108 protein-coding genes and 2 riboswitches (1 of these 110 cut by a window edge) are annotated in these 110,053 nt (G+C 67.5%); of the genes, 57 read left to right on the top strand and 51 right to left on the bottom strand.

From position 1 onward, the window contains the following. Together flgH and XINFAN_RS02255 are read left to right on the top strand one after the other, a co-directional pair. On the top strand, positions 1-391 hold the 3' portion of the coding sequence (gene flgH, locus XINFAN_RS02260) for a flagellar basal body L-ring protein FlgH (protein WP_124084866.1). The gene continues 335 nt to the left of window position 1, outside the view; only the last 391 of its 726 coding nucleotides appear in the window; the start codon falls outside the window, past its left edge; it ends in the stop codon at positions 389-391. A gap of 2 nt (positions 392-393) precedes the next feature. Continuing rightward, positions 394-855, top strand: a complete 462-nt coding sequence (locus tag XINFAN_RS02255) for a flagellar basal body-associated FliL family protein (RefSeq protein ID WP_124084865.1) — start codon at positions 394-396, stop codon at positions 853-855. Here the strand turns inward: XINFAN_RS02255 and XINFAN_RS02250 are convergent, their stop codons facing one another. From XINFAN_RS02250 to XINFAN_RS02205, 10 genes are all read right to left on the bottom strand, one after another. Further along, on the bottom strand, positions 856-1,173 hold the full coding sequence (locus XINFAN_RS02250) for a hypothetical protein (RefSeq protein WP_124084864.1): 318 nt from the start codon (positions 1,171-1,173) through the stop codon (positions 856-858). After that, a complete protein-coding gene (locus XINFAN_RS02245; protein WP_124084863.1) occupies positions 1,170-2,240 on the bottom strand; it encodes an EscU/YscU/HrcU family type III secretion system export apparatus switch protein in 1,071 nt (356 codons plus the stop codon). The genes XINFAN_RS02250 and XINFAN_RS02245 overlap by 4 nt, the downstream gene beginning before the upstream one ends. Then, complete coding sequence (locus XINFAN_RS02240) at positions 2,241-3,017, bottom strand: flagellar biosynthetic protein FliR (RefSeq protein ID WP_124084862.1); 777 nt, start codon at positions 3,015-3,017, stop codon at positions 2,241-2,243. Next, on the bottom strand, positions 3,014-5,083 hold the full coding sequence (flhA, locus tag XINFAN_RS02235) for a flagellar biosynthesis protein FlhA (RefSeq protein WP_124084861.1): 2,070 nt from the start codon (positions 5,081-5,083) through the stop codon (positions 3,014-3,016). Before flhA ends, XINFAN_RS02240 begins: the two co-directional genes overlap by 4 nt. Before the next feature lie 11 nt (positions 5,084-5,094). Then, on the bottom strand, positions 5,095-5,742 hold the full coding sequence (locus tag XINFAN_RS02230) for a transglycosylase SLT domain-containing protein (RefSeq protein ID WP_124084949.1): 648 nt from the start codon (positions 5,740-5,742) through the stop codon (positions 5,095-5,097). A gap of 104 nt (positions 5,743-5,846) precedes the next feature. Further along, positions 5,847-7,985 (bottom strand): hypothetical protein, encoded by a 2,139-nt coding sequence (locus tag XINFAN_RS02225; protein ID WP_124084860.1) that lies wholly within the window; start codon positions 7,983-7,985, stop codon positions 5,847-5,849. Beyond that, positions 7,982-8,851: a flagellar motor stator protein MotA gene (gene motA / locus XINFAN_RS02220; protein WP_124084859.1), complete on the bottom strand. Its 870-nt coding sequence runs from the start codon at positions 8,849-8,851 to the stop codon at positions 7,982-7,984. Before motA ends, XINFAN_RS02225 begins: the two co-directional genes overlap by 4 nt. Positions 8,852-8,900: 49 nt before the next feature. Continuing rightward, positions 8,901-9,461, bottom strand: coding sequence for a MotE family protein (locus XINFAN_RS02215; RefSeq protein ID WP_124084858.1), 561 nt, complete (start codon positions 9,459-9,461; stop codon positions 8,901-8,903). After that, entirely contained in the window at positions 9,458-9,835 is a 378-nt protein-coding gene (locus tag XINFAN_RS02210) for a DUF6468 domain-containing protein (RefSeq protein ID WP_124084857.1), read from the bottom strand. Before XINFAN_RS02210 ends, XINFAN_RS02215 begins: the two co-directional genes overlap by 4 nt. Positions 9,836-9,846: 11 nt before the next feature. Then, positions 9,847-10,344: a flagellar basal body-associated FliL family protein gene (locus XINFAN_RS02205; RefSeq protein WP_124084856.1), complete on the bottom strand. Its 498-nt coding sequence runs from the start codon at positions 10,342-10,344 to the stop codon at positions 9,847-9,849. Positions 10,345-10,458: 114 nt separating this feature from the next. Between XINFAN_RS02205 and fliF the strand changes: the two genes are divergently transcribed. Genes fliF through speB form a run of 5 tightly spaced genes read left to right on the top strand, consistent with a single transcriptional unit; the run spans position 10,459 to position 14,618 of the window. Then, positions 10,459-12,042 (top strand): flagellar basal-body MS-ring/collar protein FliF, encoded by a 1,584-nt coding sequence (gene fliF / locus XINFAN_RS02200; protein ID WP_124084855.1) that lies wholly within the window; start codon positions 10,459-10,461, stop codon positions 12,040-12,042. Next, positions 12,042-12,638 carry a FliH/SctL family protein gene (locus tag XINFAN_RS02195; protein ID WP_124084854.1) on the top strand — a complete coding sequence of 199 codons (597 nt, stop codon included), beginning with the start codon at positions 12,042-12,044 and terminating at the stop codon, positions 12,636-12,638. The genes fliF and XINFAN_RS02195 overlap by 1 nt, the downstream gene beginning before the upstream one ends. After that, the gene (locus XINFAN_RS02190) at positions 12,631-12,900 is read left to right on the top strand and encodes a FliM/FliN family flagellar motor switch protein (RefSeq protein ID WP_124084853.1); all 270 of its coding nucleotides are present in this window, start codon (positions 12,631-12,633) and stop codon (positions 12,898-12,900) included. Before XINFAN_RS02195 ends, XINFAN_RS02190 begins: the two co-directional genes overlap by 8 nt. Positions 12,901-12,944: 44 nt before the next feature. Then, on the top strand, positions 12,945-13,619 hold the full coding sequence (fliP, locus tag XINFAN_RS02185; protein WP_124084948.1) for a flagellar type III secretion system pore protein FliP: 675 nt from the start codon (positions 12,945-12,947) through the stop codon (positions 13,617-13,619). 54 nt (positions 13,620-13,673) lie between these two features. Then, the gene (gene speB / locus XINFAN_RS02180) at positions 13,674-14,618 is read left to right on the top strand and encodes an agmatinase (RefSeq protein WP_124084852.1); all 945 of its coding nucleotides are present in this window, start codon (positions 13,674-13,676) and stop codon (positions 14,616-14,618) included. 72 nt (positions 14,619-14,690) lie between these two features. Here speB and XINFAN_RS02175 read toward each other — a convergent pair whose 3' ends face one another. From XINFAN_RS02175 to XINFAN_RS02160, 4 genes are all read right to left on the bottom strand, one after another. After that, on the bottom strand, positions 14,691-15,869 hold the full coding sequence (locus XINFAN_RS02175; RefSeq protein WP_124084851.1) for a beta-barrel domain-containing protein: 1,179 nt from the start codon (positions 15,867-15,869) through the stop codon (positions 14,691-14,693). Then, on the bottom strand, positions 15,866-18,055 hold the full coding sequence (locus tag XINFAN_RS02170) for an ATP-binding cassette domain-containing protein (RefSeq protein ID WP_124084947.1): 2,190 nt from the start codon (positions 18,053-18,055) through the stop codon (positions 15,866-15,868). Before XINFAN_RS02170 ends, XINFAN_RS02175 begins: the two co-directional genes overlap by 4 nt. 26 nt (positions 18,056-18,081) lie before the next feature. After that, complete coding sequence (locus tag XINFAN_RS02165; protein WP_160144517.1) at positions 18,082-19,395, bottom strand: TolC family protein; 1,314 nt, start codon at positions 19,393-19,395, stop codon at positions 18,082-18,084. Positions 19,396-19,457: 62 nt separating this feature from the next. Continuing rightward, positions 19,458-22,823 (bottom strand): Ig-like domain-containing protein, encoded by a 3,366-nt coding sequence (locus XINFAN_RS02160; protein ID WP_124084849.1) that lies wholly within the window; start codon positions 22,821-22,823, stop codon positions 19,458-19,460. Positions 22,824-23,136: 313 nt separating this feature from the next. On the opposite strand from XINFAN_RS02160, the gene nagA reads away from it, so the two are divergent. After that, a complete protein-coding gene (nagA, locus tag XINFAN_RS02155) occupies positions 23,137-24,237 on the top strand; it encodes an N-acetylglucosamine-6-phosphate deacetylase (protein WP_124084848.1) in 1,101 nt (366 codons plus the stop codon). Between the two features lie 87 nt (positions 24,238-24,324). Further along, entirely contained in the window at positions 24,325-24,591 is a 267-nt protein-coding gene (locus XINFAN_RS02150) for a hypothetical protein (protein ID WP_124084847.1), read from the top strand. Here XINFAN_RS02150 and XINFAN_RS02145 read toward each other — a convergent pair. The 16 genes from XINFAN_RS02145 to XINFAN_RS02070 form a co-directional block, all read right to left on the bottom strand. Beyond that, the gene (locus tag XINFAN_RS02145) at positions 24,588-25,865 is read right to left on the bottom strand and encodes a hypothetical protein (protein ID WP_124084846.1); all 1,278 of its coding nucleotides are present in this window, start codon (positions 25,863-25,865) and stop codon (positions 24,588-24,590) included. The genes XINFAN_RS02150 and XINFAN_RS02145 overlap by 4 nt on opposite strands. Then, a complete protein-coding gene (locus XINFAN_RS02140; RefSeq protein ID WP_124084845.1) occupies positions 25,862-26,848 on the bottom strand; it encodes a zinc-dependent alcohol dehydrogenase in 987 nt (328 codons plus the stop codon). The genes XINFAN_RS02145 and XINFAN_RS02140 overlap by 4 nt, the downstream gene beginning before the upstream one ends. A 3-nt stretch (positions 26,849-26,851) precedes the next feature. Then, complete coding sequence (hisD, locus tag XINFAN_RS02135; protein ID WP_124084844.1) at positions 26,852-28,177, bottom strand: histidinol dehydrogenase; 1,326 nt, start codon at positions 28,175-28,177, stop codon at positions 26,852-26,854. Positions 28,178-28,188: 11 nt separating this feature from the next. Continuing rightward, positions 28,189-28,986: an ABC transporter permease gene (locus tag XINFAN_RS02130; protein WP_124084843.1), complete on the bottom strand. Its 798-nt coding sequence runs from the start codon at positions 28,984-28,986 to the stop codon at positions 28,189-28,191. Beyond that, positions 28,983-29,930, bottom strand: a complete 948-nt coding sequence (locus tag XINFAN_RS02125) for an ABC transporter permease (RefSeq protein WP_124084842.1) — start codon at positions 29,928-29,930, stop codon at positions 28,983-28,985. The genes XINFAN_RS02130 and XINFAN_RS02125 overlap by 4 nt, the downstream gene beginning before the upstream one ends. Positions 29,931-30,060: 130 nt before the next feature. Further along, on the bottom strand, positions 30,061-31,170 hold the full coding sequence (locus tag XINFAN_RS02120; protein WP_124084841.1) for an ABC transporter substrate-binding protein: 1,110 nt from the start codon (positions 31,168-31,170) through the stop codon (positions 30,061-30,063). A gap of 37 nt (positions 31,171-31,207) precedes the next feature. Further along, a complete protein-coding gene (locus XINFAN_RS02115) occupies positions 31,208-32,299 on the bottom strand; it encodes an ABC transporter ATP-binding protein (protein WP_233352097.1) in 1,092 nt (363 codons plus the stop codon). A 24-nt stretch (positions 32,300-32,323) separates the two neighbouring features. Beyond that, positions 32,324-33,106, bottom strand: a complete 783-nt coding sequence (locus XINFAN_RS02110) for an SDR family NAD(P)-dependent oxidoreductase (RefSeq protein ID WP_233352096.1) — start codon at positions 33,104-33,106, stop codon at positions 32,324-32,326. Positions 33,107-33,199: 93 nt separating this feature from the next. After that, on the bottom strand, positions 33,200-34,213 hold the full coding sequence (locus XINFAN_RS02105) for an NAD-dependent epimerase/dehydratase family protein (protein ID WP_124084839.1): 1,014 nt from the start codon (positions 34,211-34,213) through the stop codon (positions 33,200-33,202). 531 nt (positions 34,214-34,744) lie between these two features. Then, the gene (locus tag XINFAN_RS02100) at positions 34,745-35,521 is read right to left on the bottom strand and encodes an alpha/beta fold hydrolase (protein ID WP_124084838.1); all 777 of its coding nucleotides are present in this window, start codon (positions 35,519-35,521) and stop codon (positions 34,745-34,747) included. Between the two features lie 72 nt (positions 35,522-35,593). Beyond that, positions 35,594-36,598 carry a glycine betaine ABC transporter substrate-binding protein gene (locus XINFAN_RS02095; protein WP_124084837.1) on the bottom strand — a complete coding sequence of 335 codons (1,005 nt, stop codon included), beginning with the start codon at positions 36,596-36,598 and terminating at the stop codon, positions 35,594-35,596. 52 nt (positions 36,599-36,650) lie between these two features. Beyond that, positions 36,651-37,850, bottom strand: coding sequence for an ABC transporter permease (locus XINFAN_RS02090; RefSeq protein WP_124084836.1), 1,200 nt, complete (start codon positions 37,848-37,850; stop codon positions 36,651-36,653). Further along, a complete protein-coding gene (locus XINFAN_RS02085; RefSeq protein ID WP_124084835.1) occupies positions 37,847-38,878 on the bottom strand; it encodes a quaternary amine ABC transporter ATP-binding protein in 1,032 nt (343 codons plus the stop codon). The genes XINFAN_RS02090 and XINFAN_RS02085 overlap by 4 nt, the downstream gene beginning before the upstream one ends. Beyond that, the gene (locus XINFAN_RS02080) at positions 38,875-39,399 is read right to left on the bottom strand and encodes a flavin reductase family protein (protein ID WP_124084834.1); all 525 of its coding nucleotides are present in this window, start codon (positions 39,397-39,399) and stop codon (positions 38,875-38,877) included. Before XINFAN_RS02080 ends, XINFAN_RS02085 begins: the two co-directional genes overlap by 4 nt. Positions 39,400-39,419: 20 nt before the next feature. Then, positions 39,420-39,626, bottom strand: coding sequence for a tautomerase family protein (locus tag XINFAN_RS02075; RefSeq protein ID WP_267898344.1), 207 nt, complete (start codon positions 39,624-39,626; stop codon positions 39,420-39,422). A 15-nt stretch (positions 39,627-39,641) separates the two neighbouring features. Beyond that, positions 39,642-40,676 carry an LLM class flavin-dependent oxidoreductase gene (locus XINFAN_RS02070; RefSeq protein ID WP_124084832.1) on the bottom strand — a complete coding sequence of 345 codons (1,035 nt, stop codon included), beginning with the start codon at positions 40,674-40,676 and terminating at the stop codon, positions 39,642-39,644. Between the two features lie 104 nt (positions 40,677-40,780). On the opposite strand from XINFAN_RS02070, the gene XINFAN_RS02065 reads away from it, so the two are divergent. Beyond that, the gene (locus XINFAN_RS02065; RefSeq protein ID WP_124084831.1) at positions 40,781-41,623 is read left to right on the top strand and encodes a LysR family transcriptional regulator; all 843 of its coding nucleotides are present in this window, start codon (positions 40,781-40,783) and stop codon (positions 41,621-41,623) included. A 153-nt stretch (positions 41,624-41,776) separates the two neighbouring features. Here the strand turns inward: XINFAN_RS02065 and XINFAN_RS02060 are convergent, their stop codons facing one another. Continuing rightward, positions 41,777-42,820 (bottom strand): NAD(P)H-dependent flavin oxidoreductase, encoded by a 1,044-nt coding sequence (locus XINFAN_RS02060; protein WP_124084830.1) that lies wholly within the window; start codon positions 42,818-42,820, stop codon positions 41,777-41,779. A 198-nt stretch (positions 42,821-43,018) separates the two neighbouring features. On the opposite strand from XINFAN_RS02060, the gene XINFAN_RS02055 reads away from it, so the two are divergent. The 14 genes from XINFAN_RS02055 (at position 43,019) to XINFAN_RS01990 (ending at position 57,084) form a co-directional block, all read left to right on the top strand. Further along, positions 43,019-45,172, top strand: coding sequence for a TonB-dependent receptor family protein (locus XINFAN_RS02055; RefSeq protein ID WP_233352095.1), 2,154 nt, complete (start codon positions 43,019-43,021; stop codon positions 45,170-45,172). Between the two features lie 78 nt (positions 45,173-45,250). Beyond that, entirely contained in the window at positions 45,251-45,685 is a 435-nt protein-coding gene (locus XINFAN_RS02050; RefSeq protein WP_124084828.1) for an RrF2 family transcriptional regulator, read from the top strand. Then, on the top strand, positions 45,682-46,293 hold the full coding sequence (locus XINFAN_RS02045) for a hypothetical protein (RefSeq protein WP_124084827.1): 612 nt from the start codon (positions 45,682-45,684) through the stop codon (positions 46,291-46,293). The genes XINFAN_RS02050 and XINFAN_RS02045 overlap by 4 nt, the downstream gene beginning before the upstream one ends. 3 nt (positions 46,294-46,296) lie before the next feature. Beyond that, positions 46,297-46,596, top strand: coding sequence for a TehB family protein (locus tag XINFAN_RS02040; RefSeq protein ID WP_124084826.1), 300 nt, complete (start codon positions 46,297-46,299; stop codon positions 46,594-46,596). Between the two features lie 117 nt (positions 46,597-46,713). Continuing rightward, positions 46,714-47,679 carry an ABC transporter substrate-binding protein gene (locus XINFAN_RS02035; protein ID WP_124084825.1) on the top strand — a complete coding sequence of 322 codons (966 nt, stop codon included), beginning with the start codon at positions 46,714-46,716 and terminating at the stop codon, positions 47,677-47,679. 4 nt (positions 47,680-47,683) lie between these two features. Then, complete coding sequence (locus XINFAN_RS02030; RefSeq protein WP_233352094.1) at positions 47,684-48,496, top strand: ABC transporter permease; 813 nt, start codon at positions 47,684-47,686, stop codon at positions 48,494-48,496. Beyond that, complete coding sequence (locus tag XINFAN_RS02025; protein WP_124084823.1) at positions 48,493-49,242, top strand: ABC transporter ATP-binding protein; 750 nt, start codon at positions 48,493-48,495, stop codon at positions 49,240-49,242. Before XINFAN_RS02030 ends, XINFAN_RS02025 begins: the two co-directional genes overlap by 4 nt. Continuing rightward, complete coding sequence (locus XINFAN_RS02020) at positions 49,239-50,429, top strand: NnrS family protein (RefSeq protein WP_124084822.1); 1,191 nt, start codon at positions 49,239-49,241, stop codon at positions 50,427-50,429. The genes XINFAN_RS02025 and XINFAN_RS02020 overlap by 4 nt, the downstream gene beginning before the upstream one ends. Before the next feature lie 13 nt (positions 50,430-50,442). Next, on the top strand, positions 50,443-51,648 hold the full coding sequence (locus tag XINFAN_RS02015) for a M24 family metallopeptidase (protein WP_124084821.1): 1,206 nt from the start codon (positions 50,443-50,445) through the stop codon (positions 51,646-51,648). 177 nt (positions 51,649-51,825) lie between these two features. Continuing rightward, the gene (locus XINFAN_RS02010) at positions 51,826-53,430 is read left to right on the top strand and encodes an ABC transporter substrate-binding protein (RefSeq protein WP_124084820.1); all 1,605 of its coding nucleotides are present in this window, start codon (positions 51,826-51,828) and stop codon (positions 53,428-53,430) included. A 61-nt stretch (positions 53,431-53,491) separates the two neighbouring features. Then, a complete protein-coding gene (locus XINFAN_RS02005; protein WP_124084819.1) occupies positions 53,492-54,499 on the top strand; it encodes an ABC transporter permease subunit in 1,008 nt (335 codons plus the stop codon). Continuing rightward, on the top strand, positions 54,496-55,398 hold the full coding sequence (locus XINFAN_RS02000) for an ABC transporter permease subunit (protein WP_124084818.1): 903 nt from the start codon (positions 54,496-54,498) through the stop codon (positions 55,396-55,398). Before XINFAN_RS02005 ends, XINFAN_RS02000 begins: the two co-directional genes overlap by 4 nt. Positions 55,399-55,402: 4 nt before the next feature. Further along, on the top strand, positions 55,403-56,242 hold the full coding sequence (locus XINFAN_RS01995) for an ABC transporter ATP-binding protein (protein WP_124084817.1): 840 nt from the start codon (positions 55,403-55,405) through the stop codon (positions 56,240-56,242). Next, positions 56,239-57,084 (top strand): ATP-binding cassette domain-containing protein, encoded by an 846-nt coding sequence (locus tag XINFAN_RS01990; protein WP_124084816.1) that lies wholly within the window; start codon positions 56,239-56,241, stop codon positions 57,082-57,084. Before XINFAN_RS01995 ends, XINFAN_RS01990 begins: the two co-directional genes overlap by 4 nt. Positions 57,085-57,295: 211 nt before the next feature. Here the strand turns inward: XINFAN_RS01990 and XINFAN_RS01985 are convergent, their stop codons facing one another. Next, positions 57,296-59,254 (bottom strand): oxidoreductase, encoded by a 1,959-nt coding sequence (locus tag XINFAN_RS01985; RefSeq protein ID WP_124084815.1) that lies wholly within the window; start codon positions 59,252-59,254, stop codon positions 57,296-57,298. Positions 59,255-59,364: 110 nt separating this feature from the next. On the opposite strand from XINFAN_RS01985, the gene XINFAN_RS01980 reads away from it, so the two are divergent. From XINFAN_RS01980 to XINFAN_RS01955, 6 genes are all read left to right on the top strand, one after another. Beyond that, positions 59,365-59,928, top strand: coding sequence for a helix-turn-helix domain-containing protein (locus XINFAN_RS01980; protein WP_124084814.1), 564 nt, complete (start codon positions 59,365-59,367; stop codon positions 59,926-59,928). 63 nt (positions 59,929-59,991) lie between these two features. Beyond that, positions 59,992-60,603 (top strand): dimethylsulfonioproprionate lyase family protein, encoded by a 612-nt coding sequence (locus tag XINFAN_RS01975; protein ID WP_124084813.1) that lies wholly within the window; start codon positions 59,992-59,994, stop codon positions 60,601-60,603. Between the two features lie 28 nt (positions 60,604-60,631). Further along, positions 60,632-60,738: riboswitch (TPP riboswitch) on the top strand. Next, entirely contained in the window at positions 60,729-61,340 is a 612-nt protein-coding gene (locus XINFAN_RS01970; protein ID WP_124084812.1) for a YkoF family thiamine/hydroxymethylpyrimidine-binding protein, read from the top strand. (Overlaps the previous riboswitch by 10 nt.) Before the next feature lie 18 nt (positions 61,341-61,358). Beyond that, positions 61,359-62,105 carry an ABC transporter permease gene (locus XINFAN_RS01965; protein WP_124084811.1) on the top strand — a complete coding sequence of 249 codons (747 nt, stop codon included), beginning with the start codon at positions 61,359-61,361 and terminating at the stop codon, positions 62,103-62,105. After that, the gene (locus XINFAN_RS01960; protein WP_124084810.1) at positions 62,098-62,832 is read left to right on the top strand and encodes an ABC transporter ATP-binding protein; all 735 of its coding nucleotides are present in this window, start codon (positions 62,098-62,100) and stop codon (positions 62,830-62,832) included. The genes XINFAN_RS01965 and XINFAN_RS01960 overlap by 8 nt, the downstream gene beginning before the upstream one ends. After that, positions 62,829-63,806, top strand: a complete 978-nt coding sequence (locus XINFAN_RS01955) for an ABC transporter substrate-binding protein (protein WP_124084809.1) — start codon at positions 62,829-62,831, stop codon at positions 63,804-63,806. The genes XINFAN_RS01960 and XINFAN_RS01955 overlap by 4 nt, the downstream gene beginning before the upstream one ends. 7 nt (positions 63,807-63,813) lie before the next feature. Here XINFAN_RS01955 and XINFAN_RS01950 read toward each other — a convergent pair whose 3' ends face one another. Both XINFAN_RS01950 and XINFAN_RS01945 read right to left on the bottom strand, forming a co-directional pair. After that, positions 63,814-65,115 (bottom strand): MFS transporter, encoded by a 1,302-nt coding sequence (locus XINFAN_RS01950; protein ID WP_124084808.1) that lies wholly within the window; start codon positions 65,113-65,115, stop codon positions 63,814-63,816. A gap of 58 nt (positions 65,116-65,173) precedes the next feature. After that, entirely contained in the window at positions 65,174-66,064 is an 891-nt protein-coding gene (locus XINFAN_RS01945) for an NUDIX hydrolase (RefSeq protein ID WP_124084807.1), read from the bottom strand. 188 nt (positions 66,065-66,252) lie between these two features. After that, a riboswitch (cobalamin riboswitch) is annotated at positions 66,253-66,477 on the top strand. A 117-nt stretch (positions 66,478-66,594) separates the two neighbouring features. Here XINFAN_RS01945 and XINFAN_RS01940 point away from each other — a divergent pair. Beyond that, a complete protein-coding gene (locus XINFAN_RS01940; protein WP_124084806.1) occupies positions 66,595-67,314 on the top strand; it encodes an ATP-binding cassette domain-containing protein in 720 nt (239 codons plus the stop codon). 99 nt (positions 67,315-67,413) lie between these two features. Here XINFAN_RS01940 and XINFAN_RS01935 read toward each other — a convergent pair whose 3' ends face one another. Beyond that, complete coding sequence (locus XINFAN_RS01935; protein WP_124084805.1) at positions 67,414-67,830, bottom strand: GtrA family protein; 417 nt, start codon at positions 67,828-67,830, stop codon at positions 67,414-67,416. Further along, positions 67,827-69,641, bottom strand: coding sequence for a hypothetical protein (locus XINFAN_RS01930; RefSeq protein ID WP_124084804.1), 1,815 nt, complete (start codon positions 69,639-69,641; stop codon positions 67,827-67,829). The genes XINFAN_RS01935 and XINFAN_RS01930 overlap by 4 nt, the downstream gene beginning before the upstream one ends. A gap of 197 nt (positions 69,642-69,838) precedes the next feature. On the opposite strand from XINFAN_RS01930, the gene XINFAN_RS01925 reads away from it, so the two are divergent. Beyond that, on the top strand, positions 69,839-71,017 hold the full coding sequence (locus tag XINFAN_RS01925) for a glycosyltransferase family 2 protein (RefSeq protein ID WP_124084803.1): 1,179 nt from the start codon (positions 69,839-69,841) through the stop codon (positions 71,015-71,017). A gap of 342 nt (positions 71,018-71,359) precedes the next feature. Next, positions 71,360-71,767 (top strand): sugar transferase, encoded by a 408-nt coding sequence (locus tag XINFAN_RS01920; protein WP_160144516.1) that lies wholly within the window; start codon positions 71,360-71,362, stop codon positions 71,765-71,767. 13 nt (positions 71,768-71,780) lie between these two features. Here the strand turns inward: XINFAN_RS01920 and XINFAN_RS01915 are convergent, their stop codons facing one another. Next, complete coding sequence (locus XINFAN_RS01915; protein WP_124084801.1) at positions 71,781-72,086, bottom strand: FAD-binding protein; 306 nt, start codon at positions 72,084-72,086, stop codon at positions 71,781-71,783. A 380-nt stretch (positions 72,087-72,466) separates the two neighbouring features. Between XINFAN_RS01915 and XINFAN_RS01910 the strand changes: the two genes are divergently transcribed. Continuing rightward, positions 72,467-73,090: a sugar transferase gene (locus tag XINFAN_RS01910; protein WP_124084800.1), complete on the top strand. Its 624-nt coding sequence runs from the start codon at positions 72,467-72,469 to the stop codon at positions 73,088-73,090. A 4-nt stretch (positions 73,091-73,094) separates the two neighbouring features. On the opposite strand, the gene XINFAN_RS01905 is transcribed toward XINFAN_RS01910, so the two are convergent. From XINFAN_RS01905 to XINFAN_RS01885, 5 genes are all read right to left on the bottom strand, one after another. Continuing rightward, complete coding sequence (locus XINFAN_RS01905; RefSeq protein ID WP_124084799.1) at positions 73,095-73,439, bottom strand: hypothetical protein; 345 nt, start codon at positions 73,437-73,439, stop codon at positions 73,095-73,097. Positions 73,440-73,472: 33 nt separating this feature from the next. Beyond that, positions 73,473-73,799 carry a hypothetical protein gene (locus tag XINFAN_RS01900; protein WP_124084798.1) on the bottom strand — a complete coding sequence of 109 codons (327 nt, stop codon included), beginning with the start codon at positions 73,797-73,799 and terminating at the stop codon, positions 73,473-73,475. Between the two features lie 66 nt (positions 73,800-73,865). Beyond that, entirely contained in the window at positions 73,866-74,633 is a 768-nt protein-coding gene (locus XINFAN_RS01895) for an acyl-homoserine-lactone synthase (RefSeq protein ID WP_124084797.1), read from the bottom strand. 168 nt (positions 74,634-74,801) lie between these two features. Continuing rightward, complete coding sequence (locus XINFAN_RS01890) at positions 74,802-75,503, bottom strand: LuxR family transcriptional regulator (RefSeq protein WP_124084945.1); 702 nt, start codon at positions 75,501-75,503, stop codon at positions 74,802-74,804. 299 nt (positions 75,504-75,802) lie between these two features. After that, positions 75,803-76,567 carry a DeoR/GlpR family DNA-binding transcription regulator gene (locus XINFAN_RS01885; protein ID WP_124084796.1) on the bottom strand — a complete coding sequence of 255 codons (765 nt, stop codon included), beginning with the start codon at positions 76,565-76,567 and terminating at the stop codon, positions 75,803-75,805. Positions 76,568-76,824: 257 nt separating this feature from the next. On the opposite strand from XINFAN_RS01885, the gene hisN reads away from it, so the two are divergent. The 8 genes from hisN to XINFAN_RS01845 all read left to right on the top strand — a co-directional run bounded on the left by hisN (position 76,825) and on the right by XINFAN_RS01845 (position 86,221). Beyond that, positions 76,825-77,628 (top strand): histidinol-phosphatase, encoded by an 804-nt coding sequence (gene hisN, locus XINFAN_RS01880; RefSeq protein ID WP_233352093.1) that lies wholly within the window; start codon positions 76,825-76,827, stop codon positions 77,626-77,628. A gap of 95 nt (positions 77,629-77,723) precedes the next feature. Further along, on the top strand, positions 77,724-79,301 hold the full coding sequence (locus XINFAN_RS01875) for an ABC transporter substrate-binding protein (RefSeq protein ID WP_199286343.1): 1,578 nt from the start codon (positions 77,724-77,726) through the stop codon (positions 79,299-79,301). A 65-nt stretch (positions 79,302-79,366) separates the two neighbouring features. Then, positions 79,367-80,347: an ABC transporter permease gene (locus tag XINFAN_RS01870; RefSeq protein WP_124084795.1), complete on the top strand. Its 981-nt coding sequence runs from the start codon at positions 79,367-79,369 to the stop codon at positions 80,345-80,347. Continuing rightward, entirely contained in the window at positions 80,347-81,258 is a 912-nt protein-coding gene (locus tag XINFAN_RS01865) for an ABC transporter permease (RefSeq protein ID WP_124084794.1), read from the top strand. The genes XINFAN_RS01870 and XINFAN_RS01865 overlap by 1 nt, the downstream gene beginning before the upstream one ends. 2 nt (positions 81,259-81,260) lie before the next feature. Then, positions 81,261-83,090, top strand: coding sequence for an ABC transporter ATP-binding protein (locus tag XINFAN_RS01860; protein WP_124084793.1), 1,830 nt, complete (start codon positions 81,261-81,263; stop codon positions 83,088-83,090). Next, a complete protein-coding gene (locus tag XINFAN_RS01855) occupies positions 83,083-84,369 on the top strand; it encodes a Zn-dependent hydrolase (RefSeq protein WP_124084792.1) in 1,287 nt (428 codons plus the stop codon). Before XINFAN_RS01860 ends, XINFAN_RS01855 begins: the two co-directional genes overlap by 8 nt. After that, positions 84,366-85,310 carry a phosphotransferase family protein gene (locus tag XINFAN_RS01850; RefSeq protein WP_124084791.1) on the top strand — a complete coding sequence of 315 codons (945 nt, stop codon included), beginning with the start codon at positions 84,366-84,368 and terminating at the stop codon, positions 85,308-85,310. The genes XINFAN_RS01855 and XINFAN_RS01850 overlap by 4 nt, the downstream gene beginning before the upstream one ends. After that, positions 85,307-86,221: a choline/ethanolamine kinase family protein gene (locus XINFAN_RS01845; protein WP_124084790.1), complete on the top strand. Its 915-nt coding sequence runs from the start codon at positions 85,307-85,309 to the stop codon at positions 86,219-86,221. Before XINFAN_RS01850 ends, XINFAN_RS01845 begins: the two co-directional genes overlap by 4 nt. Positions 86,222-86,305: 84 nt before the next feature. Here XINFAN_RS01845 and XINFAN_RS01840 read toward each other — a convergent pair whose 3' ends face one another. Continuing rightward, positions 86,306-87,145: a fumarylacetoacetate hydrolase family protein gene (locus XINFAN_RS01840; RefSeq protein ID WP_124084789.1), complete on the bottom strand. Its 840-nt coding sequence runs from the start codon at positions 87,143-87,145 to the stop codon at positions 86,306-86,308. A 141-nt stretch (positions 87,146-87,286) separates the two neighbouring features. Between XINFAN_RS01840 and XINFAN_RS01835 the strand changes: the two genes are divergently transcribed. After that, the gene (locus XINFAN_RS01835) at positions 87,287-87,550 is read left to right on the top strand and encodes a DUF6525 family protein (protein ID WP_199286342.1); all 264 of its coding nucleotides are present in this window, start codon (positions 87,287-87,289) and stop codon (positions 87,548-87,550) included. A 50-nt stretch (positions 87,551-87,600) separates the two neighbouring features. Next, a complete protein-coding gene (locus XINFAN_RS01830) occupies positions 87,601-88,635 on the top strand; it encodes a tyrosine-type recombinase/integrase (RefSeq protein ID WP_124084788.1) in 1,035 nt (344 codons plus the stop codon). Between the two features lie 9 nt (positions 88,636-88,644). Here the strand turns inward: XINFAN_RS01830 and scpB are convergent, their stop codons facing one another. Together scpB and XINFAN_RS01820 are read right to left on the bottom strand one after the other, a co-directional pair. Continuing rightward, complete coding sequence (gene scpB, locus XINFAN_RS01825; protein WP_124084787.1) at positions 88,645-89,271, bottom strand: SMC-Scp complex subunit ScpB; 627 nt, start codon at positions 89,269-89,271, stop codon at positions 88,645-88,647. A 2-nt stretch (positions 89,272-89,273) separates the two neighbouring features. Then, a complete protein-coding gene (locus tag XINFAN_RS01820; protein WP_199286341.1) occupies positions 89,274-90,140 on the bottom strand; it encodes a DUF1403 family protein in 867 nt (288 codons plus the stop codon). 237 nt (positions 90,141-90,377) lie between these two features. On the opposite strand from XINFAN_RS01820, the gene XINFAN_RS01815 reads away from it, so the two are divergent. Both XINFAN_RS01815 and XINFAN_RS01810 read left to right on the top strand, forming a co-directional pair. Beyond that, entirely contained in the window at positions 90,378-92,672 is a 2,295-nt protein-coding gene (locus XINFAN_RS01815; protein WP_124084785.1) for an FdhF/YdeP family oxidoreductase, read from the top strand. Beyond that, complete coding sequence (locus tag XINFAN_RS01810; RefSeq protein ID WP_124084784.1) at positions 92,669-92,974, top strand: hypothetical protein; 306 nt, start codon at positions 92,669-92,671, stop codon at positions 92,972-92,974. The genes XINFAN_RS01815 and XINFAN_RS01810 overlap by 4 nt, the downstream gene beginning before the upstream one ends. On the opposite strand, the gene XINFAN_RS01805 is transcribed toward XINFAN_RS01810, so the two are convergent. Both XINFAN_RS01805 and XINFAN_RS01800 read right to left on the bottom strand, forming a co-directional pair. Next, positions 92,949-93,962: a ParB/RepB/Spo0J family partition protein gene (locus XINFAN_RS01805; protein WP_233352092.1), complete on the bottom strand. Its 1,014-nt coding sequence runs from the start codon at positions 93,960-93,962 to the stop codon at positions 92,949-92,951. The genes XINFAN_RS01810 and XINFAN_RS01805 overlap by 26 nt on opposite strands. Then, the gene (locus XINFAN_RS01800) at positions 93,920-95,320 is read right to left on the bottom strand and encodes an AAA family ATPase (protein ID WP_124084783.1); all 1,401 of its coding nucleotides are present in this window, start codon (positions 95,318-95,320) and stop codon (positions 93,920-93,922) included. Before XINFAN_RS01800 ends, XINFAN_RS01805 begins: the two co-directional genes overlap by 43 nt. Positions 95,321-95,639: 319 nt before the next feature. Between XINFAN_RS01800 and XINFAN_RS01795 the strand changes: the two genes are divergently transcribed. Together XINFAN_RS01795 and XINFAN_RS01790 are read left to right on the top strand one after the other, a co-directional pair. Then, positions 95,640-96,794 carry a replication initiation protein gene (locus XINFAN_RS01795; protein ID WP_124084782.1) on the top strand — a complete coding sequence of 385 codons (1,155 nt, stop codon included), beginning with the start codon at positions 95,640-95,642 and terminating at the stop codon, positions 96,792-96,794. An 11-nt stretch (positions 96,795-96,805) separates the two neighbouring features. Then, a complete protein-coding gene (locus XINFAN_RS01790; protein ID WP_124084781.1) occupies positions 96,806-97,837 on the top strand; it encodes a GlxA family transcriptional regulator in 1,032 nt (343 codons plus the stop codon). Here XINFAN_RS01790 and XINFAN_RS01785 read toward each other — a convergent pair. From XINFAN_RS01785 to XINFAN_RS01775, 3 genes are read right to left on the bottom strand one after another with little or no spacing between them, the layout of a single operon-like run. Next, positions 97,816-98,589, bottom strand: a complete 774-nt coding sequence (locus XINFAN_RS01785) for a YdcF family protein (protein WP_160144515.1) — start codon at positions 98,587-98,589, stop codon at positions 97,816-97,818. The two genes, XINFAN_RS01790 and XINFAN_RS01785, sit on opposite strands and share 22 nt — an antisense overlap. Positions 98,590-98,626: 37 nt before the next feature. Then, positions 98,627-99,805, bottom strand: a complete 1,179-nt coding sequence (locus XINFAN_RS01780; RefSeq protein WP_124084779.1) for an ABC transporter substrate-binding protein — start codon at positions 99,803-99,805, stop codon at positions 98,627-98,629. Beyond that, positions 99,805-100,782 (bottom strand): GntR family transcriptional regulator, encoded by a 978-nt coding sequence (locus XINFAN_RS01775; protein ID WP_160144514.1) that lies wholly within the window; start codon positions 100,780-100,782, stop codon positions 99,805-99,807. Before XINFAN_RS01775 ends, XINFAN_RS01780 begins: the two co-directional genes overlap by 1 nt. A gap of 228 nt (positions 100,783-101,010) precedes the next feature. Between XINFAN_RS01775 and XINFAN_RS01770 the strand changes: the two genes are divergently transcribed. The 7 genes from XINFAN_RS01770 to XINFAN_RS01740 are packed head-to-tail and all read left to right on the top strand — an operon-like array spanning position 101,011 to position 107,345. Next, complete coding sequence (locus XINFAN_RS01770) at positions 101,011-102,306, top strand: ABC transporter substrate-binding protein (protein ID WP_124084777.1); 1,296 nt, start codon at positions 101,011-101,013, stop codon at positions 102,304-102,306. Positions 102,307-102,360: 54 nt separating this feature from the next. After that, positions 102,361-103,233, top strand: a complete 873-nt coding sequence (locus tag XINFAN_RS01765) for an ABC transporter permease (RefSeq protein WP_124084776.1) — start codon at positions 102,361-102,363, stop codon at positions 103,231-103,233. A gap of 9 nt (positions 103,234-103,242) precedes the next feature. Further along, complete coding sequence (locus tag XINFAN_RS01760; RefSeq protein WP_124084775.1) at positions 103,243-104,079, top strand: ABC transporter permease; 837 nt, start codon at positions 103,243-103,245, stop codon at positions 104,077-104,079. Positions 104,080-104,083: 4 nt separating this feature from the next. Beyond that, complete coding sequence (locus tag XINFAN_RS01755) at positions 104,084-105,196, top strand: ABC transporter ATP-binding protein (RefSeq protein WP_124084774.1); 1,113 nt, start codon at positions 104,084-104,086, stop codon at positions 105,194-105,196. Between the two features lie 29 nt (positions 105,197-105,225). Then, a complete protein-coding gene (locus tag XINFAN_RS01750; protein ID WP_124084773.1) occupies positions 105,226-106,128 on the top strand; it encodes a polysaccharide deacetylase family protein in 903 nt (300 codons plus the stop codon). A 4-nt stretch (positions 106,129-106,132) separates the two neighbouring features. After that, positions 106,133-106,423 (top strand): hypothetical protein, encoded by a 291-nt coding sequence (locus XINFAN_RS01745; RefSeq protein ID WP_124084772.1) that lies wholly within the window; start codon positions 106,133-106,135, stop codon positions 106,421-106,423. Next, positions 106,416-107,345: a CobW family GTP-binding protein gene (locus XINFAN_RS01740; protein ID WP_124084771.1), complete on the top strand. Its 930-nt coding sequence runs from the start codon at positions 106,416-106,418 to the stop codon at positions 107,343-107,345. Before XINFAN_RS01745 ends, XINFAN_RS01740 begins: the two co-directional genes overlap by 8 nt. On the opposite strand, the gene hydA is transcribed toward XINFAN_RS01740, so the two are convergent. Then, positions 107,346-108,779 carry a dihydropyrimidinase gene (gene hydA / locus XINFAN_RS01735; RefSeq protein WP_124084770.1) on the bottom strand — a complete coding sequence of 478 codons (1,434 nt, stop codon included), beginning with the start codon at positions 108,777-108,779 and terminating at the stop codon, positions 107,346-107,348. Positions 108,780-109,013: 234 nt separating this feature from the next. Here hydA and XINFAN_RS01730 point away from each other — a divergent pair, with 234 nt between their 5' ends. Then, a complete protein-coding gene (locus XINFAN_RS01730) occupies positions 109,014-109,550 on the top strand; it encodes a cysteine hydrolase family protein (RefSeq protein ID WP_124084769.1) in 537 nt (178 codons plus the stop codon). 1 nt (position 109,551) lies between these two features. Beyond that, positions 109,552-110,053: phosphorylase family protein (locus XINFAN_RS01725; RefSeq protein WP_199286340.1), on the top strand; the 502-nt coding region annotated here is incomplete at its 3' end.

The following is a 110,053-nucleotide window of genomic DNA, read 5'->3' as shown; positions in this document are numbered from 1 at the left end:
GCTGGGCATTCCGCAGCGGCTCGACGAGAAACTGCCAGACGGCGCCAGCATGGCGACGGCGGTCGACAGCAAATCCTCCTCCACCTTCTCCGGCAATGGCAAGGTCGCGCGCTCGGAAGAGCTGACTCTGCGCATCGCCGCCACCGTGGTCGAGGAACTGCCGAACGGCGTGCTCAGGATCGAGGGCCAACAGGAGGTGCGGGTGAATTACGAACTGCGCGAGTTGCTCATCACCGGCTATGTCCGGCCCAACGACATCTCGCGCCAGAACGAAATCACCTATGACAAGATCGCCGGAGCCCGGATATCCTATGGCGGGCGCGGCCAGCTTTCCGAAGTGCAGCAGCCGCGCTACGGGCAGCAGATCAGCGACATCCTGCTGCCGTTCTGACCATGATGCGCAAGATCCTCCCTCTCCTGATCGCGATCATCGGGCTGGCCGCCGGCGCGGGCGCCGGTCTGATGTTGCGCAAGCCCGCTGAGGAGCCCGATCCGGCGGCCGGGGCCGCCCCGGCGGTGCCCGATCCCGCTTTGGTCGAATATGTCAAACTGAACAATCAGTTCATCGTGCCGGTGCTGGAGGGCGGAAGAGTGGCCTCGCTGGTTGCGATGTCGCTCAGCCTGGAAATCGCCACCGGCAATTCCGAACAGGTGTTCGCCCGCGAGCCCAAACTGCGCGACGCCTTCCTTCAGGTCATGTTCGATCACGCCAATACCGGCGGTTTCCGCGGCTCCTTCACCGATGCCGCCAATCTGGTGGTGCTGCGCCGTGCGCTGATGGAACAGGCGAAACTGATCATGGGCAATGTGGTCAGCGACGTGCTGATCACCGAGATTGCCCGGCAGGACAGCTGATCAGACCTTCTTCAGCCTGCCCAGAACCTGGCTGCGCCCGAAGGCGCGCCGGGTTTCCTGCAATTGCCCAAGCCGTTCGGCCTCGCGTGCCGCGAGATTCAGGTTGATCTCCGCCCGCCGGGCCGAGGCCCATTGCTCGAATGCAAACCAGCTTTGCGAGGCCGCCAGATCCGCGCCTGCGGGCGGCAGGCGGTCCAGCGCCGTCAGCTGCTCGCGCAAGGCATCGCGCCGGGCGGTGGCACGGGCGAGTTCGGCGGAGCGGGTTTCCAGCACCATCTCCGCCATCTGCCGCAGCCGGGCAAGTCGTTCGTCCTTCATCGCCAGCCCTTCCGTGCCTTGAGCCGCATGGCCGAGGCGAAGCGGATCGCGGCGGCCACGGCAGCGTAATGTTCGGGCCGGATCTCCTCGCCCAGATCCACCACCGCCCAGAGTGCCCGCGCCGTCGGCGGGTCACGGCGGATCGGCACCCCGGCCTCCTGTGCCGCCTCGCGGATCCGGGCGGCGATCTCGTCGACACCCTTCGCCACGCAGACCGGCGCCCGGCCCTTCGCACGGTCCCATTTCAGCGCCACCGCGTAATGGGTGGGGTTCACGATCACCACGTCGGCGCCAGGCACATCTGCCAGCATCCGGCGGTTTGCGATCTCCTGCGCGCGGCGGCGACGGTCCGCCTTCATATGCGGATCGCCCTCGCTGTCCTTCATCTCGTCGGTCATTTCCTTGCGCGTCATCCGGTTGCGGCGCAGGAATTCCAACCGCTGCCAGAGGAAATCCAGCGCCCCGATCACCGCATTCAGCGCCATCACCACCAGCATGAACCCGAACACCATCCGCCCGAGCAAGAGCACGATCTGCCGGGGCTCCAGCCGCAGGCTCTGAAACAGGCTGTCGGCCCGGCTTTGCAGAAACAGCGTCAGTGCCGCGGCGATCAGCAGCAGCTTCGCGGTCTTCTTCAAAAAATCGACCAGGCCGGCGCGGCCGAATTTCTGTTTGAAATTGCCGATCAGCGACAGGCGAGAGGGCTTCAGCGCCAGTTTCGACGGCGCAAACACCAGCCCGCGCGAGGCGATCAGCCACAGGACGATCAGCACCGCGGGCGCCATCAGCAAAAGAACCACCGGCCCCGCCATCGCCACCGCCGCCCGCAGCACCGGCCCGCCCGCGGAAAGCGAGAGCCGGTCGGCACCGCCGAGGAACAGCATCGCCGCCTCGCCCGACCGACGCAACGCCCAGGATCCCATGACCCCCGCCGCAAGCAGCAGACCAAGGATCGCCAGCGCAGCCTGGATGTCCTCGGACCGGATCGCGTCGCCCTCTTCGCGCGCTTTCTCCAGCCGGCGGGGCGTGGGGTCGAACTGCTTGCTGTCCTCTTCTTCGCCCGACATCTACCTGATTCCGAACGGATCGGCGAAACTACCGAGAACCGCATCCTGCCAGCTTTGCAACAGGAACGGCGACAACAGCGCCAGCAGGATCAGCCCGCCAAGCGTCAGCGCCGGGGCGCCGATGAAAGTCACCATCAGCCCCGGCATGGCACGGTTGATCGCGCCCAGCGCCAGATTGTAAAGCAGCGCCGCAATCACGAAAGGCGCGGCCAAAGTGAAGGCCAGCGCGAAGATCCGGCTGATCCGCGCAAGGCCCCATTGGCTGAGCGCACCGGAATCGGGCAGCTTGCCGGACGGCAGCAGATCATAGGACAGGACCAGCAGCTCGACCGAGCGCGCCAGCCCGCCAAGCGTGCAGAACAGCACGATCCCCGCCAGCACCAGCAGGTTCGAGACGATCGGCTGCGGCTCGGGCCCGGTGCCGCTGAACATCTGCGCCAGCGAGACCGATTGCGCGATCAGCGTCCCGGCGGTCTGCAACCCGAGGATCAGCAGCCGCATCACGACGCCAAGACACAGCCCGGCCAGCACTTCGGTCAGGATCGCGGCGCCGTCGAACCCCACCGCCGCAAGCGTCGCGCCCGGCACCGCGGGCGCAACGATCAGCGTCAGCATCACCACCGCCGCCAGCTTCACCCTCTGCGGCAGGAAATGCTCGCCGAGCGCGGGCAGCAGCGCGACCGCGGCGCCCACGCGGAAAAACACCAGCGCCGCCTGCCAGATCGCGGCCTCGGTCAGTTGCGCCAGTTCGGTAAGCTGGGCGATCAGCGGGGTCATGCCGCGACCTGGCCCATCAGCGCCGGGCGGCTCTCCATCCCGATTTCCTCGTAAGACAGCACCGGCGTCTGCAAGCCGCGGGCCTGAACCACGGTGCGCAGAAAGCGCCGCCGGCTGGCCGAGGTGACGATGGCCGGCAGCGTGCCGTTCTCGCCGACCTGGGCGATGCGTTCGGCGATGCCGTTGGCGAGTTTCGCGAACAGATCCGGCGGCAGCGCCACGTCGCGCGGGCCGCGTTCACCGTCGATCTGATGGCTCTGGAATGTGCGCTCCCATTCCGGGGCCAGTTGGATCAGGGGCACAGTGCCGTCCTCGCGCCGGTGTTCGGCGACGATCTGGAAGCCGAGCCGCTGGCGCACATGTTCGCAGACCGCCTCGGGCGGGCCGAGACCGCGCGCCTCGGCCACCGCTTCAAGGATCAGCGGCAGATTGCGGATCGAGACCCGCTCTTCCAGCAGAAGCCGCATCACCGCATGCAACAGGTCCGGCGCCACCTTTTCGGGGATCATATCGTCGAGCAGACGCCGGTTGGCCTCGGCCCGGGCGCGGTCCGAGAGATCAGTGAACTCATCGAGCAAGCGCCGCATCCCGCGCAGGGACAAGAGCCGCGCAAGGTTCGACTTCAACACTTCCAGCAGATGCGTTGCCAGCACCTCGGCGGGCGAGACCACCGTAAGGCCGGACAGCACCGCATCCTCCTGCATTCCGGGGCGGATCCAACGGGCGGGCGCGCCGTAGACAGGCTCGCGCACATCCTCGCCCTCGGGCGCGGTGACGCCCTCGCTCAACAGCACCAGCACCCGGTCGGGGCGCAACTGGTCGGCCACCCTTTCGACCCCCTGGATGCGGATGCGGTAATGGCCTGGGAGCAGCGCCGCTTCATCGGTCAGCCGGATCTCGGGCAGGATCAACCCATAGCCCGAGGCGATGTGATTGCGCATATTGGCGATCCGCCCGTCAAGGCCGGTCGCGGGATCGAGCGCCATATCGACCAGATCTGGGGCGAATTCGATGTGGATTTCGTCGAAGTCCAGCACATCACCGATATGACGCCGGGCGGGCGCCGCTTCCGGCTCGCGCGGGGCGGGAGGATCCGTTGGCGGTTTGCGGACCCCCATCCACGCCACGCCGCCGAGAATCGCAGCCCCGGCGATGAAGGGCAGGAACGGCATCCCCGGAAGCAGCGCGAGCAGCGCCATCAGCCCCGCCACCGTGGCCAGGGCGGCGGGATAACGGCCAAGCTGCTGGAAAAAGCTGACGTTGACCGCACCTTTCGAGCCGCCCCGCGCCAGCAGAAGCGCTGCCGCGACCGAGATGATCACCGCCGGTATTTGACTGACGAGCCCGTCGCCCACCGTCAGGATCGCATAGGTCGAAAACGCGCGGCTCACGTCCATGTCATGCAGGCCGATCCCGACCGCAAGACCGACCACCAGGTTCAGCGCGGTGATCAGAAGCCCCGCGATCGCATCGCCCTTGACGAATTTCGACGCCCCGTCGAGCGAGCCGAAGAAGGTGGTCTCGGCCAGTTCCGACTCGCGGCGCTTCTTCGCCTCGTCATGGGTGATCGCCCCCGCCGAGAGATCGGCATCGATGGCGAGCTGGCGGCCGGGCATCCCGTCCAGCGCGAAACGCGCCCCAACCTCGGCCATCCGGCCGGCGCCCTTGGTGATCACGATGAAATTCACGATCAGGATGACGACGAAGATCACCAGACCGATGACGATATTGCCGCCCATGATGAAGCTGGCAAAGCCCTCGATCACATGGCCGGCGGCCGAGGTGCCGGTATGACCCTGGCTGATGATCAGCCGCGTCGAAGATACGTTCATCGCCAGCCGCAAAAGCAGCGAGGCCAGCAGGATCGTCGGGAAGGCCGAGAAATCCAGTGGCCGCTCGACGAAAAGCGTGACCGTCAGCATCAGGATCGCCAGCGCGAAAGAGGCGGCGAGGCCGATGTCGAGCAGCATCGGCGGCACCGGCAGGATCATCATGCCGATCACCGCCATCAGGGCGAGCGCCAGCAGCACCGTGGGCTGAAACAGATTGGCAACCGAGAGCTTCATCATCCGGTGTCCTATGGTGCGCCGAACAGCGGGCGCAGCCCGGCGGCGGCGGGGACCAGCGAGCCTGCCGATGCCATGGCGCCGGCCTGAAGCAGCGGATAGCTGTTCACCCGCGGCCCGGCCGGGACGAGAGGTGTTGCGGGCGCCGAACCGCCATCCAGCACGGCGGCATAGATCGGCATGAACCGTGCCATGTAGCGCTCGGCCAGGTCCGGCGTGGCCGAGTGATAGGCGGAGACGGCCTTTTCCCAGGATCCGGTCTGTCGGCGAAGACGCAACAGGTGGCGCGCCGCATATTCCGCGTTTTGCCCCGGGTCGATCATTGCCTCGACCGAGGCGAAAGCCTCACCATGCCAGCGCCAGTTGAGCTGAAAACAGCCGATGTCGATATTGCTGACCCCCTGGGCCAGCATCGCGTTCAGATGGTCGAGCGCATCGGCCTTGCTGGCGAACCAGAACCCCTCACCACCCTGGTTCAGCGCCCAGGGCCATGGTTGATGGCCCTGGGCCGTTGCGCGGCCGCTTTCGGTCAGCGCTACCGCAAGCAGGATTTCCCGCGGCACCTCCGTCTGTCCGGCCGCAAGTGTGATTGCCTGATGGCACTGTTCGGCCGGGCTGGCCGCCTGCACGTTCTGCGCAAGCACAGGCCAGCATATCATAAGGACAAGGAAGCGCGATTTTGACATTCTGTCTCGCCTGAGGCCGGGCTTCGCCCGAATCTGATGGTCACGCCCCAGTTTCGCCGCCGCTGGTTGCCAAAGGGTTACGGTGCGGGCGATTCCACCGCAGCCAGCAGCGATCCGATCGCCGCCCGTGCCGCGCCGGCCTCGCTCACCAGCCGGGTACCTTCGGCAAGCGGCCCCTCGTCCGGTGCCGACGCAGCAGACGGCAGGGTGAGCGCGGCGGCCTCGCTCCAGGCAGGCACTTCGGCCACCGCCAGATCGCTCCAGCGGCCCGCCCGGATTTCGGCACGCTGCACTGCGGCTTCATCCCCCACCCCTGCGAGAATCTCTGCCGCACCCGCCGCATCGCCGAGTTGCAGCGCCGCCCGCGCCATCAGATCCCTGGCCGCGGGATCGGTCATCCCCGCCAGCAGCCACAACACACCGCGCGCATCGCGCAGGATGAGCGCCGCCTCTGCCGCCAGCAGTCTCCGTTCGGGGTCATCCCCGGCAGAAACCGGGCCAAGCCAGGCCAGGGCTTCCGCCGCAAAACCGGCCCGATGCAGCCTTTCCGCGATGGCGAAAGCAGTATCCGGTCTGACCTGCGGCAGCTCCACTGCGGCATTCAGCGCTTCGGTCAGGAACAAATCGTCAGGCGCATCCCCCGCCGCCAGCAGCCAGAGATCCGGCGCCGTCTGCGGCGATGCGCTCAGCAAAGAAAAGGCACGGGCGAAATCCCCGCTCATGGCGGCGGCGAGAATCTCGGCGCGCAGAATCGCGGCCTCCTGCCCCGTTCCCCTGAATTCGCCTGCAAGTGCCGCAAGCTGGTCGGCAAGAGCGGGCGACACCACGCGCGCGCCTGCGAAGGCGGTCTCTGCGGTCAGCACCGCGGCCTCGGCCGCACGCCCGCCCGGATCCTCAAGCACCTCCTGCGCCAGTGCGGCCGCGCGCGCCGGATCGCCGGTGGCCAGTTGCAGACCGGCGTCCATCAGGGTGACCTCCTGTCCCGCCTCCCCCGGTGCGCGCAGGATCGCGTCCCGCAGACGGCGCGCGGTGGTCTCGTCGCCGAGGGACAGGTAGAAACCGACCAGCGGGGGGCCGAGATGACGGCGCAACCCGGACGGCAGCGCCGAAAAACTGCGCGAAACCGCAGCATTGTTGAAGAGATGCGCTATGGCCGGATCGGCGGGCCCCGCCGCCACCTGCGCGACCACGGCCCAGAGCGCCGCCGCCGTGTCGCAGCTTTCCATCCCGGCAAAGGCGTTTTGCGCCGGCGGATCGAGATCGGCCAGATAGCTGAGACTGCGCAGAATGGGCTGCTCTTCCTCCAGCAGATCGAGAAGTTGCCGCGCCTCGGCACCGAGGCCCGCAGCGAGATGGAGCCGCACCGCATTCAACACCTGATCCTGGTCGGGTCGGTCGAATTCCGCCAGCAGCGCTTTGCGCGAATCGGCGATCTGTCCGGTGATCGGCGCATCCGTCAGCCATGCCGCCAGATCCAGCGCCGGATCCGCCAGGCAGGGCTTGCCTCCGGCGGTCAGATTGGGGCTGGGCACGGCGGGAGTGGCAACGCTCATTCCCGGCATCTCGCCGTTCGAGATCCGCACCCCCCCCTTCTCGGCCAGCGAGGAAAGCGCGGGATCCGGCATCGGATGCAGCCCGTCGATTCCGATAATCCCCTCGGCCACGCCGCGGCTGATCTGACGCACAAGCGCATCGAGCAGCGGATCCGTGGTGGCCTCCGGCGCCACGATGACCGGAAGGGCGGGCACCTCCGGCTTTTCCCGCCGGATCGCCAGCCAGTCATATGCCGGCTGCGGTGTCACCGCCTTTGTCGGAGCGGGCGGCTCATCCAGCGCCAGTTCAAAGGAAGACCCTTCCGGCGCCGGGCCAGGCGTCACGTCGATCGCCACCGCGCCGGGGCGCACCTCGAAGGCGATGGCATGGCAGGTGCAGGGCATCTTCAGCCGCAGGCGGCCGCTGTCCGGGTCGCGCCAGAGCGCCGAGACCCTGCTCCTGGGGATCTTGTCGAATGCCTGGCTCAGATCGAAGCCGGTGACCGCTTCATCCGCCTGGAATTCATAGCCATCGGGCGTGCGGCCGAAGCGCCAGTCCGACAGGGCGCCGGCCTCGATCACGATGCGGGTGAAACCGCGATGCTCGCCGCCGCGGACCCGGGCGGTTTCAGCTGCGGCCCCCCCGGCCAGCAAGACCCATATGATCAGCGCAAGGGCTCTCATGCCGCCTCCTGCTTGAGGGCACGCAGCGCTTCCTCCAGATCGCCGAAATCGGGGCGCATGTGATGGGGCGTATTCTGCCGCCCGACCTCGATGCAGATATTCGCCGGATGGCGGTGCAGATTGGCGACCAGCACCTCACGGATCAGCATGTAGAAATGACCGTCCTCTTCGACCACGGTCTTCACCCGCGCCGCGAACGGCCCCATCAGCCCATAGGCGAGGAACACGCCGAGAAAGGTGCCGACCAGCGCACCGCCGATCATCTTTCCCAGCACCTCGGGCGGCTGATCGATCGAGGACATGGTCTTGATCACCCCCAGCACCGCCGCGACGATCCCCAGCGCGGGCAGGCCGTCGGCCACGTTCTGAAGCGCATGGCTGGAGTGCAGCGCGTGGGTCATCTGCACCTCCATCCGTTTGTCGAGCACCTCTTCCACCTGATGCGGATCGTCGTAATTCATCGAGGCCGCGCGAAGCGTGTCGCAGATCAGTTCCACCGCATCATGATCGGCCTGGATCCGGGGATATTTTCCGAAAATGGCCGAGCCGGAGGGGTTTTCGACATGTTCCTCCAGCGCGACCGGGTTGGAGCGCGCCAGCCGGACCAGCTCGAACAACAGACACAGCAGATCGCGGTAATCCCCGGGCTTCCAGCGCGGGCCTTTGAACACCTTGCCGATGTCGCGGAGCGCCTGTTTGACCTCGGCCAGACCGTTCGAGATCAGGAAGGCGCCGACCGCCGCGCCGCCGATCATGGCCAGTTCGAACGGCAGCGACTTGAGGATGATCCCCAGTTTGCCGCCGGCAGCCACATAACCGCCGAACACCATGACGAAGATGATGCCGATCCCGATGAATCCGAACATAAATCACATCTCCTGGCCCGGCGGGATCCGTCCCGGCGGGTGCTGAAATCTATTCCTGCGGGGCGAGTGCATTGCGCCCGGCAAGGATCGCGCTGATCTCATAGGCCTTGTCGGGGCTCATGCCTGACAGCACCGCCGCCGCCGCATCGGGCCGCATCCGGCCGAGGAACCCGGCCGCGAACCGCGCATCCATCGCATCGAACAACGTGGCGGCGTCGCGTGGCTTCATCGTCTCGTAGACCGCGGTCAGCCGCGCCAGATCCGCCTCGGCCGCGCCATCGGCGATGGCAAGCGTCTGGCGCAGCCTGGCCTCGGCCTGTTCCAGCGCCTCAAGCCGCCCGTCGAGCGCGGCATTTGCCAGATCCAGCGCCGCGGAACGGTCGGCCAGCGCCGTCTCCTGCGCCAGCACCCGCGCCTCGCGCGCGGAAAGCGCCGCCGCCAGCGCGGCCGGGGTCGGCGCGCAGCCCCCCTCTTCGGCTTTCGGCGCCAGCGCATTGTCCGCCGCCCGCGCCAGCGACAGCCCGAACCCGTCGCCCAGCCTGATCGCCCCAGACGAGGCGAAGAGCAGCGCGATCAGGATCAGCGTCCCGCGCCCGGCCCGCCGCTTCATTCCGCGGCCTCAAGCGGCTCGCGCGGCGAACGGCGGCGGATGAACCGCAACCGGCGCGCCTCATCCGCGGCGGCGGGCGGCGGCGCCTCGTCCGGCAGATCATGCAGCGAGGCCACCATCAGCTCCAGCCGCGAGGACAGGGCCTCGGCGCGTTCGGTCAGTTCGGCCAGCCGGCGCTCGGAATGGCCGGCGATTCCCTGCGCCTTTTCCAACGCGCGGGTCATCTCGTCGACCTGGGCCGAGAGCACCGCGATCGCGCCGCCCATCCCGGTTTCCAGCGTGGTAAAGCGCCGCAGCCGCGCCGCGAGCACGTAACAATAGAGCGCCGCCCCCAGAGTCGCGGCCAGCAGGAGCGAATCGGCGATCAGATCCATCTGTGCCTCCCTCAGTTCAGGACGAATTCGGTGATGAGAAGGTCGCGCGCGCGCCCCTCGCCGGTGACGATCTGGATGCGGCGCAGCATCTGCGCGCGCAGCCGGGTGATGGCGCCGGGATCCTCAAGCTGCGCCGGATCTACCGCGCGCAGATAGCTGTTCAGCACGTCGAGGATGCGCGGCATCAGCAATGTCACCTCGGCGGCATGGGGCTTCGCCACCTCGATCTGGGCGACGAATTTCAGATGCCGGCTGGCCGCCCCCGGCCCCAGCGAGATGATGATCGGATCAATCGGCACGAAAGCGATGTCGGGCAGCGCGCCCGGCGCCGGATGGGCGCTGTCATGCCCCCCCGGCGCGAGGACCAGCCCCGACCAGGTGGCATAGAACCCGCCCCCGCCCAACAGGAGCGCCAGAAAAAGGCCGATGATCAGCGGCAGTTTCGACTTTTTTCGCCCGCCCGCATCGGTGGCGTCGGGCGGATCTGCTGCAAGCGCGGTGTCGGACAAGGTGACCTCCGTTCCGGGATGGGAACGAAAATAGATCGAATGTCACTAACCGATTGTTAATACAGACCCTTCAAATCTGGCCCGGTCAGGAAAGAAATTCCGCCGGAGCAAGAAGTGCAGAATGTGATCTCGATCTGGAACGGGCTTGAACTGCGGCGCAAGGCCGTGGTCGTCGGCGCGACGATCGCCGTTTTTCTGGCGGTTTTGCTGCTGGCGCGCATGTCCGGCGGCGGGCAGATGGTGCTGCTTTACGCCGGGCTGGACGGGCGGGCGGCGGGCGAGGTGATCACCGCGCTCGACCAGCGCGCCGTGACCTATGAGGTGCGCGGCGATTCGATTTGGGTCGATGCGTCCAGCCGGGATTCGCTGCGCATGTCGCTTGCGGGCGAGGGGCTGCCCGCGGCCGGGGGCACGGGCTATGAACTGCTCGATTCGCTCTCGGGCTTCGGCACCACGGCGCAGATGTTCGACGCGGCCTACTGGCGCGCGAAAGAGGGGGAACTCGCGCGCACAATCCTTGCGGTGCCCGAGGTACGCGCCGCCAGGGTTCATATCGCGCAGGGGCCCTCGGATCCGTTCCGCCGCGACAGCGCGCCCACGGCCAGCGTGGCGGTCACCACCGCCTCGGGCCAGGTTCCGCCGGAACTGGCAAAGGCGCTGAAACATCTGGTCGCCTCGGCGGTGGCGGGGATGCGGCCCGCGGATGTGCAGATCATCGACACCGCGGGCGGACTGGTGTCTTCGGAAGACGAAGGCACCGTCGGCCCGCGCAGCCGCGCGGATGAGATCCGCCGCAGCGTCGAGCGGTTGCTCGCCGCCCGCGTCGGAGCGGGCAAGGCGGTGGTCGAAGTCGCGCTGGAACTGATCACCGAGAGCGAACAGATCACCGAGCGTCGCTTCGACCCCGAGGGCCGGGTGGCGATCTCTTCAGACACCGAGGAGCGCAGCAAGCAGGATGCACAGCCCGGCGGCGACGTGACCGTCGCCTCGAATCTGCCCGAGGGCGATGCCAGCGGCCAGAACGGCGGCAAGTCGAGCTCAAGCGAGACGCGCGAGCGGGTGAATTACGAGGTCTCCGAGACGCAGCGCGAGCTTCTGCGCGGCCCCGGCGGCATCCGCCGCATGACGGTGGCGGTGCTGATCGACGGCCAGATGGTCACCGGCACCGACGGCAGCCAGACCTGGCAGCCACGCAGCGAGGAAGAGCTTTCCGCCCTGCGCGACCTGGTGGCGGCCGCCGCCGGGATCGACGAGGCGCGCGGCGATACGCTCACCCTGAAGTCGCTGGAATTCCAGCCGGTTCCGCTCCAGGGCAGCGAGGCCAGCGGCGGGTTGCTGCCCGCCTTCGGCCCGGTCGATACGATGTCAGCGATCCGCATCGCCGCCCTCAGCCTGGTTGCGCTGATCCTCGGGCTCTTCGTGCTGCGCCCGATCCTCGCCTCGGGCAGGGCCGCGCGGCTGCCGCCGCCCTCCGCGCAACTGGCGCTTCCCATGGCAGCAAGCGACGTGCCCGAAGCGCTGACCGGCGAGATCGACGGCGACTTCCGCCTGCCCGAACTGCCGATGGTCGATTTCGCCGCCGAATCCGGGCCGGCCGAGGATCCCGCAACCCGCCTGCGCCGTCTGATCGAGGAGCGTCAGGCCGAATCGATCGAGATCCTGCGCGGCTGGCTCGAACCCGAGGAGGGCCAGGCCTGATGCCCTTGCCGCAACTTGAAGTGTTTGAGACCGCGACGCCCGATACCGCCCCCGAAGTGGTGGTGACCGACCGCGCCTCGGTCGAAGAGGCCCGGCTGGCCGCCTGGGAACAGGGCTACCGCGCCGGCTGGGACGATGCCGTCTCGGCCGAGGCCGGTGAGAAGGAGAAGATCGCCGCCGACCTCGCGCGCAACCTTCAGGCCCTGGCCTTCACCTGGCAGGAGGCCCGCGCGCATATCCTCTCGGCGGTGGAGCCGCTGCTGACCGGCATGGTCGAGCGGATCCTGCCGGAACTGGCGCGCGAGAGCCTCGCGCCAATGGTGCTGGAACAGCTGATGCCGCTGGCGGCCGAGGCCGCCGACCAGCCCGCCACCCTGGTGCTGAACCCCGCGGTGCGCACCCGGGTGGAAACCATGCTGACCGCCGCCACCGGCCTGCCGCTGGTCATCGAAGAGGAACCGAGCCTCGGCGAGGGGCAGGTCTACATCCGGCTCGGCCTGCGCGAGGTGAAGGTCGATCTGAGCCGCGCCACCGCCGAGATCACCGCCGCTGTCCGCAATTTCTTTACCCTGTCGCAGGAGAACCCCGATGGATGACCTGTCCTCCAGCAGCCCCTTCGCCCAGGTGCCGATCGAGATCACCGTCTCGGTCGGCCGCGCACGGCCAAAGGTGCAGGATCTGCTGCGCATGGGGCGCGACGCGGTGCTGCAACTCGACCGCCGGGTCGACGATCCGGTCGAGCTTTACGTCGGCGACCGGCTGATCGCGCGCGGCGAGCTGACCGAGCTGGAGGGCGAGATGGCCGGCCAGCTCGCGGTGCGTCTGACCGAGGTCGCCAGCCTGAAGGGTGGATTGTGAAGCGCATCCTCCCGCTTGCGGCGCTGCTTCTGCTGGCCGGCCTCATGCCCGCCGCGGCGCAGGAACTGACGCTGGACCTCGGCGAAGGCGGCAGCCTCGCGGCGCGGTCGGTGCAGCTTCTGCTGCTGATCACCGTGTTGTCGGTGGTGCCGGGCCTTGCGATCATGGTGACCTGTTTCCCCTTCATCGTCACCGTGCTGTCGATCCTGCGCCAGGGCATCGGGTTGCAGCAGGCACCGCCGAACATGCTGATCATCACGCTGGCGATGTTTCTGACCTGGTTCGTGATGGATCCGGTGTTCACCGAAGCCTGGACGCGCGGCATCGGCCCCTTCACCGAGGGCGCGCTCGACATCCCCACCGCCTTTCACGAGGCGGCCGAGCCATTCCGCCGGTTCATGTCGGCCCGGATGGACCCCGACACTTTCGCCCGGCTCGACGCTTTGCGTCCGCGCGAACCTACACCGATCCCCGAGGCGCCGCTGTCGGTTCTGGTGCCCTCGTTCCTCCTGTCGGAAATCCAGCGCGCCTTCGAGATCGGCTTTCTGGTCTATCTGCCCTTCCTGATCATCGACCTGGTGGTCTCGGCGATCCTGATGTCGATGGGGATGATGATGGTGCCGCCCGCCGTGGTCTCGCTGCCGTTCAAACTGGCGTTCTTCGTGGTCGCCGATGGCTGGAGCCTGCTCGCCGCAGCGCTGGTGCGCAGCTATACCTGAGGCTTGCGCATCGCCCCCGCCTGTGGCCTGCTCTGCCGAAAGACGGAGGCAAGAATGGCGTTCAATCAACCGCTCGGCGGCAATGAGATGCCGCGTTTCGGCGGGCCAGTCACCTTCATGCGCCTGCCCACGGCCGCCTCGGCCGAGGGGCTGGATGTCGCCTTCTGCGGCATCCCGATGGACATCGGCACCTCGAACCGGCCGGGCACGCGGCTCGGGCCCCGCCAGATCCGGGATGAGAGCCGGATGCTGCGCCCCTTCAACATGGCCACCGGCGCCGCGCCCTTCGATCACCTGCAATGCGCCGATATCGGCGACGTGCCGATCAACACATTCGATCTGAAGAAATCGGTCGCCATCATCGAAGACCATTACGACCGCATCCTGGCTCATGGCGCGCTGCCGCTGACCATGGGCGGCGACCATACCCTGACCTGGCCGATCCTGCGCGCGATCAGAAAGAAACACGGGCCGGTGGCGCTGATCCATGTCGATGCCCATGCCGACATCAACGACACGATGTTCGGCGAAAAGGTCGCGCATGGCTGCCCGTTCCGCCGCGCCTTCGAGGACGGCTGCCTGATCAATGACAAGGTATTCCAGATCGGGCTGCGCGGCACCGGCTATGCGCCCGAAGATTTCGACTGGGGCCGCGCGAACGGCTGGACGGTGATCCAGGCCGAAGACTGCTGGCACAAATCGCTGAAACCGCTGATGGCAGAGATCCGCGCCAGGATCGGCGATGCCCCGGTCTATCTGAGCTACGACATCGACAGCCTCGACCCGGCTTTCGCGCCGGGCACCGGCACGGTGGAGCCCGGCGGGCTGACCATCTGGCAGGGGCTGGAGATCGTGCGCGGCTGCGCGGGGCTGAACCTCGTTGGCGGCGATCTGGTCGAGGTTTCGCCGCCCTACGATCCTTCTGGCAACACCGCGCTGATCGGGGCCAACCTGCTCTATGAAATGCTCTGCGTGCTGCCCGGTGTGCCGCAGCGCTGACCTGCCGCTTTTCGGCCCTCACGGGCCTCATCGCTCAGCGATGACCGCCCGCAAGGGAGGGAAGAGCGGATCTCAGCGCTCGCGCAAAGCCTCGTTCGATTTGTAAAGCGGTTTCAGCAGATAGGTCAGCACGGTCTTGGCTCCGGTCTCCAGCTCGACGCTGGCCTGCATCCCGGGCCGGATCTCCAGGTTCTTCTGCCGTTCGCTCAGCTCCGACAGATCCACCTTCAGCGTCACGATGTAATGCGGATCGCCGTCTGCCGCCCGCGAGCGTTCGTCGATGAAAGTATCCGCCGAAACGAAAGTAACCTCGCCCTTCAGCGAGCCATAGATCGTATAGTCGTAAGCCGACAGCTTGATCACCGCCGTCTGCCCCTCACGCACCGAGGCGATGTCGCGCGGCTTCACCTTCGCGTCGATATACAGCTCCTCATCCAGCGGGATGATTTGCAGGATCTCCTCACCCGGCCGCACCACCCCCCCGATGGTGGTGATGCCGATCTTGTTCACCACGCCCTTCATCGGCGCGACCAGCATGGTGCGCGCCAGCTGATCCTGGGCGATCTTCAGCTTCTGCTCCAGCGACGAGATTTCGGCCAGAGTGTCGGAATATTCCCGTGCGCGTTCCAGCTCGGTCTGGGTGATCGTGTCGGAAAGCTTGTTCTCGGCGTCGCGATGCGCCTTGCGGGCGCGGGTCACTTCGATGGCCGGGGCGACCTCCTGTTTGAACATCCGCTCCATGATATCGAGCTCGCGTGCCGCCTGGTCCAGCACGGCCTGGGCCCCCTCTTTGCGGGCGGTGAAATCCGCCGCGCGCGCTTTCAGCAGCGACGCTTCCGAGGCCACGATGTCGGGCACCCGCTCCGCCAGGTTCTCGGGCACCAGAAAACGGCTCTCGCCCCGCATTTCGGCCTCTATCCGCAGCCGGCGGATCTCCAGCCCGGCAAGCTGGTCGGAATAATCGTCCACCGCGGCGTGATATTGCGTCGATTGCAGCCGGCCCAGCACCTGGCCCGGCTCGACCACATTGCCCTCGGCCACGTTCAGCTCGGCGAGGATCCCGCCCTCCAGATTCTGGATGATCTGCGGCCGCGAGGACGACACCACCGTGCCCTGGCCGCTGACGATCTCGTCCAGCCAGGCGAAGCTCGCCCAGATCAGGAACACCGCCACCGCCGCGCCCACCGCCCAGATCACCGCCGAGGGGCGGCGCGAGCGGAACCCGAATTCGTCCGACCAGACTGCCGTCATGCCCCCGCTCCTGCCGTTTGTGCCCTGGCGAGATGCGCCAGCACCGCCTCTTTCGGCCCGTCCACCGCCAGCTTGCCGTTTTGCAGAATAAGCGTGCGCGTGGTCAGTTGCAGGATCGGCACCCGATGGGTGGCGATCACCGCGGTGCGGCCCTTCAGCCAGCTTTGCAGCCGGCTGACGAGGGTCGCCTCCAGCGTCTGGTCCAGCGCCGCCGTGGGCTCATCCAGAAGCACCACCTGCGGATCCTGAAGCCAGAGCCGCGCCCAGCCGATCGACTGGCGCTGCCCGACCGACAACCCCTCGCCCAGTTCGCGCACTTCCAGATCCAGCCCGCGCGGATGGTTGCGCACGAAAGGCCCCAGGCCCGCGAAATCCAGCGCCTGGAGCAGCCGGTCGTCGTCGCGCTCCAGCTGGTTCATGTTCAGGTTTTCGCGAATGGTGCCCGCGATCAGCCGCACCTCCTGACCGAGATAGCCGATGCCGCGGCGGATGTCGCGCGGATGGACCTGACCCAGATCCACCCCGTCGATCAGCACCCGGCCCTGGCTCGGCTCGTAAAGCCCGGCCAGCATCCGCAGAAGCGTCGATTTCCCGGACCCGTTCGAGCCCAGCACCGCCACATGCTGCCCCGGCGGGATCGAGGCCGCGGCAATCTCGACCGAGGGCGAGGATTGCGGATCGTAGCGGAATTCCAGGTTGCGCAATTCGTAATGCCCTGTCAGCCGGTCGCGGCGCAGATAGCGGCGGCCGTCTTCCTCGGCCTGGCGCGACTGCGCCACCTTTTCCAGCGCGGTCAGCGCGGTCTTTACCTGGCTCCAGCGCGCCATCATCGGCGAAATCTGCGCCAGTGGCCCCAGCGTCCGCCCGGTCAGGATGCCGACCGCGATGATCGTGCCCACCGTGAACTGCCCGGCGAAGACCAGATAGGTTCCGGCGATCACCGTGGCGATATAGGTCGCCTGCTGCACCGCCTGCGACCAGGTGGTCAGGAAGGTGGTCAGCCGCCGCTGATCGCCGCCCTTGACGGCATTTATCGTCACCAACTCGGCCCAAAGGCGGTTCGCCCGATCCTCGCCGCGCTGCGTGGTCAGGGTCTCGTGCTCGAAAACGGTCTCGTAGAGCAGCCGCGCCTGGCGGATCGAGGCGCCTTGCGTCTCATTCGCCAGCCGCACCATCTTTTTCTGGAACAAAAAGCCCGGCAGCACCATCAGCACGCCGCCGATCACCAGGATCCAGACCACGTTTCCGGCGATTGTGGCCACCAGCACCAGGAACAGCAAAAGGAACGGCAGGTCGGCCAGAGTGCCAACGGTCGAGGCGGTGAAGAACTCGCGCACCGAGCCGAATTCGCGCATCGAGGCGAAGATCTCCGAGGGTTTGCGCTCTCCGGGCCCCATCTTCATGCCCAGAAGCCGCGCCATCAGCCGTTTTTGCACCGCAAGCTCGACGGTGCGGCCGGTGTTGTCCATCAAAAGCGCGCGGGCGATCTTCAGCGTGGCCTCAAGACAGACCGCCAGCAGCACGCCGATCCCCAGCACCCAGAGCGTGGGCTGCGACTGATAGGGGATCACCCGGTCGTAAATCTGCATCGAGAACAGCGAGACCGCCACCGCAAGGATATTCGCGACCAGCGAGGCGGCCGAGACCTCGGCGAAGGGGCGGCGGAAATGGCGGAACTCGCCCCAGAACCAATGCGGCTTCGCCTTCGCCTCGATATGACGGCTTTCCAGCTCGGACAGGGCGGCGCGCGCTTGCAGGATTCGGCCTGCATAGAGACTGTTCAGATCCTCCAGCGCCAGTTCGGCCCGCTGATCGGGCGCAGCCTTGTCGTAGATCTGCACGGCGCCGTCCGAGACACCCAGAACCAGCACCGCCTGGCCGTTGGTCATCTCGGCGACGGCGGGCCAGCCCTCGCGGGGTAGTCCGACTTCTCGCAGGATACGGGTCGAAAGCCCTCCGGCGCCAAGCGCCACCGCCATCTCGTCAAGGCCCGGGGCGTTGCCGGAAACATCCGCCGCGTGCTGGATCCGCTCCAGCAGATCGCTGACCGACAGATCCGATCCCAGGAGCCCGGCATAGACCGCGGCCAGCGAGGCGCGGTTCTTCGCCCGGTTCGAGAAACGCTGGCTGACCGGACCGGAAGCGGGGGCGGGCGGGCGAACCGCTCCGACCTGAGCCGCGTTCATCTCGAAAGCAATCACCCGGTTCGCGGTCACATCGAGCCTCCGTCCACCAGAACCCCGCGCATCAGCGCGATTTCCAGCCGCGCCACCGCGATCTGGTATTTCAGCGACGCATGGTCGCGTTTCATCGAAGTCAGCGTCTCGAACTGGCCTGTCAGTTCGATCAGGCTGCGCCGCCCGGCCTTGTATTGGTCGGTATAGAGACTGATATTGGCCTCCATCTGCGCGATGACCGCACCGTCGGTTTGCTCGCGCGCGGCAAGCGAGGCGATCTCGCGGCCAAGCGCGACGATACGGCGATCCGAGTCGCGGCGGGCCTCGTCCACCTTGCGGCGGGCGACCTCCTCGCTTTCCTCCAGCGCCTTCAGCGAATCCGCGCGCCCGAAGCCGAGGATATCCCCGTCGAGCGACAGGCCCCCGCTCAGATCGCCGTCCTTCGCGACCGAAGCCCCGGCGCCGATACCGGGCAACAGGCCGGAGCGCGCCACGGCGACCTCGGCCATGGTGCGGGCGGCCTCGCCTTTGGTGATCAGCACGGAAAGCGGCTCGGGCGCACCACTGTCGGGCGGCAGGACGGAAATCCCCTCCAGCCCGTCGAAGGAGCTGCCGGCCAGCGCCGCCAGCTCGGTCCGCGCGCTGATCCCGCCTTCGCGGTAAGAGGACAGCGTGGACTCGATCTCGGCCCGGCGCTGCGAGACGATGCGGTATTCCGACCCGTCCGACAACCCGCCCTCGACCCGGATCCGGGTGATGCGCTCGAATTCCGCCATCTGCGTCAGGGCGGCTTCGGTGATGCCGGCCAGTTCTGCCGCGCGCTGCGCCTCGATATAGAGTTTCAGGCCGTCATAGACCCTTTTATTCAGGTCGGCGACCAGGGAAACCGCCGCCACTTCGACATCGGCGGCGGCGAAATCACGTTCTGCCGCGCGGCGTCCGCGGTCGAAAATCGCCTGATCCATCACAAGGCTCGCCGCGATGGAACTCAGCGAGGTCAGATTGACGTCCGGCCCCAGTTTCGGCAGCCAGTTCTTCGATCTGGCCCGCGCCGCCAGCCGCTTTACCCGCAGTTCCGCCTCGGCCGAAGCGCGGCCCTGGCTGAGCACCGCATCGCCCACCGTGGCGAAGGAGCCGCCCTTCGGCAGCACCGACTGGCGCAGGCGAAGCTGGTCGATCAGGGGCGAGACGACCTCGCCCCTGGCGTTCATATGGCCCGGACCGCCCTCTCCCGTCACCGGATCGGCAGGAGAATCCGCCGACCTGGAGACTTGCGGGCCGCCGAGACAACCCGAGAGCGCAAGAAGGATCACCCCTGCCATGAGGGGGGCAGCGACGGGGCGGATCATCCGCCTCGCCTGGCCTGCCTGCCGGATCTGGACATCCATGACCGGACCTCTGGTTAGGTTGCTCAGAAGATCGAGGTCGGGGTTTCCTCGGAGATGAGGACGGTGCCGCTCTCCATCGTATAGACCGCGTAGGTGTGGCCATCGACGACCCTGGTTCCCGCCGCATCGGCATCTTCCAGGCGCACCGAGTCATGCCGGTCTGCCCGGATGATCAGTTCGTTGTCGCCGCCGGTCAGCGCCAGCAGATCGGCGTTGGTCAGCGTCAGCCGCGCCTCGGGCGCCAGCGTCAGGTCGATCTGACCGAAGTCGAAGTCCGAAAGCCCCTCGCGGTTCAGCGAGACATCAACCCGCCCGGTGTTGTCCACGATGAACAGGGTCGAACTTTCGTTGCCCGCCACATCGGTGTTCTGGATCACCAGATAGCTGCCGTCCGGCACGCCGGTGTGGAAGTCGTAGTGATCGGTCAGCACGCGCGAAGTGCCCACGGTGGTGGTCACGTTCTCGTTTGCGTCGAACTCGACCTCGACCGCGCCGCCGCGGGTATCGATGCGATAGATCGCCACATTCTCGCCATCGGTATCGGTGTAGAGCCCGCTGACCATCGTGCCGTCGCGCACGATCTTGAGCGGATCGACCGGATCGGGCGCGACCGTATCCACCGTGACCGAGCGGGCCGGCAGGTCGGCGGTATTGCCCGCGATATCGGTCGCGCGGACCGTCGCGGTCAGGGTTACGCCGTTGCCTTCCGGCAGGTAATCCGCCGGAATGGTCACCGACCAGCCGCCGCTGCTGTTGGACCAGGTGGTCAGGCTGTGACCGTTCGACAGCATCACCTCGACCCGTGCACCCGGCTCGGCGGTGCCGCCGAAGGGCACTCCGGCCAGCCGCTCATGCGCGTTGACGTAGCCGTCGTCACTGAGCACCGTATCGGCGGTGAAGTTGCGGACGATGCGGTCGATCACCACGGTATGGTTTGGCAGGGTCAGGCTGTTGCCGTAGCGGTCGGTGGCGGTGACGGTCATGTTCACCGTGGTTTCGCCCTGCGGGATCACGCCCGCCGGGATGATCACCGACCAGGTGCCGCCGGAGACGGTGGCGGGGAAGGTGCCATAGCTCCCGAAGCCGACCATGACCTGCGATCCGGCCTCGACGCTGCCGGTAACGGCAAGCCCGCCCGCGGCCTCGGCGTTGTTCAGCACGTTGTCGGCGCCGGTCGAGGTGCTGGTGATCGCCAGAGGCGCGACCAGCGTGTCGATCACCACCGCATGGCTGGCGCTGGCGGTGTTACCGGCCTGGTCGGTCAGGGTCACGCGGGCAGTCTCGATGCCGCCGTTGCCGGTCGGGATCTCGGCCTGGACGAAATGCGCGCTCCAGGTGCCGCCGGAGCCCACGGTCAGGACCCGCGTGCCCGAGCCGAACTCGACCGTGACGGTGGCACCGGGTTCGCCGGTGCCGGTCAGGGTCACGCCGCCGTTGCGCTCGGTGCCCGAGACCACGTTGTCGCCCGCCTGAACCGCATCGAAGGCGACCGAAGTGCCGAGATCGACCTGGATCACCCGGCTCGCCGTGGCGGTATTGCCGTAAGCGTCGGTCGCGGTCACCGTCGCGGTGGTCGCGGTCATGATCGAGCTGCCCGAAATCGCCGGGAAGGTCACCGACCAGCTGCCGTTCGACGCCACCGTCGCCGGCAGGGTAGAGCCCTGCCAGGAGACCGAAACCACCGAGCCCGGCTCGGCGGTGCCGGTCAGCACCACATTGGTCGATTCCGCCCGGTTGACGATATTGTCGCCCGCCACGGTGCCGGTGAAGCCCACCGACGCGAGAGTATCCACCCGGAAGCTATGCGTCTCTGTGCTGGCATTTCCGGCGCCATCCACCGTGCTGGCCGTCACCGTCGCATTGTATTCGCCACCGGGCAGGGTGCCCGAGGGAATGTTCAGCGTCCAGCTGCCGTCGGCGCGCACCGTCACCGTCTGGGTATATGTCGCGCCCTGGGCCTCGACCGTCACGGTCAGAACCGCGCCGGCGGTCGAAGTGCCGTTCACCGCGAAGCCGTTGGTGTTCTCGCCGCCGCTGACGGTATTGTCCGCCGTCACCTGACTGAACGCGATCGGATGCGGCACGGTATCGACCACCAGCGTGTCGGTGATCACCGTGGTATTGCCCAGCGGGTCACGCGCCGTCACCGTGATGCCGGTGGTATATTCCCCGGTGCCGATCTCGCTGGTGGGGAACACGACCGACCAGGTGCCCCCGCCGCCGATCACCGTGGTGTGGCTGTGGCCGTTGATCTCGACCGTCACCGTCGCGCCCACCTCGCCGCTGCCGGCGATGCGCACGCCATCGGTGTAATCGGCGGCATTCTCGATATGGCCGACCGATTGCGAACCCTCGGTGATGTGCACATCCGGGGGCGTCAGGTCCAGGATGAAATCCGGGCCTGGCAGAGTGGTCGTGGTGCCGTCGCCATGGTCGAACACCACTTCGGCGACATAATTGCCGTCGGCGGGCAGATCACTCTCGGGGAACTCGACCTTCCAGGTGCCATCCTCGCCGATGATGGTGGTCTGCGTCTCACCGCCGATGGTGACGGTCACGCTGTCGCCGGGCTCGCCGGTGCCGGAAACATCAAGCGTCTTGTCATCGGAATTGGTGGTGACCGTGGTCGGATCCTGCGGATCTACAGCCGGAGGCCGCCGGTCGCCGCCGGTATCCCCATCGCCGTCGCCATCCCCGTCACCGTCGCCATCTCCGCCGGTGCCGCCATCTCCGTCACCATCACCGTCGCCGCCGGTGCCGGTGTCGCCACCGTCTCCATCGCCGTCCCCATCGCCATCGCCGCCGGTCCCGCCATCTCCGTCACCGTCTCCATCGCCGCCGGTGCTGCCGTCGCCGTCGCCGTCACCATCGCCGCCACCGACGATGGCGCCCGCGACACCCAGGCCGGCCAGACCGGTACCAATACCGCCCAGACCGACCAGACCCGGCGCGAACATCGCCATGCCGGCGGGTTCATCCACCGCGCCGCCCGCCAGCGCCAGGTCGTCGCCCTGAGCGAACCGCAGCGCATCCAGCGAGGAATATTTGTCCCAGCCCTCGGCCCCGCCATAGCTGGCGAACAGGGTGCCGTCGCCCGCTGGCGAGAATTCAACCGCGATCACCTCGCCATTCTGCGAGAGGTAAAGCTGGTTCGGCTCGCCCGCGGTGTTGAAATACCCGTCGAGGACGATCTGGCGCCCGTCGATCAGCGTAATGACGAGATCGTCGCCCTGCTGGATATAGCTCGCGATGCTCTGCCGCGAGAGGTTCAGCGACACTTCGTCGCCGATGCCCATCTGAATGAAATTGCTGCTGCCGTCGCCTGCAATCGAACCGCGCGCCGTGCCGCCCGCAGAATCGCGGACGACGAACTGAATCGCCTTAACCATTTTCTACTCCGCCTCATGACGCCGGGACGTTGCCCGACATTTTTATTCTCGACGCACATTGTGGCGTCTATTGCTGGCAGCCATACGCTGGTTTCACTTTTATTTCCAGTAGGTATGAGGCGATGCTAAAGCAGCCAGACATAAATTTTCCTTATTGTTGCCCAAATGTGAGTCTTTTCGGCAACCCTGTCTGCGGCGCGCGCCACCCGGGGTAGAAGGCGATTTGCCGCGCTCTCGCCTAACTGTTGTGGATAAGCGCGGCACAACCCACTACAAGCCGGATCATCACCTCGGACAATGCGGCAGAGGCCCGATGACGATCCGTTTTTCCGGCGCCACGGTTTTCGACGGGCAAAAATTCCTTGATGATCCCGTGCTGCACCCCGCTGGCCAGCCAGCGGAGCCGCAACATATAGAGCTGGACGGCGGCTGGATCCTGCCCGGCCTCGTCGATCTTCAGGTGAACGGCGGCGACGGGATCATGATCGGCGGCCAGACCAGTGCCGCCGACCTGGCGCGGATCTGCGCCACGCATGCCCGGCTTGGGGCGGTCTCGATCCTGCCGACGCTGATCACCGACAGCCCCGCCGCCACCCGCGCCGTGCTGAAGGCCGGAGCCGAGGCCACCCGCGCCGCTGTGCCGGGCTTTCTCGGCCTGCATCTGGAAGGGCCGCATCTCGACCCGCGCCGCAAAGGCGCGCATGACCCCGCGCTGATCCGCCCGATGAGCGACGCCGATCTGAACCTGATCTGCGAGGCGCGCTCGGATCTGCCCGCGCTGATGGTGACGCTTGCGCCCGAGGCCGCTGATGCCCGCCAGATCGCCACGCTGGCGGCGGCTGGGGTATTGGTCAGCCTCGGCCACAGCGATTGCGGCTATGACGCGGCGGCTGCGGCCTTTGCGGCGGGCGCTTCGGGCGTGACGCATCTGTTCAACGCGATGAGCCAGCTCACAACCCGCGAGCCCGGGCTGGTCGGCGCGGCACTGGATCTCGCCCCCGCCATCGGGCTGATCGCCGACGGCTTCCACGTCCACCCCGCCGCGATCCGCATCGCCATGGCGGCAGCGGGCGGGCGGATTCATCTGGTGTCGGATGCAATGGCTCCGGCCGGCACCCGCCTTGACGCTTTCGATCTGAACGGGCGGCGCATCCTGCGCCGGGACGGTCGGCTGACGCTGGAAGACGGCACTCTCGCCGGTGCGGATCTGACCCTGCCACAGGCCATCGCCACCATGATCGGCGCAGGCGTGGCGCCGGAGATTGCCTTCGCCATGGCCACGAGCCGCCCCGCCCGGGCGATCGGGCGCGACGATATCGGCCATCTTCGCGCGGGCGCGCGGGCGGATTTCATCCATCTCGGCCCCGATCTGAGCCTGCGCGCGGTCTGGCAGGCGGGCCGGCGCATCCTCTGACGCGCGGAAAGCTGCCCAGGCCTTTTGCCCCCGCCGCGAAAGCCGGTATTCTGTGGGCCGGAACGGATCAGGGGAAAGAACGCCGCCATGAAAACCATGCTGAAACTGGCGCTGCTGACCCTTGCCGGCTGCGTCGCCAGCGAGCCGCAGCCCGCCGCCACACGGCCACCCGCCGCGGCCGCCGAGCCGGTGCTGGATGCCGCCGCGAAGGCCCGGGTCGAGGCCGAGGTCCGCAAGCTGGAACCCGAATTCTGGCTGCGCCGCTCGCGCGACGGCGAGGCGGCGGCGAATGAATGGCTGCGTCAGCAGGCGCAGGACATCAGCCGGCGCGAGGCCGCGCGGACCGCAGGTTAAGGCCGGATAGCGTCGAAGAACCGGCTCATCCGGTCCTCGCCCGTCAGCGGCGCCGATCCGCAGACCACCGCCTGGGCCAGCCCGATCACTGAGCTCGCCGGATTGTGCCGCCCGCCCCCCTCGCCCGCGCGCAGGTTCATCACCAGCGTCGGGCACAGAAACAGCGCAAGCCGCACCACCCGCTCCCAGTCGGCGGGCAAGAGCCCCCGTTCTGCCAGATGCGCGAGCCAGGGCTTCCAGAACGTCTCTGCCTTCACCGCCAGCAGCGCCTCACGCAGCGGCCCGGGAGCCCAGTCGGTGTCGATATGCAGCGCATCGCCCGTCAGCCGGGCGCTGACCTGCCAGCGCCCCGGCACCATTTCGCTGTCATAGAGCCACAATGGATGGGCGAGGATGTTGTGGAAGGTCGATTTCACCTCGGCCAGCAGCGAGGGCACATTCTCCCCCGCAAAGGCCGGATCGAAGAAGGCCAGCCGGTCGCGCGCGGCCCCGCGCTCATACCAGACATTGGCGTTATGCGCGTCGCCATGCGCGACGATCCCGCCCGCATCGGCAAGGTTTTCGGGTGCCAGCCGGTCGTGCGCGGCATCGAACAGTTCGGCAAGGCTGTGGCGGTAGGCAACGCCGTTGATCACCGGCCGGGCGCGGGAGATCTGCTCCCACGGCGCAGTCATGCCCGGCAGATCGAAGTCCTTGCCGATGTAGAAAGACGCCAGCCGCCCGGCGGGGTAACGCCCGGTCGCGGGGTCGATCAGCCGCTCGTGGAACAGGCGGTGGATCGGCTCGGCCCGCGCCTCGGCGGGCGTGATCGGGTGCAAACTGGCCTTCGCCACCTCCAGAAGCCGGGCGTTCAGATCGCGCTCGGCCGCCAGAGCGCGCGCCTCTGCCTGCGCATCCGGCGCGAGGTCCAGCGCCCGCAAAACGTCGGAAAACCGCGGATCCTGGCGGCGGCGGTAGACGAGGATCTGCTCGCCCGGCAGGGTCGAGGTCAGGATCGGCTGGTCCACCGGCAGACCGGCGCGGGCGAGAATATCGGCGCGGTAATATTCGCCGCGCATCTGTTCTTCGCCTTCCTCCTGGTGGAATTTGAAGAAACATGCGCCCCGCTCGCAGGTGAAGAAACCGTTCAGCGAGTTCAGCGAATACTGATCGTGGTTGATGCGCAGATCGCGGGCGGTGATGCCGAACAACTCGCCCAGGAGAGCCGCCAGCCGCGCCTCGGCCTGAACCGGGTCACGCGCGGCGAGGGCGCGGATTTCCGCGGTGCGGCTCATGCGCCCGCACCCGGCAGGATGATGGTCTTCGCGCCGATGACCTCGCCCGCGAGATGGCGGGCATAGGCGGCGGGCACCTCGGCCAACGGGATTTCCGCGTCGATCAGCCGGTCGAGCGCCGGGGCAAGCTGCGGCAGCAACGCCACCGCCTCCGCAAGTTCGCCGCCAAAAGCATGGCAGCCGATCAGAGCGATCTCACGCTCGACCAGCAGCGCGGGGTTGAAGGTCAGATCGCGCGAACCGATCCCCACCAGCGCAATCGCCCCGCCGCCGCACAGGTTCTGGGCCAGCGCCGCGATCACCTCGGGGCTGCCGGTCGCATCCACCGCGTAACGGACCCCAGGCGCCTCCAGCCCGGCGACCGCGCCTCCCACCGCTTGCGCCGTGCGGGCGGCCCGGGCCTGGTGACGATCATTGACGCCGACCTTGTGGCCCCGCTGCGCCAGCACCAGCGCAGACAGCGCGCCGATGGCACCGGCGCCGGTCACCAGAACCCCGGCCCCCGCGGGCGGGTTCAGCCGGTTCACCGCGTGGATGGCGACCGCCAGCGGCTCGGCCATGGCCAGATGGCGGGGTGCGATGCCAGTGGCATTCACCACGTTTCGGGCCGGAATAGTGACATATTCCGCAAAACCGCCGTCGATCACCTCGCCCAGAAAACCGAGGTTTTCGCAGATCTGCGTCAGCCCCTCGCGGCAATTGTCGCAGGTGCCGCAGATCACCCGGCTGTCCACCGCCACGCTGTCGCCCAAAGCGACACGGGCGACGCCCTCGCCCAGGGCCGTCACAACGCCCGCGAATTCATGCCCGGCGACCGAGGGCGCGCGGCTGATCCAGGCGCCGGTGGCGTAATTGTGCAGGTCGGATCCGCAGATTCCCGCAGCCGTCACCCGAAGCGTGACCTCGCCGGGGCCGGGCGGCAGCGGCTCCGCCACCTCCTCGACCCGCAGATCCCGGATGCCGTGAAGCCTGACCGCGCGCATCATCTACCCCTTCAGATACTGATCGCGCAGGGCCGACACCGCATTGGCGTGGCTGGAGAAGCCCTCGTAATCCGCCAGCACCTTCGCCGCCTGCGCGAGGCCCGGATAGGCAGGCGCAGTGACGTATCCGACCGAGGACCGGCGCATGAAATCGCTCACCGACAGCGGCCCGTAAGTGCGCGCCCCGCGCGAGGTCGGCAGCACGCAATTCGGCCCGAGGCAGAAGTTGCCGATCGTCACCGGCGTATGCGGGCCCATCAGCACCTCGGCGGCCGAGGTGATCTTGCCCAGATGCTCGAACGGCTTTTCCGACAAGAGTTGCAGATGCTCGGGCGCATAGTCGTTGATGAAAGCGTAGGCCTCGTCCAGCGTCTCGGTCAGCAGGATGCCGCCGGTCTTGCCGGTCAGCACGGCGCGGGAAAATTCCGCGCGCTGTTCGGTCATCTGCGCCCAATGGCCGGGCAGCGCCGCCAGCGCCTGTTCGGCCACCAGGGCCGAGTTCGTCACCAGCCAGGCGGAACTGTCCGGCCCATGCTCGGCCTCGATCAGGAGGTCCAGCGCGGCGAGGCCGCCGTGAACCGTCTCATCGGCGAAGATGATCGATTCCGACGGCCCGGCGGGCAGGCCCGGGTCGATCACGCCCGACAAGAGCCGCTTCGCCGCCACCACCCAGGGGCTGCCCGGCCCGACGATCTTATGCGCGGCGCGGATGGTCCTGGTGCCATAAGCCGCCGCAGCCACCGCCTGGGCGCCGCCGGCCTTGTAAACCGTCTCTACGCCTGCCAGACGCGCGGCCACCAGCGTCGCCGCATCGACCTTGCCGCCCGGGATCGGCGGAGTGAAGATTGCCAGCTCCGGCACCCCGGCCACCACCGCCGGAACGCTGGTCATCATCGTCACCGAAGGGAACGAACCCTTGCCGCGCGGGACATAGAGCGCGACCGACCGGATCGGCAGAAAGCGGTCGCCCGCAAAGGCGCCGGGGCGGATTTCCTTCAGAAACATCGGCTCGGGGCGCTGTTCCTCGTGGAACGAGCGGATGTTCTCGATCCCGTAGCGGATCGCCTCGGTCACTGCCGGGTCCAGCTCGGTGAAAGCCTCGTCGAACTCAGCCTCCGAGGCTTTCAGGCCGGCTTCGGTCAGCCCCTCGGCCTTGTCGAGCGTGACACCGAACCGCACCAGCGCCGCATCGCCCTCGGCGCGCACGGCATCGATGATCGGCTGCGCCTTTTCGAGGAACGCGGACAGATCGGTCTCGGACCGCAGAAGCAGTTCCGCCCGCCCGCCGGGCGTCAGATCGGCCAGCCGTTTGAAATTGACCTCAGCCATCGCGGGCCCCCTCATTTCGATTTCAGGAAGATTTCCAGCCCCACCAGCCGGTCGAGCAGCCAGATCGCCGCCAGCGCGATCACGATGAACACCACCGAGACCGCCGCCAGATCGGGCGTGATGATGGAACGGATCGAGTTGTAGATCTGCACCGGCAGGGTGACGATGCGGGCATCGGTGAGCAAGAGGCTGACGAGAAACTCGTTCATCGCCAGGATGAACATCAACAGGCTTCCGGTGATCACGCCGGGCATCACCGCGGGCAAAGTGACGTAGAGGAAGGTCTGCACCCGCCCCGCCCCGCAATTCTGCGCCGCCAGCTCCAGATCGGGATCGAGCAGCACGGCCGAGCTTGAGACCGACCAGACGATGAACGGCAGGTTGATCACCGCGCAGGCCACGCCGACCGGCCAGAGGCTGCCGAGCACCCCCCATTGCCCGAACACCAGCATCAGCCCGATCCCCGAGCCGATCAGCGGGATGGTGAATGGCAGGAGCAGATAGACCTGGATCACACCGGCGAAACGCAGCCGGAAGCGGCTGAGCGCCAGCCCGGCGAGCGTCCCGACCGGAATCGACACCAGTGTGCAGACCCCGGCCACGATCAACGAGCGGAAGAAGGCCTGGCGCAGATCGCGGGCCAGCGCGATCTTCTCATACCAGCGCAAGGACAGGCCCTCGGGCGGGAAGGCGATCATGTTGCCGGCGGTGAAACTCGCGCCAAGCACCACCACCGTGGGCAGCGAAAGCGTGATGATCGAGAGCCAGACGAGGCTCCAGATGGTGAGACGCTGGCCGCGCGAGATCATCGGCGGCCCCCCATCGAGAGCGTGCCCGCGCCAAAGACCAAGAACACCAGCCCCACCAGCACCGAGCCCGCTGCCACCAGCATCAAGGCCAGCGCCGAGCCGAGGCCCTGGTCGGCGGTGCGGAAGAACTGGTCATAGATCGCATTGGCGATGAAATCCTGACTGCCGCCGCCCAGCATGGCGGGCACCGCGAAATCGGTCAGGCTCAGCGTGGCGACCACAAGCCCGGCGCCGATCAGCCCCGGCTTCGCCATCGGCAGCACCACATGCCAGGTGGTCCGCAGCCAGTTCGCGCCGAGTGACCCGGCCGCCGTCTCGGTCTCTGCCGGAATCGCCGCCAGCGCGGGCACCATCAAGAGGACCGCGAAGGGCAGCATATATTGCACCATGCCGAAGATCACCGCAGGGTAGTTGAACAAAAGCCGCATCGGCGCCACGCCGACCAGCGACAAAGCCTCGTTCACCATGCCGGAATTGCCGAGGATGATCAGCCAGCCATAGGCGCGCACCACCTGGCCGATGAAGAACGGCAGGAACAAAGTGATCAGCAGCGCCTTGCGCACCCAGGGCCGCCGGGTGCGCACCAAAGCATAGGCATAGGGAAAGGCCAGCGCGAGCGTCAGGAAAGTCGTCAGCGCCGCCCCCAGAAGCGAGCGCCAGGCCACGGTCAGATAGACCCGCGAGGCCAGCGCCTTCTCGAAATTCGCCAGCGACCAGTCCTCAGACGGCAGGAAGGTCGCGGTATCCAGCGTGCGCAGAGACGAATCCGCGATCTGGATCAGGCCAAGCACCAGCAGCCCCACCAAGAGCAGCGCCGGCGTGATCAGCAGCCAGCCGGTCCAGGGCGCCAGGCGGCGCGGCCAGATCCGGTCCGCCAGCGCCTCGATGCCGTCCATCAGACGCCAGCGCAAAGGATAGCGGAAATCGGCAGGGGTCTCGGGCATGGGTCCAGGTTCCGGTGGCCGCGAAAGGGGCGGTGAAGGGGGGGCGGGGGGACTTGTCCCCCCCCCCCCCCCTTGCGCCCGGCCAGGACAAATCTTGTCCTGGCCGGGCGCAAGGCATCTCGCGAGGGGGTCAGCCCTGCATGATTTCCTTGAACTTCGCGAACCATTCGCTCTCGTTCTCGACCTGCACTTTGGTCGAGATGCGGATCAGCTCGGCGATCTGTTCCGGCGTGGTCGGGTAGGACGGATCATTCACCAGATCCTCGGGCGGGGTCAGGCCCGGCACCACGCCCGGCAGGCCCAGACCATCGAGCCAGACCTGCTGCGCGCCCTGCGTCAGCGCGAAGTTGATATATTCCTTCGCCCAGTAAAGCTCGTTCTCGGGCAGGCCCTTCGGGATCCACAGCCCGTCGGTGTCGAACTTGCAGCCCTCTTCCGGCACGGTCCAGGCCAGATCGACGCCGTTCTTCTTCGCCTCGCGCGCATTGGTCGAGATGGTGCAGGCGAGGTCAATTTCGCCGTTCTGGAACCAGTTGGTGAAATCGGGGTCTTCGCCGAGCAGCGGCTGCTGTTCCTTGACCTTCGCAATGAAATCCCAGGCCGGCTGCATGTTGCCGGGGATGTCCTCCAGCTTGCCGCCGCCCGCCACCTGGGCCGGGAAGTGGAAGCCGATCCCGTCGTTATAAAGCGCGATCCGGCCCTTGAACTTCGGATCCAGCAGCGCATGCCACGAGGTCGGCGCGCCATCGGGGAAGGCCTCGGGGCGGTAGGCCAGAACGTAGACATAGCCGTAGGTGTTGACGATCGGATAGCCGTCGAGGCCGACAGGCTTCGCCAGTTCCGTGGTATTCGCCAGGTTCGGCAGATCCGACAGGTCCTCGGTCACGCCACGAAGCGCCGATTTCGTCGCGTTGACCGTGGTGTCCCAGTTGATGTGGATCGGCGGCACGCGGCCCTGCGCCACCGCGGCCCAGACCTTGGGCTGGATCTCATTGTCCTCGGTCAGGTCGTGGCGGATGGCGATGCCGGTCGCCTCGGTGAACGGGTCCGAGACGCCTTTCTTCAGCGCATCCACCCAGGAGCCGCCCCAGGCCCGCACGATCAGTTCCGCAGGTTTCCCGGGCGCGTCCTGCGCCATCAGGCGGCGGGCCGGCAGGCCGGAGAAAAGCGCCGCGGCGCCCACGGCGGCCGAGCCGCGCAACAGCGAGCGGCGGGTCGGACGGAAAACGTCATTTGCCATTGGTCAGGTCTCCTTGTTGGTGCGGTCTTGCCGCCTTTTAACGGTCTTTTGCGGGAAAGATCAGCAGGTCTCTTGCATTCCAGCCGGTCGAAACCGTCGCACCCTTTTCAAAGGGCGCATGTTCCGCCGGGTCGTGGTGGTAAATCCGCACCCCGGTGCCAAGCGCGGGCAGATCGACGAAATACATCAGCCGCTCGCCCTCGAAGATCGTGTCAGTAATGCGCCCCTCCAGCACGGTGTCGCAGGCTTCGGCCGCCGCGCCGATGCGGGTCTGTTCCGCCCGGATCGCACCGCGCGCCGGCATGCCCGGCAGGATCGCCCCCGCCGCCACCCCGGCGCAATCCACCCCGTTCACCATCAGCCCGCGCGGACTGCTGAGGCCCTCCAGAAAGCTCGACACGCCGATGAAACTGGCAACGAACGGGTTGGCGGGGCTGCGATACATGTCCACCGGCGAAGTGTGCTGCTGGATCTCGCCGTGGTCCATGACGATGATCTCGTCCGAGACCACCAGCGCCTCGCGCTGATCGTGGGTCACATTGATCGTGGTGACGCCCAGTTCCTTCTGGATCCGGCGGAACTCAAGCTGCATCTCCTCGCGCAGCTTGCGGTCCAGCGCGGCAAGAGGCTCATCGAGCAGCAGGAGATCCGGCTCGAACACCAGCGCGCGGGCAATGGCGACGCGCTGCTGCTGGCCGCCGGAAAGCTCGTGGATGCGCCGGTTCCCGTAGCCGCCAAGCCGCACCAGATCGAGATAGCGCGCCACCCTGGCCGGAATCGTGCGCGGATCGTGCCGCCGCATCTTCAGCGGAAAGGCGACGTTCGCGTTCACCGTCATATGCGGGAACAGAGCCAGTTTCTGAAACACCATCCCGATCGAGCGCCGGTGCGGCGCCACCGCATCCGCCGGACGGCCGCCGATCAGAATCTCGCCCCGGGTTGGCGCCTGAAAGCCGGCGATCATCCGCAAGAGCGTGGTCTTGCCCGAACCCGAAGGGCCGAGGATGGTCAGGAACCGCCCCGGTTCCAGCGCGAAACTGGCCCCTTTCACCGCCATCGCGCCGGTGCCGAAATCCATATCGACCCCCTGCACCACGACCGCCGGTTGTTCGCTGCGCACCGCTGCCACGATCCCGCCCCTCCGTTCCATACCTCAGATCGAGGCCAGATAACCGCCGTCCACCCCGATACACTGGCCGGTGATATAGGCTGAGGCGTCGGAGGCAAGGAAGATCGCCACTCCCACCAGATCCGCGCCCCGGCCGAAGCGGCCCTGCGGGATCTTGCCCAGCATCTGATTGGCCCAGGCCTCGTTCTGGTAAAAGACTTCGGTCATCTCGGTGCGGAAATAGCCCGGCGCGATCGCGTTCACCCGCAACCCGCGCGGCGCCCATTCGGCGGCCAGCGCCCGCGTCATACCCAACAGCCCGGATTTCGACGAGCCGTAGGGCGTGGCGGTCGGCACGCCGACGAAAGAGGTCAGCGAGCAGAGGTTGACGATGGCGCCACGCCCGCGCGCCAGCATCCCCCTCGCCACCGCCTGGGTGGTGAAGAACGCGCCTTTCAGATTGGTGTCGACGATCTTGTCCCAAAGCGCCGGAGTCACGTTCTCCGACGGACAGATCTCCTCGACCCCGGCATTGTTGATCAGGATGTCGAAGGCCCCCGCGCCCTCCAGCGCCGCCCCGATGCCGTCCGCATCGCGCTGATCCAGCGCGAGGCAATCGGCCGCTCGCCCAAGCGCCCGGATCTGTGCCGCGGTGTCCCCGAGCGAGGCGGCATCGCGCGCGGTGATCGCCAGATCCGCCCCCGCCCGCGCAAGACCCAGCGCGATGGCCTGGCCGAGACCACGGCTCGCGCCCGTCACCAGCGCGCGGCGCCCGGCAAGTGAGAACAGATCGTCCAGGCTCTCGGGCGTCATCGCATTTCCTTTCATCCGCGCGTCCTTCGCTTGCGCAGGCCTCCGTCCCTTCCTGTGGCCCGGGGCCAAAGCCGTCCATCGTTCCGGCAGCCGCCCCGTGGCCTGCAGTCAGACCCGGTAATAATCGCGATACCAGTCGACGAAAGCCTTCACCCCCTCGGAAACGCGGGTTTTCGGCGCATAGCCGGTCAGCCGTTTCAGCAGATCCGCATCGGCCCAGGTCGCGGGCACATCGCCCGGCTGCATCGGCATCAGATTGCGGATCGCCGGGCGCCCGATGGCGGCCTCGATGGCGGCGATGAAATCGGTCAGCTGCACGGGTTCGGAATTGCCGATGTTCACCACCCGCCACGGCGCGACCGGCGAGAGGCTGTCGCCCTCGGGCACCTCTCCGTCCGCGGGGCGGACCGGCGCGGCGTCGATCAGAAGCCGGATCCCCTCGACCAGATCGTCGACATAGGTGAAATCGCGCCGCATGTCGCCGTGGTTGTAAACGTCGATCGGCTGGTCTTCCAGGATCGCCCGGGTGAATTTGAACAGCGCCATATCGGGGCGCCCCCAGGGGCCGTAGACGGTGAAGAAGCGAAACATCGTCACCGGCAGATCGTAGAGATGGGCATAGGAATGCGCCATGCTCTCGGTGGCCTTCTTGGTCGCGGCGTAGAAGGACATCTGGTGATCGGCGCGGTCGGTTTCGGCATAGGGCATCTTCGTATTCGCGCCATAGGCCGAAGAGGTCGAGGCCAGCAGCATATGCTCGGGCGGATGCGCGCGGGCGGCTTCCAGCATCTCGAACGTGCCCTGGATGTTGCTTTCCAGATAGGCGCGCGGGTTTTCAATCGACCAGCGCACCCCGGCCTGGGCGGCGAGATGCACGACGACCTCGGGCCGGTGTTCGCCAAAGAGGCGCATCAGCAACCCTGGCGCCTCTACAGAGTCATTGACCACCGAAAAGCCCGGGTTCTGCGACAGCCGGGCCTGGCGCTGCCGCTTCAGTCCCACATCGTAATAGTCGGACAGATTGTCGAGGCCCAGAACACGAAAGCCATCGGCCAACAGCCGCAGACAGAGATGATAGCCGATGAATCCCGAAGAGCCGGTCACAAGCGCCGTTCGCGTCATATCGTTTCGTTCTTTCCTCTGCGCCGGGCCGGGCCTGTGTTATGCGACCCCGGGCGGCGGGGCCAGAGACGATCCTTGTCGGAACCGGCGGTTTCCGCAAGCCTCTCTCCGCACACCCGGCCCTGCCGGGACCGAACGCCCGGCACAAGGTCAACGGGAAAAGCGACGCATTCTGAATCCGCCGGAAGAACGCAGAAAACCAGGGGATCCGCTGGCGCCGCCGATGGCGCAGCGCCGCGCATGCCCGGATGCCGAGCCGTTGCGGGACAGAAGTTCCGCAAGCTGACAGGAAAATTCGCCCTGCCCCACCCGAGCCGGTGCGGCGCGCGGACGACATGACACCCTGGGCGCATCCAGATGGGCCGGCGCTTTGGCAAGCTGTCATTTCCGGGGTTCAGACTGGCGGCGCACCTGTCCGAAAACAGCCGTCCCGCTCTGGTGGGCGGAACCGGAACGCAGCTCGCGTCGGGAAACGTCCGGCCCGTTCCGGATTGCGCGCAGCTATGGGTTTATATGCAAGAGCCCGATCGCTCAGCCATCCATCTGGCGGTCACGCCAGAATGTCAGGAGTTCTTCGGCCACCCTCTCGGGCGCCTCCAGCAGAATCGCATGTTTCACCTGCGGCACGATGCACAGGCGGGCGTCGGGCAGCGCGGCCGCAATCTGTCGGTTCAGGTGAGGATTGCATCCGCCATCCTCCGCGCCGGTCAGCACCAGCGCCGGTGCGCTCACCCGGTTCAGCCAGGGCGCCATTTCGGTCCCGGCATAGATGTCGAAGACGTTCAGGAACACCTCCGGGTCGGTGTCCAGCACCTGCTGGCGGCGCTGCGCGATCACTTCGGGATGGCGCAGGGCAAAGGCATCGGTGAACCACCTTGCCGTCAATACGCCAAGATCGGCGGCGACAGAGCGCGCGCGCATCCCGTCGATCACGGCCCGGACCTTCGCGCGGTCTTCGTCCGAGCGGAAGGCCGCGGTCGAGATCAGCCCGAGCGAGCGCACCCGTTCGGGGTAACGAAGGGCATAGGCCGGGCCGATCATTCCGCCCAGCGAATGACCGGCGAGATGGACGCTGGCAATGCCGAGATGCTCTTGCAGGGCGGCCAGATCCGCGACCAGATCGTCAAGGCTCAGCGGCCGCGCAGGTATCTCCGAGACGCCGTGACCGGGCAGGTCATAGGCGATGCAGCGGAAATGCGGGGCAAGCCGGCCGATCACCCCGTCCCAGACCTGACGGGTCGCGCCGATGCCGTGGATCAGGATCAGATCGGGACCGTTGCCGGTGATGCTGTAGCGTTCGGGCGCCATGATGGTCTCCGGTCAGGCGAAGGCAGGGAAACGGACGCCCCCGAAGGGGCGCCTGTCGGAGGGTCAGGCGGCTCAGTGTGCCTTCCAGCCGGCGACGCGCTCGCCATTGGCACTGTGCCACTCCTTCGCAATCGCGGTCAGGTCCATGTTCTCTTCGGTCAGCTTGTAGATCATCTCGCCGATCTCGGCCGGCTCGAACGAGACATTCGACAGGAAATGCGCGATCTCGGGCGCGCGCTCGTCGAGCGAGGCGCTGTAGGCGATGTAGATCGGCTGGGCGGGCGTGGCGCAGTCGATCTTCGACAGCGCGAGCCAGTCGGGGCTGTTGGCCGGATCGGTGTAATCGTAGCAGCCTTCCGGGTTGTATTGCGGATCGTCCTTCTTGTCCTCCGAGGCGAAGCCGGTGAATTCGGGCTCCTGCAACTTCACCAGCTCATAGCGCGCATGCAGCGCCTCGGGTTCCCAGTAGTAGAACAGCAGCCCTTCGCCCTTGGCCTCGGAGGCCTCCAGCTGCGCCTTGAACAGCGCGTCCGAGGCGACCAGCGCGTCGAAATGCCCGGTCAGACCGTAGCTCTGCGCCTTGACGGTGTAGATGTTCGTCACCCCCCAGCCCGGCGCCCCGGGCCAGTAATCGCCCCGGCCGTCGCCGTTCACGTCGAAGGCTTTGGCGATTTCGGGATCCTTCAGATCCTCGATGCTGGTCACGCCAAGCCGTTCCGAAGTGGCTTTGGTGACATAGAATCCGTCCGTCGCCAGATAGGGCCGGCTGTTGAGGCGAACGCTGCCCTCTTCGGTGACATAGCGGTCGATGTTCGACTGCTGGGCGGCGGACCAGACCGCGGGGTGCACATCGACGGTGCCGTCGCCGCGCGCCATGGCGCCGAAGATCGCGCCCTGGTCGGCGGCGATCTGCGAGACGCTCGCGCCGAATTCGGCGGTAAGCAGTTCGGTCAGAACCGCGTTGACGACCCGGGGCTCGTCCCAGGTCAGCTCGCCCAGGACGATGGTCGTCTGTGCCTGCGCGGCAAGGGCAAACAGGCTGGTGCCGGCGGCGAGGAAGAAGCGAAGTGAGGTCATGGTCTCTCCTTGTCGGTGCTGAGGGGCCCGGTCTTGCGCCGGGGTTTTGCGGTTAGCGGTCTTTGGGGCCGCGGCTGCGGCCCATGATGCGGTCGAACAGCATGGCGCAGGCGACGATGCCGATCCCGGCCAGCAGCCCCTGGCCGTGCTGCACGTTCTGAAGCGCGAAGAGCACGTCGTAGCCAAGGCCGCCGCCGCCGATCAGCGCGGCGATCACCACCATGGCAAGGCTCATCATGATGCATTGATTCACCCCGGCGCGGATCGAGGGCAGCGCCAGCGGCAGTTCCGCCTTGACGAGGCATTGCATCGGCGTCGCGCCATGGGCGTAAAGCGCCTCGCGCACATAGGTGGGCACCTGGCCGATCCCCAGGGCGGTCAGCCGGATCAGCGGCGGCATGGCGAAGATCACCGTGGCCATCAGCGCCGGGGGTTTGCCAATGGAGAAGAAGGCCACCGCCGGCAGCAGATAGACGAAGCTCGGCAGCGTCTGCATGAAATCCAGCACCGGCTCCAGCACCGCGCCGACCACGCGGTTCTTGGCCATCAGGATGCCGAGCGGGATGCCGATCACCATGCAGACGCAAAGCGAGGCGAGGACCAGCGCCGAGGTGACAATCGCCTTGTCCCAATAGCCGAACAGCCCGAGATAGCCGAGGCAGAGCCAGACCACCGCCAGGACGCCCGCCCCGCCCCGCCGCCAGGCCATAAGGCCAAGGAACAGGAAATACACCGGCCATGGCAGCAGGCCGAGGCCCTGCTCGATCGCCGAGATCAGGAAATTCAGCACATTGCGGATCTGGTCGAAGACCGGCCCCAGGCTTTGCGTCAGAGAGCGGATCACCTGGTCGATACCGCCCGAGACGCTCTGGAACAGCTCGCGCGAGGAGGGAAAGCGGCGCAGCCAGTCTGCGGGCTGGCCCGGCAGACCGGCCGCCAGCACCGCCGCCAGCGCCATGAGCCAGGCGAGAATGGCCAGCCGCCAGGGCGCGGTCTCCGGCTGTGCGGCCCCGCGCCCGAACCCGGCGAGATCAGCCGCGACAAGGACCGCGCGCACCCCGGCCAGCACCGCGCCGCCCGCCAGAAACCGGCCGTTCAGCAGCAGCGCCAGCGCAAGGCAATCGGCGACCGCGACCAGCCCGAACCGGACCCGGCGTCCCTCCCGCGCGCAGGAGACCGGCGCAACCAGACCCCGCCACAGGATCGGAGCCCCTGACGATATGTGCATGTTCACCTCATCCGTGCGGCTCATTGCGGTCTCCCTGCCAGTGCGCGCAGCACATCCCGGGGCGTGACCAGCCCGGCGGTGCCATCGGGCGCGGCCACCGCGACCGGGGCGCCGGTCTCGGCCATGATGTCGATCACCTCGGCCAGCGGCGCGCCCGGGGCTACGCGGCGCGCGTCCGTGGGCGGCTCTGCCGTGGGGGCGGCGATCTCGCCCGCCGTCACCAGATGCAGGCGCGAGATATTGCGCACGAATTCCGCCACGTAATCGTTCGCCGGGCTGCCGACGATCTGCGCGGGCGTGCCGGTCTGGCAGATCTCGCCGTCTTTCATGATCGCGATGCGGTCGCCGATGCGGATCGCCTCGTCCAGATCATGGGTGATGAAAAGCGTGGTCTTTCCCATCCGCGTGGACAACTGCCGGAATTCGTCCTGCAACTGCCGCCGGATCAGCGGGTCGAGCGCCGAAAAGGGCTCGTCCATCAGCAATATCTGCGGATCGGCCGCCAGCGCCCGCGCCAGCCCCACGCGCTGCTGCATGCCGCCCGAAAGCTGCGCCGGAGAACTGTCGTGCCAGCCCGCCAGCCCGACCCGCGCCAGCATCGAGGCTGCAACCCGGCGGCGGCTTTGCGGATCGTCACCGCGCAATTCCAGCGCCAGCGCGGCATTGTCGATCACGCTGCGATGCGGCAAGAGCGCCATGTTCTGGAACACCATGCCGATCTGGCGCGCGCGCAATTCGCGCAACTGCCCCGCGTCGAGCCCGCTGATCGGCCTGCCGTCGATGAAGATCTCGCCCGCGGTCGGCTCGATCAGCCGGTTGATATGGCGGATCAGCGTGGATTTGCCGCTGCCCGACAGGCCCATGATGCAGAAAATCTCGCCGCGCGGCACCGCGAAACTGGCGTCGTTCACCGCGACGATGCAGCCAAAGCGCTGCTGCGCGCCGGTGCGGTCGATCCTGCCTTCGCGCAGAAGCCCGATCACTTCGTCATGGCAGGCGGGATTGCCGAACAGCTTGTAAACGCCGCGGCATTCGATGGCGGGTGCGCTCATGCGCCGATCCCCCGCTGCGCGGCGGCGGTGCTGAAATGGCCCCAGGCGCCGTCGTGATACATCAGCACCGGCGCGGGTTCCGGCGGCGGCAGAACCAGCCGCTCGACCGCTCCGATCATGATCAGATGGCTCGCCGTCTCCATCTGGCCCGCGCTGCGGCAAATGAAGGACTGCGCTGCATCGGCGAGGAACGGCACCCCCTCGTCGCTGTCGCACCAGTCGCCCTCGGCGAAGCGCGCCTCACCATGCACGCCCGCCTCGCGCGAGGCGAAACGGACCGCCAGCGCCGCCTGATCCTCGCGCAGCACATTCACCGAAAACCAGCCGACCGCCCGGATCGCCGCCGTGGTTCCGCTGGAGAGGTTCATGCTGGTCAGAAGCTGCGGCGGCTCGGCCGTCAGCGAACAGACCGCCGAGACGGTCATCCCCACCCGCCGCCCCGGCCGCCCGGTGGCGATGATCGAGACGCTGGCCGGATAGCGCCGCATCGCGGCAACGAAGTCTGACGGCGTGCAGCCCATTTTCCCCTCCCCGCCCGGCGTCAGGCTTTGTCGATGCAGAGCTGGCCGCCCGAGCCCCAGTCGCTTTTCGCCACATCGCTGATGACGATCTGCACCGACTGGGGCGTGCCGCCGCAGCTGCGCACGAAGGCATCGGTCAGTTCGCGCACCAGTTCGCGCTTCTGATCGGTGCTGCGGCCCTCGAACATTTCCACACGGATGACAGGCATCGTTTTCTCCCTGGTTATCTTTTTGCGCGCGGGTCAGGCCGCGGCGGACAGGCCCGGAAAGGCGGGCATGACCTCTTCGGCAAAAGCCTGAAGCGCATCGAGCGTTTCCTGCTGCGGCAGGCCGAAATTCGGATTGATGATCACCCGGTCCACCCCGAGATCCGCATAGACCCCGAGCTGGTCGACCATCTCCTGGGGCGAGCAGATAAGCTGGCTCGCCGCCAGTTCGTCGATGCTCTGCGCCCGCGGCAGGGGCCGCACCATTCCGGCATCGACCAGCCCCGGCCCGGTGTATACATTGTCGAAACGCGCGTAATAGGATTGCGCGGTTTCCAGCTTGCGCTGCCGTTCCGCCGGGGTTTTCGCCACATGCGCCAGCCGCGACAGCGAGATGGTCAGATGCGCGCCGGCCTCGCCCATCTCTTCTTTCGCGCGCCGGAAGGCCGAGACCTGATCGACCAGCAACTGATGATTGCCCGACAGCGCCGTGGTCTGGATGTGGAAGCCGCGCTTCGTGCAGTGATAGACCCCCTCGGGGTTCAGCACCGCCATCATCATCTTGACCCCGGCCGGATCCACGGGCCGCGGCATGACGGTGATCGGGTCGAAATTGTAATATTTGCCGCGCCAGGACACCTCTTCCTCGGTCAGCAGCTTTTGCAGCACCGCGAGGGATTCGTCGAAACGCTCGCGGGTCTCGGCCATCGGCACGCCCATTCGCTCCATCTCGAAGGCGAAAGCACCGCGCCCGACCCCGAGGTAAAGCCGCCCCTCGGTCAGAAGATCCGTCACCACCAGCTCGCCCGCATAGGTCCGCATATCGTGCAGCGGCAGCACCGCGACCGAGGTCAGCAGCTTAAGCCGTTTCGTCATCGCCGCGATTTTCACCGCGAATTGCAGCGGAGCCGGCATCATCAGCACATTCACCAGGTGATGCTCGGTGATCGAGACCGCATCGAAGCCCAGTTTTTCCACCAGAACCGCCTGTTCGAGCATGTCGCCGTAGACGCGGGCGGTGCCATAGTTCTTCTGCGGGTAATCGGCCGACAACTGGTTGCTGAACAGCATCGCCTGCTCCTTCTGAAACGCTGAATCTTAGTTATGTAGATTATGTATGATCTGTAAAACGGGATTTTCTTGACAGAATTATCGGAATTTCCGACAATACAGCCATGCAGATCGAAGCAATCCAGACCTTCCTGGTCGTCGTCAGGCTTGGCAGCCTGTCCCGCGCGGCAGAACAGCTCAACGTGACCCAATCCACCATCGCCGGGCGGATCGACGCGCTGGAGGATCACCTGCGTCAGCGGCTGGTGAACCGCTCGAAAAAGGGGGCGACGCCGACGGCGGCCGGATCGGTCTTCCTGCGTCACGCCCGGCAGATCGTCGAGAACTGGCAACTCTCGCAGCAGAAGCTGATCCTGCCGCATGGCCTGTCGATGATGTTCACCTTCGGCTGCACTTTCGATCTGTGGACCGGGCTGGGCGAGCGGATCTATAAGCTCGCGCGTGGTCTGGACGAGGGCACCGCTTTCCAGGTGCAATGCGGCTCCATGGCCGCGATGACCGAAGCGCTGGAAAGCGGACTGGCCGATGCGATCCTTGTCCCCGGGCCGCTGAGCCGGCCGAACATCAGTTGTCAGCACATCTATACCGACCGGCTGATCCAGGCCTCTTCCACCGATCGCTGGGCGGTGAAATGGGATCCGGGCTATATCCGCATCTCCTATGACGAGAATTTCGACGCCCAGCACATCAGCCACTGGCCTGACGACAACATCGCCCATGCCACCATCGGCCATCCCGACTGGGGGCTCAGGCTGTTGTTGCAACAGGGCGGCTCGGCCTATCTGCCCGAACGGCTGGTGTGCGAGCATTTCGCCTGCGGCCGGCTGTTTCCCGTTCGCTCAAGCCCGGTCTTCGAGCGCCCCTGCTATTTTGCCTGGCGCAGCGAGAGGCTGGCGGATTTTCCCTGGATCCCGGGTCTGCTGCACGAGGCCGAAGGGCTTCTGTAGGTGCCAGGGGCGGAAAGGGCGGCCCCTTGCACCGCGGCGTCGATGTTGGTGGAACGCCCGGGAGAATGTTGTCCAAGGCTTCGCCGGTGGCAGGGTCGATCCGTTTTCCCGAATGGCCCGTCTGTCCGTCATTGCCGATAAAATCGCCCCGGCTTACCCTGGGCTCTTCCCATAGTTCCAGACCGGGTCTGGCTTTGCCCGGCTCAGCCGCGACAGGATGGCTTCGGCGCCGCTGACGATGCTGCGCAGGCGCTCGGCGGCGGGGACGATGGCGGTGATCGCATCCACTCCCTGGCCCGCGAACAGCGCCATGGCCTCCAGATCGCCGGTGGTGATGCGCAGGGGCGAATCCGTGCTGTAGCGCAGGATCGGGCGGCCGCCCTCGTCCGCGATCACCTCGCGCGGCAGGCTGTCGGGATCGTGACCCATCAGGCCGAAGCCGAGCGGGCGGGTCACGCTGTTGGCGATCACCCGCACCGCGGCATGGGCGGGCCAGTTCAGCACGAAGACATCGGTGCGCAGCGTGTCGTCGGCGCCTGCTTCGATCACCCTTTGCTTGTGGTAGTCATGCGCGAAGGACTCAGCTGTGGCCAGAAAGGCGGTGCCGATATGCACCCCCTGCGCCCCCGCCGCCAGCGCGGCGACAAGGCCCGCGCCGCTGGCGATCCCGCCCGAGGCGATGACCGGCACCCGCGCCGCGCCCGCCACCGTCTCGACCAGCGCCAGCATCGGCGCGGTGCCGTGGATGTGGCCGCCGGCCTCGACCCCCTGCGCCACCAGAACGTCGGCGCCCGCCGCCTCGGCCTCCTGCGCGGCCCTGGTTGTGCCGATCTGGTGGATCACCTTCGCGCCCTGGTCCTTCACCCGGCGGATCACGTCCGGCATCACATCCCAGAAGAACGAGAAGATGTTCACGCCGAGATCCAGACAGGTGCCGATCTGCCGGTCGAGCAGCGCCGGATCGGTGGCCGAGGGGATCACATTCACCGCAAACGGCCGCGAGGTTGCCGCCTGCAAGGCGCGCACTTCGGCAGCGATCAGCGCCGGATCCTCGCGCACCATGCCAAGCTGCGCGAAGCCGCCGGCATTGGCCACCGCCGCCGCCAGCTCGTGGCGCGAGACGCCGCCCATCCCGGCCAGCAGCACCGGCACCTCGCAGCCCAGAAGATCGCAGACCGGGGTTCTCAAAACCGACATCGCCGTTCCTCCTGTTGTCTCGATCATGCCAGAGCCGCCGCCCGCCAGCCACCCCGGGATGCGACAGAATGTCGGCTGGATAATATGACCTGTCCATTCATATTATAGCATCTGTTTCCCGCGCCGCCCCAGGGCCGCGCCCTCTTGCCAGCATGACGCCAGCACCTTCGCCAACGCAGCCCCATGAAGGTGACACCCGTGTCTTTGCCCCGATTTTCCCGCCCGCTTTCCCTTGCGCTGATCGCGGCGCTGCCCGGCCTGCCCGCCTTGGCGCAATCGGTCGCCCCCGGGGCGACGATCCAGCTTGGCACCATCCATCTTGACGCCGACAATCCGGTGAAGCTGCGCTTCGGCGCGACCGCGGGCGGGGTGGCGCTGATCGACCGCTCTGACACGCCCGGAGACAAGGCGGCGCCCACCTTGTCCGAGGCACTGTCCGGCACGCCCGGCGTGGTGGTGCAGGAGTTCTTCGGCGGCAACGACCAGCCGCGCATCCAGATCCGCGGCTCGGGCCAGCAGCAGAACCCGGCCGAGCGCGGGCTCCTCGTGCTGATGGACGGGATGCCGGTGAATCGGGCCGACGGGTCCTATGTCGTGGGTCTGGCGCTGCCGGGCCAGGCCGAGTCGATCGAGATCTTCCGCGGTGCCAGCGCGAACCGGCTGGGGGCGACGGTGCTGGGCGGCGCGCTCAATTTCGCCTCGCCCTCGGGCGCCTCGGCGCCGGGGCTGCGGCTCTCGGTCGGCGGCGGCAGTTTCGGTCGCGGCGATCTGGCGGCCAGCTACGGGATCGACGGCGAGGCGGCCGATACCCTGTTGCGGTTCGAACATTCCGAGGCCGAGGGCTACCGCGATTACAACGGGTCCAGACGCACTTCGGTCGGCGGCAACGTCACCTTTGCCACCGGCGCGGCGACCACGCGGCTGTTCTTCAGCCATACCGACCTCAGCTTTGACGTGGCCGGTCCGCTGACCTGGGATGCGATGCTGAACAACCCGACCTCGCATCATGCCGGGCCGGTGCCGGTGGGCGGCGTGCCCACGCAACCCGGCCCCAACGTGCTGCGCGACCTGCCGCACCGCGACACGGTGCAGACGCTTGCGGGCCTGCGCACCACCTGGGAGAACGGCGCCCAGGTCTGGGACCTCGGCCTCAGCCTCTCGCGCACCGATGACAGTTTCACCTTCCCGGTCTCGGGCGCGGTGCGGGCGACCGACGGCAACGACGCCACGCTGACCGCGCGTTATGCCCTGCAAGGCACCGGCGATCTGCCGCTGTTCGAGGCCGGTCTGTCCTGGTCCTTCGGCGAGGCCGACCGCGACTGGAACCACAACCTGCGCGGCAATCCCGGCCCGGCTTTCGGGCGCAACCGGCTGAAGGCCGAGACGCTTTCGCTCTATGCCGGGGCGAATGTCGAAATCGGCGGCTTCACCCTGTCGCCCGCGGTGGCCTTCATCCATGCCGAACGCCGCAACAACGATCTGTGGACCGGGGCGACCCGGCCGACGCTGACCTTCACCCCGGCCGGCCCGGTGATCGGAAGCGCGCCTTTCACCGCCACCGATTACGACCGCAGCTGGTCGGGCTTCGCGCCCTCGCTGGCCTTGTCCTGGCAGCCGGCCGCGGACCAGTTCGCCTGGATCTCGCTGTCGAAAAGCTATGAGCCGCCGACCCATGACGATCTGATCGGCGCCATCGGCGGCACGCCGAATTCGGGCCCGACCGGCCTTGCCACCCCGGATCTGGAGGCGCAGAGCGCCGTCACGCTGGAGGCCGGCTGGCGCGGCACCCGGGGCGCGCTGACCTGGGACGTGACGGCCTACCACTCGCGGCTGAAGAACGAACTGCTGTCTTTGCGCGATTCCAGCGGGGTGCAGCTCGCCGCGGTGAACGCCGGGCGCACGGTGCATTCCGGGCTGGAACTGGGGCTGAGCGGCGAGCTGAGCGAGACGCTTTCCGCCCGCCTTGCCTGGACCTGGCAGGACTTCCGCTTCGACAACGATCCTTTGCGCGGCGACAACAAACTGGCCGGGGCGCCCGAGAACGTGATCACCCTCGCGCTGGCCTGGCAGGCGACCGAGGCCCTCAGCCTGAACGGCAAACTGCACTGGGTGCCGGGCAGGACGCCGGTGGACAATATGAACACGCTCTTCAACGATTCCTATGCGCTGGTGGATGTGGGGGCGGAATATGCGGTCTCGGAAACGGCGGTGGTCTTCGCCCGGGTCTCGAACCTGTTCGATGAGCGTTATGCGTCGTCTACCCTGGTGCTCGACCAGGCGCGGCCCGATCAGGCCGCCTTCATCCCCGGCACCGGCCGCGCCTTCTACCTCGGCGCGCGGCTGAACTTCTGATCGCGGGGCCGCCGCCCGATTGACCCCGGGCGGCGGCGCGTGATTCACTTGGCCAGCCCCAGGTTTCACAGGCGCCAGATGCGACTGACCAATTTCTCCGATTATGCCCTGCGCCTGCTGATCTATGCCGCCCGCCATCCCGGGCGGCTGATCACCACCGAAGAGGCGGCCGCCGCCTATGACATCTCGCGCGGGCATCTGACCAAGGTGGCCAATGTGCTGACCCGCGCGGGCTTTCTGCGCGCGGTGCGCGGCCGCACCGGCGGGCTGGAGATGGGCTGCCGCCCCGAGGCGCTGACGCTCGGCCGGGTGCTTCGCGTGACCGAGCCGGACATGGCCGCCATCGAATGTTTCGGCCCCGACGAGATCCGCGACCCCGGCCGCCCCGAGGCGCTGGACATCGCCATCACCGCCGCCATGGCCGCCTTCATGGCCGAGATGGACCGCCGCACCCTGGCCAGCCTGATCACGGAAGAAGACCGCCTCGCGCGGGAAAAAGGAGCGGTGCCATGACCTTCCCGGATTTCTTCGCACAGGCCCCCGGGATCACCCTGCGCGATCCGCTGGCGGGGCTTCTGGGCAGCAGCGAGGCGGGCCTTCTGCATTTCACCTATGCCGATGCGGTGCGGCTGCAAGGCCATTCCTGCCCGGCGGTGGCGGGGGCCTGGCTGATGGTGCTGGCCGGGCTCGACTGGCTTTACCCCGACGAGATACCCGAGCGCGGCGGCATCGCCGTCGCTTTGCGCGAGGAAGAGGACGAGGGCACCGCGGGCGTGCTGGCCTCTGTCGCGACGCTGATCACCGGGGCGGCGGGGCCGGGCGGGTTCAAAGGAATCGGCGGGCGCCATGCGCGGCGCGGGCTGCTTCACTTCGGGGCGCCGATCGGCGGGGCGATCGGCCTGCGGCGGCTGGATACCGGCGCCGGGGTGGCGGTGGATCTCGACACCGGGCTGGTGCCGCATGACCCGCAGATGCGTGCGCTGATGCCCGCCGTTCTGGCGGGAAAGGCGGCCCCCGAGACAGAGGCGCGCTTCGCCCTGCTGTGGCAGGACCGGGTGCGGCGGATCTTCGCGGCGGCCGGAGACCCCCGGCTGATCCATGTCTACGACTGGGACACCTGAGCCATGTGGCCCGAGGCGCTGACCCCTTACCGCCGCACCACTGAGTTCACCGCGGCGACGATCCCGGCGGGCCTGTTGCGCGCCCATGCGACGAAGCCAGGCACCTGGGCGCGGCTGCATGTGCTTTCGGGGCTCCTCATGTTTCGCGATCTGGAGACCGGGCGCGACCATCTGATCGGCCCCGGTATCCATCCGCTGATCCGCCCCGAAGCGCGGCACGAGGTGGCCCCGCAGGGCGCGGTGCGGTTCTTCGTCGAGTTCTGCGCTTTGCCGCAGCCCGCGCCGAAAGCCCCCGGCGTTTGACGCAGCGCAATTACCTGAACTTTTCGCTCATGTAATTCCCCGCTCAAGCCCTATGCTTATCCCGACCGGCCAGCCCAGGCGCCAGCCTCCACCCCTCTTATCCCCCCGGAGGTCCTCATGCGTTCCCTTCCTCTCAGCCGCCGCGCCCTGATCGGCAGCGCCGCCGCCGCGCTGGCTTTGCCCGCGATCCTGCGCGCCGCCGCACCGCAGCTTGCGCTTTACGGCCCGCCCGCCGGGCCTTCGGTGACGCTCGCGCAGGCGGTGGCCTCGGGCGCGCTGGCGGAACTGGCGGGCGAGGTCACGCTGACCATCTGGCGCAACCCCGATGAATTGCGCGCGGGCCTCGCCTCGGGGCAGATCGCGGCTTCGGTGGTGCCGGTGCAGACCGCCGCGAACCTTTACAACCGCGGCATGGGGCTGCGGCTGGTCAATACGATGACCGACGGGCTGCTGAGCATCCTCGCGCCCGAGGGGGCGCTGACGGGGCTGGCCGGACTGGCCGGGCAGCGGCTGGCGGTGCCCTTCGTCAACGACACGCCCGATTTCATCCTGCGCGCGGTGCTGACGCATCACGGGCTGACCGAAAGCGTGGAACTGGTGCCGACCGGCAGCCCGATCGAGGCGGCGCAGATGCTGCTGTCCGGCCGGATCGGCGCCGCGCTTCTGTCCGAGCCCGCATCCTCGGGGGTGATCCTGATGGGCGGCATGGCCGGAAAGACCTTCGCCCGCGCGGTGGATTTGCAGGACGAATGGGCGGCGATCAGCAACGGCCTCGCGCTGCCTCAGGCCGGGCTGGCGGTGACGGAAGCCTTCGACGCCACGCTGATCCCGCCCTTGCAGGCGGCGCTGGTGCAGGCCACGGCCGATGTGCTGGCCGACCCCGAAGCCGCCGCTGCCGCCGCTGCCCCGGCCTTCGACCTGCCCGCCCCGGTGATCGCCGCCTCGATCCCGCATTCGCGGCTGATCACCCGCGCGGCGAGCGAGGCGCGCCCCGCCATCGAGGCCATGCTGGCGCTGATGGCCAGGGACGACCCGGCGATCATCGGCGGCCATCTGCCCGACGATGGTTTCTACGCGCTGTAACGCCATGATCGCCGCCTGCCTTGACCGTCTCTCGCGCCTCGGCCGGTTCCTGTGGTCCGGCTGGGCGGGGCTTGCCGGGCTGTGCCTGCTGGCGGCCCTCTGGCAGGCCGGGCATGAGGCTTACGGCAGTTTCATCCTGCCCGCCCCGGTCGAGACGCTGAATGCCGCCTGGCGCCTCTTGCACGACGGCGCGGCGCGGGATCTGCTGGAGCTGACCACGCTTCGCGCGCTGATGGGCTTCGCTTTGTCGGCGGTGATCGGCGTCGCGCTCGGGGTGGCGGCGGGCTATTCGCCCGCGACCCTGCGGCTGTCGCGGCCGATCCTGACGGTGATCCTCGGGGTGCCGCCGATCGCCTGGATCGTGCTGGCGATGATCTGGTTCGGGGCCTCGGCGCTGACGGTGGCGCTGACCATCCTGATCGCCACCACGCCGGTGGTGTTCATGGGCGCGGTCGAGGGCGTGACCACCCGCGACCGCGGCCTAGACGCCATGGCGCAGGTGTTCGGCGCCGGGCCGCTGCGCCGCTTCACACATGTCGCGGCGCGGCAGATCGCGGGCCATGTGCTGCCCGCGCTGGTGCTGGCGCTCGGCTCGTCGTTCAAGGTGGCGATCATGGCGGAACTGCTGGCGAATGCGGGCGGTGTCGGCGGCGCGCTCGCGCGGGCGCGGTCGATGCTGGACATCACCGATGCTTTGGCCTGGGTCGCGCTGGCGGTGCTGGCGCTGTTCCTGGTGGAATACGGGCTGATCCGCCCGGTCCAGGCCGAGCTGGAACGCTGGCGCGACGCCGCCCGGCCCTGGGGGGTGAAAAGATGAGCCTCCTGTCGCTGTCGCGCATCGGCCACGCCTTTTTCGGCCGCACCGTGCTGGAGGGGATCACGCTGGAGATCGGCGCGGGCGAGGTGGTGGCGCTGGTCGGCCCCTCGGGCTCGGGCAAATCCACCATCGCCCATATCGCCGCCGGGCTGATCGAGCCGCGCGAGGGGCGGATCGCCCGCAGCTACCGCCGCCACGCCATGGTGTTCCAGGAGCCGCGGCTGATGCCCTGGGCCACGGTAGAGCAGAACATCGGCTTTCCCCTGCGCCTGAGCCGCCACCCGCGCAGCACCCGCCGCGCGGCGGCCGGGGCGGCGGCCGAGGCCGCGGGGCTGTTGCCCGCCGATCTGGGCAAATATCCGGTGGAACTGTCGGGCGGGATGCGCCAGCGCACCGCGATTGCCCGCGCCCTGGTGACCGCGCCGGACTTTGTCTATTTCGACGAGCCTTTCACCGCGCTGGACGTGGCGCTGAAGCGGCGGATGCAGGACCTGGTGATCGCCTCCGCCGCCCGCGCCAGTTTTGCCGCGCTGTTCATCACCCATGACCTGATGGAGGCGATCCGCGTCAGCCACCGCATCCTGGTGCTGGACCGCCTGGGCCGCGGCATCGCGGGCGAGCGTCGGCTGGCGGGCGACCCCGGCGCGCGCGACGAGGCCGCGATCTTCGCGCAGCGCCAGGCCTTTCTGACCGGCGACCCGCTGTTCGCCCATATCCACGAGCTGGACGAGAGGTTGCGGCCATGACCCCCCCGCTGCACCGCGTGCTCTCGGACGAGGGGTTTCGGATCTTCTTCCCGCTCGCCGCGCTGCATGCGGCTTTATGGCCGCTGATCTGGACCGGGGTCTGGTCGCTGGACCTGCCTTTCGCGGGCGATCTGCCGCCAGGCGTCTGGCATGGCTATGAGATGGTCTTCGGCTCCTGGGGGGCGGCGCTGATCGGGTTCCTGACCACTGCCGCGCCGGAATGGACCGACACGCGGCGGCTGCGGGGCCGGGCGCTGTGGGTGCTCGCGGCGGCCTGGGGGGTGGGGCGCGTGGCGGGGCTGACCGGCTGGGATCCGCTGCTCTGGCCCGGGGCGCTGGCGGATGCGCTCTGGCTGTTCGCCTTGCCGGGCTATCTGCTGCATCTGTCCTGGCGCAAGCGGACGACGCGGGTGCTGTCCTTCGCGGGCTGGACCTTTGCGCTGGCGCTCGCGGGGATGGCGGCGCGGGTCCATATGATCGCCGGGGATGCCGAACAGGCGGCGACCGCGCTGCGCTTCGCGGGGCTCCAGTTCACCGGGCTGCTGGCCCTCGCGCTGGCACGGATCGCGGTGCCGGTGACGAATATCGTGCTGGACCCGACCGAGACCACCTCGCCGTTCCGGCCGCATCCGGGGCGGCTGAACCTTGCGTCCGGCCTTGTCGCGCTGGCGCTGGCCGGGGGGCTGGCGCGGCTGTCTCCGGCGGTGACGGGCTTTTTGTGGCTCGCCGCCGGGGCCGCCTTCATGGACCGCATGGCCGAGGGCTTCGTCGGGCGCGAGAGCCTGCGGGCCGAGATCCTCGTGATGGGCGCGGCCTCGGGGTTCACCGGGCTCGGGCTGCTGGCTTACGGCGCGGCGGCGCTCGGGGCGCCCTGGGGCGGAACGGCGGCGCTGCATCTGGCGCTGATGGGGGGGCTTGGCCTCGGTGTGCTGGCGGTGCTGGCCATCGCCGGGCGGTTCCACACCGGCCAGAGCCTCGGGCTGAACCCGCTGACCAAAGCCGCCTTCCTGCTGGCAGGCGCGGCAACGGGTTTGCGGGCGCTGCCCGAGATGGGGCTGCTGCCCTGGCCGCCCGGCCCGCTGCATCTGCTGGCGGCGGCGCTGTGGTCGGCGGCTTTCCTCGCCTGGCTGGTAGATTACTGGCCCGCGATCCGCGACCCGGCTACATTGAACGCGCATCAATGCTGAACGGCGATCCGACATGACCGACACCGATTTCGACACCAGTTTCGACGCGGCCCTGCGCCGCTTCCGCCCCGTCACCGCCCCCGCCATCACGGACGCCGAATATGACCAGCGGATCGCCGCTTTGCAGGCGCTGATGCGCGATCAGGGGGTGGGGGCGGTCTGGCTGGATGCCTCGTCCTCGCTGACGTATTTCTGCGGCCATTCGCTGGGCCTGTCCGAGCGGATCCACGGCGCGCTGATCCCGGCCGAAGGAGAGCCGGTGCATGTCAGCCCCGCCTTCGAGGTGCCGAAGCTGGAGCGCCTCTTGCGCCGCCCCGGCCGGATCGCGACCTGGGAAGAGGACGAAGACCCTTACGCGCTGATCGCGGCCGAGGTCGCGGCGCTGTCCGGCCCCGGCGCGACGCTGGCGCTGGACCCGGCCACGCCTTGGGGTTTCGCCGCGCCGATCCAGGCCGCGATGGCGGGCCGCATCCTGCCCGCGCAGCCGCTGATCGCCGCTTTGCGCCAGGTGAAATCCGCGGCCGAGATCGCCATCATCCAGACCGCGATGGACGCGAGTTTCGCGGTGCAGAAAGCGGTCTGGCAGGGGCTGCGCCAAGGCGTCTCGACCACCGAGGTCTGCGCCTTCGTCGACGCCGCGCATCGCGCCCAGGGGCTGAAGCCCTTGTTTTCCACCGCGCAATTCGGCGAGGCCACCGCCTATCCGCATGGCGTGCCCGCGCCGCAGATCCTTGCGCCCGGCGACATGGTGCTGATCGACATGGGGGCGATCCTGCACGGTTACGCATCCGACATCACCCGCAGCTATGTCTTCGGCACCCCCACGCCCCGCCAGCGGGAATTGTGGGAGCACGAGCGCGCCGCCCAGGCGGCCGCCTTCGCCGCCGCGCAGCCCGGCACTCTCTGCGAAGAGGTGGACAAAGCCGCGCGCGATACGCTGATCCGCGCGGGTTTCGGCCCCGGCTATGCGGTGCCCGGCCTGCCGCATCGCACCGGCCACGGCCTCGGGCTGGACATCCATGAAGAGCCCTATATCGTCAAAGGCAACCGGACCCCGCTGGCGCCCGGCATGTGCTTCTCGATCGAGCCGATGCTTTGTCTTTACGGCGAATGCGGCATCAGACTGGAGGACATCATCTGCATGACCGCATCCGGCCCGCGCTGGTTCTGCCCGCCCGCATCCTCTCCTGATCGGCCCTTCGACCCCGGCCCTGGCTGAGCGCAAGCACATAACCTTGCGTCCTGCGCATCAGATTGCCCGGCCCGGGCATGGTTTTCCGGCACTATGAAGTAGAACATCGGCAGTCTGACGGCCTATACAGGCAGAATACAATCCGGGGCTGAACCTCAGAACCGGGAAAAACGACCTCAACAGTGAGTGAAAGGACCCTTCGCAATGAAGCTTCTCTCCCGCAGCCTGATCGCCGCCTCGGCGCTGGCGCTTTATGCCGCCGCGCCCGCCATGGCCAAGACCTTCATCTATTGCTCGGAGGCCTCGCCCGAGGGCTTCGACCCCTCGCCCTATACCGCGGGCGGCACTTTCGACGCCTCGGCGCATCCGATCTACAACCGGCTGACCGAATTCAAGAAGGGCACCACCGAGATCGAGCCGGGCCTGGCCGAAAGCTGGGAAGTCTCGGAAGACGGCACCGAATACACCTTCAGGCTGCGTCAGGGCGTGAAGTGGCATTCCAACGAGAAATTCACCCCCACCCGCGATTTCAACGCCGATGACGTGGTGTTCTCGTTCGAGCGTCAGGCGAATGCCGACCATCCCTGGAACCAGTATATCGCCGGCGTCACCTACGAATATTTCAATTCGATGGACATGCCGAACCTGGTGAAATCGGTCGAGAAGATCGACGATTACACCGTGAAGATCACCCTGACCCAGTCCGAAGCGCCGTTCCTCGCGAATATCGCCATGCCCTTCGCCTCGATCATCTCGAAGGAATATGCCGATACGCTGGAGGCCGCCGGCACCAAAGAGGATCTGAACAACCTGCCCATCGGCACCGGCCCGTTCCGCTTCGTGGCCTATCAGAAGGACGCGGTGATCCGTTACGCGAAGAACGCCGATTACTGGGGCCCGGCCCCGCTGATCGACGATCTGGTCTTCGCCATCACCCCCGATGCCGCGGTGCGTCTGCAAAAGCTGAAAGCCGGCGAATGCCATCTGATGCCCTATCCGGCCCCGGCCGATATCGAGGCGATCAAGGCCGACGGCAACCTGAAGCTGGACGAACAGGCCGGGCTGAACGTGGGCTATCTGGCCTATAACACCACCGTCGCGCCCTTCGATGATGTCCGTGTGCGCAAGGCGCTGAACATGGCGATCAACAAGCAGGCCATCGTCGATGCGGTGTTCCAGGGTCATGCCGAGCCGGCCAAGAACCCGATCCCTCCGACCATGTGGTCCTACAACGACGCGATTCAGGACGACCCCTACGATCCCGAAGCCTCGAAGGCGCTGCTGGAAGAGGCGGGTGTCAGCGGGCTGTCGATGGAGATCTGGGCGATGCCGGTGCAGCGCCCCTATATGCCGAACGCCCGCCGCACGGCGGAACTGATGCAGGAAGACCTGTCGAAGGTCGGCGTCAAGGCCGAGATCGTCTCGTATGAATGGGGCGAATATCTGTCGAAGTCGATGGAGACCGGCCGCAAGGGCGCCGTCATCCTCGGCTGGACCGGCGACAACGGCGACCCGGACAACTTCCTGTCGGTGCTGCTGAGCTGCGCCTCGGCGGTCGAGGGCGGCGCGAACCGCGCCTTCTGGTGCAACGAAGAGTTCTCGAACCTGTTGCAGCAGGCCAAGACCAACCCGGATCCGGCCGAACGCACCCGGCTTTACGAAGAGGCCCAGGTGCTGTTCAAGGAACAGGCCCCCTGGTTCACCATCGCGCATTCCACCCAATATGTGCCGATGCGCGCCAATGTCTCGGGCTTCGTGATGAGCCCGCTTGGCGATTTCACCTTCGAAACCGTCGACATCGCCGAATAAGCAAGATCCAACCGGGCGCGCGGGGACAGGTTCCCCGCGCGCTGCTTATGAAAAGAGACGTATGTTCCGTTTCATCCTTTCCAAACTGCTCTATCTGGTGCCCACCTTCCTCGGGATCACCATCATCGCCTTCAGCTTTCCGCGGCTGCTGGCGGGCGATCCGGTCCTGCTGATGGCGGGCGAGCGCGGGGTGACGCCCGAGCGCCATGCCCAGCTCACCGCGCAACTGGGTTATGACAAGAACATCGTCCTGCAATATTTCGATTTCGTCGGCAGGCTGCTGCATGGCGATTTCGGCCATTCGCTGGTGACCAAAAAGCCGGTGCTGAGCGAGTTCCTCGCGCTGTTCCCCGCCACGATCGAGCTTGGCCTCGTCGCGATCCTGCTGGCCACGCTGATCGGCGTGCCCATCGGCGTGCTGGCGGCGATCAAACGCGGATCCTGGTTCGACCAGATCTCGATGACCGGCGCGCTGGTCGGCTTTTCGATGCCGATCTTCTGGTGGGGCCTTTTGCTGATCATCTTCTTCTCGGGCTACCTCGGCTGGACGCCGGTCTCGGGCCGGATCTCGCTGATGTATTACTTCCCCAATGTCACCGGATTCATGCTGATCGACAGCCTGTTGTCGGGGCAGAAGGGCGCCTTCGCCTCGGCGCTGCACTATCTGATCCTGCCCTCGGTGGTGCTGGCGACGATCCCCTTGGCGGTGATCGCGCGGCAGACCCGTTCGGCCATGCTTGAGGTGATGGGCGAGGATTATGTCCGCACCGCGCGGGCCAAGGGCATGCCGCCGCGCCGGGTGATCGCGGTCCATGCTTTGCGCAACGCGATGATCCCGGTCATCACCACCATCGGCTTGCAGATCGGCGTGCTGCTGGCGGGCGCGATCCTGACCGAGACCATCTTCTCCTGGCCCGGCATCGGCAAATGGATGATCGATTCCATCTCGCGCCGCGATTATCCGGCGGTGCAGTCGGGGCTTTTGCTGATCGCGGGGGTCGTCATGGTCGTCAATCTGCTGGTCGATCTGACCTATGGCCTGATCAATCCGAGGATCCGCAACAAATGAGCGACACCCCGGTCAAACTCTCGGACGCCGCCATCCGCCGCCGCATGCTGGCCGAGTTCTGGTTCTATTTCAGCCGCAACCGCGGCGCGGTGGTCGGGCTGGCGGTCTTCGTCCTCCTGGTGCTGACCGCGGTCTTCGCGGATGTGCTGGCGCCGCACAACCCGACGATGCAATACCGCGACGCGATCCTGGTGCCGCCGTCCTGGGCCGAGGGCGGGCGCCCCGACTTCCTGCTCGGCACCGATCCGGTCGGGCGCGACATCCTCTCGCGGCTGATCAAGGGCTCGCAATATTCGCTGTTCATCGGCATCGTCGTGGTCTCGATCGCTCTGGCCGGAGGCGTGATCATCGGCCTGCTCGCCGGGTTCTTCGGGGGCTGGGTCGATGTGCTGATCATGCGGGTGATGGACATCATCCTCGCCTTCCCCTCGCTCTTGCTGGCTTTGGTGCTGGTGGCGATCCTGGGGCCAGGGCTGACCAATGCGATGATCGCCATCGCCATCGTCTACCAGCCGCATTTCGCCCGCCTGACCAGGGCTGCCGTGATGGGAGAGCTGAAACGCGATTACGTCAGCGCCGCGCGCGTCGCCGGTGCGGGCAATCTTCGGCTGATGTTCAAAACCATCCTGCCGAACTGCCTTGCGCCCCTGATCGTGCAGGCCACTCTGTCGTTTTCGTCCGCCGTGCTGGATTCCGCCGCGCTCGGCTTCCTCGGCATGGGGGCGCAGCCGCCGGCCGCTGAATGGGGCACCATGCTGGCCGAGGCGCGTGAGTTCATCCAGCGCGCCTGGTGGGTGGTGACTTTCCCGGGCCTCGCCATCCTGATCTCGGTGCTGGCGATCAACCTGATGGGCGACGGTCTGCGTGACGCGCTCGATCCGAAACTGAAGCGGAGCTGACGCGATGGCGCTTCTCAACATCCGCAATCTCACCGTCCGTTTCGCCACCGCCACCGGCAGTTTCACCGCCGTGGACGGGGTGGACGTGTCGGTCGACCGCGGCGAGGTTCTGGCCATCGTCGGCGAATCCGGCTCGGGGAAATCGGTCTCGATGCTGGCGGTGATGGGGCTTCTCCCCGACACCGCCACCATCACCGCCGATGAGATGACCTATGACGGGCGCGACATCTCGAACATGACCCGGGCCGAACGCCGCAGGCTGATCGGGCGCGAGATCACCATGATCTTCCAGGAGCCGGTGGCCTCGCTGAACCCGTCTTTCACCACCGGCTTCCAGATCGAAGAGGTGCTGCGTGTCAACCTGGGCCTGTCGAAACGCGAGGCCCGCGCCCGCGCGCTGGACCTGTTCCGCGCCGTCGGCATCCCCGAACCCGAGGAGAAGCTGCGCGCATATCCGCATCAGATGTCGGGCGGGCAATGCCAGCGGGTGATGATCGCCATGGCCATCGCCTCGAAACCGCGCCTCCTGATCGCCGACGAGCCGACCACCGCGCTCGACGTGACGATCCAGAAGCAGATCCTCGATCTCCTGATGAAGCTGCAAGAGGAATACGGCATGGCGCTGATCCTCATCACCCATGACATGGGCGTGGTGGCCGAAACCGCCGACCGCGTGGTGGTGCAATACAAGGGCCGCAAGATGGAAGAGGCCGATGTGCTGTCGCTGTTCGAGGCACCGCAGCATCCCTATACCCGCGCGCTTCTGTCGGCCTTGCCCGAGAATGCCACCGGCGACCGTCTGCCCACCGTGTCCGATTACTACAGCCAGGAGGCCGGGCGATGAGCGTGGTTCTGGAAGGCCGCGGCATCACCCGCGACTATCACGTCCCGGGCGGGCTGTTCGGCGGCGCGAAAACCGTGCGGGCGCTGAAAGGCATCGACTTCAAAGTCGAGAAGGGCAAGACCCTCGCGATCGTCGGCGAATCCGGCTCGGGGAAATCGACGCTCGGCCGCATCGTCGCGCTGATCGACCCGGCGACCGGGGGCGAGCTTCTGATCGACGGCAAGCCGGTCGACATCACCAAAGCCCGCCCCGGCCCCGGGATGCGCTCACGCGTGCAGATGGTGTTCCAGAACCCCTACGGCAGCCTCAACCCGCGGCAGAAGATCGGCAATGTGCTGATGGAGCCGCTGGTGATCAACACAAAAATCCCGGCAGCCGAGCGGCGCGAGCGGGCCGAGGCGATGCTGATCCGCGTCGGTCTGGGCCCCGAGCATTTCAACCGCTACCCGCATATGTTCTCGGGCGGGCAGCGTCAGCGCATCGCCATCGCGCGCGCCCTGATGCTGAACCCGGCGCTTCTGGTGCTGGACGAGCCGGTCTCGGCGCTGGATCTTTCGGTCCAGGCCCAGGTGCTGAACCTGCTGGCGGATTTGCAGGATGAATTCGGCCTGACCTATGTCTTCGTCAGCCATGATCTTTCGGTGGTGCGCTATATCGCCGACGAGGTGATGGTGATCAGCCAGGGCGAGGCGGTCGAGCAGGGCTCGCGCGAAGAGGTCTTCGCGAATCCGCGCCATCCCTACACCCGGCAGTTGTTCGCGGCGACGCCGGTGACCGATGTCGAGGCGATCCGCGCCCGCGTGGCCCGGCGCAAGGCCGCCCGGGGTGCCGTTACGGCCTGATAAGGGACGCGCGCGCCGACCTGAGCGCCCCGACCGGCGACCATCCGCTCTCGGGCGGGCCTCAGTCGCGGATGCTTTCAACTGCGGTTCAGGTCTCAGGCAAACATGGCACCGATGGCGCGCTTGCCGCCGGACTGCGATGGGGTCCTGTTCGCCGTCGCCCGCGCTGGCGGCGGGTCGCGGCTGATGTTCGCGCCGGACGGCCGGGCCGCTACACCGCCCGCCCGGCGAGCATCCCCTCGTAAACCGCTTCCTCCGCGGTGCGCGGCGCCAGGGCGTCGCCGATCTGGTGGTATTCCAGCCCCATCGCCGCCAGATCCGCCGCCAAAGCGTCCTGCGGCAGATGGCCGGTGGCGAGGATCAGCGTCTCCACCCCCTCGAATTCGATCGGCTGCTCAGACGCCGTGTGCTGCATGAACACCGTATCGCCGAAGCTGCCCACCAGCCGGGCGTAGGGCGTGACCCGCACCCCCAGCCGGTGCAGCGCAGCGGCGGTGGTGTCACGCACGTAGAACGGCAGCGCCTCGCCCATATGCAGCGCGCAGACGGCCAGATCGACGCTGCTGCCTTCGCGCGCGCACAGCTCGGCCAGACCCGGCCCGATCCAGTCCGCCCGCCAGTCGGCGACCACCACCCGGCCGCCCACCTTCACCTCGCGGTTCAGCACCTGCCAGGCGGTGACCACCTGCATCTCATTATCGGTCTCGAACGGCGGCACATAGGGCACCGCGCCGGTGGCGAGGATCACCGCCTCCGGCGCGAAGGCGCGGACCGCATCGGCATCGACCGGGTGGCCCCGCCGGATCGTCACCCCCGCCAGCTCGCATTCCCGCGTCAGATTGGTGGCGATGCCGCCGAACTCGGCCCGTTGCGGCAGAAGCTGCGCCAGCAGCGCCTGACCGCCGAGGCGGGGCGCCGCCTCGAACAAGGTCACGTCATGGCCGCGCGCGGCGGCCACCGCCGCCGCCTTCAGCCCCGCCGGGCCGCCGCCCACCACCATCACCCGCCTGCGCGCGGCTGCCAGGGGATGCGCCCCGAACGCCAGTTCCCGCCCGCTTTCGGGATGCTGGATGCAGGAGATCGGCAGGCCGCGATGGAAATGATGGATACAGGCCTGGTTGCAGCCGATACAGGCGCGGATATCGTCGAACCGCCCCTCGGCCGCCTTCGCCGGCATCCTCGGGTCGCAGATCAGCGCCCGCGTCATGCCGCAGACATCGGCCTCGCCCTTGGCGATCACCTGCTCGGCCTCTTGCGGCTGGTTGATCCTGCCCACGACGAAAACCGGGATCGACAAAGCCTCGCGGAACGGCTTCGCATCGGGCGCGGTATAGGCGGCGGAAAAGGCCATCGGCGGCGCGATATGCACCGCGCCCCCATGCGAGGCCGAGGTGCCGAGCGTCACCGAGACGTAATCCATCACGTCCTGAAGGCCCTTCGCGGCCTCCAGCGCCTCGGCCCGGGTCAGGCCGTTCTCGTCCTTCTCGCCCGCCGAGAGCCGCACTCCGATGACGAAATCGTCGCTCGTCGCGGCCCGCATCGCCACCAGCACCTCGCGCAGGAACCGCTGCCGGTTCTCCGTGCTGCCGCCGTAATCATCCCCGCGCCGGTTCACCCTTGGGTTCAGGAATTGCGACGGCAGATAGCCGTGCGAGCCGACCAGCTCCACCCCATCAAGCCCCGCATCCCGCATCCGCCGCGCCGCCGCGGCGTAGCCCGCGACCAGTTCGGCGATCATCGCGCAGTCCATCGCGCGCGGCATCACATGGAACCGCTCGTTCGGCGTGGCCGAGGCCGACCAGGCCACCGCCAGCATGCCGTTCGCGCTCTCCATGATCTCGCGCCCCGGATGGAACAGTTGCGAGACGACCTTCGCGCCATGCGCATGGCACGTCTCCGCCAGCCGCCGGAAGCCCGGGATGCAGTCGTCGCTGGTCGCCATGATCAGATGCGAGGTGTAGCGCGCGGTTTCATGCACGCCCGCGACCTGGGTCACGATCAGCCCGGCGCCGCCCTTCGCCCGCGCCTCCTGATAGGCGATATAGGCGTCGTTCACCAGGCCGTGGTCGGGCAGGCAGGTGTCGTGCCCGCTCGACATGATGCGGTTCTTCAGCACCATACCGCGGATGGTCAGCGGCCGGAACAGGTTGGGAAACAGGGGATCTGACATCGGCTCGCGGTCACTGGCGGATGGGGTCTTTCCCCCTCATCGCAGGGTCAGTAAAAAAATCAACTGAATTTTTTACTGGACCGCCGGGCCCGGGCGGTTATCTTCGCGCGATGCTGTCCGACGACCCGATCCTTGGCGAAAGGCTGCGCCAGTTGCGCAAGCGCCGCGGCCTGACTTTGGCGCGGCTGGCCGAAGGCTGCGGGCTGTCGATCGGCTATCTCAGCCAGATCGAGCGCGACCTGGCCCGGCCCTCGATCGACGCTCTGGTCGCGGTGGCGCGGGAACTGGGCGTGACGGTGCAATGGTTCTTCTCGGGCAACGCCGAGGCCCCGCCGGAAGAGCACGGCTATGTGGTGCGCGCGGCCAACCGGCTGCGGCTCGATTACGACCAGGGCGTGACGGACGAGCTGCTGACCGCGCGGCTGTCTTTGTCTTTGGAGATGATCCTGTCGCATCTGCCGCCGGGGGCCGAGGCGCGCAAAGCCTACAGCCACGAGGGCGACGAGGTGGGGCTGGTGATCTCGGGCCAGCTTGAATTGTGGGTGGGCGAGCGGCATTTCCTGCTGGGGGCGGGCGACAGTTTCTCTTATGCCTCAAGCGAGCCGCACCGCTACCGCAACCCCGGCCCGAGCGAGACGGTGGTGGTCTGGGCCATCAGTCCGCCGAGCTATTAGGCGCGACATTGACAGGCCCCCGCGCCGCCCCCACGTTTCGCACAGGCAAGAGAGGTGCGCGCGATGACCAGACAGGACCGGACCCCCGAGCTTCAGGCTTTCCTCGATGCCGCGCTGGCGGCGTTCGACGCCCATGCGACATCCGATGAGGCGCGCGCCGCGCTCGGCCGGATCCGCGCCGGGCTGGATACCCCCGCGCCGCTGCGCGAGGTCACGCCCGGCCGTCAGCCCACCTGCCGCTGGCTGGAACCGGCGCTGGATCATGCCGCCGAAGCTCCCGGCCTGCGCCCGATGCTCGATGCCTTCCGCGCACTGGAACCCGGGCTGGAATGGAGCTGCGACAAGCCCGACAACCCCACCGCCAGCGAGAATTTTTCCGAAAGCCATGCCGAGGTGATGATCGTCGGCCCGGGCGGGATGGAGCCGCGCCAGGATGTCTGGCTCGGCCTGTCGCTGCTCGCGCCCGGAGTGCGCTATCCCGATCACAGCCACAGGCCCGAAGAGGTCTATCTTGTTCTCTCGGAAGGCGATTTCCGCCAGGGCGAGGATCCCTGGTTCACGCCCGGCCCTGGCGGGTCGTTCTACAACCGGCCCTCGATCCTGCATGCGATGCGCTCGGGCAAAGATCCGCTGTTCGCCTTCTGGGCGCTCTGGAACGAACCCGCCGCCGCTTGACACCGCCCGCGCGCCGCCGCATCTTCCGCCGCATAACCAGGGGTGCTCCGTCCGGGGCTGAGATGCGCGATGCCGCGCGAACCCTTTTAAGCTGATCCGGGTAATGCCGGCGGAGCGAGGGAAACATGTTCATCGGCGCGCAGGTGTCGCTTTATCCGATGACCTCCGATTTCATCGGGGTCATCCTGTCGGGGCTCGAAGCCCTTGCCCCATACCGTGACCGGCTCAGGATCGAGACCGACGACATCTCGACCCTGATGGTCGGCGCGCCCGGGCCGTTGTTCGACGCGATCCGCGATCTGTTCGCCCGCACGGCGCGCGGCCCCGCCCATGTCACGCTGCACGCGACGCTGTCGCGCGGCTGCCCCGGCGAGCCCGACGACCCGATCTGCCGCTGCGAGACCCTGACCCGCGCGCAGGATCTGCCGCTCACGGAACGTCAGGCCCTGGCGCTTGCGGCGGTGCGCGCGGCGCCGGTCCTGGGGGTGGAGATCGACGTGCAGTTCTCGCTCTATGTGATGGGCGAGGACCGGCATATGGACAAGATCTACGGCTGCATCGACTTCGTGAAAACCTCGGGCTGCTTCCTGAAATCGAAGAATTTCTGCACCCGGCTGCGCGGCGACGCCGGCGCGGCGTTCGAGACGGTGCGCCAGGCCTTCCTGCGCTTCGGCCCGGCCGAGGGCCATGTCACCATCGACCTGACGGCCTCGGCCAACAGCCCCAGCCCGCGCTGACCGCCGGAGGGCTTGCCGATGCTGCCGCGCCTTCTGCCGGTGCTGATCCTTGCCGCCTGCCTGCTGGCCGGGTGGGAGGCCTGGTGCCGGATCGCCGAAGTTTCACCCCTGATCCTGCCGCCGCCCTCGGGCGTGGTCCGGGCGCTGATCGCGGAACGCGCCGCCCTCGGCAGCCACGCGCTGGCGACGATGGGCGTCGCCGCCCTCGGCTTTTCGCTGTCGGTGGCTTTCGCCTTCGCCACCTCGGTCGCGCTGCATTTCGCGCCCTGGGCCGCGCGCGGGCTGATGCCGCTGTTCGTCGCCAGCCAGACCGTGCCGCTGGTCGCGCTGGCGCCCCTGATGATCCTGTGGTTCGGCTTCGGGCTGCTGCCCAAAGTGCTGCTGGTGGTGCTGGTCACTTTCTTCCCGATGCTGCTGAGCCTCATGTCCGGCTACCGTCAGACGCCGCCGGCCTTCCGCGATCTGCTGGCCTCGATGGGGGCCGGGCGCTGGACGGTGTTTCGCCGCGCCAGCCTGCCCTCGGCCCGGGCCTCTTTCCTCGCCGGGCTGCGCATCTCGGCCACCTATGCCATCGTGGCGACGATCTTCGCCGAATATGCCGGGGCGCGGCGCGGGATCGGCATCTATATCCTGGCGGCGAAGAACAACTTCCGCGCAGATCTGGTGCTGGCGGCGGTTTTCGTCTCGGCCACGCTGACGCTGGCGCTGCTTGGCGCGATCCGGCTGGCTGACCGTATGACCACGCGCGGGCCGGGCCATGCTTGAGATCCGCAGCCTCACCATCCGGGACGGCCACCGCGAGATCCTGCGCGATCTGTCCCTGCGCCTGCCCGAAAGCGGCGTGACCGCGCTGATCGGCCCCTCGGGCTGCGGCAAGACCTCGGTGCTGAAATGGCTGGCGGGGATCCTGCCGCTGGAGGCGCAGGGCACAGTGACGCTCGACGGTGCGCCGATCTCCACCCCCCACCCCGCGCTCAGCTACCAGCCGCAAAGCGATGCGCTGTTCCCTTGGCTGACGGTGGCGGAAAACGCGGCACTCGGGCTGCGGGTGGCGGGGCTTTCCGCCCGCGCGGCCCGCGCCCGGGTGGCGCCCTTGTTCGCGCCCTTCGGCCTCGCGGGCACTGAGGACATGTTCCCCGCGCAGCTTTCGGGCGGGATGCGCCAGCGCGCGGCCTTTCTGCGCACCATCGTGCAGGACAGCCGCTTCGTGCTGCTTGATGAACCGTTTTCCGCGCTGGATGCCGTCACCCGGCTGGCGATGCAGGACTGGCTGGCCGCGCGCCTCTCCGAGCGCCCGCGCGGCGTTCTGCTGGTCACGCATGATCTGCACGAGGCCACCGGCCTTGCCGACCGCATCCTGGTGATGGCCGCGAACCCCGGCCGCATCATCGCGGAAATCCCCGTTCCCCTGGCCCGCGAAAGCCGCTCCGAAACCGCGCTCGCCCCTTTGCGCGAGCACCTGAAATCCCTGCTGATGGAGAAAGCCCGATGATCCGATCCGTCCTCCTGGCCGCCAGCCTCTCGCTGCCCCTGCCCGCTGTGGCCGAAAGCCTTTCGGTCGCGCTCGACTGGACGCTGAACACCAACCACATCGGCCTTGTCATAGCCCAGGAGAAGGGCTTCTACGCCGACGAAGGGCTGACGGTCGAACTGCTGCCCTATTCCGACACCAGTTCCGCGGCGCTGCTTGCGGGCGGCGCGGCGGATTTCGCCTATCTGACCTCGCTCGGCTTTCTGTCGGCGCGGGCGGGCGGCGCGGATCTGGTCGCGCTCTGGGCGACGATGCAGCATGAGACCGGGCGGCTGGTCTGGAACAGCGACAACGCCGCGATCACCCGGCCCGCCGATCTGTCCGGCAAGACCTATGCCGGGTTCGGCAGCGCCTGGGAGGAGGCGCTGATCGCCGCCATGATCCGTAACGACGGCGGCGAGCCGGTCTGGGACACCGTGACCCTGGGCACCGGCGCCTATGAGGCGCTCGCCAGTGGCGCGGTGGATTTCACGCTGGAGGTGGCGACGTGGGAGGGGGTGAACGGCGAACTGCTCGGCCGTAAGCAATCGGCCTTCCGCTATGCCGATTACGGTATTCCCGACCAGCAGAACGGCTATATCGGCACCCGCGGCGCGGCGCTGGCCGCGGACCCTGCCCGCGCCGCCGCCTTCATGCGCGCGACGCAAAAGGGCTATGAATGGGCCGCCGACCATCCCGGGGAAGCGGCGGAAATCCTGATCGGCGCCGGGGATTTCCCGAACCCGGATCTGGTGCGCGGCTCGATGCGGGCCATCGCGGATGGCGGTTATCTGCGCGACGGCGACACGCCGGTGGGCGCTATCGACCCGGAACGCTTCTCCGCCATGGCGCGCTTTCTGTTCGACAGCGGCGTGCTGAAGGACGCAGGCGGCGCGGCGCTGACATGGCCGGGCGATGTCGCGTCCTGGTATGACCAGGGCTGGATGGCAGAATAAACCGCCGTTACGCCAGCGCCTTGCTGCGGGTCTCGACATCAATCAGACGCGCCAGCAGGGCGGCCAGCAGCAAGAGGCCCGCGAACAGCCCGATGGCGGTGGCCGTGCTCTGGATGAACAGCCAGACCAGCACCGAGGGCGCCAGCAATCCGCCGAGCCGCGCCATCGCCCCCGCCGTGCCCATCCCGGTCGCGCGCGAGCCGGTCGGATAAAGCTCGGGCGTGAAGGCGTAAAGCGCGCCCCAGGTGCCCAGAAGCGCGAAGCTCATCACCATCAGCGCCACGCCGATCAGCATCGGCGAGCTGGAGACCGCGAACATGAGGCAGGCCCCGGCGCTCAGCATCAGGAAAGCGACCAGCGTCGGGCGACGCCCCCAGGCCTCGACCCCCCAGGCCGCCAGCGCGTAACCGGGGATCTGCGCCAGCGCCAGTATCACAAGGAAACCGTAGCCGCGCACGAAGCCGAAACCCTGGGTCGCCAGTTGCGCCGGCATCCAGGTGAAGACGCCGTAATAGCTTATCGACACCAGGAACCAGACCGCCAGCATCAGAAGCGTGCGGCGCAAGAGCGCGGGCGAGAAGATCCCCTCGCTTTGCGCCACCGGCGGCACCAGCGGCGCCGCGCCGAGGCCGGGCTGGCCATTGGTGGTCAGCACCCGGTTCAGCACCGCGCGCGCCTCCGCCTCGCGGCCCTGGCGCAGAAGATGCAGCGGGCTTTCCGGGATCCAGAAGCGCAGGAAGATGCCCACCATCGCCGGGATCGCGGTGACGAAGAAGATCACCCGCCAGACCTCGACCCCGCCCCAGGCGGTGGCGCCCCAGGCGGTCAGCGCCACGATCACCGTGCCCACGGCCCAGAAGCCCTCAAGCATCACCAGCCAGCGGCCGCGGCGCGAGGGCGGCAGGAACTCGGCCATCATCGCGTAATCCACCGGCAGCGTGCCGCCGACGGCCAGCCCGGTCAGGAAGCGCAACACCAGCAGCGTGGTGAAATCCGGCGCGAAAGCCGAGGCGAGGCCGAAAACCGCATCCATCGCCACGGTGGCCAGCAGGATCCGCCGCCGCCCGAAGCGGTCCGCCAGCCGCCCGAACACCGCTGCGCCGATCAGCATCCCCAGGAAGAACAGGCTGCCGGTCTGCAACGCCTCGGGCACGGTCATGCCGAATGTGGCCGCGATCGAGGCCACGGTGAAGCCCACCGCCAGCACCTGCATCGCGTCTGCGGTCCAGACCAGACCGAAGACCCCCAGGAGCCTGCGCTGAAACCGCCCCGTGCCGCCCTGCTCCAGCACCGTATCCACCGCGATCATCGCCCGCTCCCGCTTCCCTGATCATCGGGCCGGATGTAATGCTCAATCTGAGTATATGTCAATTCCTGCTGATCGGCAGCCGCGTCCCGGCCAAAGCGCGGGCCTCCAGCACGGTGGCACGGTAGCGATACAGCATCGCCGGGCGGCCGCGGGTCTCGGCCGCCATTTCGCCGGTCTCCTCGATCAGCTCCTGCTGGTCGATCTGGCGGCGGAAGTTCGACTTGTGCAGCCGCAGCCCGGCCAGCGCCTCGACCGTGCGTTGCAACCGCAAGAGGGTGAAGCTTTCCGGCATCAGCTCGAACGCCACCGGGCGGTATTTGATCTTGGCGCGCAGCCGGGCGATCCCGGTCGCGAGGATCCGCCGGTGGTCTCCGCGCATCGGCAGGCCCAGCCCCGGCAGATCGCGCCGCCCCGCCTCGGGCACCAGACCGGCCTCATAGAGCAGTTCATAGCGTTGCAGCGCCAGATCCTCGTTCCAGCCCTGGCCGTTCAGCCCGAAAGCATAGTCGATCCGCTGCCGCCGCCCGCTCTTGCTCCCGGCCCAGGCCGCCAGCTCGGCGACGATCCGCTCCACCACCGGCGGCACCCCGGCGCGGCGATCCTCCCAGGGGAAATATTCATACCAGCCGTGCCATTCCGGCCGGTCCGCCCCCGGCGCCGGCTGTTCGCGCACCAGCCCGAGATAGCTGATCGAGATCCGCCGCGCCTCGGCCAGTTCGGGATCGCGGTCGCGGTCGGCAAAGGTGTAAAGCTGTTCCAGGAAGCCCACCGGATGGCCGGTCTGCTGCTCGATCCAGTCGCGCAACCCGGCCTGAAGGCTGCGATGCGACGAGACGAACGGCCCCGAGGGCAGCGCCTGGCCCGCCGCGACCGTCATCACGCGCGGTTCCTCATCCGTGACGGCGGCCAGCACCGCGATCAGTTCCGCCTGAGCAATGCCCGTAGCCAATCGAATATCCGCTCTCTGCCAGGTTCCGGGCGGCATCATAGACCGATCCGCCGGGCGGCGCATCCTGCCGGGCGAAGGAATTTGATCATTCGCCCGGCACAATGGCCCGACGCGGGCCGCGACACCGCTGCGAAGATCTGACGCAGCCCGAACCGGCCGCGCGCCCCCTTGACGCAGGGCCGCGGGGTGCGTTTCATGGCCGGGATGGTTCCCGGTCCGGCTCTTTCCGGTCCGGGTGAAAAGGGAACACGGTGCGGCCCCGGGGAAGATCCCGCAGGCCAATGCCGCGACTGCCCCCGCAACTGTAAGCGGTGAGCCTGCCCGATAGCCACTGGCCCATGTTTCCGGGCCGGGAAGGCGGGACAAGGCCAAGACCCGCGAGTCAGGAGACCTGCCATCGCCAGATCTTGAAACACGCCGGGCGGGGTGCCCCGGAAGGAGGCAGCGATGCGACGTTTTCCCACCGGCCGGTCTGCGGCCCGTTTTCCCGGCAGCCGTCTTTCCCGCACCGGCCCGGCGAGGGCCGGGTCATGACGCAGGGTCCCTCCACCCCCGCCATCGTGATGCGCGGCGTCTCTGTCGGGATTGCGGGCGCGGCCGGCGCACTCTGCGATCTGAACCTGCGGCTGGAGCCGGGGAGCCTGCTGGCATTCTGCGCCCCCCGCCCCGAGCGCGAGACGTTCCTTGCCCTGCTCTCGCGCCGGATCGCGCCCGAACGCGGCTCGGTCTGCCTGTTCGGACGCGATCTGTGGCTGCTCGGCCCAGATGAGGCCAGGCGGATCGTCACCCGCATCCGGCCCTGGGACAATGCCGATGCCGGGCTTTCGCCCTGGCAGATCGTCTCGCGCGCCTGCCTGCCCGAGGGCAGGCTCTGGGGCACCGTCAAGGCGCCGCGCGACCGGGACAGGATCGCCGAGGCGCTGCACCGGATGGACCTGACCCGCCAGGCCAGCCAGAACGCGGCCAGCCTGACCGGAGAGGAAAGACAGCGGGTGATGATCGCCCAGGCCCTGGTTCACCGGCCCGGGATCCTGCTGTGCGACCTCTCCTCAGGGGGTTTCCCGGGCTCGGCGGGCGATGCTGGCCGAGGCATGCGCCTGCCGGGCGCGCTGCGCGACGAAGGCGTGACGCTGGTCGTCACCCTGGCCGGGCCGGAATCCGCCCGGGGCGTGGCCGATCTGATCCTTGCCCCCGGCCAGGAGCCGAGCAGCGGCGAAACATATGAAATACCGCTGTCCCTCACCGGATGACCACGGGGGAAGCCCGGAAAAGACGGCGGTTTTATACATTTTAAGTCATAAATCACCGCGTCCGGCGCGGCATGATAACAATTCTATAATCCTGCACTATCAGATGTCGTGATCCCGCGGCCGCCCGTTCGCCGGAAAGGCCACCAGTCGGTTTATCGCGAAGCTCGCCACCGCGGATACGGCCGAGGCTGCCAGGTAAACCAGCGTATCGGGCCAGAACAAGCCGGTGGAAAACAGCGCGCTCGCTCCGGCGACGATGGCCATACCCAGGGCCTGCGCCGCGGCATAGACCGCCAGCGCATGGCGGCGCGGCGTGCTGTCGCGAAAGGTGAACCGGCGCTGGCACCAGAAGGCGGGTGGAACGCAGGCCATGGCGATCAGCACCGCCATCAGGGGCCGCGGATAGGGCAGAACCGAGGTCGCAAGCGCCGTCAGCACCGAATAGACCAGCGCGACCCCGCCCCCCACCAGCAGGAACCGCCCCAAAGTGCTGCGGAGCAACCGCCGCGGGCTCATGGTGCGGCCTCTGCCGGACCGGCCAGCGCGGCCTTGTCCACCTCAAGCAGGATCACCTGTTGCTGCGGATAGTCTGTCGCCACCAGCCAGGGCGGCAGATCGCCCGTCAGCAGCTTCCGGGCATAGGGCAACCCGTTCTCCATCGCGCCATTGCGGCAAAGGGCCAGATAAGCAGCGCCCGAGGCGGCAACGGCCGCGCGCAGCTCCGCCTCTCCCGTGAAGGCGCCGCTTCCGTTCAGGAAAGCCGCATCGCTGCGGTGATAAGGGGCCGAAGTGGCGCTGTGCGGCGTATAAGCGATGATCGCGGTTCCCAGATTGGTGCCGGAAAACACCGTCGAAGGCGGCAGTGCGGCGATTTCCGCCATGCTTTCCGGGTTGCGGCACTCTGCCGGATCCGGCCCGGCGGCAGTTCCGCCCCCGGCGACGGCGGGCGGCGCGGTCAGCCGCAGGAATTGCACGATACCCGCCTCGATGGTCAGCGGCATCGACAGAAGCAGCATCACCGCGGCCGGAGCGCGCAGCCGGCTGTCGCGCGGCAGGCCGGCAAAGGCACCCACCACCACGCCCGCCAGCAGCGGCACGACCGGGGCCATCAGATTGGCCGCCCGGATCTGGGTCAGCGCAAAGCCCATCCCCACCCCCGCCACCACCAGCGCAAGCGTCAGCGCGAAACGCTGATCCGGGCTCAGCCGGGCGCGCATCCGCCACCCCACCACCAGCGCCATCGCAAGCGTCAGCACCACCGGCAACAGCGAGCGGATCACCATCGGCGCCTTGTCCCGCAACAGGTCGGGGACCGAGCGCGCCTCGGTGATCTGGCTGTCGATGATCCGGCGCGCCTCGGGGGTGACATCGGCATAGGGCCCGGCCAGACAGGGGCCGAGCAGCGGCCAGGCCAGCGCCAGCCCAAGGCCCGCCACCACCGTCAGCGCCGCCAGCCGCGCGGGCCAGCCGGGCAGCCAGCGGCGCGGCAAGAGCGGCAACAGGCTGGCCGTCGCCCCCACCGCAAGCAGCGACAACAGGGGCGTCGCCAGCACATCGCAATGGCGCAGCCCCCAATCCCGGGCCGGCACCTGCCCGGCCATCAGAAGCGGCGCCGCCAGTCCGATCGCCAGCGCGAAAGCGGCCAGCCAGCGCCCGGCCATCCCGCCTCCGAACACCCACCGCAGCGTGACCATGGCCCAGATCAGCAAGAGGACGGGCAGCATCTCCAGCCCGATGGCGAAAGAGAATGCCGCCGCCACCCCGGCCAGAGCGCCGTAAAGCCGGGGCCGCCCCGGCAGGACCGCCAGGAAGAACACCGCGGTCGCACATAGAATCTGCATGTTGTGATGGTCGATCCGCCCCGGCGCGAACTCCACCACGAATTTGCGCCAGGTCAGCGCCATCACCACCGCCCCGACGGCCGCGGCAGTCCCGAACAGCCGCGCGGTGCCGAGGGCCGTCAGCAGGATCATCAGGCAGGCCAGCAGCACCGGCCACACCGTCATCGCCAGCAGCTCGGCCTCGCCCTGCGGCAGGAACCACGAGGCCGGCACCAGGATCGCGGCGATTCCGGCGTCGATATAGCGCGACCAGTGCAGCGAGATCCCCTCGGGCGGCAGCACGCGGTATTGCTGATGGTCGAACCAGTTCTGGCCCGCCAGCCAGTCGCGGATCACCACGAGGCGCATCAGATCGTCGTTGTCGCCCTGCATCACCTGTTCGGAGAGCCGCGCCATCCCGGTCCAGGCGTTGAGGATCACCAGCACGACCGCGCCGATGCAGATCAGCCAGACCGGAGGAATGACCTGGAATGGCGCGCGCCTCATCTCGTTTCCACTTTCAATCTTATCCCGGCGAAACATCGGACATCCCCTTGCAACCGGAAACAGCCATCTTTGTGGCGCGAATGAACCGCTTCTGCGGCGGCCAGGCCGGAATACCCTGATGGCGCCGGGAAAGCGTCCCATTTTCGGCATATTCGGCGGCTCATTTCGGGGGAAAGCAACCGCACCGGACTCCGGCCATGACCGAACTGACGATCCTGATGCCCTGCCTGAACGAGGCGGAGACGCTTGAGACCTGCATCCTCAAGGCGCAGGGCTTCCTGGCCCGCACCGGCATCGACGGCGAGGTGCTGATCTCGGACAACGGCTCGACCGACGGCAGCCGCGAGATTGCCGAACGGCTGGGCGCCCGCGTCGTGCTGGCGCCCCGGCGCGGCAATGGAATCGCGCTTTCCACCGGCATCGCCGCCGCCCGGGGGCGCTTCGTCATCATGGGCGACAGCGACGATTCCTACGATTTCTCGCGCCTCGACGCTTTCGTCGAAGAACTGCGCAAGGGCGCCGATCTGGTGATGGGCAACCGCTTCCTCGGCGGGATCGAACCCGGCGCCATGCCGCTTTTGCACAAATACCTCGGCAATCCGGTGCTGTCCTTCATCGGCCGCACGCTCTACCGCGCGCCGGTGGGCGATTTCCAGTGCGGGCTGCGCGGCTTCCGGCGCGACGCGATCCTTGGGCTGAGCCTGATCACCGAGCAGCTTGAATTCTGCCCCGAGATGGTGATGCGCGCCGCCCTGGCCGATCTGAAGATCGTCGAAGTGCCCACCACGCTGAAGCCCGACGGCCGTTCGCGCAAGCCGCATCTGCGGACCTGGCATGACGGCTGGCGGCATCTGAAGCTGCTTCTCACCTTCGCGCCGTTCAGCCTGTTCCTCTACCCGGGCCTCGCTTTGCTCGGGCTTGGCGCTGCGCTGTTCGCTCCGCTGATGTTCGGGCCCCTGCATCTGGGCGCGGTCTCGCTTGACACCGGAGCGCTGATCTTCGCCGCCGCCTTCATCATCACCGGCTTTCAACTGGTCTGGTTCCACGCTTTGGCGCGGCTGTTCGCGGTGCGCACCAACCTTCTGCCGACCTCGCCGCGGTTCGAGGCCCTGCGCGCCCGGCTTTCGGTCGAGGCCGCCTGCCAGGCCGGGGCCTTCTTCCTGCTGATGGCCTTCGTCGCCACGGCGATTTCGGTCGGGTTCTGGGCCTCGACCGGCTTCGGCGCCATGGATCCCGGGGCAATCACCCGCTCGGCCGCGCTGGTCGCGGTGCTCTCGGCGCTTGGCATGCAGTCGGTGACCAACGGCTTCCTCTGGGGCCTGCTGAACCAGCGCAGCCGCCCGGCCGCCGCCGATCCGGTGTTGCAAAACGCCTGAGTGCGTTCGCGGCCATAACTCCGCGCGGCAACTCCCTGACCACCCGTTGCGCCTGCTCTTCCGGCCAGGCCAGCCCGGCGCCAGATGGCGGCGGGGGTGGCCCCGGCAGGGGGAAAGCTGCGCCGCCAGCGCCCCGTATTGCGGGCGGGTGACAGCGCGGCAATAACGCAGCGTCATTCCGGCCCCCGCAACGGCCTTTGCACACAGCGCCCGATAGACACGAATCGCGGGCTGCTCTAGCACCCTCGCAACAGCCGGAGGATGGCCCTCCTGCGGATCGGAAGCCGGGATCCCAGACCCGGCAAGGTAACAGGTGCATCGGTGTCATTCCGGCTGAGCAGATTGAAAACCAGGGCGCTGGACCTTGGGCTTGTGCTTCTGGTGCTGCCCATTGTCGTGCCGTTCCTGATCGGGCTGGCGCTGATGGTGCGGCTGAGCAGCCCGGGGCCGGTGCTTCTGCGACTGGACTGTCAGGGGCCGGACGGGCGCAGCTTCCGGCAATACCGTTTCCGCAGCGTCCATACCGACGCCCGCGCCCGCCAGTTCCGGGCGCTGACCGATCCCGGCGCGGCACCGGGCGGCGATCCGCGGCTGACCGCTGTGGGGCGGATGATGATCCGCTCGGGACTGAACCGGCTGCCGCAGGTGGTGAACGTGCTGTTGGGCCAGATGTCGTTCTTCGGCCCCGAAACCGCGCAGGCCGGGATTCGACCGGGCATGTCGCAAGGCGGCTTCTGGCGCGGCGCCTGACCCGGCGACGGGGTCAGCCCTGCGCGTTGCGCGGCCGCAGCCCGGTATCGCGCAATTCGGGAAAACGCTGGAAAGTGCGGTCCTCTTCGCGCAGCGAATCGGTCAGCGCCAGCAGATCCTCCTCGATCTCTTCGGCGAAACCGCGACCGGCCGGATCGGCATCGCGCCCGGTTCCAAACAGGCTGAGCAGCGAAAAGGCGAGATTTGCCGTGATCGCATAGCACAGAATCATGACGAAGAATCCGCCCCCCAAAGCCCAGGCCACCAAGGCGGCCGCCAGCCCCGCAAGGCCGCTTCCAACGATCAGCACCGCTGCCATTTCGCTATCCCTTTCATGTTTCGCCCTTTGCGCGGCGGGATGCGCGCAGAGCCTCACGGAGAAAACCTGCCGGGGGAGAGGTCCGAGAGCGCCACACAACCCCCGGATGCAGAACACCGCCCAAATCTGGCGAAACCTTGTCATGAAAGAGCCGATGGTCTGTCATCAGCCGCATGTCGCCGATTCGCATGCCAGGGGGGCCGGCCATGATGCACATCCGCCCACCACGCGAACGGATGTTACGCAAAACCGGCCTGAATGAACGCAGTGTTTCCCCTCGGACGCGTCTTAGGATTTGAAATTAACCAGATGAACAATTATTTCCTGCTTTAGATTATAAAGGCGCCCCGGCGCTGCACGGTTCTGAACAGGATCATTTCATGACGGCTCCCGGACGATCGCCGGAGGAGAGTCCTTTCCAGGGAAAGGGTGCTGCGCATGCGGCTCTCAAGCGTGGGCTGGATCTGTTCCTGGCGCTGACCGGGCTGATCATGGCGCTGCCCGCCATGATCGTCATCGCGGTGCTGATCCGGGCATCTGGTCCGGGGCCGGTGGTTCTCGGGCTGTCCTGCGCGGGGCGAAACGGAAAGGTCTTTCGCCAGCTGCGGTTCCGCATCGTCCATGCCGATGCGGCAAAGCGCCTGCGCCCGCCGGTGAAGCCGGGCCGCGATCCGCGGCTGACCGGCATCGGCGCCTTTCTGGTAAGCAGCGGGCTGAACCGGCTGCCGCAGATCCTGAATGTGCTGAAGGGCGATATGTCCTTTGTCGGGCCGCGCCCGATTCCGGTGGCCCGGCTGGATCGCGGCTCTCCCGTCACCCGCCTCATCCTGACGGTGCGGCCGGGCATCCTGACCCCCGAGAGCCTGCATCCAGACCAGGGCCCGCAGGCCGAAACCGACCGGCAGGCGCTGGCGCTGGCCTATGCCGCGCATCCCGGCCTGCCGACCGATGCGCGGATCGTGGCGCGCTCGCTGGTGCGCCTGCTGCGCCCGCGCTCTTCCTGACGCCTCAGCGTCTGTGCCGCAAGGTCCGTTCGGACGCGGCGATCCGGTCGAGCTCCGCCCGCATCCTGAGCAGCCGGAACAGCGAACTGCCGTCGCTGGCGGCAAGCGCCATCCTGCGGGCCTCGGCCTCCTGGAGGGCGGCCAGATCCTCGCGGATCCGGGCCTCGGTCAGCGGGTTTTCCCCGATGCCGTCCTCGACGCGCAACCGCGCCATCAGCCAGAGGCTGAGCAGGTTGCCCGCCACCACATAGACGATCAGCGAAGCCAGCAGGCCAAATCCCATCAGCCAGCTGCCAAGCCCGAAAACCAGTCCGAAAACACCTCCGAACACAATCGCGACGATCATCATCTGACTTACTCCCGTTTCGTATTGCCCCCGGTTTCAGCGCGACGAGGCATCAACCCCGCATTCCCGGCATGCGGCGAGATCGGCCTCGATCTCATCCAAACGCCCGGGCATTGTGTAAGTTCCCTTCAGACAGACCCTCAGACAGGCCAGGCCGAAGGCGGCCTGCCCCGTCACCAGCCCGGCCACCACCGACCACAGCGGGCCCGCCTGCCAGGAATAGAAGGCCGCAAGCCCACCGAGAACCGCCGCGCAGACGCATACCAGCACGCAGGCCGGTGCGATCGGGCAAAGCGAGGCCGTCCCGGTTGCCGGAACGGTGCGGGCATTGCCAGGGATCTGTCGGTAGTCGGTCATAAGCATCAGGTGGTTCGTTGCCTTAACATTCAGCTGCGGTCACCGGAGAACCGCCGGTGACCGCAGCGCCGATCAGCCCGCAAGCGCGCGCAGGCCGATCGTCGGCCGGACAGAGGCGGCAACGGCATACCCAGGGAGCGAAGTCGCCTGCTGGCCGTCCATCCATCCGTCTCCCGCTTCGGCGGCGCGCCGGGCGGCACGCAGCGCCAGAACCTCGGCCTCGGTGGCGATCACATTGTCATGCAGCCCGGCGAAGGCGCGCACCCGGGCGATCCGCTCGTCGCTGCAATCAAGCAGCGCCGCCAGCGCCGAGACCTTGCCCATCGGCTTGACCGAGCCCACGTAATCATAGGGCGCATTGTCCGACCGTTTCAGCACGCGGTTCATCACCGGGTCGATCACGGTGATGATATCGGTGATCCCGGCATCGCGGCAGGTTTCCAGCGTGGCGACCATCAGCTCGCAGGTGGCGCGGGAAATCGCGGTGGCGCTGGCGCCGTCGCGTTGCAGCCGGGCGGTATCGACGCAGAACCGGGTGGATTCCCAGATTCTGGAGGACCGCAGCGGCGGCTCGCCGTCGAGGATCGAGCTGAACACATCCGACAGCATATGCGGCCCGGTGGTCTGCAGGGCGCGCACACAGGACACCACATTGCCCTCGTCGTCGAGTCCGACGAGATAAAGTGGATCCAGGTGGTCGAACTGATCGATCTCCCGCCCGTTTTCAATGGAAACATCCCATCCCAGCCGGTCGCTGAACACACGGGCACGCAACTGGAACATCTCGTCCAGCACGTCGCCGAACAAATGCTTATTGATAGCGTCGATAACGATGATCATGGTAGCCCCCATCTGGCATCCGTAGGAAGAGGTTAACTGCTGGTGAAAATCTCTGCCATTCGGGGAATCCCTTAATACCAATGGAGGTATCCGCGGTCTTTATCGCCGGGGGGTCCCATAGGGGCAAAGAAACGGGCCGCACGGCGGCGGCGGCAGCACCGGCCGGGATCAGATCGGATAGATCAGATGCAGCGCGATGGCCCGGGCAATGGCCTGGGGCGTGGTCAGAGAATACAGCTTTTCGCGCGCCGAGCGAAGATGCACCTCGACGGTGCGGTGCGAGATGCCGAGGATATCGGCGATATCCTGCTGGGTCTTGCCCGCGGCGGTCCATTGCAGGATCTCGATCTCGCGCGAGGAAAGCAGGCTGTGACGCAGCACGTTCGAGAAAGCGTCCGAGTTCATCACCGCATCATGCATATGCACCGCGATGGACTGCAATTCGCCGATCGCGCTGGCGATCCGCCCCTTCCATTCATGCCCGCTGGTGTCGAGCGTGACGCTGAGCATGCCGGTATCGCCGTAAGGTCCGCGCACCGGAATGGTCAGGCCGTGGCTGGTGATGCCGAAATCATGCGCGATGTTGAAGACCTTGCGGAAGTTCTCGGTCTGCTCCAGCCGCGACCAGTCCACCGGCGAGATGCTGCGCTGCGCGATGGTCAGCGTCGGGTCGATCAGGTGGAACGCCTTCTGAATGTAAAGCCGCTTCCATTCCTCGGGGTAGGTGACATAGCCGTGCATCGTGCCTGCCACCGGGTTCGCACCCAGGTAGGCGACATGATCGAATCCGAAACGGCTTCTTACCTGCTCCAGGAAGAAGTCGAATCTGCCTCGCTGGGCCGTAAGTTCGCTCAGGTCGATCAGATGCATCATGGTCCAGTCCAGACAAAACTTGCCATGATCGTGACTAAGACACAGTTTGCCACTTACAGTTGTGTCGGGCAATCAACATTTCCAGAGCGTCCCGGTTCCCCGGTAATTCTGAAAACAGTATTCGCTGATGCTGCACACTGGTTGACGTAGCGTCAATAAGCGGTCTGCCAAAACACGCGACCCGCTGGTGAAGGGCCTCTCTAACGGCCGCAGCCGGGATGTGCAACCGCGTGAGAGGCCGGAAAGGATGAATCGGCAATATCCGGTTTTCCGGCCCGGCCCCGCCGCCCGGCGGATCATTCCACACCGGCGAAATGCACCGCGCCGCGCGACAGGCTCAGCCCGGCGCTTTTCGGATTCTGGTCGGTGACAAGGTGATCCACCTCGTCCAGCCGGCAGATCGAGACCCGGCTCTCCACGCCGATCTTGTCGGAATGGCACAGCACAACGCAGGATTGTGCGCGGCGCATCATGGCGCGGGCGACCTCGGCCTCGTGCAGCTCGTAATCGGTCACGCCGCGGTCGACATGCAGCCCCACCGGCGAGATCACCGCGAAATCGGCAAGGAAGCGGTCGATCTGCGACAGCGTCATCTCGCCATAGGTGGCGGGCACGTCGCGATGCGGCCGCCCGCCCAGAAGCAGCACATCGCAATCCTTGCCGCCCGCCATGATCCGCGCGATCTCCAGCGAATTGGTGATTACACGGATATTGCCGCGCGCCATCAGCTCGCGGGCGAAGGCGATGGTGGTGGTGCCGGTGTCGATGAAACAGGTCGAGCCCTCGGGGATCAGCGTCAGCGCCATCCGGCCGATGGCGGATTTCTGCTCGGCATTATGGCCGCGGCGCTTCTCGAAAGCGGGTTCCGGTTCGATCACGTGATCCGACAGCATGGCGCCGCCATGCACCCGGGTCAGCAGCGCGCGCTCCTCCATCTCCAGCAGATCGCGGCGGATCGTCTCGCGCGAGACATCGAATTCCAGCGCGAGCTGGCTGGTCGAGACCTTCTGCCGCGCGGTCAGAAGCCCCAGGATCTTCGCCTGCCGCTCATGCGACCACATAGGCACCTCCGCGATTCCATCTGGACAGACTTGCATGGAAATCCACATTCATCGAGTCTTTATGTGCGGTTTTCGCCCGATTATGCCTGAAATCTTTGCATTCCCGAGCATATCACCGCGAAACACGGCAAGTTTGGCCAGTTTTTCCAGCCATATGCAAATAAAGACGCATGTTCTTCGCCCGGAATGGCTAATTTTGTTGCGCAACCCTGCGATTCGCACTTAGTCTGTGGTTAAAGGCGGCACAGGTGCACACAATGACACGCAATTCCACATCCGATCTGCTGGACGAACTCGGATTGATGGCCGGGGCGGCCGATGCCGCGCGTGACATCGCCCTGTCGTATTTCCGCCGTCCGATCCATGTCGAGGACAAGGAGGACAAATCCCCCGTCACCGTGGCCGACCGCTCGATCGAGGCGATGCTGCGCGGGCGCATCGCCGAACGCTTCCCCGAAGACGGCATCTTCGGCGAGGAAGAGGCGCCGCGAAACCTGGAAAGCCCGCGGGTCTGGATCGTCGATCCGATCGACGGCACCAAATCCTTCGTCACCGGACACCCGTTGTTCGGCTGCCTGATGGCGCTCCTGGACGGCGGCACCCCGGTTCTGGGCCAGATCGACATGGCGGTGCTGAATGAACGCTGGCAGGGCGCGCGCGGCCGCCCCAGCACCTTCAACGGCCAGGAGTGCCGCACCCGCGACTGCACCGCGCTGAAGGACGCCTGGATCTACACCACCAATCCCTTCGCCTTCCCCGGCGCCTCCCGCGCCGCCTTCGAGGCGGTGGCGGAACAGGCGCGGCTGACCCGCTACGGCGGCGATTGCTACAACTACGGGCTGCTCGCCTCGGGCCATTGCGACCTGGTGGTGGAGACCGGGCTGCAACCGTTCGATTTCCTGCCGCTGGTCCAGGTGGTCCAGGGCGCGGGCGGGGTGATCACCGACTGGGACGGGCGCCCGCTCGGGCTGACCTCTGCGGGCGACGTGATCGCGGCGGCCACCCCCGCGCTGCACGAGGCGGCGCTGAAACATCTTGCCGGGCAGGCGCCGCACGCCTGACCCGCCGGGGAATACAAATCGCACGGGGCGAAATCACCGTGCGGCAAAAAACGAAGAACGGCCCGCAAACGGGCATCCAACATGGAGAGACTGCAATGATCAGCAGACGGAAGTTCATCAACTATTCGGCGGCGTTCGGCGCGCTTGCGGCAATGCCGCAGGTCAACACCGATTTCTTCTTCAAACCGGCGATGGCCCAGGCGACGAAACCCATCGTCTTCCTCTCGGCCGAGAACATCACCGGCAACTGGGATCCGAGCGCGCATACCACGCTGTCGCAGACCAACATCGAGGGTTTCGTCATGGGTTATCTGACCCGGGCGCCGATGACCCCCGAGAATCCCGACGAGGTGATCTACGAACTCGCGACCGAGATCACCGAACTCGACGCGCACAAGTTGCAGATCAAACTGCGCGAGGGCGTGACCTTCCACGACGGCAAGCCCTTCACCGCCGCCGATGTGAAGGCCACCTTTGAATACGGCTCGGGCGCCGACCGGCCGAAGCAGGTCTATCCCGGCACCACCGACACTTTCGAGGTCACCACCCCCGACGATTACACCGTGATCGTGGACACCTCGAAAGGCGGCTACGGCGCCTCGCTGTTCATCTTCCTCGCCTCTTACCTGCCGATCATGTCGGCGGACGACATCGCCCAGGGCAGCTCGGGCCCGCTGACGCAGCGGCTGAACGGCACCGGCCCGTTCCGCTTTGTCGAGCAGCGCGGCAACGACACCGTGATGGAGGCCTTCGACGGCTATTTCAAAGGCAAGCCGACCGTTCCGGGCGTGACCTTCTCCTTCGTCGGCGACGCGACCACCCGGATGCTGTCGCTGATGTCGGGCCAGGCAGACATCATCGAGCGGCTTGAGCCCGAACAGGTCGAGACGCTTGAGGCCGAGGCCGGCATCAAGATCTCGCGCCAGGTCTCGGTCGAGAACAAATACCTCTGGTTCCGCTGCTCGAAACCTCCGTTCGACAATCCGCTGGTGCGCAAGGCCGCCTGCCATGCCATCGACCGCGATCTGATCATGGAAGTGATGGGATCGGCCGGTCATGCCTCGTCCAACTTCGTCTCGCCGATCAAATTCGGCTATGTCGATCTGGAGAACTATCCGAAATACGACCCCGAGGAATGCCAGCGCCTGCTGGCCGAGGCCGGCTTCCCCGGCGGCGAGGGTCTGCCGGAACTGGAATACATCACCTCGACCGGCTTCTACCCCAAGACCAAGGAATATGGCGAGGTGATCACCGCGCTGATGCAGGAACAGGGTTTCCCGGTCACGCTGAACGTGATGGAGGTCGCGGCCTGGAACGAGCGGCTCTACGACCGTCCCGGCGGCGGCCCGGGCCATATGGTCGACTGCGGCTGGTCCACCGGCTCGCCCGAGCCCGATCTGGTGCTGCGCTCGCATTTCCATTCCTCGTCGAAGCGCATCTGCGGCATCGAGGATCCCGAGATCGACGCGGCGCTGGACGAAGAGCGCAACGCCCCCTCGCTGGAGGTGCGGCGCGAATCGCTCCAGACCAATCTGATGCCGATGCTCGCGGACAAGGTTCCGGCGCTGTCGCTGTTCACCTCGGTGCTGATGCACGGTATCCGCACCGAACTGGACGGGCTGATGATGTATCCCGACGGCCAGATCGACGCCTCGGCGGCCACCCAGGGCTGAACGCCCAGAGGGAAGGCGCCCCGCGCGCCTTCCCGACCCATCCCAGCCAATCGTCCGGGGGTTGAATGTTCGTTCTCAGGTTCCTCGTCCGTCGTCTGCTTCAGGGCGTGGTCATCGTCTTTCTGGTTTCGGCGCTGATCTTCACGCTGCTCCGGGTGGTGCCCGGCGATCCGGTGCGGCTGATGGCCGGCGGCATGGCGCCCGAGGCGCTGATCGAAGAGATCGCCACCGAAATGGGGCTGCGCGATCCGATTCCGGTGCAGTTCGCCCGCTATATCGGCGGCGTGTTCCGCGGCGACTTCGGCCAGAGCTTCGTGCGCCCGGCCAGCGGCGCGGCGGTGGGCGGCGCCAGTTTCGACGATTCCACCCGGGGCGAGCGCGCCCGCGTGCTGACCCTGATCGCCGAGACCGCGCCGATGACGATCCAGCTTGCGCTGCTCGCCATGGTTTTCGCGCTGATGATCGCGCTGCCCATCGGCATCGCGGGCGGGCTCAATCCGGGCCGATGGCCCGACCGGATGGCGCTGTATCTGTCGTCCATATTCGTCAGCCTGCCGAATTTCTGGCTGGGGATCGTGCTGGCGCTGGTGGTCTCGGTCAAATGGCAGTTGGTGCCCTCGATCGGCTATCACGGCTTTGCCTATACGATCCTGCCCGCCTTCGTGCTGGCAATCGAGATCGCGCCCTTCCTGATCCGCACGCTGACCGTCTCGGTCTCGGGCGTGATGGCGCAGAATTTCATCGACATCGCCCGGGTGCGCGGGCTGTCCTGGGGCCAGATCGTCTTTCGACACGCGCTGAAGAACGCCTCGGTGCCGCTTCTGAACCTGCTGGGCGTGCAGTTCTCGATGCTGCTTGGCGGCGTGCTGGTGATCGAATTCATCTTCGACTACCCCGGCCTTGGCCTTCTGACGATCAACGCGGTGATGCAGCGCGATTTCCCGCTGATCCAGGGCATCGCCATCATCACCGCCGCGGCCTTCGTGCTGATCAATATCGTGGTCGACCTTGCGGCGACCGCCATCGACCCGAGGCTGGATTACTGATGAGCGTGACCGACATCTCCCCCGCCGCCGACCGCGTGGCCGCCGCGCAGACCGTCTCGTCGCGGATCTGGCGGCTGGCCTTCGCCTCGATCGAGTTCCGCATCGGCCTGGTGGTCTTCATCCTGCTGGTGCTGGCCGCAGCCCTCTACCCCGAGATCAGCGGCATCGACCCCACGAAGCTCAGCGTGCGCGAAAAGCTGATCCCGCCCCTGTTCATGGGCGAGACCTGGACCTGGAAGCATCCGCTGGGCACCGACCAGCTTGGGCGGGACATGCTGTCGCGCTCGTTGGTGGGGCTGCGCTATTCGCTCCTGATCGGGGTGGCGACCACGGTGCTGATGCTTCTGGTGGGCGCCATCGTCGGGCTGCTTTCCGGCTATTACGGCGGCCGCGTCGATATGGTGCTGATGCGGCTGACCGATGCGCAGCTTGCGATTCCGATGATCATCCTCGCGATCACCATCCTCGGCGTGTCGCGCCCGACGATCCCCTCGATCATCCTGGTGCTCGGGCTGGCAGGCTGGCCGGTCTATGCGAGGGTCATGCGATCAACCGTCATGTCGGAGTCAAAAAAGGAATATGTGCGCGGCGCCATCGTCCTTGGCGCGACCAATATGCGGATCATGTTCCTGCTGATCCTGCCGCTCGTCCTGCCGCCGATGGCCTTCGTCGCCGTCCTCGACATCGCGCGGATGATGATCTTTGAAAGCGTGCTGGGCTTCATCGGCCTTGGCGTGCAGCCGCCCACCCCCACCTTCGGCAATATCATCGCCGACGGGCGCAAATACATCATGAACGCCTGGTGGATCGCCACCATGCCCGGCGCCTTCCTCGTCGTCACCCTGACCAGCATCAACCTGATGGGGGCCGCCCTGGAACGCGCCCGCAACAAAGTCTACGGAGGGGCCTGAGCATGGAAACCGCCACCCAAACCGATCCGGTCCTGCGGGTCGAGGGCCTTTCCGTCGCCGCGGGCGAGCGCGCGGTGCTGAGCGACATTTCCTTCGATCTGCACCCGCGCGAGATCCTCGCGGTGATCGGCGAAAGCGGCTCGGGGAAAACGGTGCTGGCGCGCGCACTTGCAAGCTGGCTGGCCGATCCTTTGCGCGTCACCGGCGGCAAGATCCTGTTTCGCGGCAAGGACCTTGTGAAAGATCCGGCCCTGGCCCGCCGCCTCGCCGGGCGCGAGATCGCCTATGTCGGCGGCAATCCGGCGGGCGCGCTGGACCCGACCATGACCGTCGGCGCGCAACTGGTTGAGAAACTGCGCGCGGTCCGGCCCGACATTTCCTCGGCCGAGGCGAAACGCAAGGCGATCCAGCTGCTCGACGCCGTGCGCATCCCCGCGGCGGCGAAGCGGTTCGAGGAATATCCCTTCCAGTATTCCGGCGGCATGATGCAGCGCGCGATGATCGTCGATGCGCTGATCTCGGACCCGCCCCTGCTGATCGCCGACAACATCACCCAACCGCTCGACGTGACGGTGGCGGCGCAGATCCTGAAGCTGATGCGCGATCTGAACCATCAGTTTTCCACCGCCGTGCTGTTCATCTGCTCCTCGCTGCCGGTGGCCTGCGACGCCTCCGACCGGGTGATGGTGCTCAACCAGGGCCGGGTGGCCGAGATGCAGCCGCCTGCCGCCCTGATCCGCGATCCGCAAAGCGGCTATACCCGCAAGCTGATCGCCGAACTGCCCCGGCTCTGGGACGAGACCACCCACGCCCCCGCCGAGGAACGCGGCGCGCCGGTGCCGGTGCTGTCGATCCGCGACGTGGCCAAGGCCTACCGCATCCGCCGCCGCGGCGAGGCCGGGCTTTCGGTGGTCCAGGCGGTCAGGAATGTCTCGTTCGATGTGTATCAGGGCGACAATTTCGGCGTGGTCGGGGAATCGGGCTGCGGCAAATCCTCGCTGATGCGGCTGCTTACGGGGCTGGAGCGTCCCGACCATGGCGAGATTGTCTTCGACGGCGCCGATGTCGGCTCTGCCCCGGCGTCGAAACTGCGCGAGATGCGCCGCAAGTTCCAGCTCGTGCTGCAAGACCCCTACGGCTCGTTGCCGCCGCAATGGCCCATCGGCAAGATCCTGGAAGAGCCGCTGAAGATCCACGGCATCGGTTCGGCCGCCGAGCGCCGCGAGCGCGCGCGGTCGGTGATGAACGAGGTCGGCCTGCCCGACGGCTATTACAACCACCTGACCGGCGGGCTTTCGGCCGGGCAGCGCCAGCGGCTGAACGTCGCCCGCGCGATGATCCTGGAGCCGCGTCTGCTGATCATGGACGAGACGCTTTCCGCGCTGGACCAGACCGAACAGGGCAAGCTGCTCGATCTGTTCGAGCGGCTCCAGGCGCAGCACGGCTTCACCTATATCTTCATCTCGCACGACCTGACCATGGTGCGCCGGGTCTGCTCGCGCATCGCGGTGATGTATCTGGGCGAGGTGGTCGAGGTGGCGCCGAACGAGCGCCTGTTCTTCGACCCGGGCCATCCCTACAGCCGCGCGCTGCTGTCTGCCGCGCCGACGCTGGAGGACCGCCGCTACCGCCCCGAGGATTGCCTGCTGGAAGGCGAGCCCCCCTCGCCCATCGACCTGCCGCCCGGCTGCGCCTTCGCCAGCCGCTGCCCGCATGCTTTCGACCGCTGCCGCCGCGAGAACCCGGTGCTTGTGAACCGCGGTGGCCGTGCGCTGGCCGCCTGTTTCCTCAATGAACCCGCCTCTGCATCCCTGGAAAACGCTCATGCCTGACACGCTCTCCCCCGCCGGTATCGACGCCGGTCTGCTGAACGCGCTGATGACCAAAGTCTCGGAATTCGGCGCCACGCCGATGGGCGGCGTGGACCGCCCCGCCCTGACCGACGCTCATGCCGCCGCTCGCAACTGGTTCCGCTCGGAGATGGAGACGCGCGGCTATCAGGTGAAGGTCGATGCCATCGGCAATCTCTTCGGCCAGATCGACCTTGCCGGGCCGGGGGCGCCGCTGATCATGGTCGGCTCGCATATCGACAGCCAGCCGCTCGGCGGGCGGTTCGACGGCGCCTATGGCGTGATGGCCGCGCTGGCCGCCATCGAGAGCTTCCGCGCGTGGTGCGAGGCCACCGGCACCAAACCGCAATGCAACTACGCCGTGGCCGACTGGATGAACGAGGAAGGCGCGCGCTTCACCCCCAGCCTGCTCGGCTCGTCGGTGTTCTCGGGCGAATATACGCTCGATTTCGCTTTGTCGCGCCAGGACCGCGACGGCAAAAGCGTGGCGGATGAGCTGAAACGCACCGGCTATGCCGGAACCGACACCGCCCCCGAACCCACCGCCTATCTCGAAATCCATATCGAGGGCGGGCCGGAACTGGAAAAGGCCGGCAAGACCATCGCCCCCTTCCTGCGCCACTGGGGCGCCCTGAAGGTGAAGATTGAGGTCACGGGCGAACAGGCCCACACCGGCCCCACCGCGATGGAGCTGCGCAAGGACGCGCTTCTGGGCGCCGCCTATATCATGGCCGAGGTGCGCCACCTCGCCGATACTGCCCCCGACACGCTCTACACCTCGGTCGCGCGGCTCGATATTTCGCCGAATTCCGCGAATATCGTGCCGGAAAAGGTGATCATGTTCGCCGAACTGCGCTCGCCCGAACAGGCGATGCTCGACTGGTCCGAAGCCGGGCTGAAAGCCGCGCTGCCGGGTCTGGCGGCAAAGGCGAAGGTCGAGGCGGAAATCGTCTCGATCGACCGCCGCCCGGCGGGGCGGTTCGATCCGCGCCTCGTGCGGCTGGTGGAAATGGCTTCCGATGAAAACGGCTATTCCCGGATGGAACTGGACACCGTGGGCGGCCATGACGCGGTGACGATCCAGCGCCGCATCCCGTCCATCGTCTTCGTGGTGCCCTCGGTCGATGGGGTGATCCACCGCTACAACGAATACACCAGCCCCGAGGATCTGGCGAAGGGCGGCGACGTGCTGGTGGGCATGATCCGCCGGATCGACGCCGCCGGGGGCGATCTGGACCGCGCGGCGGCGGCGAACACATGAGCGCAACCGTCACCGATCACGACATCGCCCGGGCCGTGGATGCCGCCGGGCTGACCGGCGCGCAGATCCGCCCCGGCCCCGCCGCGCTGGCCTCGCCCAGCTACCGCGGGCTGGAAAGCCACGCGGTCTTTCTCGACCCGACCAGCGGCGAGAGCCGTTTCCTCAAGATCATGCACCCCGAGATGCGCGGCTTCTTCGACCGTGAGGCCGCCGTGGCGCTGGCGCACGCCGCGGGCGAGTCCGGGCTCGCGCCGCGCGTCCTGTGGTCTGACGCCGAGACCGGCGCGATCCTGTTCGAGGCGCTGGACCAGGGCTGGCGCACCGCCATGCTGGGCGATCTGCAACGCCCCGATTTCAGCGGCGCGGTGATGCGCGCCCTGCGCGAATTGCACGCTCTGCCCTGGCTGACACAAAGGTTCGACCCTTTCGCCCGGCTCGACGCCCTGGTCGCCCGGGCCCGCGCCGCGAATGTCGCCCTGCCCGGGGATCTCGGCTGGGTCCTCGCGCTAATCCAGGAGGCCCGGCCCGCGCTCTCCGACACGCCGCTGGCGCCCTGCCGCAACGACGGCTCGGTCTCGAACCTGATGACCGGGCCGGCGGGCCGCGTCGCGCTGGTCGATTTCGACCGCGCCGGGATGAACGATCCGATGTATGACATCGGCGTGCTGTTGGCCGAAATGACTGATTTCGAGACCGACATGCGCGCGCCCTTCCTCGCGTATCACGGCACCTGGGACGAGGCCGCCTTCGCCCGCGCCCGGCTCTGGGCGGTGGTGGACGACATGATCCATGCGATCCAGGCCCGGCTCTGCGGCCAGCTTTCCGTGCGCAAACACCTGGAATGGCTGAAATACGGCGAATGGCGGCTGATGCGGGCGCGGCTCGCGCTGCACCATCCGCAATTCGAGGAAAAGATCCGCATCGCCGCAGGTGAGCCATGACCAACCCCGACTCCGTCATCGCCCGGGCGGTCCGCGCCGCCCGCCCCCTGTTCGGCGAAGGGGCGAGCTATGCCCCGGTCTCCGGCGGCATCTCCAATTCCAACTGGAGGGTGCAGTCGGCCGACGGCAGCCGCGCCTGGTTCGTCAAGATCCCCGGCAACGGCACCGAGATGTTCATCGACCGCGAAGCCGCGATGGATGCCTCGCGCAAAGCCGCGAGCGCCGGCCTCGGCCCGCGGGTCTACGACGACCTGGCCGGTCAGGGCATCGAGATCAACGATTTCATCCCCGACCGCCGCCCCTCGACCCATGCCGATTTCGCCGATCCGGCGAAACGCGCCGCCGCCATCGCCGCCTACCGCCGGATGCACGCGCTGCCCGCGCTCGGGCTGACCAAGACCGTCTTCGACATGATCGACGAGCACAACCGCCAGGTGGCGGATCTGGGCGCCCCGGTCTCGCGCGATGCGGCCTGGGTGGCGCTGAACACGCGCCTCGCGCGCGAGGCGCTGGAGGCCTCGGGCCTCGACCTCGTGCCCTCGTTCAACGATCCGATGCCGGGGAATTTCATGGTCGGCGAAGACGGCTCGATCATGCTGATCGACTACGAATACGCCTCGATGAACGACCGCTGCTACGATCTGGGCATCTGGTTCGGCGAGATGTTCTTCACCCCGGAAACCGAGGCCGAACTGATCGAGGAATATTTCGGCCGCGTCACCCCGCAGCTGATCGCGCGCGTCACCGTCCACAAGGCCCTGGCCGATGTGAAATGGGCGGCCTGGTCGATGGTCCAGCTCCGCGTCTCCGAGCTGGATTTCGATTTCTACAAATACGGCGTGTGGAAACTGATGCGCTTCCGCCAGATCACCAGCGATCCGTCCTGGGTGACGCATCTGCGCAATGTCTGAACCGCCCCCTCATTTTCTGTCTGAAAATATCCTCAGGGGGTGAATGAGCCGCAAGGCTCAGAGGGGGCGCGAGCGCCCCCTTCCTTATGCGTCGTCCACGCAAAGCTGCCGCTGCCGCCCCAGGCCCTCGACCTCCAGCTCCACCACATCGCCCGCCTTCAGGAAGCGCGGCGGATCCATCGCCATGCCCACGCCGGGCGGCGTGCCGGTGGTCACCACATCGCCGGGATGCAGCGTGAAGAACTGCGACAGGTAAGACACCAGGAACGGCACCTTGAACACCATGGTCGCGGTCGATCCGTCCTGCATCACCTCGCCGTTCACCGTCAGCCGCATCCGCAGATTGCCGGGGTCGGCCACCTCGTCCGGCGTCACCAGCCAGGGGCCGAGCGGGCCGAAATTGTCCGAGGATTTCCCCTTCGACCACTGGCCCGAGCGTTCCGCCTGATAATTGCGTTCCGACACATCGTTGCAGACGCAGAAGCCCGCGATATGGGACATCGCCTCTTCCTCGGGGATATAGCGCCCCTTGCGGCCGATCACGAAGGCCAGTTCCACCTCCCAGTCGGTCTTGACCGAGCCGCGCGGGATGATGATCGGATCGTCCGGCCCCGACAGGCACGAGGTGTATTTGGCGAAGATCACCGGCTCGCGCGGCACCCGCAGCCCGGTCTCGGCGGCATGATCGGCATAGTTCAGCCCGATGCCGATGAACTTCCCGACCTGGCCCACGCAGGCGCCAAGCCGCGGCGAGCCCTCAACCGGCGGCAGCGTGCGCGGGTCGATCGCCTTCAGCGCGCTCAGATCGGCCAGCACCTCGCCGGCAAGATCGGGCACATGGGCCGAAAGATCGCGCAGGCGCCCCTCCGCGTCGATCAGCCCGGGCTTCTCGGCGCCCCTCTCGCCATAGCGGACAAGTCTCATTCGTCTTCCTCTCTCAACTCTCCGGCAGGATTCGCGGCGCGAGGATAGACCGGCCCCTGTCCGCCTGTCTCGGGTTATCGGCCCTGGCTTGCCCTCATGTTTAGTTATGTTATTACATATTAAACTACAGAGAGCCGCCCGATGCAGAACCTCGCCACCTCGCTGCGCCGCCGTTCCCGGCGCAGCCGGCCGATGGAGCTTTACGACCGCCTGCCGCCCGGGCTGCGACACTGGCTGGCCGGGGCCGCCCTGCCCTGGAGCCCGCAGTCCGCGCTGCGCCTGTGGAACCGGCTGCACCGCGAGACCGGCGGCGACACGGCGGCGGTGCTCTCGCGGCTCGACCTCGCGCAGGCGCGGCTTCTCGCCCGCGACCGGCTCGCAACCCCTCCCGGCCCTCTGGCCTGAGGCGATGTTTGGCTCTAGACTCGCCTGAAACCGGCACAGGATCCGCGCGCATGGCATCAGACGGCACCCCCCTGCCCTATTCCGCCCCGCGCCACGCACCGGGCGCGCTGCACCAGCTTGCCGAACGCGCCCGCAGCTATGCCGAAGCCGCCAGTTCCGCCAACACCCGCCGCGCCTATGCCGCCGACTGGAAGCATTTCGCCGCGTGGTGCCGGCGCGAGGGCACGGATGCGCTGACCCCCGATCCGCAGGTGATCGGCCTCTATATCACCGCCTGCGCCAGCGGGGCGGCGTCCGTGGGCGGCAAACCCGGCTCGGTTTCCACCATCGAGCGCCGCCTCTCGGCGCTGGTGTGGAACTTCGCGCAGCGCGGCTTGCGGCTCGACCGGCGAGACCGCCATATCGCCACCGTTCTGGCCGGGATCCGCAACAGCCATGCCGCCCCCCCGCGCCAGAAAGAGGCGATCCTTGCGGGCGATCTGCGCGCCATGCTGGAAACCTGCGATCCCGCCAGCCTGCGGGGCCTGCGCGACCGCGCCATGCTGCTGATCGGCTTCGCGGGCGGGCTGCGGCGATCCGAGATCACCGGCCTCGACCTGGGGCGCGATCAAAGCCAGGACGGCCGCGGCTGGATCGAGATCCTGCCCGAGGGCATGCTCCTCACCCTGCGCGGCAAGACCGGCTGGCGCGAGGTCGAGATCGGCCGCGGCTCCTCTGCCGCCACCTGCCCGGTCGCGGCGACCGAGACCTGGGTGAAATTCGCGCGGCTCTCGCGCGGCCCGCTGTTCCGCCGCGTCACCAGCCAGGGGCGCGAGGCCGGGCCGATGCGGCTCAACGACCGCGAAGTGGCCCGCCTCGTGAAGCGCGCCGCCGCCGGGGCCGGGATCCGCGGCGATCTGCCCGAGGCCGCGCGCACCGCCCTGTTCGCCGGCCATTCGCTGCGGGCCGGGCTGGCCTCATCGGCCGAGGTGGACGAGCGTTACGTCCAGAAGCAGCTCGGTCATGCCTCGGCCGAGATGACCCGCCGCTACCAGCGCCGCCGCGACCGCTTCCGCGTCAATCTGACCAAAGCCGCCGGTCTCTGAAAGCGGCCTCTAGCCCTCGTCCTCTCCGGCCAGCGGCAGATCGGGCAGCGCGGACAGGCCCGGCGTCAGCAGACCCGCGTCTTCCAGCGCCTCCAGATCCGGCAGGTCGCGCAGGCTGTCGAGGCCGAAATGCTCCAGAAAGCCCCGGGCGGTGACATAGGTATAGGGCGCGCCCGGCTCGGGGCTGCGCGGGCCGCGCGCGATCAGACCGGCGCGCGACAGCCGGGCGACGGTGTCGCGGCTGATCTCGCGGCCGACCAGGCGCGAGACCTCGGCCCGCGTCACCGGCTGAAGATAGGCGATGGCGGTCAGCACCAGCGCCTCGCCCCGGCTCAGCGGACGGCTGGTGTCCTCCACCGCCGCCGCCGCGCGGATCACGCCCGCGAATTTCGCCCGGGTGCGGATCTGCCAGCCGCCAGCGGTGCGGGCGATCTCCCACGGCCGCCCCTCGGCCCCGGCGGCGATGTCGTCGATCAGCAGGTCGATGCTGCAGTCGCGCCCCACCACCCGGGCCAGCATCTCGCGGGTGACGGGCGCGGCGCTGGCGAACAGCACCGCCTCGGCCCGCACCATCCATTCGCGCCAGCGCAGCGCCGGGGGCAGATCGTCCAGATCGCGGTCGAACTCCGCCGCCATCGCTAGAGCCCATACAGCCGGAAGGTGGGCCGCCCGGTCAGCTCGCGCACCGCGCCAAGCTCCACCAGCCGCGCGAACAGCCGCCGTGCCGCGCGGTCGCTGGCGCGCTCGCCCGCCTCGGGCGCCAGCGCATCCTCGGTCATCAGCCGCGCCACCACGGCCCGGGCATCGCGCCCGCGCAGCTTCGGCGCGACCTCTGCCAGCCGGGCGGCGCGGCGCGACAGATCGGCGTGAAGATCAGCGGCCGCGACCGCGCCCTGCGCCCAGGCCAGCGCGCAGGCGCGGGTCCAGGCCGCGCCCTTCAGCGCCATATCGCCGCGCCGCAGATGCACGGCCAGCAGCGGCACCGGCCGAGGCCAGCCCAGATCGCGCGCCAGCACCGCATCCCCCAGCCAGAGCGCCAGCCCCCGATAGCGCGGCCCGAGCGCCAGAACCTGCGCCGCCGCCCCGGCCGCCGTCTCGACCGGCGCGCCCGCAGGCGGCAGATCCGGCAGCCCCGCCGGCAGATCGAACGCCGCCGCCAGCCGGTCCGGGTCGCGCAGGGCCCCCTGCCCCGCCAGCATCCGGCAGGCGCCGTAAAGCCGCCCCGCCGGCCCCGGATCGTCACCCGCGCGCCGCAAGAGCCAGTGGTCGCGCAAGGCCCCCTCGTCCACCCGGTGCCCGTCGATCCGCGCCAGCACCGCCGCCATCCCCAGGGCCAGCCGGCTGCGCCAGAGCTGCCCCACCGGCTCCTCCGCCCGCGCCAGCGGGTCGATCCAGGCCAGCGCCGCCCCGGCCGCGAACAGCGGCTCTGCGCCCGCACGGATCCAGCGCGGCACCGGAGGGCGCGGCGGCGGCGGCAGAGGCGAGGGAAGCGGGCGGCGGCTCATGACACCCGACGCTAACATGCCCCAAAGCCCGCGAACAGTGCGACGCCCCGGCGGAAAACACCACCGCAAGAAAGATATATTCCCCGCATGGCGTTTCCCCGCGAACCGCGCTATCACCCTTCCCGCAACCCTTGCCCTGCCCCGTCCCGCAGGCACCGGCAGCAGATCACCCGCCATCCGCCCCTCGCGCTCCGCCCCCTCCGGGCGGCGCCGGGGTTTGTCTGCAAGGGAACCGCCATGGGCAAAGACGATTTCATCGGCCGTAAATCCGCCGCCGCCGGGGGCTGGGGCGCGCTGAAAAGCTGCGGCAAGCGGCTGATGCAGACCGGCCGCCCGTTCTCGGGCGCGCGCGCCATGCTCAAGGCCAACCAGCCCGACGGTTTCGACTGCCCCGGCTGCGCCTGGGGCGACCCCGAACACGGCTCGTCCTTTGAATTCTGCGAGAACGGCGTCAAGGCCGTCGCGTGGGAGGCCACCCGGCTGCGCGTCACCCCCGACTTCTTCGCCGCCCATACCGTCTCCGACCTGCGCAACTGGTCGGATTACGATCTGGAGCACCAGGGCCGCCTGACCCATCCGATGGTCTACGATCCGGCCTCGGACCGCTACCTGCCCACCAGCTGGGACGAGGCCTTCCGGGGCATCGCCCGCGCCCTGAACGCGATCCCGCCCGACCGGGCCGAATTCTACACCTCGGGCCGCGCCAGCAACGAGGCCGCCTTCCTCTACCAGCTTTTCGTGCGGCTCTACGGCACCAACAATTTCCCCGACTGCTCGAACATGTGCCACGAGGCCTCGGGCGTCGCGCTGACCGAGGCGATCGGCATCGGCAAGGGCACCGTGACGCTGGAGGATTTCGACCGCGCCGATGCGATCTTCGTCATCGGCCAGAACCCCGGCACCAACCATCCCCGGATGCTGGCCGATCTGCGCCGCGCCACCGCCCGCGGCGCCAAAGTGGTGGTGCTGAACCCCCTGAAGGAGAAGGGCCTCCAGCGTTTCGCCGATCCGCAGAACAAGCTGGAGATGATCCTCGGCGGCTCGGAAGCCACCTCGACCGAGTATTTCCAGCCCCGGCTCGGCGGCGATATGGCCGCCGTGCGCGGCATGGCGAAAGTGGTCTTCGCCGAGGATGCCGCCGCCCTCGCCGCCGGACACCCTTCCCTGCTCGATCTGGCCTTCATAGAGACGCATTGCCACGGGTTCGAGACCTGGCGCGCAGCCGTCGAAGCCACACCCTGGAGCCTGATCGAGGACCAGTCCGGCCTGACCCGTGACGAGATCACCCGCGCCGCCCATGTCTACCTGGGCGCCGAAAGCGTGATCTGCACCTGGGCCATGGGCGTGACCCAGCACCGCCACTCGGTCCAGACCATCCGCGAGATCGCCAATCTTCTGTTCCTGCGCGGCAATGTCGGGCGGCCCGGCGCCGGCCTCTGCCCGGTGCGCGGCCATTCCAACGTCCAGGGCGACCGCACCGTGGGGATCAACGAAAAGGCCCCGAAGGCGCTGATCGACGCGCTGGAACGCGAGACCGGCCGCCCCATGCCGCGCCGCCCGGGCCATAACGTGGCCGAGGCCATCGGCGCCATGCTCTCGGGCGAGGCCCGCGCCTTCATGGGCCTGGGCGGCAATTTCGCCCGCGCCACCCCCGACAGCGCCCTGATCGCCCGGCTGATGCGGGGGCTGGACCTGACCGTCCATATCGCCACCAAGCTCAACCATTCCCACCTGTTGCCCGGGCGCGCGGCCTGGCTGCTGCCCTGCCTTGGGCGCACCGAAATCGACCGCAATTCCAAAGGCATACGCCAGATCGTCACCGTCGAGGATTCGATGAGCATGGTCCATGGCTCGGGCGGCATCAACCTGCCCGCGTCGAAAGAGCTGCGCTCGGAGATCGCCATCGTTGCCGGGATCGCCGCCGCCACCGTCGGCTCGGGGGCCGTCGACTGGGCCGGGCTGGCCGATGATTACGATCTGATCCGCGACATGATCGCCCGCGTGCTGCCCGCCTTCGGTGAATACAACCAGAACGTGCGCAAACCGCGTGGCTTCCGCCTGCGCAATGCGGCCTCCGAACGCGAGTGGAACACGCCAACCGGAAAGGCGAATTTCTCGGCCGACCCGCTGCCCGACCAGACCGAATGGCAGCGGATTCAGCAGGAACCGGGTCTTTTCGTGCTGCAAACCTTCCGCTCGCACGATCAGTACAACACGACGATCTACGGCATGGACGACCGCTACCGCGGCATCTACGGCGAGCGCCGGGTGGTCTTCGTCAACCCCGAGGATCTGGCCCGGACCGGCTTTGCCAGCGGCGACCGGGTGGATGTGATCGGCAGTCAGGGCAGCGACGGCCAGATCCGCATCGCCGAGGGCTTCCGCCTCGTGCCCTACGACATCCCGCAGGGCTGCGTCGCGGGCTATTACCCGGAACTTAACCTTCTGGTGCCCTGGAACGCTTACGGCGACAAGAGTTTCACCCCGATCTCGAAGTCGATCCTCGTCTCGTTCCGGCCCGCCGCGGGATGAGCGATCCGGCCGGGGACTGCCTCAGGCTGACCGACGCCCTGCTGGACCACGGCCCCCCGGCGCTGTCGCCTTTGGGGGCCGGGATCCTCGCGGCCCATGCGCTCGGCATCGCCGCCGACAGCCGCAGCTTCGCCCGGATCTTCGGCATCGCCCATGCCCTCGTGCTGCGCGAATGCGTGGCGCTCGCCGCCGAGGCCGGGCTGATCGAGCCCCTGCGCCAGGACGCCCGCAGCCAGCGGCTGCACTACCGCCCCTCGGCCCCGGGCGAGGCGCTGCTCAGGGCCGCTCAAGCAGCCGGCTGATCTCGCGGATCACCGTCTCGACCAGTTCGCGGTCCACGATGCGGCCGCCCAGCCGGATCGACCAGCCGCGGGCATCCTCCTGCGCCTCCAGCTCATAGCCCGAGGACAGGACCACCCGCCGCGCCGCCGCCCGGCGCGGGCGCCCGCCCTTGCGCGGATCGGGTGCTTTCGGGGTCAGACCCGCCAGCGCCGCCTCGATCAGCGCGGCCTCTTCCTCGGGCGTCTCGGGGCGTTCGCACGCCAGATGCTCGCGCAGCCGCGCCTCGGCGCCTTCCCGCAGAGCGGTGGCAAGCCGCAGCCCGTCCTTCTCGCGGATGCTGTCGGGGAAGGCGAGCATGTCGCCCAGTTCCTCGAAGATCAGTGCGAAAGAGCGGATTTTCGACCGTTTGGCCCTGGAGGCCATCGGGAACAACCCGTCCACCGCCGCCTCGACATTGAGGAAAGCGCCCTGCTGGGCGGCGATCACCGCGATCCGGCCGCGCTCGAACTGGCTCAACCCGGCGCGGATCTCGTTCTCCTCGACCATGGCCGCGAAAGCGCCGCCCATGGCCCCGGGCTCGCGCAGGATCGCCCGGATGCGGTCGTAGCGCGCGTCTTTGGTCAGGCTTTTCAGGGCACGAAAGGCCATCACCCGCCGGTAGCCCGACAAAAGCCCGTAGCCGCCCCCGGGCAAAGCAAAGACCTCGACCGGCAAGCGCAACCCGTTGCGGGCGATGGAGCTTTTCAGCTCCTCCATCTCCTCGGCCGACAGCGCCGCGCGGTCGCGGACCAGGGCGTCGGCCTCGATCTCGTCGAGCGGGATCTCCATGAGGACAAGGCCGCGCGCGCGGGCGTAGCGGAAGGCGCCGGCGTCCTGGCGGTCGCGGGCGGCCTCGGCGCGCTCCGAGGCGGTCTCGGCGGCGACCTGGGCGATGGGGGCGACCGGGTGCGGCGTCTGGCCATGGATCAGCCCTCCTCTGCGGCTTTGGCAAGCTGCTGGTCGCGCCACCAGGCGCCAAGGATCACCTCCTTGACCTCGGCCCAGGTGCGGTCGAAGGGCTCGCGGCCCCGGACCCAGGTCTCGCGGTTGTAGTCGCGATAATCGGTCTCGTAGATGCCTGAGACCTGCTCGCCGGCCTGGCCGATCATAGCGGTCATCTCCTGGCGGCAGGTGGTCATGAAATCGCCGAACCAGGCCTGGATCACGTTGGCCAGATCGGTCTGCTGCGAGGGGTCGAAGCGGGTGATCAGCGCCCGGACCGCATCCCATTCAAAGCGCATCTCAGGCAGGCCATCGGCGCGGCGGGCGCGATTCTCGCCCTCTTCGATCGAGGCGAAGGTCGAGTAGATCATATCGAAAAAGCGCCCGGTCGAATCGAATTCGAGGAAAGAGGCGCCGAGGGGGACCAGCAGGATGTCGGCGGCGGCCAGCGCATTGATCGTCAGATAGCCGAGGGCAGGGGGGGTATCGAGCAGGATGATGTCGTATTCATCCAGCAGCCCGCCTTCGGAAAGGGCGTTGGAGAGCGCGTCCCACAAGGCCCAGGACCGGAGCTGCATCCGCCAGACCGGGACCTGGAACTCGGCCCAGTAGAGGTTGAGCTGGGCGCCGATCAGGTCGATGTTCGGCCAATGGGTCTTCTGCACCAGGTTTCGCGGCGAAACCTTCAGCGCCTCGGTCAGAGTTTCGTCAAAGGTAAACGGAGCGTCCCCGGCGGCGACACGCGCCTCGTTTTCCTCTTGCAGGCGCAGGGCATAGTTGCGGGCGAGGAGGGGGAAGACGGTCTGCCATTCGTCCTCGACCTTGCCGCCAATGATCGAGGTCATCGAGCCCTGGCTGTCGAGATCGACGACCAGCACCCGGTAGCCGTCGAGTGCCGCGGACATGGCGAGATGGGCGGCGGTGGAGGTCTTGCCGACGCCGCCCTTGAAATTGGCGATGGCGACGACCTTGGCGGGCAGGCCCTCGGGGCGCCAGGCGCGGTATTCGCGTCCGCGCGCGCCCTCGGCGGCGAAATGGTCGCGCAGGGCCAGCACCTCGTCCAGCGTGAACCATTTCGAGCCGCCCTCGCCCTCGCCCTGCGGCAGATCGGGGTTGAGGCGCAGCACGCGGCGCAGATGGGCCGGGTTGACCGGGATCAGATAGCGGCACACCTCCCATGTCGAGAAGCGGCGCAGGCGCTTCTTGCCATCGGGCGCATAGCCGCGGCGGGCGAGATCGTCGCGGCCGCGGGTGGCGAAGGCGGCGGCCTTGGCGAAGCGGGGCGCGTCGATCGGACCGGCCAGCTTGCGCGCGGCCTGCGCCGGGTCGATGCTGAAATAAGGCGGCAGATCGGCTTTGGGGCGAAGGCCTGGTTTCTGTGCCATTGTGCCGCGCGATGTCCGTTGTTTCCCGGGATATGCGGCGAACTATGGCACATGGTGGAACAGTTGTGAATCGCGAAGGTCCTCTGATTCCCTGAATATTCAGGAAGAACGGCGCTGTTTCGGGATCTTTCTTCTTTTTGAAATTCTTTTACGTCGAAATAATTAATATTACTCAATGTCTTAGCAAAACCCATGCTTCCACTCCCGGGCGCAAAGGTTGCCGTTTACAGGAGCGCCAAAGGTTCCCGCAGTCTTATTGCAATCGGATACCTTTTGCCGGATGATCCGCATGCCCGGATTCGGGACGGGGCGCGCGTGTATGGACAGTCAGATCGGGGATATCCCGCGCGAGCGGCTGACCGCCCCCCTGCGGCGGGGCGCGGTGAAGAAACCTGTCGCGGCGATCCATGTCTCGGGCAAGCTGACGCTCTTGCAGCGCAAGCTGTCGAACGTGCTGCTGCTGAACGCCTATGACACGCTGACCTCGCAGCCGCGCCACCAGATCGACGCGCGCACGCTCTGCCTGATGATTGGCTATAATTCCAACGATATGGAGACGCTGAAAGCGTCTCTGCGCGGGCTGGCTGAGGCGGTCGCGGAATGGGACATGCCAGATGCCGGGGGCCAGAAGGAATGGGGGGTCTCGGCGCTGCTGGCTTATGCGCGGCTGAAGGGGGGCGTCTGCGAATATGCCTATTCGCCCGCGCTGGCCGAGAAGTTGCACGACCCCAGGGTCTTTGCGCTGATCAATCTGAACATCCAGCGGCGGTTTACCTCTGGCCATGCGCTGGCGCTTTATGAGAATTGCTATCGTTTCGTGCGCAGGGGCTCGACCGGCTGGTGGACGCCGGATCTGTTCCGGCGGCTGATGGGGGTGGCCGACAGCCCCTATTACGACGAGTTCAAACATCTGAACGCGCGGATCATCAAACCGGCGGTGGCCGGGGTGAACAAGACCTCGAACATCGTCGTCACGCCGGAACTGCGCAAGATGGGCCGGGTGGTGACGGAAATCCGCTTCCGCATCGCGGAAAATCCGCAGCTTTCGATCCTGGATCCGGACGATGGCGAGGGGCACCGCAATACCGAGGTCTATGCAAGGCTGCGGGCGCTTGGGGTTTCCGACCGGCTGGCGCGGCAGTGGATTGCAGAGCACGGCGAGCCGCATCTGCGCCATAAGCTGGATTACGTGGCGGAGGAGGGCGGGGAATCGGAGCCGGGGGTTTCGCCGCGAGACCCTAAGGCGCCGTTGTCGCCGCGCGCGCAGAGGCTGGAGCGGATCCAGGCCCTGGCCGCGGCCCGCACGCCGACGCAGCGCGACGCCGACCGGCGGATGTTCCTTGCGCGGCTGTCGGGGCCGCGGCATGACGATTTCGAGCGGCACGGATGGATGTCGGCCTTGAACGCCGAAGCGATTGCCGCTTTCTGGGAGGAAGTCTCGCCCGGCGCATTCGACGGGACCGAGGGATTGTGAGGGGGTGGGGGATGGAGCGGAAATTCGTCGCGCGCGGCGTGGCGCATCTGGATGTGGCGCATAAGGGCGATCCGGTCTCGGTCTCTTTCGTGCTGATGCCACAGTTCACCATGCTGGCCTTCACCTCGGCGATGGAGCCCCTGCGGGTGGCGAACCAGCTTTCGGGCAAGACGCTGTTCGAATGGTCGGTGTTCTCGGGCGACGGCGAGCCGGTGACGGCCTCGAACGGGATGCGGATGATGGTGGACGGGGCGCTGCCCTCCGAGGCGCCCTCGGGCTTCGTGCTGATCTGCGGCGGGGTCGAGCCCGAGATGAACAGCAGCCGGCGGCTGGCCGACTGGGTGCGGGTGCAGTGGCGGCGCGGGCGCACGGTGGGCAGCCTGTGCACCGGCGCCTATGCGCTGGCGCGGGCCGGGATCCTGAAGGACCGCCAGTTCACCCTGCATTGGGAAAACATCCCCGGCTTTCGCGAACTCTGGCCCGAGCTGGAGCCGGTGCGGCGGGTCTATTGCATCGACAACCGGGTGATCACCTGCGCGGGCGGGGTGGCGGCGGCGGAACTGGGGCTCAAGCTGATCTCGGACCATTACGGGCCGGAACTGGCCCAGGCGGTGATGAACATGTGCCTGCTGACGCATCTGCGGCTGCCCAGCGACGATCAGATGCCGTCGCTGGCGGCGCGGCTTGGCACCCGCAACGAGCATGTGGTCAAGGCGGTGGCCTGGCTGGAGAGCCACCTGGCCGAGGATTTCCGGCTGGACGATTGCGCCGATCATGTGGGGGTGACGCCGCGCCAGGTGCAGCGGCTGTTCCGGCGCTGGCTGGGAATGACTCCGGTGCAATATCTGAACGGGCTGCGGCTGGCGCATGGCCGGATGCTGCTGTCGGAAACCAATATGAGCGTGATGGAGGTGGCGGTGGCCTGCGGCTATGTCTCGGCCTCGCATTTCGCCAAGAGCTTCCGGCGCAAATACGGGGTGGCGCCGGGGAAATACACGCATTTCCCGGGGCAGGCGGTGCCTCAGGGGGTGAAGACGGAATAGGCGATCAGGCCGATATATTCGCGCAAGGCCACGCTGGTCAGGCGCAGGTTGCGCGGGAAATCCCAGATCACGAGGCGCGAGGGATCGGCGCGGTAATCGACCGGCCAGGGGATGAGGCCGGTCCAGCCCGCGGCCTCGAAGCTGAGCAGGGCGCGCTGCATGTGGAAGGCGCTGGTCACCAGAAGCCAGGTCTCGCCCGGGGCGGGCTGCACCAGATCAAGCGTCAGGCGCGCGTTCTCGGCGGTGTTGCGCGAGGCGGTTTCCAGCACGAGGCGCGCGGGGTCGATGCCGAGATCGCGGTAAAAGCGCAGCGCCACCGGCTCGCCCTGGTTGCCGTGGCGGCTGGTCAGACTGGCATAGCCGCCGGTGAACACCAGCTTCGCCTCGGGGTAGCGCAGCGCGAGGCGAAGGCCCTCGGTGAAGCGCTCGGCACCCTCGTTGAGGCGGATCTGGGCGCCGGGCGGCACGAAGACGGTCTCTTCGGCGCCGCCGAGCACGATGATGCCGGTGACGCTGGCGGGGTCCACCGGCAGCGGCCAGCGCGATTCCAGGCTGTGGATCAGCCGGTCGCCCACCGGCAGCGCAGCGAAGCCAAGCGTCAGCGCAAGGCCGAGCGATCCGGCGATCAGCGCGAGGCGGCGGCGGTTCAGGATCAGGCCGAGAAGCGCCAGCGCCGAGGCGCCCACCAGCCAGCTGCCGGGCTGAAGCAGGCCCCAAGCCAGTTTCGAGGCGATGAAGAACAGGCTGTCCATGGCGGGGTTCTGCCCCGGATCGGGGCGGGGGGCAAGCTCAGCCCTCGATGAACTCGCGCCAGCGCCGCGCCAGGTAATTGTGTTCGGGCATGATGGTCGACCAGGCGGTGACGCGGGATTCCCGCTCCAGATAGCTGCCGCCCTCGCGCCGCTCGCCTTTGCGCACCACCACCGGCAGATCGAGGCCGGGCAGATCCTCGGTGGCCGGCTCGCCGCCATACCACCAGGCCCATTCGGCGGGGGAAAGCGTGTCGCGCAAAGGCTCGACCACCGACATGTAATAGCCCTGGCGGGCCATGATCGCACCCGGCGTGCCGTCGAGCCACCAGTTCAGATAGGCATAGGCCATGTCCAGCGCCTCGTCCTCGGCGGCGGCCGAGATGCTCATGCCGGAATGCCAGCCGCGATAACCCTCGGCCGGGGTGGCATAGGTCAGGTCATGGCCCATCCCGCGCAATGTATACCAGGCCGGCGACCAGAGTGAGCCGAGCGCGCAGCCCGCGCCCGCCATGACGCGGACCGAATCCTCGGAACTCGCCCAGAACCGCCCGAAATGGCCCGAGCGTTTCAGCCGCATCAGATGGGCGAAAAGCGCGTCGATCTCTTCGATGGACAGATCGCCCGGGTCTTCGATCTGCATCAGCCCGGCCGAGCGCGCGGCAAGCGCCAGTTCCACCACGCTGGCGGCGGGGTCCTGGGCCATCGCGCAGCGGCCATGCCAGCGGTCGTCGAGCAGCCAGGCCCAGCTTTGGGCCTCGTCCTTGCGGCGCAGGCGGGCGACCTCGGGGGTGAAGGCGAAACTGTCCATATTGTAGGTGGTGGGCAGCATGGCGATCTGCGCGGGCTGATCCGGCGACGGGGCGGGGCCGAGGGTGCGGTCGGGCCGGACGAAAAGCACATCGCCCGGCCGGGTGCCGTAGCCGCGCCCGAGATGCGAACCGGCACCTGCGATGCGGACCTGCGGCCAGCGGCGGATGCGGGCGGTGTCGATCGGGCGGATCGAGACGGCGGTCCAGAGAAGGTCGAGCGAGTGGAACCACTGATCGTAGACATCGAAACTCTCGGGCGCCATGACGCCGCGGCGCTGGCAGGCCACGCCGTCGAGCACCTCGAAGCTGATCGGGAAGGGCAGCTCAGTTTGGGCACGGCGGCGCAGCCCGGCGGTGAGGGTGGCCGAGGTGCCGATCACGCGGAGGGGGGGCGAGGGCTCTGCCATCAGTCCACCGGGGTCAGCCAGGGCATCCGGCGCGGCGGCGGCAGAAGCGAGAGCACCCGCAGCCGGGCAAGGATCAGCGGCTCGATCCGCGCCAGATGGCTGGTCAGAAGCACCCGCGCGACCTCGCCGGTGCCCGCGCGCAGATGGTGCAGGATCTGGCCGTAGTCTTGCAGCGAGGGCAGGTCGTCGATCATCGGGAAATGGTGGCGGAACATCTTCTGCACCACCAGCGAGATCTGGTTGCGCCGGATCGAGGCCAGCATCCGCGCATTGCGCAGCCCCTCGTAAAGCGTGCCGAACAGGGCGGATTCGATCCCGTCCACCTCATCGGGCCCGCAGCCGGGAAAGTCTGCGGCGGCGGCATCAATGCGGGCCGAGAGCCGGTTCAGCCAGCCGCGGTCCAGCGCCCCGGCGACATGGGCCAGCGCCTGCGGCTCCAGCAGGCGGCGCAGTTCCAGCGTCTCGCGCAGGTCGCGGGCGGTCATCTGGCCGACGATCCAGTGCGACTTGCTGTCCTTGCCGATCAGGCGGCGGTCCATCAGCCGCCAGAGCACCTCGCGCGCGACGGTGCGGCTGACGTGGTAATGGTCGCCCAGTTCCGCCTCCTGGATGCGCCAGGACCCGAAGGGCATGCAGGCGGTCACCTCGTCGCGGACGCGCTCGAAGATGCGCTCCCATGCGGCCGAGCGGTCGATGCCGTCGGGCCGCGCGGTCAGGATCTCGTGCAGGCGGCGGGTGGTCAGGTGGACCGGGGCCTCGGCCGTGCCGACGATATAGCCCTGGCCCTCGGCGGCGCGGATCAGCCCCTGATCGGCCAGCAGCGCCAGCGCCCGGCGCACCGGCGCGCGCGACACGCCAAGCTGGCCCGAGATGCGCGCCTCTTTCAGCACGGTGCCGGGCGCGATCTCCTGCGAGCCGATCCTGGCCGCCAGAAGGTCGCGAATCGAGGCGTAGATATAGGCCGGGGCAGCGGTCATGAAGCGGTCTGTTGAATACGAAAGCCCGGGGCAAGGGCTGAAACATTGGCCGGAACAGTGATTATGCTTTGTGCAAAACGATCTTTCCAGAGATAAAATGTTCATTGCATCCTGAGAACACTTTGTTAGCGTGCTTGCCAGGACGACCCTGGCTTCCGCAAGATCGGGAAAGCCCCCACCGGGCCGCGGCCCGGCACGTCGGCCCGCATAAAAACAGGGAGTAGGAAGATGACCACGACAGGGAAGAAGACCGGCGGTCTGAACCGCCGCGGCTTTCTGAAGGCTTCGGCGGCGACCGCGGGCGCGGCGGCGGGTTCGGGGATGCTGGGCGCGCCGATGATCTGGGCGCAGAACATAAAGGATGTGGAGCTGAACCAGGTCGGCCCGTCCTATTCGGTGATCGCCGATATCTGCGAACAGGCCAGCGCCGATCTGGGATTTCGCATCGTGCCGCAGACGGCGGACAGCACGCAGCTGATGGCCAAGGTGGTGAACCAGCCCGAAACCATCGACATCGCCGATCTGGAATTCTGGGCGATGCAGAAGGTCTGGCGCTCGGGACAGTTGCAGCCGGTGGAAATCGCGAAGATCGCGAAATGGGGCGAGATGACGCCGCTGATGCGCGAAGGGAAGAACTTCGACGGCAGCGATCTGTCGCGCCAGGGCACGATGCCGTTCGAGGTGATGTATACCGGCGGGCCGGGGGATACGGAATTCGCCGCCGGGGCCACCGACCACGCCACCACCATGCCCACGATCTACAATGCCGACACCGTGGGGATCCGCCCCGATCTGATCGGCCGCCCGATCGAGACCTGGGCGGAACTGTTCAACGAGGAGTTCCGCGGCCGCACGGCGCTGGTGAACATCCCGCAGATCGGCATCATGGATGCGGCGATGGCCCTGGAATCCATGGGCGAGCTGACCTATGGCGACAAGGGCAACATGAGCCGCGAAGAGATCGACCATACGATCAACCGGCTGATCGAACTGAAGAAGGCCGGGCAGTTCCGCGCCTTCTGGTCCACTTTCGACGAATCGGTGAACCTGATGGCCGGGGGCGAGGTGGTGATCCAGTCGATGTGGTCGCCCGCCGTTACCGCGGTGAAGGCGCGCGGCACCGAATGCGTCTATCAGGGCCTGAAAGAGGGCTACCGGGGCTGGGGCCTCGGGATGGGGCTGATGGGCCATCTGGAGGGGATCAAACTGGATGCCGCCTATGAATATCTGAACTGGTATCTCTCGGGCTGGCAGGGTGCCTTCATCGCGCGGCAGGGGTATTATTCCTCGGTGCCCTCGACCGCGCAGCAGCAACTGACCGCGAACGAATGGGGCTACTGGTATGAGGGCCAGGCCGCGACCGAGGATATCCTCGACCCCTACGGCGCGGTGATGGACAAGGCGGGCGCGGTGCGCGACGGCGGCTCGTTCGAGACGCGGATGGGCAATGTCGCCTGCTGGAACACGGTGATGGACGAAGAGCGCTACATGGTGCAGCGCTGGAACGAGTTCATCTCGGCCTGATCCCTGGCGCCGGCGGGGAGGCCCCCGCCGGCACCTGTTCAGAGGGGGTTCTTCATGTCGCGCTCTTCCGGCCGCACCCCGGTGCTGACGCCTTATCTCCAGGTGGCGCCGCTCGCGCTGATCATGCTGGCGATGGTGGGGATTCCCATCGTCACCGTGGTGCTTTTGAGCTTCTGGCAATCAGACGGGATCGCGATCTACCCCGAGTTCACCTGGGACAATTACCGGCTGGTCCTGACCTCGCCGGTCACGCTGACGCTGTTTCTGGCGACGCTGAAATATGCGGCGATCACGCTGGTGGCGACGGTGCTGATCGGCTTCACCTGTTCCTATTTCCTCGTGTTCCATGTGCGGAACCTGAAATGGCAGATCGGGCTGTTTCTTCTGTGCACGATCCCGTTCTGGACCTCGAACGTGATCCGCATGGTGAGCTGGATCCCGTTCCTGGGGCGCGAGGGGGTGTTCAACCAGGCGCTGATGGCGGCGGGGCTGATCGACCGGCCGCTGGATATCCTGCTGTATTCCGATTTCGCGGTGGTGCTGACCTATATCCACCTGTTCACGCTGTTCATGATCGTGCCGGTCTTCAACTCGATGGCCAAGATCAACCCCAGCCTGATCGAGGCCGCGCGCGACGCCGGGGCCAGCGGCTGGCAGATCCTGTGGACGGTGATCGTGCCCTTGTCGCGCACCGGGATCGCGCTCGGCTCGATCTTCGTGGTCACCCTGGTGATGGGCGATTTCTTCGTGGTGCGGGTGATGAGCGGCGGGCAGAGCGCCTCGGTCGTCTCGGCGATGAAGAACCAGATCGACCAGCTTTTCTACCCCGAGGCCTCGGCCATGGCGGTTTTGCTGATCGTGGTGGTGCTGATGATGGTCTCGGCCATCCTGCGCATCGTCGATATCCGCTCGGAACTGGCGAGATAGGGGGCGGCGATGACGCAGAGCACGGGAAGGCGCGGCGCGGGGTTCTGGCTGCTGGCGGCATTTTTCGCCCTGTTCGTGATCTTTCTTTACGGGCCGATGCTGGTGATCTTCATCCTCAGCTTTCAGGGTCCGACCGGTGGGCTGACCTTCCCCTTGCGCGGCGTCTCGACGCATTGGTTCGGCGATCTGTGGTCCTCGACCCGCTACGGCGACCTTGGCGGCGCGTTCCGGCGCTCGCTGATGCTGGGGGCGATGTCGCTTCTGATCACCGCGGCGGTCTGCCTGTTCGCCGGGCTGGCGTTCCGGCGCCGGTTCTGGGGGGCGGGGCCGCTGTTCTATCTGGCGATCACCAGTCTCGTCGTGCCGGGGATCCTGCTGGGCCTCGGGATCAGCCAGCTGTTCCAGCTTATGGGCTTCCGGCTGCAATGGTGGCTCTCGGGCCTCGGCGCGCATCTGAGCTGGACGCTGCCCTTTGGCCTCTTGATCATGTTCGCGGTGCTGAACCGTTTCGACGGGTCCTGGGAGGAAGCCGCGCGCGACGCCGGCGCCAGCCCCTGGCAGGTGCTGCGGCTGGTGACGGTGCCGATCCTGTTCCCGGGGCTGATCGCGGTCGCTTTGTTCGGCTTTACGCTGTCTTACGACGAGATGCCGCGGTCCCTCTTGACGGTGGGGGGCCGGAACACCCTGCCGATCGAGATTTCCAACATGACCACAAACGTCACCACCCCCGCGCTTTATGCGATCGGCACGGTGACTTCGGTGATCAGCTTCACGGTGATCGCCGCGGCTTTCGTCGCCATCGCCATCATCCAGAAACGCCGTGCCCGCGCGAAGCGAGGAGCCTGAACGCATGTCCGAGAGCCGTATCGACATTAGGGGCGTGAGCAAGCTTTACGGGCCGGTCAGGGCGGTCAACAACGTCGATCTGGTGATCGAAGGCGGGTCTTATTGCTGCATGATCGGCCCCTCGGGCTGCGGCAAGACCACGCTCTTGCGGATGATCGCCGGGCATGAGGCGCCGAGCGCGGGCACCATCCTGATCGGCGGCGAGGACGTGACCCATGCCCGGACCGGCAGCCGCGGCACGGCGCTGATGTTCCAGAACTATGCTCTGTTCCCGCATCTGTCGCTGACCGACAATGTGGCTTTCTCGTTGCGGGTGAAGGGGGTGGCGACAGCGGAACGCCGGATGCGGGCGCGCGAGATGCTCGACCGGGTGCAGCTTGGCCATCTGGCCGAGCGGCTGCCGTCGGAGCTGTCGGGGGGCCAGCAGCAGCGGGTGGCGCTGGCCCGCGCGCTGATCACCAATCCGAAGGTGCTGCTTCTGGACGAGCCCCTCTCGGCGCTGGATGAGTTCCTGCGGCTGCGAATGCGGGTGGAGCTGAAACGGCTGCAAAACGAGCTTGGGATCACCTTCATCCATGTCACCCATACCCAGCCCGAGGCGATTGCGCTCGCGGATCAGGTGGTGGTGATGGATCACGGGCTGATCGAACAGGCCGCCAGCCCCCGCGAGATCTACAACCACCCGCACAGCCCCTATGTCGCGCGGTTCATGGGCGGGCAGAACGTGCTGTCGGGCAAGGTGGAGAGCGTGGCGGGCACGGGCGCGGTGGTGGTGGCGCCCGGCGGCATGGCCTGGGATCTGCCCGAGGCGCCCGGGGTGCAGCCGGGGCAGGAGGTGCGCTTCTCGGTGCGGCGCGACCGGATCCGGGTGGTGCCCGATGAGCCGGCGCGCAACGGCGTCTCGGGCCGGGTGATCAACACCGAATACCAGGGCACTTTCGTCAAGCTCGCGCTGGAAACCGGCAGCGGCGAGGAATTCATCATCACCATGGGCGACGAGGCCTGGTTCGCCCGGCCGATCCGCGTGGGCGAGACGGTTCACGCCGCCTGGGAGCCCGGAATGAGCCATTTCCTGCAAGGCAGCAACAATTCGGTCGGAACCCCGCTGGAGGACTGAGCGGCGCGGCCGGAGCAAAGGAGGACGAGATGAGCAAGAAGATCTACTGCGCCTTCGGCACCGATATCGACTCGGTCGCCGGCTGGATCGGATCCTATGGCGGCGGCGACAGCCCCTCGGACATCCAGCGCGGCATTTTCGCAACCGAGGTCGGCGTGCCGCGCCTGTTGCGGCTGTTCAGAAAATACGACCTGCAAACCACCTTCTTCATCCCCGGCCATTCGCTGGAGACCTTCCCCGATCAGATGAGGATGATCGTCGATGCCGGGCATGAGGTCGGCGCGCATGGCTATCTGCACGAGAACCCGGTGGCGATGACGCCGCAGCAGGAAGAGGACGTGCTGGTCAAATCCATCGAACTGATCGACAGGCTGACCGGGCGGCCGCCGCGCGGCTATGTGGCGCCGTGGTGGGAGATGTCGGCCTCGACCGCCGCGCTGCTGAAGAAATACGATTTCAGCTATGACCATTCGCAGGGCTACCGCGATTTCCAGCCGTTCTATGCCCGGGTGGGCGATGAATGGAACGTCATCGACTATACCAAGCAGGCTAAGGACTGGATGCACCCGCTGAAACACGGGAAAGAGATCGACCTCGTGGATATCGCGGCGAACTGGTATGTCGACGACCTGCCGCCGATGATGTTCATGAAGAAATCGCCCAACAGCCATGGTTTCGTGAACCCGCGGCATATCGAGGAGATGTGGCGCGACCAGTTCGACTGGGTCTATCGCGAGATGGATTATGCGGTCTTCGCCTTCACCATCCACCCCGATGTGGCGGGGCGGCCGCAGGTGCTTTTGATGCTGGAGCGGCTGATCGAACATATCAACGGCCATGAAGGCGTCGAATGGGCGACCTTCGAGCAGATCACCGACGATTTCCGCAAGCGCTACCCGTTCGAGGGGGCCGCGCGCCCCGAGGTGATCTAGGCCGATGTGCTCCGCCTGCGGCTTCCCCGCGCGCCCTGGCCACTGGACCGATGCCGGGGGCGCGACCCCCGGCGAAAGGTTGCGGCTGCGGCTGATCCGGCTGGCGGCGGTCAACCGGCTGCTGGCCGCTTACGGGCTGAGCGCGCATGACGACGGGGTGACGCCCGGCTTGCAGCTTTTCGCCCCCGGCGGCGCGCGGGAACTGGTGCCGGATCTCGATGCGCTCTGGGCGGCGGCGGCGCGGATGGCGGGCGCGCCGGTCGATCCCCTGTCGGCGCGGGCGCTCGATGGCTGAGGGGCGGCTCGGCCTCGTGATCCTCGGCGGGTTTCTCGGCGCAGGGAAGAGCACCTGGCTGCGCCATCAGCTGCATGAGGGGCGCTTCGCGCGCCACCATATCCTGGTGAACGAGGCCGCCGGAACGCCGGTGGACAATCTTCTCCTGGGTGGTGCCGCGCGGCTGACGGTGCTGGCGGGCGGCTGCGCCTGTTGCGAGGGGCTGCCGGCGCTGATCGCGGCCCTTCGCGACATTTGCGATGCCGCCAGCGGGCGCGAGGCGGGCCAGATCGACGGGGTGGTGCTGGAGACCAGCGGCCTTGCCGATCCCGGCGCCATCGCGGCGGCTTTGGCGGCGGATCAGGTGCTGGCGCGGCGTCTGCGTGTCACTGAGGTGCTGGTGCTGGCCGATGCGTTGCACAGCGCGGCGCAGCTTGCGGCCGAGCCCTTGGCCCGCGCCCAGGCCGAGGCCGCCGACCGGCTGATCGTCACCAAACCCGCCGGACTGCCCGCGGCAGAGCTCGCGCGGCTGGTGGCGACGCTGCACCGGCTGAACCCGGGGGCCGGGATCGAAGGGGCGGAGCAGGGGGTGCCGGTGGCGCTGCCTGCGCCGGGGGCGCCTTACGATCTGCCCGCGCTGACCGGGGCCGCGCCGATCCGGCCGCATCGGCTGCGGGTCGGGGCCGAGGGGGGCTGGGTCGCGCTGTCGGTCTGGCTCTCGGCGCTGCTGTCGGCGCGCGGCGAGGATGTGGTGCGCGTCAAAGGCGTGGTCCGCAGCCCGGCCGGGCGGCTCTTGCTGCAATCGGTGCGCCGGGTGGTGCAACCGCCCGAGATCCTGCCCGAGGGTGAAGGCCCGACCCCCGAGGAAGGCGTGATCGTCCTGATCGGCCGCAACATCGACGAGGAACTTCTGGCCCGGTCCTGGGCGCGGTTCGGGGCGTGATCAGTCGAGCGCCGCGCCGCCGTGCCGCCCCGCCATCGGCGACAGCGCGCGCGGCAGGAAGCGGCCCTTGTCCTTCCGCCCCAGAATCTCGCCGCCCCGCATCACCAGCTCGCCGCGCAGGAGGGTGGCCTCGGGCCAGCCGGTGACCTGGAACCCCTCCCAGGGCGTGTAATCGGAGCCGTGGTGCATAAGGTCCTGGCTGATCGTCACCCGGCGCTCGGGATCCCACAGCACGATATCGGCGTCGTAACCGGGGGCGAGCGAGCCCTTGTTCGTCAGCCCGTAGATCCGCGCGTGATTGGTCGATGTCAGCGCGACGAATTCATTCGGCGTGATGCGGCCTTTGACGACGCCCTCTGACCACAGGATCGGCATCCGCACCTCGACCCCCGGAATGCCGTTCGGCACCCAGCGGAACGAGGTGCGCGCCTTCGGGTTCTTCTTTCCGAGTTCACCCTCGAAAAAGAACGGGCAATGATCCGACGAGAACACCTGGAACACGCCGGTCTGGATGCCGTTCCAGATCGCCTCCCAGCTTTCGCGGTCGCGCGGCGGCGGCGAGCAGACGTATTTGCCGCCGGTTTCGTCCATGTTCAGACCCTTCAGGTCTTCGGCGGTCAGCGAGACATATTGGGTGCAGGTCTCGCCCATGATCTTCAGCCCGCGGGCGCGCGCCCAGCGGATCTGCTCCATCGCCTCGCCGCCCGAGACATGGACGATCATGATCGGCACGCCGGTCAGTTCGGAATGGCTGATGGCGCGATGCGCGGCCTCTCGCTCGACCGATTGCGGGCGGGACACCGCGTGGAAATAGGGCGCGAGTCTGCCGGCCTTCTCCAGCTTTTCGGTCATGAAGCGGATGGCGTCGTAGCCCTCGCAATGCACCATGACGAGGGCGCCGCATTCCCCGGCGGCGTCGAACACTTCCAGGAGTTCGCGGTCGTTCAGCACCAGGTCGTCATAGGTCATGAACACCTTGAGCGAGCTGTAGCCGCCCGCCACCAGCGCGGGCAGTTCCTGGCCGAGGACCGCCGGAGTCGGATCGGTCAGGATCATGTGGAAACCGTAGTCGCAATAGGACTGGCCGTCGGCTTCCTTGTGATAGTCCTCGACCGCCTTGCGCAGCGAGGTGCCGCGCGATTGCAGCGCGAAGGGCAGCACCGTGGTGTTGCCGCCGGCAATGGCCGAGCGGGTGCCGGATTCGAACCCGTCCGCCATGGCGGGGCCGCCGAAGGCGGGTTGCGCCAGGTGGACATGGCTGTCGATCCCGCCGGGCATGACCAGAAGGCCGGTGGCGTCGATCTCTTCGCGGCCCTTTGCCAGGCCGGTGCCGATGGCGGCGATCTTGCCGTCTTTCACGCCCAGATCGGCGCGCGAGGTATCGGCGACGGTGACGATGGTGCCGCCCCGGATCACCAGATCGAAATCCTGCATCGTCTCCTCCCCGCCGTTTGGCGGAAGGCTAGACCATCGCAGGCCACGGGTCCATCTTTTGCCCGGTTTGAAAATCTTTGCCATCGGGCGCAATATGCCAGCAGGGGGCGCAGGCCTCGCCGATACAAGCGATATGCCCCTCATCTGATCCACCGCGGGGCGGGGGCACATTCGGGGCGGTGGACGGCAGAGCCGGGATCGGGTTCAACTGCGGCAGCGGAACAGGGGGTGTGAATGCGCAACGACTGGCTGTTTCTGATCGACCTGCAACCCGTGTTCTCGGACCCGTCCAGCCCCTGGGCCACGCCGGGGATGGACGGGCTTTACCGCCGGTTGCGGCCCCTGGCAGAGCGGTTCGGCGAGCGGGTGCTGTTCTCGCGGTTCGTGCCGCCCGCGGATCCGGCGGGAAGCTGGGCGCCCTATTACCGCGACTGGCCCTTCGCGCTGGACGCCGATCCCTCGATCTGGGAACTGGATGCCGACTGGCGCGGCGGGCGCGAGGTTGCGACGCATATGTTCAGCAAATGGACGCCCGAGGCGCGGGCGATCCTGTCGGGCGCGGGTGAGATCGTGGTGGGCGGCGTGACCACCGATTGCTGCGTGCTGAACACGGTGATGGCGGCGATGGACGGCGGCGCGCATGTGCGGCTTCTGTCGGACGGCTGCGCGGCGGGGACGCCAGAGATCCACGAACAGGCCCTGGCGCTGATGGCTTTGCGCGCGCCGCAGATCCGGGTCTCCACCATCGCCGATGTGATGGACGGGGGCTGAGATGGAGATCCCACAGGTCGATTTCGCGCTGATCGGCGGCAGCGCCAACTGGGGCATTGCCTTCCCCGAGGATCTGGACGCGCCGGGGGTGCGGGTTGTCGCGCGCGATCTGAGTTTCGCCACGCCTTACGGCGACAGCCCGGAATGGAAGCTGCTGGAATTCGACGGCGCGGTGACGGTAGACGGGCGCGCACGCCGCGCGCTTTACGTGTTTTCGCATGGCTGGGGGGTGGAGGCGATCGACCACCGGGCGCATCAGAAGGTGTTCTGGCTGCTGCGCGAGGCCGGGGTGCGGCGGATCGTCTCCAGCTCGACCTCGGGCTCGCTGAACCGGGCGGTGTTGGCGGGGGATCTGGTGATCGCCGCCGACATCCTGGAACTGACGCAGACGCAATATTCGCTGCTGCCGGGGCGGGTGCGCTACGATTGTTCGGGAAAGGCGCTGATCTGCCCCGAATGCTCTGCGGTGGTCGAAAGGCTGGGGCGGGAGATCTGGCCGGGGC

It is taken from the genome of Pseudogemmobacter humi (genome assembly GCF_900609055.1).
GTDB classification, from domain to species: domain Bacteria; phylum Pseudomonadota; class Alphaproteobacteria; order Rhodobacterales; family Rhodobacteraceae; genus Pseudogemmobacter; species Pseudogemmobacter humi.
This window is presented reverse-complemented; position numbering and strand designations above follow the sequence as displayed.

What these genes read in the sequence shown, in the direction of transcription:
- XINFAN_RS02255 (WP_124084865.1), top strand. Translation starts at nt 394, where the DNA reads ATGATGCGCAAGATCCTCCCTCTCCTGATCGCGATCATCGGGCTGGCC.
- XINFAN_RS02250 (WP_124084864.1), bottom strand. Translation starts at nt 1,173, where the DNA reads ATGAAGGACGAACGACTTGCCCGGCTGCGGCAGATGGCGGAGATGGTG.
- XINFAN_RS02245 (WP_124084863.1), bottom strand. Translation starts at nt 2,240, where the DNA reads ATGTCGGGCGAAGAAGAGGACAGCAAGCAGTTCGACCCCACGCCCCGC.
- XINFAN_RS02240 (WP_124084862.1), bottom strand. Translation starts at nt 3,017, where the DNA reads ATGACCCCGCTGATCGCCCAGCTTACCGAACTGGCGCAACTGACCGAG.
- flhA (WP_124084861.1), bottom strand. Translation starts at nt 5,083, where the DNA reads ATGAAGCTCTCGGTTGCCAATCTGTTTCAGCCCACGGTGCTGCTGGCG.
- XINFAN_RS02230 (WP_124084949.1), bottom strand. Translation starts at nt 5,742, where the DNA reads ATGATATGCTGGCCTGTGCTTGCGCAGAACGTGCAGGCGGCCAGCCCG.
- XINFAN_RS02225 (WP_124084860.1), bottom strand. Translation starts at nt 7,985, where the DNA reads ATGAGAGCCCTTGCGCTGATCATATGGGTCTTGCTGGCCGGGGGGGCC.
- motA (WP_124084859.1), bottom strand. Translation starts at nt 8,851, where the DNA reads ATGTTCGGATTCATCGGGATCGGCATCATCTTCGTCATGGTGTTCGGC.
- XINFAN_RS02215 (WP_124084858.1), bottom strand. Translation starts at nt 9,461, where the DNA reads ATGAAGCGGCGGGCCGGGCGCGGGACGCTGATCCTGATCGCGCTGCTC.
- XINFAN_RS02210 (WP_124084857.1), bottom strand. Translation starts at nt 9,835, where the DNA reads ATGGATCTGATCGCCGATTCGCTCCTGCTGGCCGCGACTCTGGGGGCG.
- XINFAN_RS02195 (WP_124084854.1), top strand. Translation starts at nt 12,042, where the DNA reads ATGCCCTTGCCGCAACTTGAAGTGTTTGAGACCGCGACGCCCGATACC.
- XINFAN_RS02190 (WP_124084853.1), top strand. Translation starts at nt 12,631, where the DNA reads ATGGATGACCTGTCCTCCAGCAGCCCCTTCGCCCAGGTGCCGATCGAG.
- fliP (WP_124084948.1), top strand. Translation starts at nt 12,945, where the DNA reads ATGCCCGCCGCGGCGCAGGAACTGACGCTGGACCTCGGCGAAGGCGGC.
- speB (WP_124084852.1), top strand. Translation starts at nt 13,674, where the DNA reads ATGGCGTTCAATCAACCGCTCGGCGGCAATGAGATGCCGCGTTTCGGC.
- XINFAN_RS02175 (WP_124084851.1), bottom strand. Translation starts at nt 15,869, where the DNA reads ATGACGGCAGTCTGGTCGGACGAATTCGGGTTCCGCTCGCGCCGCCCC.
- XINFAN_RS02170 (WP_124084947.1), bottom strand. Translation starts at nt 18,055, where the DNA reads ATGAACGCGGCTCAGGTCGGAGCGGTTCGCCCGCCCGCCCCCGCTTCC.
- XINFAN_RS02165 (WP_160144517.1), bottom strand. Translation starts at nt 19,395, where the DNA reads ATGATCCGCCCCGTCGCTGCCCCCCTCATGGCAGGGGTGATCCTTCTT.
- XINFAN_RS02160 (WP_124084849.1), bottom strand. Translation starts at nt 22,823, where the DNA reads ATGGTTAAGGCGATTCAGTTCGTCGTCCGCGATTCTGCGGGCGGCACG.
- nagA (WP_124084848.1), top strand. Translation starts at nt 23,137, where the DNA reads ATGACGATCCGTTTTTCCGGCGCCACGGTTTTCGACGGGCAAAAATTC.
- XINFAN_RS02150 (WP_124084847.1), top strand. Translation starts at nt 24,325, where the DNA reads ATGAAAACCATGCTGAAACTGGCGCTGCTGACCCTTGCCGGCTGCGTC.
- XINFAN_RS02145 (WP_124084846.1), bottom strand. Translation starts at nt 25,865, where the DNA reads ATGAGCCGCACCGCGGAAATCCGCGCCCTCGCCGCGCGTGACCCGGTT.
- XINFAN_RS02140 (WP_124084845.1), bottom strand. Translation starts at nt 26,848, where the DNA reads ATGCGCGCGGTCAGGCTTCACGGCATCCGGGATCTGCGGGTCGAGGAG.
- hisD (WP_124084844.1), bottom strand. Translation starts at nt 28,177, where the DNA reads ATGGCTGAGGTCAATTTCAAACGGCTGGCCGATCTGACGCCCGGCGGG.
- XINFAN_RS02130 (WP_124084843.1), bottom strand. Translation starts at nt 28,986, where the DNA reads ATGATCTCGCGCGGCCAGCGTCTCACCATCTGGAGCCTCGTCTGGCTC.
- XINFAN_RS02125 (WP_124084842.1), bottom strand. Translation starts at nt 29,930, where the DNA reads ATGCCCGAGACCCCTGCCGATTTCCGCTATCCTTTGCGCTGGCGTCTG.
- XINFAN_RS02120 (WP_124084841.1), bottom strand. Translation starts at nt 31,170, where the DNA reads ATGGCAAATGACGTTTTCCGTCCGACCCGCCGCTCGCTGTTGCGCGGC.
- XINFAN_RS02110 (WP_233352096.1), bottom strand. Translation starts at nt 33,106, where the DNA reads ATGAAAGGAAATGCGATGACGCCCGAGAGCCTGGACGATCTGTTCTCA.
- XINFAN_RS02105 (WP_124084839.1), bottom strand. Translation starts at nt 34,213, where the DNA reads ATGACGCGAACGGCGCTTGTGACCGGCTCTTCGGGATTCATCGGCTAT.
- XINFAN_RS02100 (WP_124084838.1), bottom strand. Translation starts at nt 35,521, where the DNA reads ATGGCGCCCGAACGCTACAGCATCACCGGCAACGGTCCCGATCTGATC.
- XINFAN_RS02095 (WP_124084837.1), bottom strand. Translation starts at nt 36,598, where the DNA reads ATGACCTCACTTCGCTTCTTCCTCGCCGCCGGCACCAGCCTGTTTGCC.
- XINFAN_RS02090 (WP_124084836.1), bottom strand. Translation starts at nt 37,850, where the DNA reads ATGAGCCGCACGGATGAGGTGAACATGCACATATCGTCAGGGGCTCCG.
- XINFAN_RS02085 (WP_124084835.1), bottom strand. Translation starts at nt 38,878, where the DNA reads ATGAGCGCACCCGCCATCGAATGCCGCGGCGTTTACAAGCTGTTCGGC.
- XINFAN_RS02080 (WP_124084834.1), bottom strand. Translation starts at nt 39,399, where the DNA reads ATGGGCTGCACGCCGTCAGACTTCGTTGCCGCGATGCGGCGCTATCCG.
- XINFAN_RS02070 (WP_124084832.1), bottom strand. Translation starts at nt 40,676, where the DNA reads ATGCTGTTCAGCAACCAGTTGTCGGCCGATTACCCGCAGAAGAACTAT.
- XINFAN_RS02065 (WP_124084831.1), top strand. Translation starts at nt 40,781, where the DNA reads ATGCAGATCGAAGCAATCCAGACCTTCCTGGTCGTCGTCAGGCTTGGC.
- XINFAN_RS02060 (WP_124084830.1), bottom strand. Translation starts at nt 42,820, where the DNA reads ATGTCGGTTTTGAGAACCCCGGTCTGCGATCTTCTGGGCTGCGAGGTG.
- XINFAN_RS02050 (WP_124084828.1), top strand. Translation starts at nt 45,251, where the DNA reads ATGCGACTGACCAATTTCTCCGATTATGCCCTGCGCCTGCTGATCTAT.
- XINFAN_RS02045 (WP_124084827.1), top strand. Translation starts at nt 45,682, where the DNA reads ATGACCTTCCCGGATTTCTTCGCACAGGCCCCCGGGATCACCCTGCGC.
- XINFAN_RS02040 (WP_124084826.1), top strand. Translation starts at nt 46,297, where the DNA reads ATGTGGCCCGAGGCGCTGACCCCTTACCGCCGCACCACTGAGTTCACC.
- XINFAN_RS02035 (WP_124084825.1), top strand. Translation starts at nt 46,714, where the DNA reads ATGCGTTCCCTTCCTCTCAGCCGCCGCGCCCTGATCGGCAGCGCCGCC.
- XINFAN_RS02030 (WP_233352094.1), top strand. Translation starts at nt 47,684, where the DNA reads ATGATCGCCGCCTGCCTTGACCGTCTCTCGCGCCTCGGCCGGTTCCTG.
- XINFAN_RS02025 (WP_124084823.1), top strand. Translation starts at nt 48,493, where the DNA reads ATGAGCCTCCTGTCGCTGTCGCGCATCGGCCACGCCTTTTTCGGCCGC.
- XINFAN_RS02020 (WP_124084822.1), top strand. Translation starts at nt 49,239, where the DNA reads ATGACCCCCCCGCTGCACCGCGTGCTCTCGGACGAGGGGTTTCGGATC.
- XINFAN_RS02015 (WP_124084821.1), top strand. Translation starts at nt 50,443, where the DNA reads ATGACCGACACCGATTTCGACACCAGTTTCGACGCGGCCCTGCGCCGC.
- XINFAN_RS02010 (WP_124084820.1), top strand. Translation starts at nt 51,826, where the DNA reads ATGAAGCTTCTCTCCCGCAGCCTGATCGCCGCCTCGGCGCTGGCGCTT.
- XINFAN_RS02005 (WP_124084819.1), top strand. Translation starts at nt 53,492, where the DNA reads ATGTTCCGTTTCATCCTTTCCAAACTGCTCTATCTGGTGCCCACCTTC.
- XINFAN_RS02000 (WP_124084818.1), top strand. Translation starts at nt 54,496, where the DNA reads ATGAGCGACACCCCGGTCAAACTCTCGGACGCCGCCATCCGCCGCCGC.
- XINFAN_RS01995 (WP_124084817.1), top strand. Translation starts at nt 55,403, where the DNA reads ATGGCGCTTCTCAACATCCGCAATCTCACCGTCCGTTTCGCCACCGCC.
- XINFAN_RS01990 (WP_124084816.1), top strand. Translation starts at nt 56,239, where the DNA reads ATGAGCGTGGTTCTGGAAGGCCGCGGCATCACCCGCGACTATCACGTC.
- XINFAN_RS01985 (WP_124084815.1), bottom strand. Translation starts at nt 59,254, where the DNA reads ATGTCAGATCCCCTGTTTCCCAACCTGTTCCGGCCGCTGACCATCCGC.
- XINFAN_RS01980 (WP_124084814.1), top strand. Translation starts at nt 59,365, where the DNA reads ATGCTGTCCGACGACCCGATCCTTGGCGAAAGGCTGCGCCAGTTGCGC.
- XINFAN_RS01975 (WP_124084813.1), top strand. Translation starts at nt 59,992, where the DNA reads ATGACCAGACAGGACCGGACCCCCGAGCTTCAGGCTTTCCTCGATGCC.
- XINFAN_RS01970 (WP_124084812.1), top strand. Translation starts at nt 60,729, where the DNA reads ATGTTCATCGGCGCGCAGGTGTCGCTTTATCCGATGACCTCCGATTTC.
- XINFAN_RS01965 (WP_124084811.1), top strand. Translation starts at nt 61,359, where the DNA reads ATGCTGCCGCGCCTTCTGCCGGTGCTGATCCTTGCCGCCTGCCTGCTG.
- XINFAN_RS01960 (WP_124084810.1), top strand. Translation starts at nt 62,098, where the DNA reads ATGCTTGAGATCCGCAGCCTCACCATCCGGGACGGCCACCGCGAGATC.
- XINFAN_RS01955 (WP_124084809.1), top strand. Translation starts at nt 62,829, where the DNA reads ATGATCCGATCCGTCCTCCTGGCCGCCAGCCTCTCGCTGCCCCTGCCC.
- XINFAN_RS01950 (WP_124084808.1), bottom strand. Translation starts at nt 65,115, where the DNA reads ATGATCGCGGTGGATACGGTGCTGGAGCAGGGCGGCACGGGGCGGTTT.
- XINFAN_RS01940 (WP_124084806.1), top strand. Translation starts at nt 66,595, where the DNA reads ATGACGCAGGGTCCCTCCACCCCCGCCATCGTGATGCGCGGCGTCTCT.
- XINFAN_RS01935 (WP_124084805.1), bottom strand. Translation starts at nt 67,830, where the DNA reads ATGAGCCCGCGGCGGTTGCTCCGCAGCACTTTGGGGCGGTTCCTGCTG.
- XINFAN_RS01930 (WP_124084804.1), bottom strand. Translation starts at nt 69,641, where the DNA reads ATGAGGCGCGCGCCATTCCAGGTCATTCCTCCGGTCTGGCTGATCTGC.
- XINFAN_RS01925 (WP_124084803.1), top strand. Translation starts at nt 69,839, where the DNA reads ATGACCGAACTGACGATCCTGATGCCCTGCCTGAACGAGGCGGAGACG.
- XINFAN_RS01915 (WP_124084801.1), bottom strand. Translation starts at nt 72,086, where the DNA reads ATGGCAGCGGTGCTGATCGTTGGAAGCGGCCTTGCGGGGCTGGCGGCC.
- XINFAN_RS01910 (WP_124084800.1), top strand. Translation starts at nt 72,467, where the DNA reads ATGACGGCTCCCGGACGATCGCCGGAGGAGAGTCCTTTCCAGGGAAAG.
- XINFAN_RS01905 (WP_124084799.1), bottom strand. Translation starts at nt 73,439, where the DNA reads ATGATGATCGTCGCGATTGTGTTCGGAGGTGTTTTCGGACTGGTTTTC.
- XINFAN_RS01900 (WP_124084798.1), bottom strand. Translation starts at nt 73,799, where the DNA reads ATGCTTATGACCGACTACCGACAGATCCCTGGCAATGCCCGCACCGTT.
- XINFAN_RS01895 (WP_124084797.1), bottom strand. Translation starts at nt 74,633, where the DNA reads ATGATCATCGTTATCGACGCTATCAATAAGCATTTGTTCGGCGACGTG.
- XINFAN_RS01890 (WP_124084945.1), bottom strand. Translation starts at nt 75,503, where the DNA reads ATGCATCTGATCGACCTGAGCGAACTTACGGCCCAGCGAGGCAGATTC.
- XINFAN_RS01885 (WP_124084796.1), bottom strand. Translation starts at nt 76,567, where the DNA reads ATGTGGTCGCATGAGCGGCAGGCGAAGATCCTGGGGCTTCTGACCGCG.
- hisN (WP_233352093.1), top strand. Translation starts at nt 76,825, where the DNA reads ATGACACGCAATTCCACATCCGATCTGCTGGACGAACTCGGATTGATG.
- XINFAN_RS01875 (WP_199286343.1), top strand. Translation starts at nt 77,724, where the DNA reads ATGATCAGCAGACGGAAGTTCATCAACTATTCGGCGGCGTTCGGCGCG.
- XINFAN_RS01870 (WP_124084795.1), top strand. Translation starts at nt 79,367, where the DNA reads ATGTTCGTTCTCAGGTTCCTCGTCCGTCGTCTGCTTCAGGGCGTGGTC.
- XINFAN_RS01865 (WP_124084794.1), top strand. Translation starts at nt 80,347, where the DNA reads ATGAGCGTGACCGACATCTCCCCCGCCGCCGACCGCGTGGCCGCCGCG.
- XINFAN_RS01860 (WP_124084793.1), top strand. Translation starts at nt 81,261, where the DNA reads ATGGAAACCGCCACCCAAACCGATCCGGTCCTGCGGGTCGAGGGCCTT.
- XINFAN_RS01855 (WP_124084792.1), top strand. Translation starts at nt 83,083, where the DNA reads ATGCCTGACACGCTCTCCCCCGCCGGTATCGACGCCGGTCTGCTGAAC.
- XINFAN_RS01850 (WP_124084791.1), top strand. Translation starts at nt 84,366, where the DNA reads ATGAGCGCAACCGTCACCGATCACGACATCGCCCGGGCCGTGGATGCC.
- XINFAN_RS01845 (WP_124084790.1), top strand. Translation starts at nt 85,307, where the DNA reads ATGACCAACCCCGACTCCGTCATCGCCCGGGCGGTCCGCGCCGCCCGC.
- XINFAN_RS01840 (WP_124084789.1), bottom strand. Translation starts at nt 87,145, where the DNA reads ATGAGACTTGTCCGCTATGGCGAGAGGGGCGCCGAGAAGCCCGGGCTG.
- XINFAN_RS01835 (WP_199286342.1), top strand. Translation starts at nt 87,287, where the DNA reads ATGCAGAACCTCGCCACCTCGCTGCGCCGCCGTTCCCGGCGCAGCCGG.
- XINFAN_RS01830 (WP_124084788.1), top strand. Translation starts at nt 87,601, where the DNA reads ATGGCATCAGACGGCACCCCCCTGCCCTATTCCGCCCCGCGCCACGCA.
- scpB (WP_124084787.1), bottom strand. Translation starts at nt 89,271, where the DNA reads ATGGCGGCGGAGTTCGACCGCGATCTGGACGATCTGCCCCCGGCGCTG.
- XINFAN_RS01820 (WP_199286341.1), bottom strand. Translation starts at nt 90,140, where the DNA reads ATGAGCCGCCGCCCGCTTCCCTCGCCTCTGCCGCCGCCGCCGCGCCCT.
- XINFAN_RS01815 (WP_124084785.1), top strand. Translation starts at nt 90,378, where the DNA reads ATGGGCAAAGACGATTTCATCGGCCGTAAATCCGCCGCCGCCGGGGGC.
- XINFAN_RS01810 (WP_124084784.1), top strand. Translation starts at nt 92,669, where the DNA reads ATGAGCGATCCGGCCGGGGACTGCCTCAGGCTGACCGACGCCCTGCTG.
- XINFAN_RS01800 (WP_124084783.1), bottom strand. Translation starts at nt 95,320, where the DNA reads ATGGCACAGAAACCAGGCCTTCGCCCCAAAGCCGATCTGCCGCCTTAT.
- XINFAN_RS01795 (WP_124084782.1), top strand. Translation starts at nt 95,640, where the DNA reads ATGGACAGTCAGATCGGGGATATCCCGCGCGAGCGGCTGACCGCCCCC.
- XINFAN_RS01790 (WP_124084781.1), top strand. Translation starts at nt 96,806, where the DNA reads ATGGAGCGGAAATTCGTCGCGCGCGGCGTGGCGCATCTGGATGTGGCG.
- XINFAN_RS01785 (WP_160144515.1), bottom strand. Translation starts at nt 98,589, where the DNA reads ATGGACAGCCTGTTCTTCATCGCCTCGAAACTGGCTTGGGGCCTGCTT.
- XINFAN_RS01780 (WP_124084779.1), bottom strand. Translation starts at nt 99,805, where the DNA reads ATGGCAGAGCCCTCGCCCCCCCTCCGCGTGATCGGCACCTCGGCCACC.
- XINFAN_RS01775 (WP_160144514.1), bottom strand. Translation starts at nt 100,782, where the DNA reads ATGACCGCTGCCCCGGCCTATATCTACGCCTCGATTCGCGACCTTCTG.
- XINFAN_RS01770 (WP_124084777.1), top strand. Translation starts at nt 101,011, where the DNA reads ATGACCACGACAGGGAAGAAGACCGGCGGTCTGAACCGCCGCGGCTTT.
- XINFAN_RS01765 (WP_124084776.1), top strand. Translation starts at nt 102,361, where the DNA reads ATGTCGCGCTCTTCCGGCCGCACCCCGGTGCTGACGCCTTATCTCCAG.
- XINFAN_RS01760 (WP_124084775.1), top strand. Translation starts at nt 103,243, where the DNA reads ATGACGCAGAGCACGGGAAGGCGCGGCGCGGGGTTCTGGCTGCTGGCG.
- XINFAN_RS01755 (WP_124084774.1), top strand. Translation starts at nt 104,084, where the DNA reads ATGTCCGAGAGCCGTATCGACATTAGGGGCGTGAGCAAGCTTTACGGG.
- XINFAN_RS01750 (WP_124084773.1), top strand. Translation starts at nt 105,226, where the DNA reads ATGAGCAAGAAGATCTACTGCGCCTTCGGCACCGATATCGACTCGGTC.
- XINFAN_RS01745 (WP_124084772.1), top strand. Translation starts at nt 106,133, where the DNA reads ATGTGCTCCGCCTGCGGCTTCCCCGCGCGCCCTGGCCACTGGACCGAT.
- XINFAN_RS01740 (WP_124084771.1), top strand. Translation starts at nt 106,416, where the DNA reads ATGGCTGAGGGGCGGCTCGGCCTCGTGATCCTCGGCGGGTTTCTCGGC.
- hydA (WP_124084770.1), bottom strand. Translation starts at nt 108,779, where the DNA reads ATGCAGGATTTCGATCTGGTGATCCGGGGCGGCACCATCGTCACCGTC.
- XINFAN_RS01730 (WP_124084769.1), top strand. Translation starts at nt 109,014, where the DNA reads ATGCGCAACGACTGGCTGTTTCTGATCGACCTGCAACCCGTGTTCTCG.